102 protein-coding genes, 1 tRNA gene and 3 pseudogenes (2 of these 106 only partly in view) are annotated in these 112,996 nt (G+C 63.2%); 57 read left to right on the top strand and 49 right to left on the bottom strand.

Features of this window, described 5'->3' with window-relative positions; all coding sequences use genetic code 11:
• The 6 genes from PFZ56_RS07525 to PFZ56_RS07500 all read left to right on the top strand — a co-directional run.
• Positions 1-822, top strand: the 3' portion of a protein-coding gene (locus PFZ56_RS07525; protein WP_102882151.1) for an ABC transporter permease. 15 nt of this gene lie to the left of the window's left edge; the window shows 822 of its 837 coding nt (coding positions 16-837); its start codon lies off the left edge, out of view; it ends in the stop codon at positions 820-822.
• Between the two features lie 7 nt (positions 823-829).
• Positions 830-1,645 (top strand): ABC transporter permease, encoded by an 816-nt coding sequence (locus tag PFZ56_RS07520; protein ID WP_102882152.1) that lies wholly within the window; start codon positions 830-832, stop codon positions 1,643-1,645.
• Between the two features lie 409 nt (positions 1,646-2,054).
• On the top strand, positions 2,055-2,531 hold the full coding sequence (locus tag PFZ56_RS07515; protein WP_110651103.1) for a formate dehydrogenase subunit gamma: 477 nt from the start codon (positions 2,055-2,057) through the stop codon (positions 2,529-2,531).
• Positions 2,531-4,090, top strand: a complete 1,560-nt coding sequence (locus tag PFZ56_RS07510) for an NADH-ubiquinone oxidoreductase-F iron-sulfur binding region domain-containing protein (RefSeq protein WP_102882154.1) — start codon at positions 2,531-2,533, stop codon at positions 4,088-4,090. The genes PFZ56_RS07515 and PFZ56_RS07510 overlap by 1 nt, the downstream gene beginning before the upstream one ends.
• Positions 4,087-6,984: a formate dehydrogenase subunit alpha gene (gene fdhF / locus PFZ56_RS07505; protein ID WP_102882155.1), complete on the top strand. Its 2,898-nt coding sequence runs from the start codon at positions 4,087-4,089 to the stop codon at positions 6,982-6,984. Before PFZ56_RS07510 ends, fdhF begins: the two co-directional genes overlap by 4 nt.
• Positions 6,981-7,202 (top strand): formate dehydrogenase subunit delta, encoded by a 222-nt coding sequence (locus tag PFZ56_RS07500; protein WP_102862704.1) that lies wholly within the window; start codon positions 6,981-6,983, stop codon positions 7,200-7,202. The genes fdhF and PFZ56_RS07500 overlap by 4 nt, the downstream gene beginning before the upstream one ends.
• A 40-nt stretch (positions 7,203-7,242) precedes the next feature.
• On the opposite strand, the gene PFZ56_RS07495 is transcribed toward PFZ56_RS07500, so the two are convergent.
• Positions 7,243-7,590 carry a hypothetical protein gene (locus tag PFZ56_RS07495; RefSeq protein ID WP_249735461.1) on the bottom strand — a complete coding sequence of 116 codons (348 nt, stop codon included), beginning with the start codon at positions 7,588-7,590 and terminating at the stop codon, positions 7,243-7,245.
• 255 nt (positions 7,591-7,845) lie between these two features.
• Here PFZ56_RS07495 and PFZ56_RS07490 point away from each other — a divergent pair.
• The 3 genes from PFZ56_RS07490 to PFZ56_RS07480 all read left to right on the top strand — a co-directional run bounded on the left by PFZ56_RS07490 (position 7,846) and on the right by PFZ56_RS07480 (position 9,899).
• Positions 7,846-7,921: transfer RNA gene (locus tag PFZ56_RS07490), tRNA-Thr, on the top strand.
• Positions 7,922-8,350: 429 nt separating this feature from the next.
• Positions 8,351-8,737 (top strand): cytochrome c family protein, encoded by a 387-nt coding sequence (locus PFZ56_RS07485; RefSeq protein WP_110595342.1) that lies wholly within the window; start codon positions 8,351-8,353, stop codon positions 8,735-8,737.
• 31 nt (positions 8,738-8,768) lie between these two features.
• The gene (locus PFZ56_RS07480; RefSeq protein ID WP_170002019.1) at positions 8,769-9,899 is read left to right on the top strand and encodes a lysozyme inhibitor LprI family protein; all 1,131 of its coding nucleotides are present in this window, start codon (positions 8,769-8,771) and stop codon (positions 9,897-9,899) included.
• Positions 9,900-9,969: 70 nt separating this feature from the next.
• On the opposite strand, the gene PFZ56_RS07475 is transcribed toward PFZ56_RS07480, so the two are convergent.
• Complete coding sequence (locus PFZ56_RS07475; RefSeq protein ID WP_170002017.1) at positions 9,970-10,665, bottom strand: tetratricopeptide repeat protein; 696 nt, start codon at positions 10,663-10,665, stop codon at positions 9,970-9,972.
• A 5-nt stretch (positions 10,666-10,670) separates the two neighbouring features.
• The gene (locus tag PFZ56_RS07470; RefSeq protein WP_262379411.1) at positions 10,671-11,432 is read right to left on the bottom strand and encodes a hypothetical protein; all 762 of its coding nucleotides are present in this window, start codon (positions 11,430-11,432) and stop codon (positions 10,671-10,673) included.
• A 39-nt stretch (positions 11,433-11,471) separates the two neighbouring features.
• On the opposite strand from PFZ56_RS07470, the gene PFZ56_RS07465 reads away from it, so the two are divergent.
• Positions 11,472-12,320, top strand: coding sequence for a hypothetical protein (locus PFZ56_RS07465; protein ID WP_170002015.1), 849 nt, complete (start codon positions 11,472-11,474; stop codon positions 12,318-12,320).
• A gap of 80 nt (positions 12,321-12,400) precedes the next feature.
• Here PFZ56_RS07465 and PFZ56_RS07460 read toward each other — a convergent pair whose 3' ends face one another.
• From PFZ56_RS07460 to PFZ56_RS07450, 3 genes are all read right to left on the bottom strand, one after another.
• On the bottom strand, positions 12,401-13,684 hold the full coding sequence (locus PFZ56_RS07460; RefSeq protein WP_110595338.1) for an OprD family porin: 1,284 nt from the start codon (positions 13,682-13,684) through the stop codon (positions 12,401-12,403).
• A gap of 240 nt (positions 13,685-13,924) precedes the next feature.
• Entirely contained in the window at positions 13,925-14,314 is a 390-nt protein-coding gene (locus PFZ56_RS07455; RefSeq protein ID WP_060842195.1) for a nuclear transport factor 2 family protein, read from the bottom strand.
• Positions 14,315-14,341: 27 nt separating this feature from the next.
• A complete protein-coding gene (locus PFZ56_RS07450) occupies positions 14,342-15,037 on the bottom strand; it encodes a DsbA family protein (protein WP_123391744.1) in 696 nt (231 codons plus the stop codon).
• Between the two features lie 262 nt (positions 15,038-15,299).
• On the opposite strand from PFZ56_RS07450, the gene PFZ56_RS07445 reads away from it, so the two are divergent.
• Complete coding sequence (locus PFZ56_RS07445; protein ID WP_170002013.1) at positions 15,300-17,399, top strand: TonB-dependent siderophore receptor; 2,100 nt, start codon at positions 15,300-15,302, stop codon at positions 17,397-17,399.
• Between the two features lie 59 nt (positions 17,400-17,458).
• Here the strand turns inward: PFZ56_RS07445 and PFZ56_RS07440 are convergent, their stop codons facing one another.
• The 4 genes from PFZ56_RS07440 to PFZ56_RS07425 form a co-directional block, all read right to left on the bottom strand.
• Complete coding sequence (locus PFZ56_RS07440; protein WP_102862685.1) at positions 17,459-17,659, bottom strand: hypothetical protein; 201 nt, start codon at positions 17,657-17,659, stop codon at positions 17,459-17,461.
• Positions 17,660-17,906: 247 nt separating this feature from the next.
• Positions 17,907-19,013: an agmatine deiminase gene (gene aguA, locus PFZ56_RS07435; RefSeq protein WP_102862684.1), complete on the bottom strand. Its 1,107-nt coding sequence runs from the start codon at positions 19,011-19,013 to the stop codon at positions 17,907-17,909.
• A gap of 5 nt (positions 19,014-19,018) precedes the next feature.
• A complete protein-coding gene (aguB, locus tag PFZ56_RS07430) occupies positions 19,019-19,897 on the bottom strand; it encodes an N-carbamoylputrescine amidase (protein WP_102862683.1) in 879 nt (292 codons plus the stop codon).
• A 269-nt stretch (positions 19,898-20,166) separates the two neighbouring features.
• Entirely contained in the window at positions 20,167-23,085 is a 2,919-nt protein-coding gene (locus PFZ56_RS07425) for an aminotransferase (RefSeq protein WP_170002011.1), read from the bottom strand.
• Between the two features lie 241 nt (positions 23,086-23,326).
• Between PFZ56_RS07425 and rfbB the strand changes: the two genes are divergently transcribed.
• The 7 genes from rfbB (at position 23,327) to PFZ56_RS07390 (ending at position 30,518) form a co-directional block, all read left to right on the top strand.
• Positions 23,327-24,409 carry a dTDP-glucose 4,6-dehydratase gene (gene rfbB / locus PFZ56_RS07420; protein WP_170002009.1) on the top strand — a complete coding sequence of 361 codons (1,083 nt, stop codon included), beginning with the start codon at positions 23,327-23,329 and terminating at the stop codon, positions 24,407-24,409.
• On the top strand, positions 24,406-25,281 hold the full coding sequence (gene rfbA / locus PFZ56_RS07415; protein ID WP_102882165.1) for a glucose-1-phosphate thymidylyltransferase RfbA: 876 nt from the start codon (positions 24,406-24,408) through the stop codon (positions 25,279-25,281). The genes rfbB and rfbA overlap by 4 nt, the downstream gene beginning before the upstream one ends.
• Positions 25,278-25,823, top strand: coding sequence for a dTDP-4-dehydrorhamnose 3,5-epimerase (gene rfbC, locus PFZ56_RS07410; protein ID WP_170002007.1), 546 nt, complete (start codon positions 25,278-25,280; stop codon positions 25,821-25,823). Before rfbA ends, rfbC begins: the two co-directional genes overlap by 4 nt.
• Positions 25,820-26,701, top strand: a complete 882-nt coding sequence (gene rfbD, locus PFZ56_RS07405; protein ID WP_170002005.1) for a dTDP-4-dehydrorhamnose reductase — start codon at positions 25,820-25,822, stop codon at positions 26,699-26,701. The genes rfbC and rfbD overlap by 4 nt, the downstream gene beginning before the upstream one ends.
• Positions 26,702-26,735: 34 nt before the next feature.
• Positions 26,736-28,544, top strand: coding sequence for an ATP-binding protein (locus tag PFZ56_RS07400; RefSeq protein ID WP_102862677.1), 1,809 nt, complete (start codon positions 26,736-26,738; stop codon positions 28,542-28,544).
• A gap of 74 nt (positions 28,545-28,618) precedes the next feature.
• On the top strand, positions 28,619-30,025 hold the full coding sequence (locus PFZ56_RS07395) for a sigma-54 dependent transcriptional regulator (RefSeq protein WP_170002003.1): 1,407 nt from the start codon (positions 28,619-28,621) through the stop codon (positions 30,023-30,025).
• A gap of 37 nt (positions 30,026-30,062) precedes the next feature.
• Complete coding sequence (locus PFZ56_RS07390) at positions 30,063-30,518, top strand: thioesterase domain-containing protein (protein WP_110595331.1); 456 nt, start codon at positions 30,063-30,065, stop codon at positions 30,516-30,518.
• A 142-nt stretch (positions 30,519-30,660) separates the two neighbouring features.
• On the opposite strand, the gene cysQ is transcribed toward PFZ56_RS07390, so the two are convergent.
• Together cysQ and nudE are read right to left on the bottom strand one after the other, a co-directional pair.
• Positions 30,661-31,488, bottom strand: a complete 828-nt coding sequence (gene cysQ, locus PFZ56_RS07385) for a 3'(2'),5'-bisphosphate nucleotidase CysQ (protein ID WP_102863054.1) — start codon at positions 31,486-31,488, stop codon at positions 30,661-30,663.
• Positions 31,489-31,499: 11 nt separating this feature from the next.
• Positions 31,500-32,066 (bottom strand): ADP compounds hydrolase NudE, encoded by a 567-nt coding sequence (gene nudE, locus PFZ56_RS07380; RefSeq protein ID WP_102862674.1) that lies wholly within the window; start codon positions 32,064-32,066, stop codon positions 31,500-31,502.
• 65 nt (positions 32,067-32,131) lie between these two features.
• On the opposite strand from nudE, the gene yrfG reads away from it, so the two are divergent.
• On the top strand, positions 32,132-32,794 hold the full coding sequence (gene yrfG, locus PFZ56_RS07375) for a GMP/IMP nucleotidase (protein WP_102862673.1): 663 nt from the start codon (positions 32,132-32,134) through the stop codon (positions 32,792-32,794).
• 71 nt (positions 32,795-32,865) lie between these two features.
• On the opposite strand, the gene lysM is transcribed toward yrfG, so the two are convergent.
• The gene (gene lysM / locus PFZ56_RS07370) at positions 32,866-33,306 is read right to left on the bottom strand and encodes a peptidoglycan-binding protein LysM (protein WP_102862672.1); all 441 of its coding nucleotides are present in this window, start codon (positions 33,304-33,306) and stop codon (positions 32,866-32,868) included.
• A gap of 136 nt (positions 33,307-33,442) precedes the next feature.
• Between lysM and PFZ56_RS07365 the strand changes: the two genes are divergently transcribed.
• From PFZ56_RS07365 to PFZ56_RS07350, 4 genes and pseudogenes are all read left to right on the top strand, one after another.
• Positions 33,443-34,330, top strand: a complete 888-nt coding sequence (locus PFZ56_RS07365; protein ID WP_102862671.1) for a LysR family transcriptional regulator — start codon at positions 33,443-33,445, stop codon at positions 34,328-34,330.
• Between the two features lie 181 nt (positions 34,331-34,511).
• Positions 34,512-34,604, top strand: a pseudogene (locus PFZ56_RS07360) (sulfurtransferase FdhD); the annotation flags it as partial.
• 4 nt (positions 34,605-34,608) lie between these two features.
• A complete protein-coding gene (locus PFZ56_RS07355; protein WP_170002001.1) occupies positions 34,609-36,957 on the top strand; it encodes an FdhF/YdeP family oxidoreductase in 2,349 nt (782 codons plus the stop codon).
• A gap of 299 nt (positions 36,958-37,256) precedes the next feature.
• Positions 37,257-37,730: a YMGG-like glycine zipper-containing protein gene (locus PFZ56_RS07350; RefSeq protein ID WP_102862669.1), complete on the top strand. Its 474-nt coding sequence runs from the start codon at positions 37,257-37,259 to the stop codon at positions 37,728-37,730.
• A gap of 179 nt (positions 37,731-37,909) precedes the next feature.
• On the opposite strand, the gene PFZ56_RS07345 is transcribed toward PFZ56_RS07350, so the two are convergent.
• From PFZ56_RS07345 to PFZ56_RS07330, 4 genes are all read right to left on the bottom strand, one after another.
• Positions 37,910-38,344 carry a thioesterase family protein gene (locus PFZ56_RS07345; protein WP_102862668.1) on the bottom strand — a complete coding sequence of 145 codons (435 nt, stop codon included), beginning with the start codon at positions 38,342-38,344 and terminating at the stop codon, positions 37,910-37,912.
• Between the two features lie 112 nt (positions 38,345-38,456).
• Positions 38,457-40,391, bottom strand: coding sequence for an ATP-dependent DNA helicase RecQ (locus PFZ56_RS07340; protein WP_170001999.1), 1,935 nt, complete (start codon positions 40,389-40,391; stop codon positions 38,457-38,459).
• Between the two features lie 171 nt (positions 40,392-40,562).
• The gene (locus tag PFZ56_RS07335; RefSeq protein ID WP_170001997.1) at positions 40,563-41,693 is read right to left on the bottom strand and encodes a polysaccharide deacetylase family protein; all 1,131 of its coding nucleotides are present in this window, start codon (positions 41,691-41,693) and stop codon (positions 40,563-40,565) included.
• A 67-nt stretch (positions 41,694-41,760) separates the two neighbouring features.
• Complete coding sequence (locus PFZ56_RS07330) at positions 41,761-42,933, bottom strand: YfaP family protein (protein WP_170001995.1); 1,173 nt, start codon at positions 42,931-42,933, stop codon at positions 41,761-41,763.
• 233 nt (positions 42,934-43,166) lie between these two features.
• On the opposite strand from PFZ56_RS07330, the gene PFZ56_RS07325 reads away from it, so the two are divergent.
• From PFZ56_RS07325 to PFZ56_RS07315, 3 genes and pseudogenes are all read left to right on the top strand, one after another.
• Positions 43,167-43,520, top strand: a complete 354-nt coding sequence (locus PFZ56_RS07325) for a DUF1493 family protein (protein ID WP_110651152.1) — start codon at positions 43,167-43,169, stop codon at positions 43,518-43,520.
• Positions 43,521-43,826: pseudogene (locus PFZ56_RS07320) on the top strand (HipA domain-containing protein); the annotation flags it as partial.
• Positions 43,827-43,888: 62 nt separating this feature from the next.
• The gene (locus PFZ56_RS07315) at positions 43,889-44,743 is read left to right on the top strand and encodes a DMT family transporter (protein WP_170002099.1); all 855 of its coding nucleotides are present in this window, start codon (positions 43,889-43,891) and stop codon (positions 44,741-44,743) included.
• 62 nt (positions 44,744-44,805) lie between these two features.
• On the opposite strand, the gene PFZ56_RS07310 is transcribed toward PFZ56_RS07315, so the two are convergent.
• Positions 44,806-46,350 (bottom strand): phosphoenolpyruvate carboxykinase, encoded by a 1,545-nt coding sequence (locus PFZ56_RS07310; RefSeq protein ID WP_060837041.1) that lies wholly within the window; start codon positions 46,348-46,350, stop codon positions 44,806-44,808.
• Positions 46,351-46,529: 179 nt separating this feature from the next.
• The gene (gene hslO / locus PFZ56_RS07305; protein WP_102882179.1) at positions 46,530-47,432 is read right to left on the bottom strand and encodes an Hsp33 family molecular chaperone HslO; all 903 of its coding nucleotides are present in this window, start codon (positions 47,430-47,432) and stop codon (positions 46,530-46,532) included.
• A 99-nt stretch (positions 47,433-47,531) separates the two neighbouring features.
• Here hslO and PFZ56_RS07300 point away from each other — a divergent pair, with 99 nt between their 5' ends.
• Entirely contained in the window at positions 47,532-48,344 is an 813-nt protein-coding gene (locus PFZ56_RS07300; protein WP_102862658.1) for a phosphatase PAP2 family protein, read from the top strand.
• A gap of 76 nt (positions 48,345-48,420) precedes the next feature.
• On the opposite strand, the gene PFZ56_RS07295 is transcribed toward PFZ56_RS07300, so the two are convergent.
• A complete protein-coding gene (locus PFZ56_RS07295; RefSeq protein ID WP_016966989.1) occupies positions 48,421-48,825 on the bottom strand; it encodes an RNA-binding S4 domain-containing protein in 405 nt (134 codons plus the stop codon).
• A gap of 115 nt (positions 48,826-48,940) precedes the next feature.
• On the opposite strand from PFZ56_RS07295, the gene PFZ56_RS07290 reads away from it, so the two are divergent.
• From PFZ56_RS07290 to rimK, 3 genes are all read left to right on the top strand, one after another.
• Positions 48,941-49,720 carry an EAL domain-containing protein gene (locus PFZ56_RS07290; protein ID WP_110595317.1) on the top strand — a complete coding sequence of 260 codons (780 nt, stop codon included), beginning with the start codon at positions 48,941-48,943 and terminating at the stop codon, positions 49,718-49,720.
• Between the two features lie 83 nt (positions 49,721-49,803).
• Positions 49,804-50,220, top strand: a complete 417-nt coding sequence (locus PFZ56_RS07285) for an ATP-dependent zinc protease (RefSeq protein ID WP_374046134.1) — start codon at positions 49,804-49,806, stop codon at positions 50,218-50,220.
• Positions 50,217-51,122 (top strand): 30S ribosomal protein S6--L-glutamate ligase, encoded by a 906-nt coding sequence (gene rimK / locus PFZ56_RS07280; protein ID WP_007931744.1) that lies wholly within the window; start codon positions 50,217-50,219, stop codon positions 51,120-51,122. The genes PFZ56_RS07285 and rimK overlap by 4 nt, the downstream gene beginning before the upstream one ends.
• A gap of 129 nt (positions 51,123-51,251) precedes the next feature.
• Here the strand turns inward: rimK and PFZ56_RS07275 are convergent, their stop codons facing one another.
• On the bottom strand, positions 51,252-52,565 hold the full coding sequence (locus PFZ56_RS07275; RefSeq protein ID WP_016966991.1) for an ATP-binding protein: 1,314 nt from the start codon (positions 52,563-52,565) through the stop codon (positions 51,252-51,254).
• A 105-nt stretch (positions 52,566-52,670) separates the two neighbouring features.
• Positions 52,671-53,411, bottom strand: coding sequence for a two-component system response regulator OmpR (ompR, locus tag PFZ56_RS07270; protein WP_016966992.1), 741 nt, complete (start codon positions 53,409-53,411; stop codon positions 52,671-52,673).
• Between the two features lie 360 nt (positions 53,412-53,771).
• Here ompR and PFZ56_RS07265 point away from each other — a divergent pair, with 360 nt between their 5' ends.
• From PFZ56_RS07265 to tauD, 7 genes are all read left to right on the top strand, one after another.
• A complete protein-coding gene (locus PFZ56_RS07265) occupies positions 53,772-56,096 on the top strand; it encodes a Tex family protein (protein ID WP_102882182.1) in 2,325 nt (774 codons plus the stop codon).
• Complete coding sequence (locus PFZ56_RS07260) at positions 56,096-56,479, top strand: PaaI family thioesterase (RefSeq protein ID WP_011058654.1); 384 nt, start codon at positions 56,096-56,098, stop codon at positions 56,477-56,479. Before PFZ56_RS07265 ends, PFZ56_RS07260 begins: the two co-directional genes overlap by 1 nt.
• Positions 56,480-56,694: 215 nt before the next feature.
• Entirely contained in the window at positions 56,695-58,278 is a 1,584-nt protein-coding gene (gshA, locus tag PFZ56_RS07255) for a glutamate--cysteine ligase (protein WP_102862654.1), read from the top strand.
• 279 nt (positions 58,279-58,557) lie between these two features.
• The gene (gene tauA, locus PFZ56_RS07250; RefSeq protein WP_102882184.1) at positions 58,558-59,535 is read left to right on the top strand and encodes a taurine ABC transporter substrate-binding protein; all 978 of its coding nucleotides are present in this window, start codon (positions 58,558-58,560) and stop codon (positions 59,533-59,535) included.
• Between the two features lie 27 nt (positions 59,536-59,562).
• Positions 59,563-60,357 carry a taurine ABC transporter ATP-binding subunit gene (tauB, locus tag PFZ56_RS07245; RefSeq protein WP_170001991.1) on the top strand — a complete coding sequence of 265 codons (795 nt, stop codon included), beginning with the start codon at positions 59,563-59,565 and terminating at the stop codon, positions 60,355-60,357.
• Positions 60,354-61,193 (top strand): taurine ABC transporter permease TauC, encoded by an 840-nt coding sequence (gene tauC / locus PFZ56_RS07240; protein ID WP_170001989.1) that lies wholly within the window; start codon positions 60,354-60,356, stop codon positions 61,191-61,193. Before tauB ends, tauC begins: the two co-directional genes overlap by 4 nt.
• Positions 61,194-61,463: 270 nt before the next feature.
• Complete coding sequence (gene tauD, locus PFZ56_RS07235; RefSeq protein ID WP_110595314.1) at positions 61,464-62,303, top strand: taurine dioxygenase; 840 nt, start codon at positions 61,464-61,466, stop codon at positions 62,301-62,303.
• Between the two features lie 60 nt (positions 62,304-62,363).
• On the opposite strand, the gene lpdA is transcribed toward tauD, so the two are convergent.
• From lpdA to PFZ56_RS07195, 8 genes are read right to left on the bottom strand one after another with little or no spacing between them, the layout of a single operon-like run.
• Positions 62,364-63,818 carry a dihydrolipoyl dehydrogenase gene (lpdA, locus tag PFZ56_RS07230; protein ID WP_170001987.1) on the bottom strand — a complete coding sequence of 485 codons (1,455 nt, stop codon included), beginning with the start codon at positions 63,816-63,818 and terminating at the stop codon, positions 62,364-62,366.
• Positions 63,815-64,741 (bottom strand): alpha/beta hydrolase, encoded by a 927-nt coding sequence (locus PFZ56_RS07225; RefSeq protein ID WP_170001985.1) that lies wholly within the window; start codon positions 64,739-64,741, stop codon positions 63,815-63,817. The genes lpdA and PFZ56_RS07225 overlap by 4 nt, the downstream gene beginning before the upstream one ends.
• A gap of 36 nt (positions 64,742-64,777) precedes the next feature.
• A complete protein-coding gene (locus PFZ56_RS07220; protein WP_102862648.1) occupies positions 64,778-64,975 on the bottom strand; it encodes a rubredoxin in 198 nt (65 codons plus the stop codon).
• Positions 64,976-65,012: 37 nt separating this feature from the next.
• On the bottom strand, positions 65,013-66,992 hold the full coding sequence (locus tag PFZ56_RS07215) for an alpha/beta fold hydrolase (protein WP_170001983.1): 1,980 nt from the start codon (positions 66,990-66,992) through the stop codon (positions 65,013-65,015).
• An 18-nt stretch (positions 66,993-67,010) separates the two neighbouring features.
• The gene (locus PFZ56_RS07210; protein WP_102862646.1) at positions 67,011-67,331 is read right to left on the bottom strand and encodes an acyl carrier protein; all 321 of its coding nucleotides are present in this window, start codon (positions 67,329-67,331) and stop codon (positions 67,011-67,013) included.
• 51 nt (positions 67,332-67,382) lie between these two features.
• A complete protein-coding gene (locus PFZ56_RS07205) occupies positions 67,383-68,339 on the bottom strand; it encodes an acyl-CoA desaturase (protein WP_102862645.1) in 957 nt (318 codons plus the stop codon).
• Positions 68,340-68,370: 31 nt separating this feature from the next.
• Positions 68,371-69,279, bottom strand: a complete 909-nt coding sequence (locus PFZ56_RS07200) for a fatty acid desaturase (RefSeq protein ID WP_170001981.1) — start codon at positions 69,277-69,279, stop codon at positions 68,371-68,373.
• Positions 69,276-71,072, bottom strand: a complete 1,797-nt coding sequence (locus tag PFZ56_RS07195; protein WP_394304629.1) for a fatty acyl-AMP ligase — start codon at positions 71,070-71,072, stop codon at positions 69,276-69,278. The genes PFZ56_RS07200 and PFZ56_RS07195 overlap by 4 nt, the downstream gene beginning before the upstream one ends.
• 367 nt (positions 71,073-71,439) lie before the next feature.
• On the opposite strand from PFZ56_RS07195, the gene PFZ56_RS07190 reads away from it, so the two are divergent.
• Positions 71,440-72,486 (top strand): GlxA family transcriptional regulator, encoded by a 1,047-nt coding sequence (locus tag PFZ56_RS07190; protein ID WP_249735458.1) that lies wholly within the window; start codon positions 71,440-71,442, stop codon positions 72,484-72,486.
• Positions 72,487-72,505: 19 nt separating this feature from the next.
• On the opposite strand, the gene PFZ56_RS07185 is transcribed toward PFZ56_RS07190, so the two are convergent.
• A complete protein-coding gene (locus tag PFZ56_RS07185; protein ID WP_123391797.1) occupies positions 72,506-74,101 on the bottom strand; it encodes a DHA2 family efflux MFS transporter permease subunit in 1,596 nt (531 codons plus the stop codon).
• 77 nt (positions 74,102-74,178) lie between these two features.
• Here PFZ56_RS07185 and PFZ56_RS07180 point away from each other — a divergent pair, with 77 nt between their 5' ends.
• On the top strand, positions 74,179-75,378 hold the full coding sequence (locus tag PFZ56_RS07180; RefSeq protein WP_170002601.1) for an HlyD family secretion protein: 1,200 nt from the start codon (positions 74,179-74,181) through the stop codon (positions 75,376-75,378).
• 105 nt (positions 75,379-75,483) lie between these two features.
• On the opposite strand, the gene mgrA is transcribed toward PFZ56_RS07180, so the two are convergent.
• Positions 75,484-76,521 (bottom strand): L-glyceraldehyde 3-phosphate reductase, encoded by a 1,038-nt coding sequence (gene mgrA / locus PFZ56_RS07175; RefSeq protein ID WP_102862639.1) that lies wholly within the window; start codon positions 76,519-76,521, stop codon positions 75,484-75,486.
• Positions 76,522-77,750: 1,229 nt separating this feature from the next.
• Between mgrA and PFZ56_RS07170 the strand changes: the two are divergent.
• Positions 77,751-78,098, top strand: a pseudogene (locus PFZ56_RS07170) (SDR family oxidoreductase); the annotation flags it as partial.
• An 85-nt stretch (positions 78,099-78,183) separates the two neighbouring features.
• Complete coding sequence (locus PFZ56_RS07165; protein WP_110595310.1) at positions 78,184-78,441, top strand: hypothetical protein; 258 nt, start codon at positions 78,184-78,186, stop codon at positions 78,439-78,441.
• A gap of 9 nt (positions 78,442-78,450) precedes the next feature.
• On the opposite strand, the gene betT is transcribed toward PFZ56_RS07165, so the two are convergent.
• Positions 78,451-80,412, bottom strand: a complete 1,962-nt coding sequence (gene betT / locus PFZ56_RS07160) for a choline transporter BetT (protein WP_170002611.1) — start codon at positions 80,410-80,412, stop codon at positions 78,451-78,453.
• A 567-nt stretch (positions 80,413-80,979) separates the two neighbouring features.
• Positions 80,980-81,906, bottom strand: coding sequence for a serine O-acetyltransferase EpsC (gene epsC, locus PFZ56_RS07155; RefSeq protein WP_102862636.1), 927 nt, complete (start codon positions 81,904-81,906; stop codon positions 80,980-80,982).
• A 189-nt stretch (positions 81,907-82,095) separates the two neighbouring features.
• Between epsC and PFZ56_RS07150 the strand changes: the two genes are divergently transcribed.
• The 11 genes from PFZ56_RS07150 to PFZ56_RS07100 all read left to right on the top strand — a co-directional run bounded on the left by PFZ56_RS07150 (position 82,096) and on the right by PFZ56_RS07100 (position 93,353).
• Positions 82,096-83,091 (top strand): D-cysteine desulfhydrase, encoded by a 996-nt coding sequence (locus PFZ56_RS07150; protein ID WP_170002599.1) that lies wholly within the window; start codon positions 82,096-82,098, stop codon positions 83,089-83,091.
• A 317-nt stretch (positions 83,092-83,408) separates the two neighbouring features.
• Positions 83,409-84,206, top strand: a complete 798-nt coding sequence (gene tcyJ, locus PFZ56_RS07145; protein WP_102882197.1) for a cystine ABC transporter substrate-binding protein — start codon at positions 83,409-83,411, stop codon at positions 84,204-84,206.
• On the top strand, positions 84,206-84,871 hold the full coding sequence (gene tcyL / locus PFZ56_RS07140) for a cystine ABC transporter permease (RefSeq protein WP_092318582.1): 666 nt from the start codon (positions 84,206-84,208) through the stop codon (positions 84,869-84,871). Before tcyJ ends, tcyL begins: the two co-directional genes overlap by 1 nt.
• 4 nt (positions 84,872-84,875) lie before the next feature.
• A complete protein-coding gene (tcyN, locus tag PFZ56_RS07135) occupies positions 84,876-85,628 on the top strand; it encodes an L-cystine ABC transporter ATP-binding protein TcyN (RefSeq protein WP_110595307.1) in 753 nt (250 codons plus the stop codon).
• Between the two features lie 376 nt (positions 85,629-86,004).
• The gene (locus PFZ56_RS07130) at positions 86,005-87,246 is read left to right on the top strand and encodes an SfnB family sulfur acquisition oxidoreductase (RefSeq protein WP_110595306.1); all 1,242 of its coding nucleotides are present in this window, start codon (positions 86,005-86,007) and stop codon (positions 87,244-87,246) included.
• Between the two features lie 39 nt (positions 87,247-87,285).
• The gene (locus PFZ56_RS07125) at positions 87,286-88,485 is read left to right on the top strand and encodes an SfnB family sulfur acquisition oxidoreductase (protein WP_170002597.1); all 1,200 of its coding nucleotides are present in this window, start codon (positions 87,286-87,288) and stop codon (positions 88,483-88,485) included.
• Positions 88,485-89,852 carry an LLM class flavin-dependent oxidoreductase gene (locus PFZ56_RS07120; protein ID WP_170002595.1) on the top strand — a complete coding sequence of 456 codons (1,368 nt, stop codon included), beginning with the start codon at positions 88,485-88,487 and terminating at the stop codon, positions 89,850-89,852. The genes PFZ56_RS07125 and PFZ56_RS07120 overlap by 1 nt, the downstream gene beginning before the upstream one ends.
• A gap of 140 nt (positions 89,853-89,992) precedes the next feature.
• Entirely contained in the window at positions 89,993-90,802 is an 810-nt protein-coding gene (locus PFZ56_RS07115; RefSeq protein WP_110595303.1) for a MetQ/NlpA family ABC transporter substrate-binding protein, read from the top strand.
• 1 nt (position 90,803) lies between these two features.
• Positions 90,804-91,928 carry a methionine ABC transporter ATP-binding protein gene (locus PFZ56_RS07110; protein ID WP_170002593.1) on the top strand — a complete coding sequence of 375 codons (1,125 nt, stop codon included), beginning with the start codon at positions 90,804-90,806 and terminating at the stop codon, positions 91,926-91,928.
• Complete coding sequence (locus PFZ56_RS07105; RefSeq protein WP_170002591.1) at positions 91,918-92,562, top strand: methionine ABC transporter permease; 645 nt, start codon at positions 91,918-91,920, stop codon at positions 92,560-92,562. The genes PFZ56_RS07110 and PFZ56_RS07105 overlap by 11 nt, the downstream gene beginning before the upstream one ends.
• A 164-nt stretch (positions 92,563-92,726) precedes the next feature.
• On the top strand, positions 92,727-93,353 hold the full coding sequence (locus tag PFZ56_RS07100) for a bifunctional 2-polyprenyl-6-hydroxyphenol methylase/3-demethylubiquinol 3-O-methyltransferase UbiG (protein WP_102882726.1): 627 nt from the start codon (positions 92,727-92,729) through the stop codon (positions 93,351-93,353).
• A 98-nt stretch (positions 93,354-93,451) separates the two neighbouring features.
• Here the strand turns inward: PFZ56_RS07100 and PFZ56_RS07095 are convergent, their stop codons facing one another.
• Genes PFZ56_RS07095 through PFZ56_RS07085 form a run of 3 tightly spaced genes read right to left on the bottom strand, consistent with a single transcriptional unit; the run spans position 93,452 to position 98,696 of the window.
• Positions 93,452-96,538 (bottom strand): efflux RND transporter permease subunit, encoded by a 3,087-nt coding sequence (locus PFZ56_RS07095; RefSeq protein ID WP_123391815.1) that lies wholly within the window; start codon positions 96,536-96,538, stop codon positions 93,452-93,454.
• Positions 96,535-97,605: an efflux RND transporter periplasmic adaptor subunit gene (locus PFZ56_RS07090; protein ID WP_102862624.1), complete on the bottom strand. Its 1,071-nt coding sequence runs from the start codon at positions 97,603-97,605 to the stop codon at positions 96,535-96,537. The genes PFZ56_RS07095 and PFZ56_RS07090 overlap by 4 nt, the downstream gene beginning before the upstream one ends.
• Positions 97,602-98,696: an efflux RND transporter periplasmic adaptor subunit gene (locus PFZ56_RS07085; RefSeq protein ID WP_102882724.1), complete on the bottom strand. Its 1,095-nt coding sequence runs from the start codon at positions 98,694-98,696 to the stop codon at positions 97,602-97,604. The genes PFZ56_RS07090 and PFZ56_RS07085 overlap by 4 nt, the downstream gene beginning before the upstream one ends.
• Positions 98,697-98,969: 273 nt before the next feature.
• Between PFZ56_RS07085 and PFZ56_RS07080 the strand changes: the two genes are divergently transcribed.
• Complete coding sequence (locus PFZ56_RS07080) at positions 98,970-100,130, top strand: AAA family ATPase (RefSeq protein WP_123391823.1); 1,161 nt, start codon at positions 98,970-98,972, stop codon at positions 100,128-100,130.
• Between the two features lie 151 nt (positions 100,131-100,281).
• On the opposite strand, the gene PFZ56_RS07075 is transcribed toward PFZ56_RS07080, so the two are convergent.
• The 7 genes from PFZ56_RS07075 to PFZ56_RS07045 all read right to left on the bottom strand — a co-directional run bounded on the left by PFZ56_RS07075 (position 100,282) and on the right by PFZ56_RS07045 (position 106,502).
• Positions 100,282-101,166: a transporter substrate-binding domain-containing protein gene (locus tag PFZ56_RS07075; protein WP_170002589.1), complete on the bottom strand. Its 885-nt coding sequence runs from the start codon at positions 101,164-101,166 to the stop codon at positions 100,282-100,284.
• On the bottom strand, positions 101,163-101,945 hold the full coding sequence (locus tag PFZ56_RS07070; RefSeq protein WP_102862621.1) for an amino acid ABC transporter ATP-binding protein: 783 nt from the start codon (positions 101,943-101,945) through the stop codon (positions 101,163-101,165). The genes PFZ56_RS07075 and PFZ56_RS07070 overlap by 4 nt, the downstream gene beginning before the upstream one ends.
• Positions 101,942-102,601 carry an amino acid ABC transporter permease gene (locus PFZ56_RS07065; protein ID WP_102882720.1) on the bottom strand — a complete coding sequence of 220 codons (660 nt, stop codon included), beginning with the start codon at positions 102,599-102,601 and terminating at the stop codon, positions 101,942-101,944. Before PFZ56_RS07065 ends, PFZ56_RS07070 begins: the two co-directional genes overlap by 4 nt.
• The gene (locus tag PFZ56_RS07060) at positions 102,582-103,247 is read right to left on the bottom strand and encodes an amino acid ABC transporter permease (protein WP_102862620.1); all 666 of its coding nucleotides are present in this window, start codon (positions 103,245-103,247) and stop codon (positions 102,582-102,584) included. The genes PFZ56_RS07065 and PFZ56_RS07060 overlap by 20 nt, the downstream gene beginning before the upstream one ends.
• Before the next feature lie 566 nt (positions 103,248-103,813).
• On the bottom strand, positions 103,814-104,596 hold the full coding sequence (locus PFZ56_RS07055; protein WP_102882719.1) for a MetQ/NlpA family ABC transporter substrate-binding protein: 783 nt from the start codon (positions 104,594-104,596) through the stop codon (positions 103,814-103,816).
• 345 nt (positions 104,597-104,941) lie between these two features.
• Complete coding sequence (locus PFZ56_RS07050) at positions 104,942-105,862, bottom strand: sigma 54-interacting transcriptional regulator (RefSeq protein ID WP_102862618.1); 921 nt, start codon at positions 105,860-105,862, stop codon at positions 104,942-104,944.
• A 58-nt stretch (positions 105,863-105,920) separates the two neighbouring features.
• Entirely contained in the window at positions 105,921-106,502 is a 582-nt protein-coding gene (locus tag PFZ56_RS07045; protein WP_102862617.1) for an alpha/beta hydrolase, read from the bottom strand.
• 289 nt (positions 106,503-106,791) lie between these two features.
• Between PFZ56_RS07045 and PFZ56_RS07040 the strand changes: the two genes are divergently transcribed.
• Positions 106,792-107,757 carry a TerC family protein gene (locus tag PFZ56_RS07040; RefSeq protein WP_170002587.1) on the top strand — a complete coding sequence of 322 codons (966 nt, stop codon included), beginning with the start codon at positions 106,792-106,794 and terminating at the stop codon, positions 107,755-107,757.
• Between the two features lie 103 nt (positions 107,758-107,860).
• On the opposite strand, the gene PFZ56_RS07035 is transcribed toward PFZ56_RS07040, so the two are convergent.
• The 5 genes from PFZ56_RS07035 to PFZ56_RS07015 all read right to left on the bottom strand — a co-directional run bounded on the left by PFZ56_RS07035 (position 107,861) and on the right by PFZ56_RS07015 (position 111,653).
• Complete coding sequence (locus tag PFZ56_RS07035; protein ID WP_011058607.1) at positions 107,861-108,262, bottom strand: biopolymer transporter ExbD; 402 nt, start codon at positions 108,260-108,262, stop codon at positions 107,861-107,863.
• A 1-nt stretch (position 108,263) separates the two neighbouring features.
• A complete protein-coding gene (locus tag PFZ56_RS07030; RefSeq protein WP_102862614.1) occupies positions 108,264-108,989 on the bottom strand; it encodes a MotA/TolQ/ExbB proton channel family protein in 726 nt (241 codons plus the stop codon).
• Between the two features lie 55 nt (positions 108,990-109,044).
• Positions 109,045-109,860: an energy transducer TonB gene (locus PFZ56_RS07025; protein ID WP_170002585.1), complete on the bottom strand. Its 816-nt coding sequence runs from the start codon at positions 109,858-109,860 to the stop codon at positions 109,045-109,047.
• A 417-nt stretch (positions 109,861-110,277) separates the two neighbouring features.
• Positions 110,278-110,601, bottom strand: coding sequence for a hypothetical protein (locus tag PFZ56_RS07020; RefSeq protein WP_016963092.1), 324 nt, complete (start codon positions 110,599-110,601; stop codon positions 110,278-110,280).
• Positions 110,602-110,780: 179 nt separating this feature from the next.
• Positions 110,781-111,653, bottom strand: coding sequence for a LysR family transcriptional regulator (locus PFZ56_RS07015; RefSeq protein ID WP_170002583.1), 873 nt, complete (start codon positions 111,651-111,653; stop codon positions 110,781-110,783).
• Positions 111,654-111,761: 108 nt separating this feature from the next.
• On the opposite strand from PFZ56_RS07015, the gene PFZ56_RS07010 reads away from it, so the two are divergent.
• The 3 genes in view from PFZ56_RS07010 to PFZ56_RS07000 are tightly spaced (at most 29 nt apart) and all read left to right on the top strand, a layout consistent with a single transcriptional unit that may run on beyond the window.
• Complete coding sequence (locus tag PFZ56_RS07010; RefSeq protein WP_170002581.1) at positions 111,762-112,424, top strand: ankyrin repeat domain-containing protein; 663 nt, start codon at positions 111,762-111,764, stop codon at positions 112,422-112,424.
• A gap of 29 nt (positions 112,425-112,453) precedes the next feature.
• Positions 112,454-112,915 (top strand): nucleoside deaminase, encoded by a 462-nt coding sequence (locus PFZ56_RS07005; protein WP_170002579.1) that lies wholly within the window; start codon positions 112,454-112,456, stop codon positions 112,913-112,915.
• A protein-coding gene (locus PFZ56_RS07000; protein ID WP_170002577.1) for a CynX/NimT family MFS transporter crosses the window boundary here: on the top strand, positions 112,902-112,996 show its 5' portion. The gene runs 1,111 nt beyond the window's last position; 95 of the gene's 1,206 nt are visible here — the first part of the coding sequence; the start codon lies at positions 112,902-112,904; its stop codon lies off the right edge, out of view. Before PFZ56_RS07005 ends, PFZ56_RS07000 begins: the two co-directional genes overlap by 14 nt.

The raw sequence follows: 112,996 nt of genomic DNA, 5'->3' as shown, positions 1-112,996 counted from the left end.
ACCGCACGCCTGGAACGCAGCCTGCTGCTGTTTCCCCTGCCGTTGCTGCTGGTGGTGTTCTACCTGCTGCCGTTCTTCGGCGTGGTGAGCTGGAGCTTCACCCTGCCCGAGCCCGGGATCGAGCAATACCAGCGCATTGCCACGGACCCGGCGATCCACGACATGCTCCTGCGCACCTTGCGCCTGTGCCTGACCGTGAGCCTTCTGGCCCTGGTGATCGGCTACCTGCTGGCCTATTGCTGGGTGTTCAGCCCGCCGTTCTGGCAGCGCATGGTGGAGATCTGCGTGTTCATCCCGTTCTGGATCTCGGTGCTGGTGCGGGCCTTCGGCTGGCTGATCGCCCTGCGCAGCAATGGCGTGGTCAACGACAGCCTGCTGTCCCTGGGCTGGATCGATCATCCGTTGCAGCTGACCCGCAACGAGCTGGGGGTGGTGATCGGCATGCTGCACTTCATGATCCCCTATGCGCTGTTCCCGTTGCTGTCGAGCATGCGCCAGCTGGATCAACGGGTGCTGCTGGCCTCCCGCGGACTGGGGGCCGGCGCGCTGCGGACCTTCTGGCAAGTGCTGCTGCCCCAGACTCTGCCAGGGCTGCTGGGGGCCTTCATCATGGTCTTCGTGTTCTGCCTGGGCTTCTTCATCACCCCGGTGCTGCTGGGCGGCGGGCAGACGGTGATGATCGCCGAGTACGTGTTCCTGCAGATGTTCCAGACCAGTAACTGGGGCCTGGGCGCGGCCCTGAGCCTGGTGCTGCTGACCCTGGTCAGCGCGCTGATCTGGCTGCTGCTGCGCATCACCCGTGTCAATCGACTGGTGGGTTGAGGTCACTATGAATACACATCGCACTGCCCTGAGTACCCGCTTGATCGCCGTGATCGCCATGGCCTTCATGCTGTTCCCGCTGCTGACGGTGATCCCGGTGTCGTTCACCGCCAAGCGCTACCTGTCGATGCCGGACGGCAACTGGTCGCTGCGCCACTACGAGGCGCTGCTGAGCAACCCCGACTGGCTGTCGAGCATCGGCCAGAGCCTGGCCATTGCCAGCGCCACCAGCCTGATCGCCACCGTGCTGGCGGTGAGCTTCAGCCTCGGCATCTGGTACCTGCGCTCGCGCCTGGCGACCCTGCTGATCGGTCTGGTGCTGCTGCCCATGGCCATTCCGCCGGTGATCTCGGCGCTGGTGCTGTACTTCATGGAAACCAACCTGGGGCGCATCGCCCCGGGCTGGGGCTACGACACCCTGCCCGGGGTGGTGATCGCCCACGTGGTGATGGTGGTGCCCTACGGCGTGGTGACCATGCTGGTGGCCCTGAGCCAGGTGGACCGGCGCATCGAGCTGGCCTCGCGCAACCTGGGAGCGAGCCTGATGCAGACCACCTTCCTGGTGATGCTGCCCAACCTCAAGCTGGGGATCTTCTCCACCGCGCTGCTGAGCTTTGCCCTGTCCTGGGAGGAGGTGGCGGTGACCCTGTTCATCACCAGCGTCGACGTCAACACCCTGCCGCGGCGGATCTGGAGCGGCCTGCGGGACAACGTCGACCCCAGCGTAGCGGCGATCTCGGTGCTGCTGATCGGCCTGACCCTGCTGGTGCTCATGGGCCGCCTGGCCTTGCAGTACGCCGCCCAGCGCCGCGCCCGCACCTGACAGCCCCCTGTGGCGAGGGAGCTTGCTCGCTCGCCACCCCTTCTTTCGCGCTCGTGACTAATCGCCTTCTAGCTGACCGACGTCATGCCTCGCCCCCCGCGTTTTATCCGATAGTGCGCAGCTCGCTCCAACGGCTTGCCCGGGCTCTTCTAGACTCGATGGGTGGTCGTATTCGGAACCGAACGGGTCGCTTTCGTGCGGTTCAATCAGAGGCAGCGTGTCAAGCTGCCCTTTATGCCCTGAACAGGTGCGGCAACGACCGTACCGGGTACAACAAGATACCCATTCAGGGTGCATGGCCAACGGCCTGAAACGCCGCGCTACCGTGACGTGGCAACCAGCGCCGCAGCCGACACTTTCGGACAGCCGACAACCACCAGGTTCGTCCGTGACCGTGAGGAATTGCTGTATGCCTGATGAAACACTGCATCTGCCGTTGATCCACACCCTGCTGGAGCGTCACAAAGGCTCCCCGGGTGCGCTGTTGCCGATTCTCCATCAGATTCAGGAAGAGCTCGGCTACATCCCCGATCTGGCCGTCCCCGACATCGCCCATGCGCTCAATCAAAGCCAGGCGGAAGTGCGCGGGGTGATCAGCTTCTACCATGATTTTCGTACCGCGCCACCGGCGCGGCACATCCTGCGCCTGTGCCGTGCCGAGTCCTGCCAGAGCCGCGGCGCCGAGCAACTGGCGGCGCAACTGCGCGCACGCCTGCAACTGGATGACCACGGCAGCAGCGCCGACGGTTCCATCAGCCTGCGGCCGGTGTACTGCCTGGGAGCCTGTGCCTGCTCGCCGGCCCTGGAGCTGGATGGACAGTTGCATGCCCGAGTCAGCGCCGAACACCTGGACGCGCTGCTGGACAGTTGCCGGGAGGACGCGTGATGCCGAGCCTCTATCTGCCCTGTGATTCCCTGGCCCGGGCCGTGGGCGCCGACGCGGTGGCCGACGCCATCGCCGCCCAGGCCGAGCAGCACCAACTGCCGCTGCAACTGCAACGCACCAGCTCCCGTGGCCTGTACTGGCTGGAACCATTGCTGGAAGTCGATACCCCGGACGGACGCCTGGGCTTCGGCCCGGTGAGCGTCGCCGACGTGCCCTCGCTGCTGAAAGCCCTGCAAGACGCCCCCACCAGCCATCCCCTGGCCCTGGGCCGGGTCGAAGACTTGCCCTACCTGAAGAGCCAGCAACGCCTGCTGTTCGCCCGCGCCGGTATCACCCGGCCGCTGTCCCTGGCGGACTATCGGGCCCACGGCGGCTTCGAGGGCCTGAGCCGCGCCATCGCCCTGGGCGGTGAGCAGACCGTGGCCGCGGTGCTCGACTCCGGCCTGCGCGGCCGCGGCGGCGCGGCTTTCCCCGCCGGGATCAAATGGCGCACCGTGCGCGACACGCCGCAGCAGCAAAAGTACGTGGTGTGCAACGCCGACGAAGGCGACTCCGGCACCTTCGCCGACCGCATGCTGATGGAAGGCGACCCATTCCTGCTGATCGAAGGCATGGCCATTGCCGGTATCGCGGTCGGCGCCAGCTACGGCTACATCTACGTGCGCTCGGAATATCCCCAGGCGGTGGCGACCCTGCGCGAGGCCCTGGACATCGCCAGGGATGCCGGTTACCTCGGGGCCAATGCCGGCGGTAGCGGCCAGGCGTTCGACATGGAGGTACGGGTCGGCGCCGGGGCCTATATCTGTGGCGAGGAAACCGCCCTGCTGGACTCCCTGGAAGGCAAGCGCGGCATCGTTCGCGCCAAGCCACCGATCCCGGCGCTGCAAGGCCTGTTCGGCCAGCCGACCCTGGTGCACAACGTGCTGACCCTGGCCTCGGTGCCGCTGATCCTGGAAAAGGGCGCGGCGTTCTATCGCGACTACGGCATGGGTCGCTCCCTGGGCACCATGCCCTTCCAACTGGCGGGCAACGTGCGTCACGGCGGCCTGGTGGAACGGGCCTTCGGCCTGACCCTGCGCGAGCTGGTGGAAGGCTACGGCGGCGGTACCGCCAGTGGCCGGCCGCTGAAGGCTGCGCAAGTCGGCGGCCCGCTGGGCGCCTGGGTGCCACCGGCGCAGTTCGATACACCGCTGGATTACGAAGCCTTCGCCGCCATGGGCGCGATGCTCGGCCACGGCGGCGTGGTGGTGGCCGATGACAGCCTGGACATGGCCCACATGGCGCGCTTCGCCCTGCAATTCTGCGCCGAGGAATCCTGCGGCAAATGCACCCCGTGCCGCATTGGCTCGACCCGCGGCGTGGAGGTCATCGACCGCCTGCTGGCGGCCCCCGATCAAGGCCGCCGCGACGAGCAGGCGCTGATCCTCAAAGACCTGTGCGACACCCTGCAATACGGTTCGCTGTGCGCCCTGGGCGGGATGACCTCCTACCCGGTGGCCAGCGCCCTGAAGCACTTTCCCGCCGACTTCGGTCTGCAGCCCTCGGAGGCCGACCAATGATCAGTATTTTCGACCCTGCCACAGACATCGACCTCAACGCCGTGGACTTCGGCACCCCGGCCCGCGACAGCCAGGTGCAAGTCAGCCTGAACATCGACGGGCGCAGCATCAGCGTGCCCCAGGGCACCTCGGTGATGCGCGCCGCGGCGCTGATGGGCACCACCATTCCCAAACTCTGCGCCACCGACAGCCTGGAAGCCTTCGGCTCGTGCCGCATGTGCCTGGTGGAGATCGACGGCATGCGCGGCTACCCGGCCTCCTGCACCACCCCGGTCAGCGAAGGCATGGTGGTGCATACCCAAACGCCGAAGCTGGCGACCCTGCGGCGCAACGTGATGGAGCTGTACATCTCCGACCACCCACTGGACTGCCTGACCTGCTCGGCCAATGGCAACTGCGAACTGCAGACCGTAGCCGGCCAGGTGGGCCTGCGGGAAGTGCGCTACGGCTATGACGGCGCCAACCACCTGGACGATCAGAAAGACAGCTCCAACCCCTACTTCGACTACGACCCCAGCAAGTGCATCGTCTGCAACCGCTGCGTGCGCGCCTGCGAGGAAACCCAGGGCACCTTCGCCCTGACCATCAGCGGCCGCGGCTTCGAGTCCCGGGTCGCGGCGGCCGGTGGCGACAACTTCCTGGACTCCGAATGCGTGTCCTGCGGCGCCTGCGTGCAGGCCTGCCCGACGGCGACCCTGATGGAAAAAAGCGTGGTGGAAATGGGCCAGCCGGAGCGGGCAGTGATCACCACCTGCGCCTACTGCGGGGTGGGCTGCTCGTTCCGCGCCGAGATGAAGGGCGAGCAACTGGTGCGCATGGTTCCGGACAAGAACGGCCAGGCCAACCACGGCCATTCCTGCGTCAAGGGCCGCTTCGCCTGGGGCTACGCCACTCACCCGGATCGCATCACCAAGCCGATGATCCGCAAGCACATCAACGACCCGTGGCAGGAAGTCAGCTGGGACGAGGCGGTGACCTACGCCGCCAGTGAGCTGCGGCGCATCCAGTTCAAGTACGGCCGCGACTCCATCGGCGGCATCACCTCCAGCCGCTGCACCAACGAAGAAACCTACCTGGTACAGAAGCTGGTGCGGGCGGCCTTTGGCAACAACAACGTCGACACCTGCGCCCGGGTCTGCCACTCGCCCACCGGCTACGGCCTCAAGCAGACCCTGGGGGAATCCGCCGGGACCCAGAGCTTCGACTCGGTGATGCAGGCCGACGTGATCCTGGTGATGGGTGCCAACCCCAGCGACGCCCACCCGGTGTTCGGTTCCCAACTCAAACGGCGCCTGCGTGAAGGGGCCAAGCTGATCGTCATCGACCCACGGCGCATCGACCTGGTGGACGCGGTGCACGCCCGCGCCGAGTTGCACCTGGCCCTGCGCCCGGGCACCAACGTAGCCATGCTCAATGCCCTGGCCCATGTCATCGTCACCGAGGGCCTGGTCAATCAGGCGTTCGTCGACAGCCGCTGCGAGCCGCAAGCCTTCGCTCAATGGAGCGCCTTCGTCAGCCGCGCCGACAACTCGCCGGAAGTGCTCGGCGCGATCTGTGGCGTACCCGCCGCCGATATCCGCGCCGCCGCGCGCTTGTACGCCACCGGCGGCAACGCGGCGATCTACTACGGCCTGGGCGTCACCGAACACAGCCAGGGCAGCACCGCGGTGATGGGCATCGCCAACCTGGCCATGGCCACCGGCAACATCGGCCGCGAAGGGGTCGGGGTGAACCCGCTGCGGGGGCAGAACAACGTCCAGGGTTCCTGCGACATGGGCTCCTTCCCCCACGAACTGCCGGGCTACCGGCACATCTCCAACCAGGCGGTGCGCCAGGAGTTCGAGCAGGCCTGGAACGTCACCCTGCAAGCCGACCCCGGCCTGCGCATTCCCAACATGTTCGAAGCGGCCCTGGGCGGCAGCTTCAAGGGCCTGTACTGCCAGGGCGAGGACATCGCCCAGAGCGACCCCAACACCCAGCACGTGACCGCGGCCCTGTCGGCCATGGAATGCGTGGTGGTGCAGGACATCTTCCTCAACGAAACCGCCAAGTTCGCCCACGTGTTCCTGCCGGGCTCCTCGTTCCTGGAAAAAGACGGCACCTTCACCAACGCCGAACGGCGCATCTCCCGGGTGCGCAAGGTCATGGAGCCCCTGGGCGGCAAGGCCGACTGGGAAGGCACCCTGGCCCTGGCCGCGGCCCTGGGTTACCCGATGCACTACAACCATCCCTCGGAAATCATGGATGAGATCGCCCGCCTGACCCCGACCTTCACCGGTGTCAGCTACGCCAGCCTGGACCGCCACGGCAGTCTGCAATGGCCGTGCAACGACGCCGCGCCGGACGGTACGCCAACCATGCACATCGACGAGTTCGTGCGCGGCAAGGGCCGTTTCATGCTCACCGGCTACGTGCCCACCGACGAAAAGGTCAACGGCCGCTACCCGCTGCTGCTGACCACCGGCCGCATCCTCAGCCAGTACAACGTCGGCGCCCAGACCCGGCGCACCGACAACGTCGCCTGGCACGCCGAGGACCGCCTGGAAATCCACCCCACCGACGCCGAGAGCCGGGGCATCAATGAAGGCGACTGGGTGGGCATCGGCAGCCGCGCCGGGCAGACCGTGCTGCGGGCCCGGGTTACCGAGCGGGTAGCGCCGGGGGTGGTCTACACCACCTTCCACTTCCCCGAATCGGGGGCCAACGTGATCACTACCGACAACTCCGACTGGGCCACCAACTGTCCGGAGTACAAGGTCACGGCGGTGGAAGTCAGCCGCGTCTACCACCCTTCCGAATGGCAGAAGCGCTACCAGGCCTTCAGTGAAGAACAGCAGAGTCTGCTGGACAAGCGCGGCCGGTCGCGGGGCGGCAAGGCGGAGGTGCGTCGATGAGTACCGCCAACCTGATCAAGATGGCCAACCAGATCGCCGCGTATTTTGCCAACGAGCCGGATCAGGCGCAGGCGGTGCTCAGCGTGCGCAATCACATGCAGATGTTCTGGACCCCGGCCATGCGCAAGGAACTGCTGGCCTGGCAGACCGAGCAGCAAGGCGCCGAACTGCATCCGTTGGTCCAGCAAGCAGTACGTGACGCGGGCTGGGAGGCCTAGGCAAAAGCTCCCTGGCCGGCTAACCCCCGGCCAGGGACACTCACTGACCGGGGCAACGCCGATCCGCTGGAGGCCTGGACGGGACCGCCAGCGGCAGGGTTGCCCCCACGTAGGACGGCAGCTTCGGCGCGAAACGCGGCAGCATGTCGATCTGCCTTGGCGGCAGTGGACACTGCGGATAGTTGATGTTCGCCTGTTGATCGCTGCCGAAGCGCCCGGCCTTGGCCAAGCGCTTGCTGTCACCCTGGCAACCGGCATAGGCCTCACCGCGCACCTCGCCATTGGTGATCACCCGCAACTGCGCCGTCGGCACACCCAGGGGCGGCTCCGAATAAGGCTCCACCGGCTTGACGCTACAGGCGCCGAGCAACGACAGCAGCGCCAGCAAGGGAATATTTCCAGGTTTTATGACTGATCTTTCCTTTGTCTGAAGCGGTATGAGCGGCTGAGCAGGCTATCGGCCGAGTGGGGGCCGTCTGCACTGAATCATCGGCTATCCGCCGATGATTCAAAGCCTCCTCGCGCTCGAGCCCCAGAGTGCCTGGGAACGCTAGGTATAGAGCCCGCATAGGCCCACGCAAAAATAGTCAGATTTCAGGGGTTTACAGAACCCCGCCAATCGCTATAATCGTCGCCCTAACACGCCGGTATAGCTCAGTTGGTAGAGCAACTGACTTGTAATCAGTAGGTCCCGGGTTCGACTCCTGGTGCCGGCACCATACAAAACAAAGCCCCTGCAGAAATGCAGGGGCTTTGTTGTTTTCGTGCTTCCGAAAAGCCTCACGTCATGTCGTGAGAGCGTCCACAAATTGTCCACACCTACGCTTTCGCTTCCTGGCCTGCACATTTTTCTTGAGCGTCTCGTCATGCACTCAAAAGCCTGCTTTCTTGTGAACGTTGTCTGCTCATTCACCAGAAACGCAGATTTTGCCGACACATAAAGCCACTGCCCTCCTGCGCCTTCGATCACTCATAAAATTTCGCATCGCATCGCATCGCTAAGGCAGAGCCGTGGCTGACCAACAGCACGTATCGAAATCGAGCTGAAGCACTGTTACCGAAACCAATGAATTGGATCACCGCAACATCCCCAAATCACCGCACTTCATGCTCCAATACTCGCCGTTCCCGTTGTACACAGGCCGCCCATGAAGCCCATTTCCCTATCGATCCTGACCCTGTTGCTCCACTCCCTGCTGTTCAGCGCTCCGGCCCTGGCCGGCGATGCCGAAGCCGGTGGCAAGCTGTTCAAGCGCTTGTGCAGCGGCTGCCACAATATCGGGCCTTCGGTGCGCAGTTCGTTCGGGCCGCAGCTCAACGGCATCATCGACCGGCCGGCAGGCAGTGCCACGGACTATCAATATTCAACGGCCATGAAGTCGTCGGGCATCGTCTGGACCCGGGACAAGCTCATCCAGTACCTGGAAGATCCAAAAGCCGTGGTGCCCGGCACCCGGATGATTTTCTGGGGGCTGAGCGATGAAGAAAAAATCGATAATCTGCTGGCCTATCTGCAGACCTTCCCTTCCCCCTGATTCAAGCTCGTTTGCCTACAAGGATGTTTTGATGAAGTTTCCTCTGCTGTCGCTTGCCGCCACGGGCCTGGCCCTGGCTGTATTCATGCCCCAATTGCAGGCCGCCGGTTTCGACTGCGCCAAGGCCTCTACCCGGGTGGAGAAAACCGTCTGCGATACGCCGACCCTGTCCGCCAAGGACGATGAGTTGAACCGCCGCTATAAGGAGCTCAAGCACCTGCAGGTGTTTCGCTTGTTGCAAACCCAGTGGCTGCGGGAAGTACGCGACACCTGCATCGACAGCGACTGCCTGGAGTCGGCCTATCGGGCCCAGGTGAAAATGCTCACGCTGTTGCCGATTCCTCCGGCTCCCGGCAAAGGCGAGCTGCTGCCAATGGACCCCACTCGTCAGTACCGCCTGCAGGACCCCGATGACTGGCAGCGTTTCACCCTGGCCAAGTTCACCGCCGCTCCAGCGCAAGGCGATCAGCAGATCGTCGACGCCCAGGTGCTGGATGGCGTGCTGCATGTGGTGCTGTTCGTCGGTCAGTACCAGAGGGGGCGGGAAGGCTATGTCGGCACCCTCTACGAATATGCCGATGACCAGCCCGGCCTGCATCCCATTGCCCGGGATATCGGCTTTGTCGGCTGGGCCTCTCCGGGGTCCAACGATCAGGGCCAGCGCTTCGCCGGCATCGTCGACGGGGTGTTTTACTACCGCCAGCGCAGCGGCGGCGAACTGCAGCAAGGCATGCGCTATCGCCTGGGCTCGCGCAGTGCTCCCGAAGCCAGCCAGCAGCTGTTCCAGTCGCTCTCCAACACCCTGCGCCATGCCCGGGCGCGGGTCGGCCAGGATCTGAATCAGGAGAACTACAGCCTGTCCCTGGACTACGACCGGCAGAGCAACAACACCTACTCCGAGAACGTCACCGAGCACAATGAGGTCGAAGCCGGCTGGAGCATCGTCAATCCCACCTGGAGCGAAACCCGCCCGGTGATGTACTTCGATAACGAAGGGCCGCGGGCCTGTATCTGGCGGGTCGACGTGCAGCACAAGGTGCTGTCCAAGATCGTCCCGGAGCATGAGGCGATTTCAGCCCGTCCTGTGGATATCCATGGCCGTGAGGCGGTGGTGTACCTGGAAGGCGATCAGCTGAAGTTCGCGATCAATCCGGATGACTGACGGGCAAGGTTGCTGAACAAAAAGGCTCGCCATACGGCGAGCCTTTTTCATTGCGTCGGCAAGGCTTTGCTCAAGGCAGGCTGATCTTGTATTCGGCCAGCTTGGCCTGGTGCTGCGGCTCGACGTACTTCTGGTCCACCCGCTTGGCGAACTGGGTAAAGTCGGCGCGAGCATCGTCGGTCAGGCCCAGTTTGTCGTAGGCCAAGCCCCGGTGGTAGAAGGCCCAGGCATAGTCCGGCTGCTTCTGCAGGCCGGCGCTGTAGGCTTCGGCCGCCTCGCGGTATTGGCCCAGGTCGTAGAGGGTCTGGCCCAGGTGGTAGTAGGTCGGCATGTTGAAGCCGGTACCCTTGCCCGCCTCGCCCAGGTTGGCGTCGAGGTTGGACTGCACCAGTTCCAGGGCCTTTTGCGGGTTGCCCGACTCACGATAAAGACGGCTCAGGTCCAGCACCGCACGGGCATCGGGTTTGGGGCCCAGCTCGATGGATTTTTCCTTGGCGCTGATGGCTTCCGGGTAACGCTTGAAGCTGGCGTAGGCATCGGACTGCAACCAGTACACCAGGCTCTGCATCGGCTTGGACAGTTGGTTTTTCGACAGGCACAGGTCGGCCTCTTGCAGCACCACATCGAACTTCTCGGCCTTGGAGGCCTGGCCCACCAGGCGGCAATGGGCGTAGTTAATCTGGTCCTGGCTCTGCAGGCTGGCACAGCCAGTGACGGCAAGGGCACACACAAGCAGGATCGACCCGCGAACAGATAATGAAGGCATGTTTTTCAATCCAGCAGGTGAGCGTTGAGGTCAGGGCGATAGACCTGCAGCAGCGGCGCGGTGACCGTGCCCTGCAGGCTGCAGAAAATCGTGGTGCGACCCGAGATCGGCGCGCTGGTGATGCCTTTGTCGATGCTCAATACCCGCTCGACGAAACCGAACGGCGTGGCCACGCCGCCGCCGACCAGACCTTCGGTGCGCCAGCTGTTGATAGGGTCACCCACCCGGCGGATCTCCACCCGGACCATGGCGCTGCGGTCTGCCTTCAGGCGGTGGTTGTCCACCAGCAGAGGTTTGAGCGCTGCGGCCACTTCACGGGGCTCACCCTCGGCAATAAACCCCCAGAACAGCAGGTTACCCACCGACTTCAGCGACTGGGCTTCGTTGTAGTAGCCCACCAAGCGCACGCCGTTGACCAGCAGCGGCTGTTCGAACGCCTGGTAGCGTCCGCCTTCCTGCAAGGGGTTCGGGACCTTGGGTGCACTCACCGCGCCGTACTTGGCCACGGTCAAGGTCGCGGCCGGCAGTTGGGCGGTGTTCAGGCTCTGGAAAAACTGCGCATCGCAGCGTGAGAACTGGCTGAGCAACTGCTCGGATGCAGTCGCTGGCTGGCCGTGGGCGATGCTGGCGACGCTCAGCAGGCACAGGCCGGATAACAGGGTACGGAACATCGAAATCATCCGTGACAGGAAGGAGCCGCGGACTGTAGCAAGATTGATATCGACCAACCACTCGCCGAAAATCCCGGTGCCCCGTGACCAGGCCATTCAAGGCCAGACCTCCCTGCCCCCAAGGACCACCCGCAGATGGAACTGTCAGAAAGACTACTGAAAATCCTCAAGAACAACCCCAGCTGGATCGGGCGGGTGTATGAGTCATTCATCATTTCGGCGATCAAGGACTTCGAGCGCAACAATCCGCCGGCCCATAGCCCTGACTTTAAGCCAGAGACCAACCGTAGGCCTTACGGTTACCTGCACAACAAGCTGTTCGACCCGGTCAGCGAAGACAATGGCGAAAGCGATGTGGCGGATATTTACTTTGGCTATCCGCAACCGCTCCTGGATTCGTGCAAGGTCACCACTGATCCCCTGAACGAAGACAAAGACTGGTTCTGCCGAACCACCTGGAACGGCTGGGCGGTGGAAGTCAAAACCAAGCTCGTCGACAAGACAGAGCGACCTCTTCGTCACATGGCCTATGCCAACGAACTGAAAACCGCGCTGCCGGTGTCTCCCAAGGCAGCCTGGATGCAGACCCGCAATGGCAAGGAATTAACCAGTAATCAGCTCAAACGACGCTGGGCAGACCTCTACGTTTATATCCTCTACCAACTCGACGACGGTATTCCGGACTTCACGGGCGCTACCGGCACCTACATCATGGTGATCCCGACCTTCATCTTGAATGAAGCCTTGAAAGACACTGGCGAAAACGCGGAAACCATACAGCTCAACAAGCTCATGAAGGTTCTGGCCCCTCACCACCTGCGCTACTTCACCTACCTGACGGAACACATTCCAGGGAAAATGCTCCAGCTCGCCAGTGAACATTGGCAAGAAATGTTTGCCTACAAGCGCGAAGGCGACGCCTTGAAAAGACAGTGGTACGAAAACATCCACCTGCCCTCTCTGGCAAAACCCCGCAAGCGATAACCGAACATGAAAAAGCCCCGAACCAGTCGGGGCTTTTTTGCACGACAACCACCCAGAGTCAGGTGGTGATCAAACGCTCATCAGAACACGTTGATCGGGTAGTCGACGAACACACGCAGTTCGTTGCCACCTTTGTTGTACTCATATGACTTCTGCGACACACGCAGAACCGAGCTGCGCACTTTGACGCTCAGGTCCTTGGCCGGGCCGCTCTGCACCACGTACTTGAGCTGGTTGAAGATTTCTCGCTCGCTGCCACCCGTGCTGTTGACGGTGGTGATGTTGTCGCCACGCACGTAGGCCACGTTGTAGGTCAGGCCCGGTACGCCGAAGGCGCCGAAATCCAGACCGTAGCCCAGTTGCCAGCTGCGTTCGTCTTCCGCGTTGAAGTCGGACCAGTAGGAGTTGGCCAGGTAGATGGTGTTGCCGCCATCACCCACATAGCCGGACTTCTGATAACCGCCATAGGCGTAGCCCAGGTGGCTGTCGCCGGTGCTGCGCTGATGGGCAACGGTGAACGAGTGCGGGCCAGTGGCGAAGGTCGCCGCCAGGCTCCAGATCTTGTTGTCCTGGCCGCCGGCGTTGAGGTCCTTGGCGAAGGATTTGTCCAGCTTGGTGCGGTAACCGTTGAAGTCCAGGGTCAGGGACTGATCGGTGGCCAGTGGGAACACGTAGTTCAGGTTCACGTATTGTTTCTTCAGCACGTCTTCGACGTCGGAAGCGTACAGCGCGCCCTTGAACTGTTCGGTGAACTGGTAGCTACCGCCCAATACGTTGATCGACTTCAGACCACCGCTGTCACGGCCTTCGGCGCTCTTGCGCGATTCGGCGGTGAAGTGACCGGCGTTCAGCTCCAGGCCCTTGATCTCCTTGGAGGTGATCAGGGTGCCGGTGTAGCTTTCCGGCAGCAGACGCGAGCTGTCGTAGTTGAGTACCGGCAGGGCCGGCATCTGGTCACCGTAGGTCAGCACAGTGTTGGACAGGCGGAACTTGACCGCCGCACCGAACTTGCTCAGGTCATCGGCGGCGTTGCCGCTGTCGCCTTGCTTGAAGAAGTCGATACCGCCAGCGCCGCTGCGGCCCTTGCCGCCGTCCAGGCGCAGTGCGTACAGGCCGAAGGCGTCAACGCCCACGCCCACGGTGCCCTGGGTGAAACCCGAGGAGAAGGTGCCGATGGCAGCCTGGCCCCACTCGGCCTTGTCCTTGTTACGGTCTTTGTAGTCACGGTTGATGTAGGCGTTGCGCAGCAGCACTTTCAGGCTGCTGTCTTCGACGAAGCCCTTGGCATCGGCCTGGCCGTCGGCCATGGCCTGTGTAGCGCTCAAAATCCCCAGTGCAATCAAGCAGATCCGCTGTTTCGACATTTTATTTTCCTTATTACGGTTTGATGACGCGCTGTGAGCTCTTTCGGCTATGGCGTTTGAACGCTCTTCTACCGTCGAAACAAAAAAGCCCGACCGCGGGTGATCGCGGCGGGCCTTTTATTATTCTTAAATATGGCTCTTGGCCACAGGCGTTGGGGGCGAATCCTATCTGCGCCCTGAACAACGTGTCAATTTCGTGAATCGTCTTTGAATAGCTGAAAATATTCTAAGAACTGCGGGCTAGAGCATTGCCAGCTGCACGCTATGGCTGTCGACGAATTGTTCGAAGTGGGTGACTTTGCCGTTTTTGAGGGTCCACAAATGGGCCACTCGCACATCGATCGGCTTGCCCGAGGCCTTGTAGATGCCTTGGTAGTTGCCATAGGCGAACACCTTGTCGCCCTGGGCCACATAGTTTTCCACCTTGAAGGTGAAGTCCTGCCATTCCGAGCCCAGGCGCTTGAAAACATGCTCCAGCACCGCCTCGAAACCGACGTAGGTGCCGGCATAGGGAAAGCCCGCCGCTTCGGTCCAACGCGCATCCGGGGCCAGGGCCGCAGCGGTGTTGCGCGCATTTTCCTGGGAGTTGGCACCTTCATAGGTGCTTTTGATCAACGCTAGGTTATCCATGGGTGACTCCACGCAGGTCAGGTGAGATCAAAGCGCACAACCGTCCAGGCCACAGGCCTGGACCGCGCCATGTTGAGGGTCGCTACTGGCCCCCTGGGAAGCCTTCAACCACTGCGCGAAGGCCTCGGGCTTGCCCAGCCAGGGGCTGATGTCGAGCAACTGATAGCGACCGTCCCGCTCCAGCGCCAGGGTTGGGAAACCCTGGCCGCCAACTTTGGCCAGCAGCGCCCGGCTGCTCTTTATATGCTCGTCCAGCTCAAGGGCCACCGCCTGATCGTAGGCGACGGCGAACGGTTGTGGAGCAAACCCCAGGGTCTGCGCCAGTTCCAGCAGGACGTCGCGATCGGCAATCCGCCGGCCCTCCAGGTAATGAGCCGTCTGCAGGCGCCCCAGCAATTCCAGTCCACGACCGCCCAGGGCCTCGGCGGCCAATACAGCGGCGATCGGCGGTGCCGAGTCGAACACTGCCGTGTGGTCACGCAATAGACCCTCGAAATAGGCCTCGCCAAAAGGTTGCCCTGTGTACTCGGCAATGCGTCGGTCATGGGGCATGACGTAATCACGCAACTGCGGCGACACCGGCTGGCGGTTGCGACCGGTCATCATGCCACCGGCATGGGCCACCACCGGCACCACTGCCTGGGCAGCCTGGACCAGTGGCTTGGCGCCATAGCACCAACCGCACAGCGGGTCATAAATGTAGTGAAGGGTGGCCGAGGACATAAGGGACTCCAACAGGATCTTGAGCATTCGATGGCCCGCAGACTATGCCCCGCACGCCAGGGGAAAAACCTCGAAATGGCTTTTAGTCTGTTGCTGTATCCGGTCGAATCAGTCTGTTTAGCCTGTGTATGCGGGCAGATACGGCGCCGACATAATTAGAAACAATAGTGCAAAGGAACTTTTAGCGAATAATTAACATAAGTAAATAGCACGCATTATCATTCGCACCCCTTGACTCACCTTCCTTTCGGATGCGCTTCAGATGCCTGCCCATTTCCGCCTTACGCCCCTGTCACTGGGACTCTGCACCCTGCTGACCGCCGGTTTTGCCTGTGCTGCCAGCACCACCCTGCCAACGACCTCCATCAGCGCCGAAGCCGAGGCCGACCCCGACGATCCCCGGGTCAAGGAAGTCAGCACCGCGACCCGCACCGCCACCGCCGCGCGCTATGTGCCCCAGGCCATCGACACGATCAAGACCGCCAACGTCCTGGACTACGGCCACAACGATCTGGGCAGCGCCCTGAGCGGCATTCCCAACGTCAGCAGCGGCTCCGACACCCGCTTCGACAGCCTGCGGATTCGGGGTTTCGATGCCAGCAACGACTTCTACCTGGACGGCATCCGCGACGACAGCCAGTACGTGCGCGACCTGCACAACATCGAACGCATCGAAGTGCTCAAGGGCCCGGCGGCCGTGCTCTACGGCCGTGGCAGCCAGGGTGGCATCGTCAACCGGGTGAGCAAACTGCCGGAGTTCGGCCGCCGCTCCAGCGTCGAAGTCCAGGGCGGCAGCCAGGACCTGCGCAGCCTGTACGCCGACCTCAGTGCCGATCCGACGGAGAACCTCAGCCTGCGCCTGAACCTGGGCAATCAGGACCAGAACAGTTTCCGCGACGGCGTCAGTGGCAATCGCCAGCTGTTCGCACCGTCCATGAGCTGGCAACTGACCCCGGAGCTGAACTGGCTGGTGCAGTACGAATACAGCCGCTACAACCGCACCCCGGACCGCGGCATCACCAGCCTCAACGGCCGCCCGGCGAACGTCGGCCGGGAAACCACCTACGGCGACCACCGCGACTACATCGACGACAAATCCCAGTCATTGCGCTCCAAGCTGACCTACGAGCTCAACGACAACTGGCAACTGCGCCACACCCTGGCCGTGTTCAAGCTCGACAGCGACTTCGACAACACCTACCAGACCGGCTACAACGCCAACACTGGCAAAGTGCAGCGCCAGCGCTGGCAGCAGGATCTGAAGACGCGCAACATCTACAACAACACCGAACTCGAAGGCCGCTTCGACACCTTTGGCCTGGAACACCGCCTGCTTACCGGCATCGAGATCGGCAGCCAGCGCCGCGACCCGATCCTCTACAACGCCGCCACCGCAGGCCCCGGCAGCCAGGCGGTGCCCGCCGTGGATCTGTACAACCCCAATCCGTACCAGAGCCACACCGGCCGCATGCAGGTCTCCAGCAACAACCACACCGAGGTCGAAAGCCGAGCGCTCTACGTGCAGGACCAACTGCGCCTGAACGAGCAATGGCAATTGCTGGCCGGCCTGCGTTACGACAACTTCGATGTCGAGACCACCAACCGCCGCACCGGGGTTTCCGATAGCCGCAACAGCCACAGTGTCAGCCCGCGTCTAGGGGCAGTCTGGACGCCACTGGAGCACCACTCGTTCTATGCCTCGTGGAGCAAATCGTTCTCACCGGTGGGTGGCGGCCTGATCGGTATCACCCCGAACGCCGCCGGTAACGGCAACGACCTGAGCCCGGAGCTGACCCGGCAGAAGGAGGTCGGGGTCAAGAGCGATTGGCTGGGCGAGCGCCTGAGTACCACCCTGGCCGTGTACGAACTGGAGCTCTACAACCGTCGCACCACCGATCCGCTGGATCGCAACATCATCCTGATGACCGGCCTGCAACGCTCCCGGGGTATCGAGTTGACTGCCAACGGCAAGCTCGTCGGCAACTGGTACCTGCGCGGCGGCATCGGCCTGCAGGACGCGGTGGTGGTCAAGGACAACAACGGTTTCGAAGACAAGCGCGTGAACAACGTGGCCAAGCGCAACGGCAGCCTGTTCATCACCTGGAAACCGGAACTGGGCTGGTACGCCGAGACCGGCCTGACCCTGGTGGGCGACCGCTACGCCGATGGCGCCAACACCGTGGTGCTGCCGGGCTACGGCCGTTGGGACGCCCTGGCCGGCTACCGGCACAAGGACTGGGACGTGCGCGCGGCGCTGAACAACATCGCTGACCGCGAGTACTACAGCTCCGCCACCAGTGCCTTCCAGATCCAGCCGGGGGAGCCCCGTAGCCTGGTGGTCACTGGCAACTACCGCTTCTAAACGACCGGCCAAAAAAAAGCGCTGCCATCCCGGCAGCGCTTTTTACAATCCGTCGTTTTCTATCCTTTCACCACATCCCACAGTGCCTGCAGTTCCGCCTCGCTGAGCAATCCAGCGGGGTAACGCTCAACGATGATCCGGCGCGGATCAGGTTCCCTGATCTGACGCGTTCCATTGGACTTCAACCATTGCGCCAGAACCTGCAGCGACTCGTTATTCATTGCCAAGGGATGGGGTGCCCGCTCGCTGACCATATTCATTCCAGCGCTCTCTCCTGGTATCTGAGCGGCCTAACTTATCCAAGGTTTATGACAGAACAACAAAAGTTCCACCTGTCTCAGAATCACCACGAAGCAGATACAAGAGCTATGCCAAAGTGCCAGGTGGCTCGACGTACGGCCATGAAAAAGCCCGCAACCCATCTGGGCTGCGGGCTTGCTGAAAAGCACCAGGTGCGGAATCGGTCCGACGCCGTCAAACAGGCAACACCATCTGTTACAACGGCACTCAAATTCGCTGCGGCGCGGGCTGCTGTTGGGTAAGGCAATGGATATTGCCGCCACCCAGTAACAGTTCGCGCCCCGGCACCATCACCACTTCATGCTCGGGAAACAATTCCTGGAGGATGGCCTTGGCCGGTGCATCCATCGGGTCGTCAAAACTCGGCGCAATGATCCCGCCATTGACGATCAGGAAGTTCACGTAGGAACCCGCCAGGCGCACGGAGGGATTACGCTCCTGGCTGCCTTGCACGGCATCGACACCGGCGCATTCCTCTTCGGTGGCATACAAGGGACCGGGAATCGGCATCTTGTGCACCTTGAAAGTGCGGCCCTTGGCGTCGCGGGTGTTTTCCAGCACCTGCATGGCCGCTCGGCAGCGGGGGTAGTTCGGGTCCTGGGGATCGTCGGTCCAGGCCAGCAGCACTTCGCCCGGGCGCACGTAGCAGCAGAAGTTATCCACATGGCCGTCGGTTTCGTCGTTGTACAGGCCATCCGGCAGCCAGACGATCTGCTCCACCGCCAGGTGCTCGCGCAATACCGCCTCGATCTGCTCACGGGACAGATGCGGGTTGCGGTTGTGATTGAGCAAGCATTCCTCGGTGGTGATCAGCGTGCCTTCGCCGTCGACGTGAATCGAACCGCCCTCGAGCACGAAGCCTTCGGTGCGGTACTCCTGGCAACGCTCGATCTCCAGCACCTTGCTGGCCACCTGCTCGTCACGGTTCCACGGCGCATAGAGGCCGCCTTCGAAGCCGCCCCAGGCGTTGAAGCCCCAGTGCACACCACGCACTTCGCCGCTGTGGTTGATGACGAAAGTCGGACCGGTGTCGCGGACCCAGGCGTCATCGCTGGACATCTCCACCACGCGGATGTTGGGTACGTCCAGGCGCGCCCGGGCGTTTTCATACTGGCCCGCGGAGACGGCCACGGTCACCGGTTCGAAGCGGGCAATGGCCTTGGCCACCGCCGCGTGGGCGGCCTGGGCCGGCTTGCCGCCCAGGCGCCAGTTGTCCGGACGCTCGGGCCAGATCATCCAGGTTTGGGTCTGGGTCGCCCATTCGGCCGGCATGTAGAAACCGTCGGCGCGCGGCGTGCTGTGCAAAGTGCTCATAGTGTTCAGGACTCCAGGGAACCGTCGAGGGTTTTCAGCGCACCATAGAGGTTCGGACGACGGTCACGGAAACTGCCCCAGGCGCTGCGGATGTGCTCGAGCTCGTCGAGGTCGAAGCTGTGCACAAGGATACCTTCTTCGGTTTGGTTGAGCTCCTGAACCTTCTCGCCGAACTGATTGGCGATAAAGGACGAACCGTAGAAGGTGATGTCGTAACCGTCCTGCTCTTCGTTGCCGATGCGGTTGCTGGCGATCAACGGCATCAGGTTGGCCCCGGCATGCCCCTGTTGCACTCGCTGCCAGTGGTCGCGGGAGGAAATGCTCTGGTCATGGGGCTCGCTGCCGATGGCGGTCGGGTAGAAGAGGATTTCCGCGCCTTGCAACGCCATGCTGCGGGCGCACTCGGGGAACCACTGGTCCCAGCAGATGCCCACGCCGATCTTCGCGTAGCGGGTGTTCCACACCTTGAAGCCGGTATCGCCCGGGTTGAAGTAGTACTTCTCGTGGTAGCCGGGGCCGTCCGGGATATGGCTTTTCCGATAAATCCCCAGGTTGCTGCCATCGGCATCGATGATCGCGATGCTGTTGAATCGCGCACGCCCCGCCAGCTCGTAGAAGCTGATGGGCAGCACCACTTGCAACTCCCTGGCAACTTTCTGGAAGTGCGCGATGGCGACGTTGCTATCGACCGTGGTGGCCAGTTGCAGGTAGTCCGGGTTGGGCTTCTGGCAAAAATACGGGGCCTCGAACAACTCCTGGATCAGGATGATCTGCGCACCTTTGGCGGCGGCTTCACGGACCAGTTTTTCGGCGGTTTCCAGATTGGCCTCAAGGTCCCAGGAACAAGCCATCTGGGTAGCGGCGACGGTAACGATTCGGCTCATGGAACAACTCCCGGGCAATGGACGCGGTCGATGACAACGGATAGGAAAAGGACGGGGCACGACAAGGTCGCGCCTGACGACGGCCACTTTATATCCGATAAATATCGACTTTAGAAGCCGCAGAACTCTTAACTGCGAAAAATATCCGACAAAATGCCGATAACAATCGAATAAGCATAAACACATTCGCCGGCAAGCCGGCCCCCACAGAAAGGTGTAGGAGACGGCTTGCCGGCGAATGGAGATGAACGCAAGCGAACGACGAGCCCTTACAGATCTTCGCCCAGCACCTTGTCCAGCATGTCGACGAAGAAATCCACGCTCTGCCGGCTGGTGACCATCGGCGGCTTGATCTTGAGGATGTTCAAGTGATCGCCGGTGGGCTGCATGAAGATCCCCAGTTCCCGCAGGCGATCACACAGCAGGGTGGTCTCCTCGGTGGCCGGTTCCAGGGTCTGGTGATTGCGGATCAGCTCCAGCCCCAGGTAGAAACCGGAGCCATGCACCGCACCCACCAGGGGATGCAGATCCTTGAGCGCCTCCAGGCGTTGCCTGAAATGTTCACCCACCACCCGGGCGTTCTCCCAGAGGCCCTCCTCCTGCATCACATCCAGCACGGCGATGCCGATGCGGCAACTGACCGGGCTGCCACCGGATGAAGAGAAGAAATAGCCCTCGGCCTCCAGCGCCTCGGCAATCTCGCGACGGGTGATCACCGCCCCAAGGGGCTGACCGTTGCCCATGCCCTTGGCCATGGTGATGATGTCCGGCACCACGCCCTGCTCTTCAAAGCCCCAGAAGAACTTGCCCATGCGGCCATAGCCCACCTGGACCTCATCGGCGATGCACACGCCACCCCGGGCCCGAACCCGTTCGTAGACTTCCTGCAGATAACCCGGCGGCAGCGAGATGCCCCCGGCATTGCCGTACACGGGCTCACAGATAAACCCGGCCAACTGGCGATTCTGCTCATCCAGCTTGTGCAACTGCTGGTCGACGCTGCGCAGGTACTGCGGTGTGCTGTCCTGGCCGCGGAACTCGCCGCGATAGGTGTTGGGCGCCGTCACTGGGTGCACCCAGTCGGGACGGCTGGTGAGGGCCTGGGGGTTGTCGGCAATGGAGGTGGACACCGCATCGGCCGCCACCGACCAGCCGTGATAGGCCTCCAGCACGCTGAGCATGTCGCGCCCGCCGCTGTAGGCCCAGGCCAGGCGAATCGCCAGATCGTTGGCTTCGGTACCGCTGTTGACCAGAAACACCCGATCCATGGAGTCCGGCGCCAGGGCCAGCAGGCGCTCGGAGAACTCGGCGATCGCAGCATAGTGAAAACGCGAGTTGGTATTGAGCAGCGACCATTGGCGCGCCGCCTCGGCGGCCATGCGTGGGTGACCGTGGCCGAGCACCGCGACGTTGTTGAGCATGTCCAGATAGGACCGCCCTTGCATGTCGATCAGGTGATTGCGCCAGCCGCGCTCGATCCGCGGCGGGTCGACGTAGTAGTGCTTTTGCGAGCGGGCAAAGCTGGCATCGCGTCGCTCCAGCAGGGTCTGCGGGTCCAGCTCCGGCTCGGCATCACAGGCCAGCCCCAGCAGCGCGGCCGGAGAAGGGCACAGCGCCTGCCAGGCAGGCGCCCGGGAAGGGGTACAGAACAGCGGCGGATCCAGCTCGGCCGCTCGACACAGCTGTACCTTGAGCCGACCGTCGGCTACCACGGCCCCCAGCACCTGCCCCTTGACCAGGGCCGCCCCCGGGTGCAACGACGGCTCGACGCCCCACAAGCGCACGCTCAACGCCGGGCCATCCAGGCGCAGCAGGCCGTTCTCGGCACGGTGCAGCACACCGGCGAACGGTGCTTCTACCGGCGTGCCTGCCGGCACTTGCAACTGCACATGCAACGGGCAGGTTTGCGGCTCCAGGGCGCTGTCGGGGCAGGTCCGCGACAAGCGGTACTGGCCATAGCGACTGGCGGCCAGGCCATGGGCAACAGCGGCTTCGGCCAACAGGCGATCATCGATCCCCGGCTGCTCCCAATTGCCGGCTTCGAAGTGCGGGCTGAGCACTCCCAGGTCGATCAGGGCGAACTCGCGCCCTACCAGGCTCGGCAGCAGCGGGACGAAGCCGTCACTGCCAATGGCCGGCAGCGACTCCCCGACAGCGCTGAGAATGGCCGCTTCCATGAACTCGAAAGACACGGAGCTGGCGACCCGGAAAATCTCCCACTCGTGGTGCAAATTGGCGCGGCTGTAGGCGTTGCCCGGATCGATGCTGACCTGCTGCTCGCCACTGAGCACCAGCACCGCGGCGCGGGCCACGATCAATGGCCAGAGCGCCAGCAGCTCGGCCCGTTGCAGCGGGTTGACCTGGTGATAGGCCTGGATCGCCGGCAGGATGCGCAGCGGATCGCCCTCGGCGTGATGCAGCAGTGCGGCGCACGTCACCGACAGATCGGTGATGCGCCAGGTACGGATCAGGTCGCCGAAATCGATCACCCCCTGCAACTGCCAATGGCGCGCGGCATCCCGCTGCCAGACCACGTTGTCGTCGGTGATGTCCATGTGGATCGCCTGTACCGGCAACTGTTCCTGCAGGGGCTGCAGCCGACGTTCGGTGCGCTGCGCGGTGTCAGCGATCAAGGCCCGTTGCTGCGGGTCCTGGATGACTGGCAACAAATGCCCGATCAGCGCCTGGGCATGCCGGGCATCCCATTGCAGGGTGCGTTCGAGCCCCGGATGCTGGAAACCTTCCAAAGCCAGGTCCATCTGCCCGCAGAGCCGGCCCAGGCCCGCCACCAGCTCGTTCCCCAGGTGCGGCAGGTGGGTCAGGGAGCGACCCTCTATATAGTCGAGCAACCGCACGTGCAGCGCTTGCCCGGCAATCTCCAGGGACAGCAGGTCCGCACCGTTTTTTGCCGGAATCACCCTGGGCACTCGCAGATCGGGGTATTGCTGCAGGTGCTTGAGGCCCGCGTGCTGCGCTTGCAACTCCAGGGCCGAGTAGTCGCCGCGGCAGATCTTCAGGACAAAGCGGCCCCGGGGACTGTCGAGGCGATAGTTGAGGTCCTGCTGGCTGCCCAGAGACTGCAAGGTGCCTTGCAGACCGTAATGGGTTTCCAGCAGCTCCAGCGCTTGCTGTGCAGTGACCTGTGGGCTGGGCAGACTGGCGCGGTGGATCAAGGTGGCGAGCAACATACAACGATCCCTGGAATTGTTATAAGCCGCTTATATCGCCATTGCCCAAGGCGTTACGCAAGCCCAAAGAACGGGAAACAGACAGGCACCGTCCCCGCCTCAACCCTGCACTTTGCGAAATTTCCGACCGCTCGCGGTGAAATCGACTGATGGCGCCTATTGCACCTCAGGCGTCATGTCGACAAGCTATGCTGCATTTTTTGCAGTAAATGATCGTTTTCAAGGACACAGGCCCTCCAACATGCGCATTCTCGTCACCGGCGGAGCCGGATTCATCGGCTCGGCTCTGGTCCGCCATCTGATCCAGCACACAGAACACGAAGTGCTGAACCTCGACAAACTGACCTACGCAGGCAACCTGGAATCGCTGCACAGCATCGCCAGCGACAGCCGCTACGAATTCGTCAAGGCCGATATCGTCGACCAGGCCACCGTCAGTGCGGTGCTCGCACGCTTCCAGCCCCACGCGATCATGCACCTGGCAGCCGAGTCCCATGTCGACCGCTCCATCGACGGGCCGTCCGACTTCATCCAGACCAATATCGTCGGCACCTACAGCCTGCTGGAGGCAACCCGCGCTTACTGGCAGAAACTGCCCGAAGCGGAAAAGGCCGCTTTGCGCTTCCACCATATTTCCACCGATGAGGTCTATGGCGACCTGCATGGCGTCGACGACCTGTTCACTGAAACCACGCCCTACGCCCCCAGTTCGCCCTACTCCGCCAGCAAGGCTGCGTCCGACCATCTGGTCCGCGCCTGGCAGCGTACCTACGGCCTGCCGGTGCTGATCACCAACTGCTCCAACAACTATGGCCCGTTCCACTTTCCCGAGAAGTTGATCCCCCTGGTGATTCTCAACGCCCTCGCAGGCAAGCCGCTGCCGGTCTATGGCAATGGCCAGCAGGTCCGCGACTGGCTGTACGTCGAGGATCACGCTCGGGCGCTGTACAAGGTGGTGACCGAGGGTGCGGTCGGCGAGACTTACAACATCGGCGGCCATAACGAGCAGAAGAACATCGACGTGGTACGCGGCATCTGCAGCCTGCTGGAAGAGCTGGCCCCGCAAAAACCCCAGGGCGTTGCCCACTACGCCGACCTGATCACCTTCGTCCAGGACCGCCCGGGCCACGACCTGCGCTACGCCATCGATGCCGGCAAGATCGAGCGGGAACTGGGCTGGGTGCCAGAAGAAACCTTCACCAGCGGACTGCGCAAGACTGTGCAGTGGTACCTGGAAAACCTCGAGTGGTGCCGTCGAGTACAGGACGGCAGCTACCAGGGCGAACGCCTGGGTTCCACCGACATCAAGGATCTGATTGCATGATTAAAGGCATTGTTCTGGCGGGCGGCTCCGGCACCCGTCTGCACCCCATCACCCTCGGTGTCTCCAAGCAACTGCTGCCGATCTACGACAAGCCGATGATCTATTACCCGATCTCGGTACTGATGCTGGCCGGCATCCAGGACATCCTGATCATCTCCACCCCCCAGGACTTGCCGCAGTACCGCAACCTGCTGGGTGACGGCAGCCAGTTCGGCGTACGCTTCAGCTATGCCGAACAACCTTCACCGGATGGCCTGGCCCAGGCATTCCTGATTGGCGAAGAGTTCATCGGCAATGACCCGGTGTGCCTGATCCTGGGCGACAACATCTTCCACGGACAGTACTTCGGCGAACAGCTGTGCGCTGCCGCCAAGCGCAATTCCGGCGCTACGGTGTTCGGTTACTGGGTCAAGGACCCGGAGCGCTTCGGGGTCATCGACTTCGACAGCGAAGGCCGCGCCCTGTCCATCGAAGAGAAGCCCAAGAAACCGAAATCCAGCTACGCGGTCACCGGCCTGTACTTCTATGACAACGACGTGGTGCAGATCGCCAAGGCAGTCAAGCCGTCGCCCCGTGGCGAACTGGAGATCACCGACGTCAACAACGCCTACCTCAAGCGTGGCGATCTGCATGTGGAGCGCTTTGGCCGGGGCTTTGCCTGGCTCGACACCGGCACCCACGATAGCCTGCTGGAGGCCTCGCAGTACGTGCAGACCATCGAGCACCGTCAGGGTTTGAAGGTCGCCTGTCTGGAGGAAATCGCCTACCAGAACCAATGGATCAGCCGTGAGCATCTGCTGGAGCGCGCCGCCTACTTTGGCAAGACCGGCTATGGCCAGTACCTCTTCACCCTGGCCGGGGAGACGCAATGAAGGTCATCCCCACCGACCTGCCCGGCGTGCTGATCATCGAGCCCAAGGTGTTCGGCGACGAGCGTGGGTTTTTCTACGAGAGTTTCAATGCCAAGGCCTTCGCCGACGCCACCGGCCTGAACCAGCCGTTTGTCCAGGACAACCATTCACGCTCGGCCAGGAACGTCCTGCGCGGTTTGCACTACCAGATCGAACATAGCCAAGGGAAACTCGTGCGGGTCATTGCCGGTGAGGTGCTGGATGTGGCCGTGGACATTCGCCGTGGTTCGCCCAACTTTGGCCGCTGGGCCAGCGTGCGCCTGTCCGCCGAAAACAATCGTCAACTGTGGATACCCGAAGGTTTTGCCCATGGTTTCGTAGTGCTCAGCGACTTCGCCGAGTTCCTCTATAAAACCACCGATTACTACACGCCAACCGCTGAGCGCTGCATTCGCTGGGACGACCCGACCCTGGCAATCGATTGGCAGTTGCAGGAGCCGCCAACGCTCTCCGCCAAGGACCAGAATGGCAAAAGTCTGAAAGAAGCCGATCTGTTCCCATGAGCACTTCCCTGAAAATCCTCATCAGCGGCCAGCACGGCCAGGTTTCCCGCGAGCTGCAGCAGCGGCTCGGCGACCTGGGCGAACTGGTGGTCCTTGGTCGAGACCAACTGGACCTGAGCCACCCGGAACAGATTCGCCAGCAGGTCCGCGCCATTGCTCCGCATCTGATCATCAACGCCGCCGCCCACACCGCCGTCGATCAGGCCGAAAGCGAGCCGGAGCTGGCCTTTGCGATCAACGCCACGGCCCCCGGTATCTTCGCCGAGGAAGCCCGGGCACTGGGTGTGCCACTGATTCACTACTCCACCGACTACGTGTTCGATGGCCGCAAGGACACGCCCTACGTAGAAGAGGATGAGCCCAATCCGTTGGGGGTCTACGGCCAGAGCAAGCTGGCGGGCGAACGGGCCATCAACCTGGTACAGGGCCAGCACCTGATCCTGCGCACCAGCTGGGTCTATTCCAGCCATGGCAAGAACTTCCTGCTGACCATGCAGCGCCTGCTGCAGGAACGACCCGAGCTGCGGGTAGTGGCCGACCAGATCGGCGCGCCCACCTGGGCCGGCACCATCGCCAACAGCACGCGCGCCCTGATCGAGCGCTGGCAGTCCGGGAATCACGGCGCCTGGGGCACCTATCACCTCACCGCCCACGGCGAGACCTCCTGGTTCGGTTTCGCCCAGGCCATCGGCGAGCAGTTGCTGGCCCTGGACAAGCCTTGTGCGGTGCTCGAAGCCATCCCCTCCAGTGCTTACCCGACCCCGGCTCCCCGGCCGCTGAACTCACGCCTGGACTGCAGCCGCCTGGCTCGGGAATGGGGCGTGACCCAGCCGGACTGGCGCAGCGCACTGCGCGAGTGTCTTGCCGAGCAGGGCTAGGCATAATGCGCCTGTATCCACAGGCGCCCTTTCCATGACCGCACCTCTTCCCCGTCGTCCCCGCTGGCGCAGCCTGGCCCTGCTGGCCCTGTGCCTGGCGCCGTTGCTGTGGCCGCTGGAGCACTTGGCCGAGCGCTACTATCGCAACGAGCTGACCAGCCAGAATCGCCAGACCCTCGACCTCTACGTGGCCAACCTGCTGGGCACCCTGCACCGCTACGAAGTGCTGCCGCAGATCCTCGGCGACCTGCCGGCGCTGCGGGCGGTGCTGGGGGCCCCGGACGACGGCGTGACCCAGGGCAACGCCAACCGCCTGCTGAAAAACATCAGCGCCCAGACCGGCGCCGAAGTCATGTACCTGATGGACACCAACGGCAAGACCCTGGCGGCCTCCAACTGGGACAAGCACGACAGTTTCGTCGGGCGCAATTTCGCCTTCCGCCCCTATTTCAGCGAAGCCATGGCCGGACGCCTGGGACGGTTCTTCGGCCTGGGCACCACCTCGGCCAAGCGTGGCTACTTCTTCGCCGCTGCAGTGCGCGACGGCGAACGGATGCTGGGCGTGCTGGTGGTCAAGGTGGACTTGGACCATACCGAAAGCCTGTGGGGCAAGACCCCGGAACAATTGCTGCTGACCGACCACAATGGTGTGGTGATCCTCACCTCGCGTCCTGAATGGCGCTTTCGTGCGACCCGTCCTCTGAGCGACGAGGAACGCCAGGCCATCGTCGCCATCCAGCCCTACCCAACCCGGGACCCGCGTCCACTGAACCTCAATCCCGATGCCTGGCTGACCCAGACCCAGCAGATCGAGGAAACCCGCTGGAGCGTCAGCATCCTCGCCCCGCGCACCCTGATCGATCGCCCGGTGCGCACCGTGGTGGCGGTCGGCGCCGCTGCGCTGCTGGTGCTGATGCTGCTGCTCGGCCTGATGATGCAGCGCCGTCGCCACTACCTGGAGCGGATCGCCTTCGAAGCCAAGGCCCGGCGCGAGCTGGAAAGGCGCGTAGCCGAGCGCACCAGCGATCTGGAGAGCCTCAACCGGCGCTTGAAACAGGAAGTGCTGGAACGCGAAACCGCCCAACAGGAACTGGTGCGCGCCCAGGACAATCTGGTCCAGGCCGGCAAGCTCTCGGCCCTGGGCACCATGTCGGCGAGCATCAGTCACGAACTCAACCAGCCCCTGGCGGCCATTCGCAGCTACGCGGAAAACGCCGAAGTGCTGCTGGACCACCAACGCACCGATGACGCCCGGGGCAACCTCAAGCTGATCAGCGAACTGACCGGGCGCATGGCCTCGATCATCGCCCACCTGCGAGCCTTCGCCCGACGCGATCACCACGCCCCGGAAAGCGTCGCCCTGCAACCGGCCCTGGACGATGCCCTGGCCCTGCTGGCCAAGCGTCGCCGGGCCATGGAAGTGGAGCTGATCCGCGACCTGCCAGCCGCTACCCTGTGGGTCGAGGCCGGGGAAACCCGCCTGCGCCAGGTCCTCGGCAACCTGCTGGCCAACGCCCTCGACGCCCTGACCGAAAAGGGCCCGCCGCGCAAACTCTGGCTGAGTGCCGAGTCCACCGCCACAGGCGTCAATCTGTACATCCGCGACAACGGCCCGGGCTTCTGCATGGAGGCGCTAGGCCGCGCCGGCGAGCCGTTCTACACCACCAAGACACGGACCCAGGGACTGGGCCTGGGCCTGGCGATCTGCGACACCCTGATGCGCGCCTTTGGCGGTGAACTGTCGTTCGCCAACCACCGTGAAGGCGGCGCCCTGATCACCCTGCGCCTGCGCGCCGGGGCCCCCGGCGTCAGCCTGCAGCCCTCCGAGGATCGCGGGGTATGAAGCGCAGCGACAACTCGTTAGCCACCACGCCCGGCCCAGCGATGCTGGCCACGACACGACCTGGAAAGTGACCGATGACCCGTCCCGACAGCCTCGACCCTCAGCTGCAAGTGGTGTTGATCGACGACGATCCGCACCTGCGTCAAGCCCTGAGCCAGACCCTGGACCTGGCCGGGCTCAATGTGCTGTCCCTGGCCGAGGCCCAGGGCCTGGCCCCGCGCCTGGAGCGGGACTGGCCGGGGGTGGTGGTCAGCGACATCCGCATGCCCGGCATGGATGGCCTGGAACTGCTCAACCAATTGCATGCCCAGGACCCCGAGCTGCCGGTGCTGCTGATCACCGGTCACGGCGATGTGCCCCTGGCCGTGCAGGCGATGCGCGCCGGTGCCTATGACTTTCTGGAAAAGCCCTTCGCCAGCGATGCCCTGCTCGATAGTGTGCGCCGCGCCCTGGACTGGCGGCGCCTGGTGCTGGACAACCGCAGCCTGCGCCTGGCCCTCAGCGACCGCCAGGAACTGAGCGCGCGGCTGGTGGGTCAGTCAGCGCCGATGCTGCGTCTGCGCCAGCAGATCGGCGCCCTGGCGGCAACCCGCGCCGATGTGCTGATCCTGGGTGAAACCGGCGCCGGCAAAGAAGTGGTAGCCCGCGCCCTGCATGACCTCTCGGGGCGGCGCAACGGGCCATTTGTGGCCATCAATGCGGGCGCTCTGGCCGAGTCGGTGGTGGAAAGCGAACTGTTCGGCCACGAACCGGGAGCCTTCACCGGCGCGCAGAAACGCCGCATCGGCAAGTTCGAATTCGCCAACGGTGGCACCCTGTTCCTCGACGAAATCGAAAGCATGAGCCTGGATGTCCAGGTCAAGCTGCTGCGCCTGCTGCAGGAGCGGGTGGTGGAACGCCTGGGGGGCAACCAGCTGATCCCCCTGGACATCCGCATCATCGCCGCGACCAAGGAAGACCTGCGCCAGGCCGCGGACCAGGGCCGCTTCCGCGCCGACCTTTACTACCGCCTGAACGTGGCCCCGTTGCGCATTCCGCCACTGCGCGAGCGAGGCGAGGACATACTGATGCTGTTCCAGCACTTTGCCGACGAGGCCAGTACCCGCCACGGCCTGCCACCCCAGGAACTGCAACCCGGGCATCGTGCCCTGCTGTTGCGCCATAGCTGGCCTGGCAACGTGCGGGAACTGCAGAACGCTGCTGAGCGCTTCGCGCTGGGTCTGGAACTGGCCCTGGACAACAGCGAGCCGGAGCAGGCTGCCATCGCCTCCCCGACGTTGATTGCCGGCGGTCTGAGCGAACAGGTGGAACACTTCGAAAAGAGCCTGATCGCCGCCGAACTGACGCAACCCCACAGTTCGATGCGCAGCCTTGCCCAAGCCCTGGGCATTCCACGCAAGACCCTGCACGACAAGCTGCGCAAACACGGCTTGAGCTTCGCCGACGGCGGCGCCAGCCACTCCAGCGATGAATCCGAATGAGCCGCACCGTCAACCCTTCGTCCCTTGAGGCCCGTGCATGAACCGCGACAGTCGCTACCTGGAATCCATCCTTCACCACGACATTCCCCTGACCCGGGACATGGGCCTGAAGGTGCTCGACTGGCAGGCGCAGCAACTGCGCCTGCAACTGCCGCTGGACGCCAACGTCAACCACAAGAGCACCATGTTCGGCGGCAGCCTGTACTGCGGCGCGGTGCTGGCCGGTTGGGGCTGGCTGCATTTGCGGCTCAAGGAAGAAGGGATAGATGACGGGCATATCGTCATCCAGGAAGGGCAGATCAGTTACCCGCTACCGGTCACCGGCGATGCCGTGGCGATCTGCACCGCGCCTGATGACAAGCTCTGGAAGAAATTCCTTGCGATGTACCAGCGCCACGGTCGTGCCCGCCTGACCTTGCACAGCCGTGTGGTCAACGTCGGCAGCGACGACGACGCCGTACGCTTTGCCGGTCAGTACGTCCTGCACCGCTGACCCGTTTCGCAACCTGCTCAAATCTGTAGGAGCTGGCTTGCCAGCGAAGAGGCCGGAAATGCTTGCACAGGGCTCAAGGGCCCCTTCGCCGGCAAGCCGGCTCCTACACAAAAGGTGGCAGAGGCAAGTCGCCGTGGGGCGATCAGGCGCGGGCCAGCTCCAGCAGTTTGCCGCGCCACGCCGCCTTGGCCGGTAGCGCCAGGAAGAAGCCGTTGAGCAATGACTCTCGCGGTGGATAGCAGAACGGCGCACCGGCAAGATCCAGCACTTCGCCACCCGCCCCTTCGAGTACACCCTGGGCCGCCGCGGTGTCCCATTGGGAAGTCGGCGCCAGGCGCGGATAGCAGTCCGCCGCGCCTTCGGCCAGCAGGCAGAACTTCAGCGAACTGCCGATATTGGCCAATTGCAATTCACCCAGGGCAGCACTCAAGCCACCCAACAAGCGCTCCTGCTCCGGGCTCGAATGGCGCCGACTGGCCACCACGGTAAAGGCCTCGCCAACACCTGGCTGTTCACGCACCTGGATCGCTTGCGGCGCCTGCCCCTGATCCACACGCCAGGCGCCAAGGCCAGCACCACCGAGATAACAACGGCCATTGGTGGGCATCGACACCACGCCAAACACCACACGCCCCTGTTCGATCAGGGCGATGTTGACGGTGAACTCTTCACTGCCGGAAATGAACTCCTTGGTGCCATCCAGCGGGTCCACCAGCCACCAGCGCTGCCAACCGGCCCGAGTGGCCTGGGGAATGTCGGCATCTTCTTCGGACAGCACCGGGATGCTCGGGTCCAACGCCGTCAGGCCAGCCACGATCAAGTGATGGGCCGCAAGGTCGGCGGCGGTCACCGGCGACTCGTCAGCCTTGTGGTTGACCGCCACGTCGGCGCGCCAGAACGGCAGGATCGCCTCGCCAGCGCGCAAGGCCAGCTCGGCCACCGGCGCCAATAAAGGATGGGGAAAATTCATCGCGTTCATGCTCATGCTGGAAAGGCTCCGCGCTGGCTCAGCAGGTCGCGGGTCAGGTAAAGCGCGGCCAGGGCCCGGCCTTCGCTGAATTGAGGATTCTGCGCCAGGCTGGCCAGCTCGCGCAGGTTGACCTTGTCGACCCGCATCGGCTCCGGCTCATCACCCTCCAGGCGCTCTTCATACAAATCGGTGGCCAATACCACCTGGATCTTCTGGCTCATGTAGCCCGGGGACAGCGACAGCTCGGTCAGGTGCTCCAGTTGCCGCGCGCCAAACCCGGCTTCCTCCTTGAGTTCACGCTCGGCCGCCGCCAGCACATCTTCACCCGGCTCGATCAGGCCCTTGGGCAGTGACAGCTCGTAGGCGTCGGTGCCGCCGCAATACTCCTCCACCAGCACCGCATGCTCGGCATCGAGCATGGCCACGATCATCACCGCGCCATAACCCGCCCCTTTGCCCACCAGGCGCTCATAGGTGCGCTCGACGCCATTGGAAAACCGCAACTGCACCTCTTCGACACAGAACAGACGACTGGTGGCGACGATCTCGCGGGCGAGTACAGTGGGTTTCTGGCGCATAGCGGGCTCCTTGGCGATAGCGGGTTACTATACAGACTGTTTTCTTACCGCTGGAGAAGTGTTCAATGGCCCTGCTGCCCTGGTGCGATATCGATACCGTCCTGCTGGATATGGACGGCACCCTGCTGGACCTGCACTACGACAACCACTTCTGGATGGAACACTTGCCCCAGCGCTACGCCGAGTTGCACGGGGTCAGCCGGACCATGGCCGAGCTGGAACTGCAACCGCTGTTCGAACGCAACGCCGGCCAGTTGCAGTGGTATTGCCTGGATTTCTGGAGTACCGAGCTCAAACTCTCGGTGCGTGAACTGAAGCTGGAGACGGCTCACCTGATCGCCCTGCGACCGGATGCCGACACCTTTCTCGCGGCGATAAAAAAGGCCGGCAAGCGGGTGATCCTGATCACCAACGCTCATCGTGATTCCTTGTCATTGAAGCTGGAGCGGATCGAACTGGCGCCTTACTTCGAGCGCCTGATCAGTTCCCACGACTACGGGTTCCCCAAGGAGAATCCACAGTTCTGGGATGCACTGCAGGCTGATATTCAGTTCGACCCGGCCCGCAGCCTGTTTATCGACGACACCCTGCCGATTCTGCGCAGCGCGCGGGATTTCGGCGTAGCGCAGTTGCTCGCGGTGAGCCAGCCAGACAGCCGCAAAGGGCCGAAGGATACGGCGGAGTTCGCGGCGGTGGGAGATTACCGGGAACTGATCGAAGGGCTGTGAAACCCTTCGTGGGCAAGCCCGCTCCTACACCATCCCGTAGGAGCAGGTTTGCCCGCGAAAAACAGGGTCGATCATTCAGGGATGCGCAACACCTGGCCCGGGTAGATCTTGTCCGGGTGGGACAGCAGCGGCTTGTTGGCCTCGAAGATCTTGTTGTACTTGTTGGCGTCACCGTATTGCACCTTGGCGATGGCGCTCAGGGTATCGCCCTTCTTCACGGTGACGAACACCGCAGAAACCACCACGGGACCGGTCACCGTAATCTGGTCCTCGACACTGCTGACACCGGCGATGTTGCCCAGGGCCAGGAGGATTTTTTCCTTCTCTTCCTGACTCGCCACTTCACCGCTGACGATCACCTTGTCGCCTTCCACCGTGGCATGGACATTGGGATTGCCCAGGCCGACCTTTTCGATGTGCTCCTTGAGCTGCTCGCTGGCATTGGCATTGCCCGGGGTCAGCAGGTCGATCAGTTTTTCACCGGCTTCTTTCACAAAGCTGAAAATGCTCATGTCGCACACTCCTTGGTTGATAGATCCAGACGCGAAAGACTAGACCAGCCTGGAACAATGAGGTTCCCGGGCGACCAATGACCCAAGGCCCAGCCACCACGGTAGAATCCCGGCCTTTTGCCGCTCCGGAGCGAAGATGGACCTCAAGCAGCTGAAATTCCTCATCGCCCTCGACGAAACCCGCCACTTCGGCCAGGCCGCCGCGCGCTGTCATATCACCCAGCCAACCCTGTCCATGCGCCTGCGCAGCCTCGAGGAAGAACTCGACCTGCCCCTGGTCAACCGTGGCCAGCGCTTCGAAGGCTTTACCGCTCCTGGCGAACGGGTGCTGGCCTGGGCCCGGAGCGTCATGACCGCCTATGACGGCTTGCTGGCAGAGGCCGCCGCGTGCCGGGGCAATCTGGTGGGCACCTTGCGCCTGGGGGTGGTGCCGCTGTCGAGCTTCGACCCTCTGCCGTTGATGCAGCGCCTGCATGCCGAACACCCGAACCTGCGCTTCGAACTCTCGTCCCTGAGCTCGGAGCAGATCCTCGAACAGTTGGCGAGCAATCGTCTGGACCTGGGCGTGTCCTACCTGGATCGCCTGGACAGCGAGCACTTCGACTTCCTGACCCTGGACCCGACCCACATGGGCCTGCTCTATGACCAGCGGTATTTCAGCTTCGGCGAACAGCCCTTGAGCTGGGAGGCGCTGATCGAGTTGCCCCTGGGCCTGCTCACCAGCGGCATGCACTTTCGCCAGTCCATCGACCACCACTTCCACATTCGCGGGCTGCAGCCGCAACCGGTACTGCAGACCGACGCCGTCCATCAATTACTGCGCATGGTCCACGGCGGCCTGTGCTGCGCAGTGATGCCCCTGGACAGCGGCCTGGAGATCGTCACCGAACACTTGCGCCTGCATCCCATCGCCGACGCCCAGACCCTGGCCCGCCTGGGCCTGATCATGCGCCGCAGCGCGCCGCGCTCAGCCCTGGCGCAAGCCTGCTTTACCCTCTACCAGGAATCCTTCAGCCCTTCTTGATCGACGCCATCTATCAATAGATCAGTACTAGCAATTAGACGCGACACAATGCCGCGCTTAGTCTTGGGACCCGATGGCCGCTGGTCCCTCATTCAATGCCAGCCCAGGCAACTCCCGCCCTCGCGCTCGGCGCCAGCCAGACCCACAGACGCCTTGAGCGCCCGCCAGCGCAGACACCCGCCAGGCCGGGCAATGGCCGCGTCATCACCGCCTCAACCTTGTCCACCTGCCGCAGAACCGTGCGCCGCGGGTCCACAGCCCCGCGATGGAGAACCCCTGTGAGTACACACAACCAAGCCGATCAGACACCCGTTGCCCGCTACAAGCCTTACAAGGGCCCGGCCGGTGGCTGGGGTGCCCTGATCAGCGTGGCCCAGGCCTGGCTGACCAGCGACAACGCCCTGAAGAACATCCGCATGATGCTCAAGACCAACCAGAACGGCGGCTTCGACTGCCCGGGCTGCGCCTGGGGCGATTCGCCGGAAAGCGGCATGGTCAAGTTTTGCGAGAACGGCGCCAAGGCGGTGAACTGGGAAGCCACCAAGCGCCGGGTAGACGCGGCCTTCTTCGCCAAACACAGCGTCACCTCCCTGCTGGAACAAAGTGATTACTGGCTGGAGTACCAGGGCCGGCTGACCGAACCGATGCGCTACAACGCCGAGACTGACCGCTACCAACCCATCAGCTGGGAAAACGCCTTCAGCCTGATCGCCCAGCACCTGCACAACCTGCCCAGCCCGGACATGGCCGAGTTCTATACCTCGGGCCGGGCCAGCAACGAAGCGGCCTACCTGTATCAACTGTTCGTCCGCGCCTACGGCACCAACAACTTCCCCGACTGTTCGAACATGTGCCACGAGGCCAGCGGCGTAGCCCTGGCGCAAAGCGTCGGGGTCGGCAAAGGCACCGTGACCTTCGACGATTTCGAACATGCGGACGCGATTTTCGTCTGGGGCCAGAACCCCGGCACCAACCACCCGCGGATGCTCGAACCGCTGCGCGAAGCGGTGAAACGCGGCGCCCAAGTGGTGTGCATCAACCCGCTGAAAGAGCGTGGCTTGGAACGCTTCCAGCACCCGCAGAACCCGCTCGAAATGCTCACCAACGGCAATCGCCCGACCAACACCGCCTACTTCCGCCCGGCCCTGGGCGGCGACATGGCGCTGCTGCGCGGCATGGCCAAGTTCCTCCTGCAATGGGAGCGTGATGCGCAGAAAGCCGGCGCAGAATCGGTGTTCGACCACGACTTCCTCAATGCCCACACCGCCCACGTCCTCGATTACCTGGGCACCCTCGACGACACCCCTTGGGAGCAGATCGTCGAGCAGTCCGGCCTGACCCTGGTGGAAATCGAGCAGGCAGCGCGCATGTACGCCAAGGGCAAGAACGTGATCATGTGCTGGGCCATGGGCATCACCCAGCACCGCCACTCGGTGCCGACCATCCAGGAAATCGCCAACCTGATGCTGCTGCGGGGCAACGTCGGCAAGCCCGGCGCCGGGCTATGCCCGGTGCGTGGCCACAGCAACGTGCAGGGCGACCGCACCATGGGCATCAACGAACGCCCGCCTGTGGCGTTCCTCGATGCCCTGGAGCGGCGCTTCCAGTTCAAAGTGCCGCGCGACAACGGCCACAACGTGGTCGAGGCGATCCACGCCATGCTCGAAGGCCGCTCCAAGGTGTTCATCGGCCTGGGCGGCAACTTCGCCCAGGCCACCCCGGACAGCCCGCGGACCTTCCAGGCCCTGAGCAATTGCGACCTCACCGTACAGATCAGCACCAAGCTCAACCGCAGCCACCTGGCCCACGGCAAGGACGCGCTGATCCTGCCGTGCCTGGGTCGCACCGACATCGACCTGCAGGCCGGCGGCCCGCAAGCGGTGACCGTGGAAGACTCCTTCAGCATGGTCCACGCCTCCAACGGCCAATTGCAGCCACTGTCGGCGCAGATGCGCTCCGAGCCGTGGATCGTCGCGGGCATCGCTGCCGCGACCCTGGGTAGCCAGCCGGTGGACTGGAACTGGCTGGCGGCGGATTACGGGCGTATCCGCGACCTGATCGCCGATACCATTCCCGGCTTCAAGGACTTCAATGAACGACTCAAGCACCCGGGCGGTTTCTACCTGGGCAACAGCGCCGGTTCGCGCCAGTGGAACACCCCTTCGGGTCGGGCCAATTTCCGCGCCAACCTGCTGCCCAAGGACCTGATCCACGAACGCACCCGGGCCACCGGCCAACTGCCGGATCTGATCCTGCAGTCCATGCGTTCCCACGATCAGTACAACACCACCATCTACGGCCTCGATGACCGCTACCGCGGGGTCAAGGGCCAGCGCGACGTGCTGTTCGCCAACGAAGCGGACATCATCCGCCTGGGCTTCAAGCCGGGGCAGAAAGCCGACATCGTTTCCCTGTGGGATGACGGCCGCGAGCGTCGGGTCAAGGGCTTCACCTTGCTGGCCTTCGACATCCCGGCCGGCCAGGCGGCGGCCTACTACCCGGAAGTGAACCCGCTGGTGCCCCTGGAAAGCACCGGCGACGGCAGCCACACCCCGACGTCCAAGTTCATCGCCATCCGCCTTGAGGCGGCCAGCGACAATGGCCTGATCATGGCCCGCTCGGCCTGATTCATGAGTTGAGGGCCTCTGCGCTGGCAAGCCAGCTCCTACAGTTAGCGCGTGAATCGTAGGAGCCGGCTTGCCGGCGAAAGCCGCTGCGCAGCCTCGAACCGCAGGCACAAAAAAGGCCGCTTTGTTAACAAAGCGGCCATTCCGAAGTAGCTAAAGACCGGCGAAATTCACTTAAGTTCCACAATAAAAACAGTAAGTTACGAGATTGCGTACAACTCGTGCTATTCGTCGGATTTCGTTTGTAAGCGGCGTGGCCCGGCCTCAGGATCGCGCCGTCATCCCTTTGAGGCTCCTGTATGAAGTTCTCCTCGATTCTCTTGTTGTCCCTTGGCCTGGTCAGCGGCGTTGCCTCTGCCGGTGGCACCGTTGAAGCCGGTGTGGGCGGCGCATTGGGTGGGGTTCTAGGCTCGGTGGTCGGTCAGCAGATCGGCGGCAACACCGGTTCGGCCATTGGTGCGGCCCTGGGCGGTGCCGGCGGTAGCGCGGTGGGTGCGGACAAACGCAGCCGTGGCCAGGCGGCCATTGGCGGCGCCTTGGGCGCAGCCGGCGGCAACGTGGTAGGCCGCAGCATGGGCGGCAATACCGGCAGCCTGATCGGCGCCGCGGCAGGCGGTGGCGCCGGCGGTGCACTGGGCAACTACATGGGCAACGAAAGCGCCCGGGAAGATCGCGACTACCGTGGTCGCGATGACCGCCGCTACTACCGCGACGGCCACCGTGGCCGTGGCCATGCCTACGGGCATCGCAAGCACCGTCACTATCGCGACTGACCCCCCGCCCTGTAGCCGCTGCCGCAGGCTGCGCACGAGGCCGCAGGCCTCGCCAAGCCAGGCGCTGCGGTGGGTCAGTTGCCCCGTGGATTCAGGTTTGGCGTCTCCTGCGGAGCCGATCGCAGCCTTCGGCAGCGGCTACAAGTGCCAGTGCCGGGGTTGAGATCGAGTATCGAAGTTCACGCCAGCAGCAGGCGCTCCAGAGCCGCTCGCAATGCGGGCGGAATCGGCACCGGCTGGTTCGACCGCCGATCCACGAATACGTGGACGAAACGTCCAGCCGCACAGGCATCCGCCTCTCCCGCCTTGAACACCGCCAGCTCGTACTGCACCGAACTGTTGCCCAGCTTGCCGACCCGCAGGCCGATCTCGATACGTTCGGGAAAGGCGATGGACGCAAAGTAGTCGCAGGCCGAGCTGACCACGAATCCCACCACCTCGCCATCATGGATATCCAGGCCGCCCTGTTCGATCAGGTAGGTGTTCACCGCCGTGTCGAAGAAGCTGTAGTAGGTGACGTTATTCACATGGCCGTAGACGTCGTTGTCGTGCCAGCGGGTGATGATCGGCTGGAAGTGGCGATAGTCGCCACGTTGCGGCATAGGCTCGGACATCGGGGCTCTCTCCCTTGGATTGAAGGCCGGACGATCGGTTGATCGCCCGGCATTTCACCGCAGACAGCCAAGCCTGGGCAAACCCTTTTGCGTCCATTGCACCGGTGGCTTGTCAGGCGGCCAGATGAGCCTCGCACCACTCCCGCACGGCAGCGTATGGATAGTCCTCCAATGCCGCGAACCCGGGAATGCTGCGGGCCTTGAGCTTGGTGAACAAAGGCACGCTGATGCCGCAGAGAAAACGCGTCAGCCGCTCTGCTCCCGGCACATCGCCGGTGTGCTGCTGATGCCTGTGGATAAAATCGCCGCACAACCCGTTGAAGTTTTTATCCACAAGCGCGGGCAACGCGGGTGGCTCCGGCAGTCGTGCCACCTGGCCGTGACAGACCGAGCAATGCCCACAACGCTGGGGCGCCTGATCGTCACCAAAATACTGCGCCAGGCGTTGCCCAAGGCACTGCTCGGTGGCGAACAGGTCGAGCATGGCGTGAATCCGCGCTATTTCGCTGCCCTCGTGCCGGGTGAAATAAGCATGCAGATCCGTGCTCAAGGCAGCGGCATCGAAGTCGGTTTGCAGCAGGCTGTAGACCTCGGTCATCTGCTTGCTTTCCAGCTCCACCCAACCCTTCTCCTGGAAATAATCCAGGGCCTTGACCACCCGGTTGCGCGGCGCCTGGTACTGCTCGTAGAGCGCGTCGAAATTCACCGTGGCCCAGGTCCGGGCCCGGCTGGAGGTGTTGATGATGGCCTGGACAAAGTCCCGGCGCTCGCCTTCGAAACGCGCCAGCAAGGCCTCGGGTTCCAGCAGCAACTTGAAGCGGTACTCGGCGAAGTAGGCATAGCGTGGGGCGATCAGGCCCCGCAGTTCCAACTGCACCAACAGGGTCTTGAGCGGCAACTGGCGGATGTTGCTCTGGTCCGCCAGGGGCCCGAGCAGGAACTCCCATTGTCCTTCCGCCACCGAGGCCTGCAGTTCATCCAGCACACAGCGGATGCCGCTCAACTCCGGCGTGTCGCCATAGACGAAGTTCTCCAGCACGTTGAGGCTGTCGCGGTTGGCCAGCACCAGGCAGTCCGAAGGCTGGCCGTCGCGCCCGGCGCGGCCGATTTCCTGGCTGTAGTTCTCGATGGACTTGGGCAGATCGAAGTGCACCACGTTACGGATGTCGCTCTTGTCGATGCCCATGCCGAAGGCGATGGTGGCGACGATACAGTTGCTGCGCCCCTCCATGAACCGGCGCTGGATCGACTCGCGTTGCTCGTGGGGCAGACCGGCGTGGTAGGCCTCGGCGGCGATACCCTGGCGGCTCAAGTGCTCGGCGATCTGTTCGGCGGTCTTTTGCAGGGTCACGTAGACAATGCTTGGCTGCCCGGCCCGTTCACCCATCCACTGCACCAGGCGCCGGCGCTTGTCCGCGCCGCGCACCGGTTCCACCAGCAGGTTGAGGTTGGGCCGGTAGAAGCCGGTGGTCACCACGTCGGCAGCATCAATGGCGAACTTGGCCTGCATATCGGCGATCACCTTGGGCGTCGCCGTGGCCGTCAGCAGCAGGGCCTGGGGAATGTTGAACTGGCGCTGGTAGTCCGGCAGTTTCAGGTAGTCGGGACGGAAGTTGTGGCCCCATTCGGAGATGCAGTGGGCCTCGTCCACCACCAGCAGGGAGATGGGCACCTGCTGCAAGAAATTGCGGAAGCGCTCGTTCTTCAAACGCTCCACCGAGATCATCAGGATCTTCAGTTCACCGGAGCGGGCCCGGGCCATGACGTCATTGGCTGCATCGCGGCTCTGGGCCGAATCGATGCTGGCGGCGGCGATGCCATGACGTTGGAGAAAGGCCAACTGATCTTGCATCAACGCCAGCAGCGGCGAGACCACCAGAGTCAGGTGCGGCAGCAGCAAGGCCGGCAATTGGTAGCACAGGGACTTGCCGGAGCCGGTGGGAAAGATCGCCGCCGCCGAGCGCCCAGCCAGCACCGCACTGACTGCGGCCTCCTGACCCGGACGAAACTGTGGATAACCGAAGACCTGTTCGAGGGTGCTGTGCATAAGGGTCACTCCTTTGACCGCTGACCTGTCCTTGAAGACTAGCGGCACAGGTCGGCGGTTCGAGAAAAGGTCGCAGGAAAACAGATACCGGATGATACCGGGCGGGAGCACTTTCACCGGTAAGCCGGCTCCTACCCAGGAGTCGGCTGGCCGACGATAGGGAGCCTGGGCCTAGCGCAAGGTTCGGCAGTCCAGCCATCGCACACCATTGTGCCGATTGGCCTCAAGCAGTGCCGGCACCGCCTGGGCGGCCTTGGCGTGGGTGTCATGGAACAGGATGATGCCGCGCCGCCAGAGCAGCATCAGGGTCTGCACCCGCTGGGCTGCGGCTGCGGCGCTGACCTTTTTGCTCCAGTCCTGGGAGTCGATGTTCCACAGCATCAGTTGCAGCCCCTGGGCCTTGAAGAAGTCGGCACTGTCAGCGCGTCGCTGCCCATAGGGCGGACGAAACAGCGGCTGGTATTCATCCGCCAGAGTGCGGTTGGCCAGGTTTGCGCTGTGGATCACCGAATGCTGCCACTCGCTCCACGAGGCGTGGGATTTGTGTTCCCAACCGTGTACGCCCACACACTGGCCATCGTACAACTGGCGCATCTGCCCTGCCGAAGATTGACTCAGGCGCGCCTGAAACGAGTCCCCCAGAACAAAGAACAGGCTATGCAGATCCTTGGATCGCAGCACATCGATCAGTTGATCGGTATGCCCACCCCGCAGGCTCGGCCCGTCATCGAAGGTCAGCAGAAACTCCCGGTCCGCCAGCTCGTCCCCCAGGCGTTCCGTAGGCCCCATGCGCCGGATCTCGCTGCTGACCACGGTGAACAGCGCCGCCAGGCGCAGTTGCTCGTTCAGGTACAGCTGATGAAACCGGGTGCTGGCCTCGGCCCACGCCCCATAAGTGGATTTACTCTCCCCGGTAAAACTGGCCACCAGTTGCCGCAGCTCACCGAGATTGCGTACAGGGAGGCAGAACGGCGTACCTTCACAGTCCCGGCTGGCCAAGCGGTAGTTGTTCAACAGCAACTCCCAGAAGCGCTGGCGCACCTGATTCACTGACTTCAGATCCAGTTGCCTGACTCCTAGCCGCTGCTTCAAGGCTTGTTCGTCCAAGGCTTCGCTGGCCAGCAGCGCTTTGCCGAACATCAGAATCTCGCCCCGTGAGGCGGTGTCGAATTCCGCCGTGCTGGTCAGGGCATTCGGCCAGCCACTGCGGTCGATGGTGGCGAACACCTGCGGCCCGGCCGCCCGGGCCACGCCGCTGGACAGACACAGCGCCAGCAGCCAGGGGAGAACACCAATTCGCATACCAACCTCCATAAATGCACAACGCGCCACTGTCGGCGCGTTGTGGAGATAACTTCTGCCTGTGTGATCAGCGGTTTTGCAGCCGCTCAATGGCCTTGTCATACACCGGGTTGGCCTTTTGTTCCCGGGCTTTGTGGTAGTGCTCAAGCGCCATGGCCAACTGCCCGGCGTCTTCATAGATGCGCGCCATGTCGTAGTAGGCACTGGCGCGAATGGTCGATGCGGCCGGGCCACTGGCCAGGGCGATGGCCTTGCGGTCCGCGGCTATGGCGTCGTCGGGGCGGCTGTTCTTGCGATTGGCCAGGGCCAGGTTGCTGTAGGCCTGGGCAAAGCCCGGGTCGAGCTCGATGGCTTCGCTGTAGAGGATCCGCGCCCCGCCGAAATCGCCCTTGCGGTAGGACTCCTCGCCTTTGAGGTTGAGGCTCTTGGCATCCACCGGCCCGAAGTCCGCGCCCACCACTTCATCGATGGACTTGGCATTTTCCAGCAGCGGGTCGAGCACGCTCATGACCGATTCCGGCTCCTCGCTGCCTAGCAGCAGCCGATCGATATCCTGCAGGCGGCCATCGGCGGTCAGGCGAAACACCACCCACAGATTGCCCTTGCGGTTCTGCGGCACGCGGTAGCTGCGGATCAGCGCAGCGCCTTTATAGACAAAGACCCGCGCCTGGCTGCGGCCCAGGCGCAACGCTTCGTAGCTGGTGCTGTTGGTGAAGTCGTGCACGGCAAAGACGTAGGCGTCGCCCGGCACACGCTGGTCGATGGTGATGGTTTCCGGCCGGCTGCCGTCGCTGCTGTCCGATTCCAGGCGAGCTCCAGGCCCCTTGCCGGTGGCGAAGTACAACAGCTTGTGGGGATAACTCAGATGGGCATCGAGGTCCTCCCCCGGCGCGCTCCAGCTCAGCACTATTCGCAGGCTTTCCGGGTTGTCCAGCAGCGGACTCAGGGCGTAATTCAACCCCTGGCACGGGCACTTGACCCGCAGGTCGGCGTAGCCGGCTTTACGGATCAGCAGCTCACTGGCCGGCGAATCGGCCACCTGGGCCGTCAGGGTGACCCGGCCCTGGGCATCGGTGCTGCCTGCAACCTGAGTCGCGCCCTGTTGCACCTGCACCTGGGCATCGGCCAGCGGCGCGCCCTTGGCCAGCGCATCCAGCACCTGGATCGACAGCGCCTGAGCCTGTACCGAGCTCGCCAGCATCCCTAGCCACAACAGCGCCGCAAGGCGAAAAAAAGCCATAACAAAATCCCTGTAGATAAGGATGACCGGGCCTCTGCCCCGGCCCACCAGCCAGCGGCGAACCATACACAGTTTTGCCCGCCAATGCTCGGTCCAACCAGGGAAATACCGGGCAAAAAAACAGTGCCAATCTCTCGAAATGGCCCGCTGGCGCAACCACTTGGTGACTTGCAACTCAGCCGGAGAATCACCGTACACTCCACCTTCTCAAACGCCGCAAGTGAACTCCGATCATGCAACTGGCCCCCGGCTTTCCCGACGACGCCACCATGCGCCAACTGCTGCAGTTGCTGCATGAAGAAATCGGCCTGCCCGAGCGCAAGACCCTGCGCCTGAGCACCGCCATCAACCTCGACCTGGGCTGCGACGGCGCCGACGCCCGGCATTTGCTGCAGGCCCTGGAAGAGCAGTTCGTGATCGATTTTGTCGACTTCGACAGCTATCGCTACTTCCAGCCAGAAGGCTTCGACCCATTTCAGAAACGCCGGGCCAAGGGCCGGGGCGACAAGGTGCCGCTGACCATCGGCATGCTGTACCAGGCGATCAGGCAACAGCGCTGGGACACCCAGGTGCTGGAAGCGCTCTAACTGCGCAACCATGGCTTCATGCTCGAACCCGGGCGCGGCTGGCGCCTGTCCCCGGCCTACGACATGAACCCCTGCGCCCACGCCAGCGGGCTGAAACTCAACATCAGCGAAGCCGACAATGCGCTGGACCTTGATCTGGCACGGGAAGTAGCGGCATATTTCCGCCTCGATCGTGCAGAGGCAGAAGGCATCATCGAACACTGCCAGAGCGTGGTTCGCCAATGGCCCACCCTGGCCCAGGCCCTGGGGCTGTCCCGGCGTGAACAAGAACGCATGGCACCGGCGTTTCGACTCGCACAGCAGTAAACAGCACGGCCGTTGGACTCCGCCAACCCGTCAATCGACAAGGACAGTCAGTGGACGTATTGATGGGCTTGCTCGCCGCCCTGCTCTGGGGCGGCACCGATTTTCTCGTGGGGCTCAACGTCCGCGCCGTGGGCGTGAAACGGGCAGTGTTCTTCAGCCAGAGCCTGGGGTTCATCCTGATGAGCCTGCTGCTGGTGATCTTTCCCGCCATCCTCTACAAGGCCCTGGCCGCGCCCGCGCAAGTCTGGCTGATGGGCGTGCTCGCCGCGGCCTTTACCGTCTCCGGCGCCCTGGCCCTGGGCAAGGCCTTCGCCCTGGGCAAAGCCTCCATCGTCGCCCCATTGGTGACCTCCTACGGCGTGGTCACCACCCTGCTGTCCTGGGCCAGCGGCGAACAGATCAGCCTGCTGCAACTCATGTGCATCCTGTTGTGCGTGATCGGCGTCATCCTCTCCAGCCTGCACTCGGACAGCAAACTGCCCCACAGCACCGCCGCCGGCCGCTCGATCTTCTTCGCCCTGCTCTCGGCCGTTCTGTACGGCACCAGCTTCTGGCTACAGGGCCGCTACACCCTGCCGCAACTGGGGCCGATCAGCATGCTCTGGCTGGGTTACGCCGTGGGCAGCGGTGTGATGCTGCTGATGGTGCTCAAAGTCGTGGACGGGCTGAAGATCCCGCCGCTGAAGAACTGCGGCCTGCTGGCCTCCACCAGCCTGATGAACCTGGGCGCGTTCTTCGCCTTTTCCTGGGGCGCCATGAGCGGCTCGGTGTCGGTGGTGACGGTGATCAGCACCCTGTCCGGCGGCATCGCTGCGGTGCTGGGCTATGTGTTCTTCAAGGAGCGGCTGACGGCGGTGCAAGTGACCGGCGTGGTGCTGGTGTTGCTCGGGGCGTTGGTGCTGCACCTGAAGACGTGAGGCTTTCTGTAGCCCACAAAAAAGCCGCCCCGAAGGGCGGCTTTTTCATTGCAGGTCGAGGCTTACAGCTTCGGACCGGCAGCCTTGATCGCGTCGCTCACGTCGAACTTCTTGAAGTTCTCGATGAACAGGCCAGCCAGGGCCTTGGCGGCTTCGTCGTAGGCAGCTTTGTCAGCCCAGGTGTTGCGTGGGTTGAGCAGGCCGGTTTCGACGCCCGGTACGGCTTTCGGCACGTCCAGGTTGACGATGTCCAGGTGCTCGGTCTCGGCACCGATCAGCGCGCCGCTCTGGATCGCTGCAATCACGCCACGGGTCGTGGGGATGTTGAAGCGTTTGCCCACGCCGTAGCCACCGCCGGTCCAGCCGGTGTTGACCAGGTAGACCTTGGAACCGAAGCCGCGGATGCGCTTGATCAGCAGCTCGGCGTATTCGCCGGCCGGACGCGGGAAGAACGGGGCGCCGAAGCAGGTGGAGAAGGTCGACTTGATGCCCGAGCCCGAACCCATTTCAGTCGAGCCCACCAGCGCGGTGTAGCCAGACAGGAAGTGGTAGGCGGCTTGTTCTTCGCTGAGGATCGACACCGGTGGCAGTACGCCGGTCAGGTCGCAGGTCAGGAAGATCACGGCATTAGGCTCGCCACCGAGGTTCTTCGGTGCGCGTTTTTCGATCAGCTCGCGCGGGTAAGCGGCGCGGCTGTTCTGGGTCAGGCTGTCGTCGGCGTAGTCGGCTTTCTTGGTGACCGGGTCGATCACCACGTTTTCCAGTACGGCGCCGTGCTGGATGGCTTTCCAGATCACCGGCTCGTTCTTTTCCGACAGGTCGATGCACTTGGCATAGCAACCGCCTTCGATGTTGAACACCACGCCCACGCCCCAGCCGTGTTCGTCGTCACCGATCAGGTAACGGCTTTCGTCGGCCGACAGGGTGGTTTTGCCGGTGCCCGACAGACCGAAGAACAGGGTCACGTCGCCGTCTTCGCCCATGTTGGCGGCGCAGTGCATTGGCAGCACGTCGGCAGCTGGCAGCAGGAAGTTCTGCACGGAGAACAGGGCTTTCTTCATTTCACCGGCGTAGCGCATGCCGGCGATCAGCACTTTCTTGGCCGCGAAGTTGAGGATCACGGTGCCATCGGAGTTGGTGCCGTCGCGCTCAGGCTCGCAAACGAAGTTTGGCGCGTTGAGGATCTGCCACTCGTCTTTGCCACCGGCGTTGTACTGCTCGGGGTTGATGAACAGGCAACGGCCGAACAGGTTGTGCCAGGCAGTCTCGGTGGTCATTTTCACTGGCAGGTAGTGCGCCGGATCGGAACCTACATGCACGTGGGAAACAAAACGCTCGCGCTCGCCCAGGTAGGCTTCAACGCGGTCCCACAGGGCGTCGAACTTGGCCGCCGGGAACTTGCGGTTGATCGGGCCCCAGGCGATAGCGTCCTGGGTGGTGGGCTCTTCAACGATGAAACGGTCCACTGGCGAACGGCCGGTACGATGACCGGTGCGAACCACCAGAGCGCCGGTATCGGCCAGTTCGCCCTCACCGCGGTTCAGGGCTTCTTTGACCAGATCATCCACACTCAGATCGGTGTACACGGCGTTATTGGCTTGCGTCATGAGGTTCCCCGTCGGCCAGTGGCCGAGTGCTCCAAACGTTTTGTAGTAGAAACTCGCGCACTACTACCGCGAAAAAAGTGCGCCGGATTATGCCAGAAAAGCCCAAAAATAGTAGGGTCCTCCCGTCAGTACGGCGTAATTCCGGCGTTTGCCAGGTGATTTACCTGCGCTGAACCGTTTTAGTGACGAGTATCTGACGGCGTGTCGACGCCCGCACCGGCAAACAATTGCGTGATATCGGCGGCATCGAACAGATAACGCTCGTTGCAGAACTGGCAATCGATCTCGATGCTGCCGCCATGTTCCACCACCAGCTCCTGAGCATCTTCGAGCCCCAGGCTGACCAGCGCATTGCCCGAACGCTCGCGGGAGCAGCTGCAGCGGAAGCGCAGCGGTTGCACGTCGAACAGGCGCACGGCTTCTTCGTGGTACAGGCGGTGCAGCACGGTTTCGTTGTCCAGGCTCAGCAGTTCATCGGCGGTCAAAGTGCTGGCCAGGGCGGTGAGGTGTTGCCAGTTGGCTTCGCGTTCTTCCGGATCGCGCAGGCGGTCGGCAGGCAGTTGTTGCAGGAGCAGGCCGCGGGCATTGCGGCCGTCGGCGTAGAGCCAGAAACGGGTGCCGGTCTGCTGCGACATGACGAAGTAGTTGGTGAAGCATTCGGCCAGGGTGGCGCCGTCCAGGTCGACGATGCCCTGGTAACGCTGGCCCTGGGTCGGGTCCACGGTCAGGGCGAGGACGCCGTTGGGCATCATGTCGGCAAGGGTTGCGTCAGGGGCGATCTGCGACGCGTCGTAGCGGGCCAGGCCGCGGATCTCGCGGTTGCTGGAGCACTCGATCATCAGCAACGGCACCGGGCCTTCGGAGCGGGCCTGGAGAATCAGCAAGCCATCGAACTTCAAGGTGCCAACCAGCAACGATGCCGCCGCCATCAGCTCGCCGAGCAGTTGTGCCACCGGCTCGGGATAGGAATGTTTGGCGAGGACTTCAGCGTAACTGCGCTCCAGCGCCACCAGCTCGCCGCGGGCGTCGCTCTCATCAAAGATGAAGCGTTGAGTGAAGTCGGTATCCGGCAAATCAGTCATAGGTCTGGGTATCTGAATGATGACAAAAAGGTTACAAGCACCGAAAATTGCGTTTTTGCACCATGAAGGTGCAGTTTTTGCGGTGATTGGAGATATTTTATGAACAATCCGGGTTTGTTCCAAGCAAGGTGGAACCTCGGCAAGCTGGTTCTGTGCAATTTACTCCCTTTGGCCCTGCTGGGATTCTGGTTGTGGCCAACCGGGCAGATGTACTGCCTGATGTTCGACGAGTGGCTGTTCCGTCACCTCAACACTCCCCTTGCAACAAACTCCACCTGGCTGCACATCTGGGCCGTGGCCAGCCTGCGCCCCTTCGATATCGTGGTGGGCCTGATCATGCTCGGCCTGCTGATTCGCGGTGATTGGGTGTTCAAGGCGGTGGACGTGCGCCGGGCGTTTTTCGGCTTCCTGTCGATCCTGATTCTTATGGTGGTGATTCGCGCGCTGTTTTCCAAGCTGGTGGCGCTGATGAACTGGCAACACAACAGCCCGTCCATGGTGCTCGAAGGCGCCGTGCACATGAGCGACTACTTCCCCGGCTGGGAAAAGACCTGGGAACTCAAGGACCGCTCCAGCCAGAGCTTCCCCGGCGACCACGCTTCGGTGCTGCTGATCTGGGGCTTATTCATGGGCATGTTCAGCCGCAGCGTCGGCCAGTTCCTGATCGTCTGGGGCCTGACCCTGCTGTTCATGATGCCGCGCCTGGTGGCGGGCGCGCACTGGGGCCAGGACGACTACATCGGCGGCGTGCTGCTGGCAGTGCTGGCCCTGGGCTGGGGCTACTACACGCCGTATGCGGCGCGGATGTCGAACTTCCTGCTGCGCCTGACACACCCGCTATTCAAGCTGATGACCCGGATGCCGGTGCTCTCGCGCATGAGTGTGGTCCGCTCCAGCAGCCTGCTGCGCTGATCAGACCTGTAGGAGCCGGCTTGCCGGCGAATGGCCCCTTGAGGACGCGTTCGCCGGCAAGCCGGCTCCTACGCTTTCACTCGTGGCTGCTGCCGTGGAACTTGAACAGATCACGGCGCTGCTTCTTGCTCGGTTTGCCGTCGGTGCTGACCCCCAGGGCGCCAGCCTTGCGCTGGGCCGCCGCGGTTTCACGCTTGGCGATGCTGGCTTCGGTTTCCGTGTAGAGCGTCTGCGCCTCTGGAGCGCCACGACGGACGATGGAAAGCGCCTGGACCACCACGGTGCGCTCGTCGAAGCCGGCGCGAATCTGGTACTCGTCACCTACCCGCGGCTCCTTGCCCGGCTTGCAGCGCTCGCCACGGTGATGCACCTTGCCGCTTTCAATAGCCGCCTTGGCCAGGGCGCGAGTCTTGTAGAAGCGCGCCGCCCACAGCCATTTATCCAGACGAACCTTGTCCTCTTCTTCCTGCTTGTGCGCCACTGGAATTCCTCTTGCTGAAAAATGTCGCAACTGTACGGCCCGCCTACGGGCTCTCATAAATCCTGCCACTCACCTAAAATAACCCAGGTTGCGTCCTGACACGCGAGGAGTCCCCGTGACTGATTTCCCCACTTCCCTGACCTCGCCGGACAACCGCTGCGAAGGCTGCCAAAAAAGCCCGCCACTGGGCTTCGATTTTTCCTTCGCCTATCAACCCATAGTCGATCTGCGCGACCGCTCGATCTTTGCCCATGAAGCCCTGGTGCGCGGGGTCAATGGCGAAGGCGCCCACACCGTGCTGGACCAGGTCGACGACAGCAACCGCTATCGTTTCGACCAGCGCTGCCGGACCCTGGCCATCACCACGGCCGCGCAGATGGGGATGCAAAGCCACCTGTCGATCAACTTCATGCCCAACGCCGTGTACCGCCCGGAACTGTGCATCCGCAGCACCCTGGAAGCCGCCCGCGCCCAGCACTTTCCCCTGGACCGGCTGATTTTCGAAACCCTGGAAAGCCAGCACGTAGATAACAGTCGCCATTTGACCCATATTCTGCGTGAATACCGCGAATTCGGCTTCAAGACCGCCATCGATGACTTCGGCGCGGGGTACTCGGGGCTGAACTTGCTGGCGAATTTCCAACCCGACCTGATCAAGCTCGACATGGCGCTGATTCGCGATGTCGACCAGGATCGCGTACGCCAGGCGATCGTTCGCGGGATTGTCACAATCTGTGCGGAGTTGGGCGTTACAGTCATTGCCGAAGGCATTGAAAGCGCTGGTGAACGAGACTTTCTCAGCGACTGTGGAATTTATCTGATGCAGGGTTACTGGTTCGCCAAACCTGCATTCAAAGCCCTGGCCGAGGTTCCGGTCGCGGCCTGGAAAAGCTAATTGCGGATTTCCCCTATTTGAAGACTTTTGACCATTTGACCGTTGTCGGTCTGCGCGAGTGGGTGGCGCTTCCTGATCTGGGAGTGGCCGGCCTGCGCGCCAAGATCGATACCGGAGCCAGTACCTCCAGCCTGCATGCCACCGAGATCGAGCCCTTCGAACGCGACGGTGAACAGTGGGTGCGTTTCAATGCCCACTTGGGCAGTGTGGTGCAGTTGCGTCACCGGCGTTGCGAAGCGCCGCTGGTGGCGATGAAAACCATTAAAAGCTCCAACGGCCAGGCTCAGGTGCGCTATGTGATCAGCACCACCCTGGCCCTGGGCGATCGCGTGTGGCGGGTGGAATTCACCCTCGCCTGCCGCAAGGCCATGCGCTATCGCCTGCTGCTGGGTTCCAAGGCGCTGATCGACGGCCAGTTGGTGGTCAATCCGGGCATCAAATACGTACAAGACAAACCGGTGTTCCCGGTATCCACTACCTCTGCCACAGGTGTTGCATGAAGATCGCTGTGCTGTCGCGTAACCCGCGTCTGTATTCCACTCGTCGTCTGGTCGAAGCCGGCACCGAGCGTGGCCATGAAATGGTAGTGGTCGACACCCTGCGCGCCTACATGAACATCGCCAGCCACAAGCCGCAGATCCACTACCGCGGCAAGCCCCTGGAAGGCTTCGATGCGGTGATCCCGCGGATTGGTGCCTCGGTGACCTTCTATGGCTGCGCGGTGCTGCGCCAGTTCGAAATGATGGGAGTCTTCCCGCTCAACGAGTCGGTGGCCATCGCCCGCTCCCGGGACAAACTGCGCTCGCTGCAGTTGCTGTCGCGGCGTGGCATCGGCCTGCCAGTGACCGGCTTTGCCCACTCGCCGGACGACATTCCCGACCTGATCGAAATGGTCAACGGCGCGCCCCTGGTGATCAAGGTACTGGAAGGCACCCAGGGTATCGGCGTGGTGCTGTGCGAAACCGCCACCGCCGCAGAGTCGGTGATCGAGGCTTTCATGGGCCTGAAGCAGAACATCATGGTCCAGGAGTACATCAAGGAAGCCGGCGGCGCCGACATTCGCTGCTTCGTGGTGGGCGACAAGGTGATCGCGGCGATGAAACGCCAGGCCAAGCCGGGGGAGTTCCGCTCCAACCTGCATCGTGGCGGCAGCGCCAGCCTGATCAAGATCACCCCGGAAGAACGCATGACCGCGCTGCGGGCAGCCAAGGTCATGGGCCTGAGCGTGGCGGGTGTGGATATCCTGCGCTCCAATCACGGGCCGCTGGTGATGGAAGTCAATTCCTCGCCAGGCCTGGAAGGCATCGAGACCACCACCGGCAAGAACGTGGCAGGGATCATCATCGAACACATCGAGAAAAATGGCGGGCCGAACATGACCCGGACCAAGGGTAAGGGCTAAGGGGTACGCTCGATCGGCGGCCCCTGTAGCCACTGCCGCAGGCTGTGACCGGCTGCGCAGCAGTCGCGCTTGCGGGCCGCGCAAGGGCCTTCGGCCCTTATCGCAGCCTGCGGCAGCGGCTACAGGTGTTCAATCCGCATCGCGTGGCAGCAACAAGCCCAAAGGCAAGCGCACTCGCGCTTCGAGGCCGCCATCGGGACGGTTGCGCAGTTCGACGTTGCCGCCGTGCATGGCGGCAATCCGCTTGACGATGGCCAGGCCCAGGCCAGTGCCCTTGCCACCCCGGGCACGGTCGCCACGGGTGAAGGGGTTGAAGATCGCCTCCAGCTCAGAAGGATCGATCCCCGCGCCGCGGTCCATCACACTCAGCACCACATACGGCGCATTGGTGTCACCGGACACATAGGCCGCCACTTCGACATCCGTTCCCGCGTGATTCAAGGCGTTGCCAATCAGGTTGTTGAGCAGACGCTTCATCGATACCCGACGCAGCGGGAACGGCTGGATCGGCTCCAGGCGCAGGTGCACCCGCTCCTGGTTCTGGTTGTAGGGCGCGGCCACCTCACGCACCAGATCACTCAAGTCCACCTCTTCCACCGACTCGTCGCGGCCGTCGCGGATGAAGGCCAGGAACTGATCGAGAATGGCGTCCATGTCCTCGATATCCCGCACCATGTCGTCGGTCAGGTCGGTGTGCGCGCCCATCAACTCCAGCGACAGGCGCAAGCGGGTCAGCGGCGTGCGCAGGTCGTGGGACACCCCCGCCAACATCAGCTCCCGTTCACGCCCCGCCTGCTCCACATCCTCGGCCATCTGGTTGAAGGCGCGGTACACCTCGGTCATCTCGCTCGGCGTATCGCTGATCGGCAGGCGCACGCTGCGCCCCTGACCCAGTTGCCGAGCAGCGTAGACGAGGCGCTTGAGCGGTTGGTTGAGCTGGCTGACGAAGATCCACGCCGAGGCGGTGGATAACAGGCCGATGGCCAGGAACCAGCCCAGCACGCTCCAGATCTTCTGCCCCCGCAGCGGATGCGGATACAGCGGCACCTTGAGCCAGCCATCCCCCAGGCTCGGCGCCCGCACCCACAGCGCCGGTGGTGCATGCATGCGCAGGCGCACTTCGGTGTCGGCGCCCAACTCGGCCTGCATCTGCCGCTGGTAGATCTCGCTGTAGGGCCAGTGCTGCTCGCCGGCCGGCACACCGCTGCCCACCACCTTGATCAGCCCTGCGGCTTCGGCGATCTGGTCGCGGTTGGATTCGTCGGCGGCCCAGTAGGCGCGCAGGGTCAGGGCCACGCCGTGGCTGTATTGCCGGTCCACCAGCACGTCCTCGTTCATCAACAGATAAACCAGGGTCAATGCCTTGGAAAACAGCACCACGATCAGCACCAGCCACAGGGTGCGGGAGAAGAAACTCTGGGGGAACCACAGCGGGGTTTTCATAACAGCCAATACACACTTTGCAGGAGCGGCTCGCGCTCGCGGAGTGGCAGAATGCGAACGCCCGGGTCGTTACCGGCCCGGGCGTTCGCTCCTACAAATCACCTATCACTTGGTCGCGGTGCCATCCGGCACGAAGACATAACCCACGCCCCAGACGGTCTGGATATAGCGCGGTTTGGAAGGGTCGGGCTCGATCATCCGCCGCAGGCGGGAGATCTGCACGTCGATGGAACGCTCCAGGGCATCCCACTCGCGGCCACGGGCCAGGTTCATCAGTTTGTCGCGGGTCAACGGCTGGCGGGCGTTCATCACCAGGGCCTTGAGCACCGCGAACTCACCGGTGGTGAGCATGTGCACTTCATCGCCACGCTTGAGTTCGCGAGTGGCCAGGGACAGTTCGTAGTCACCGAAGGTCACGCTTTCGTCTTCGCTGCCCGGCGCACCCGGCACCGGAGCCGACTGACGACGCAGCACGGCCTTGACCCGGGCCATCAGCTCGTCAGGGTTGAACGGCTTGGCCAGGTAATCGTCGGCACCCAGCTCCAGGCCCTTGATGCGGCTCAGCTCGTCGCCCTTGGCGGTGAGCATGATGATCGGAATCTGGTTGTTGGCACTGCGCAGTCGGCGGCAGGCGGTCAGGCCGTCTTCGCCGGGCAGCATCAGGTCGAGGACCACCAGGTTGAACACTTCGCGACCCAACAGACGGTCCATTTGCTCGGTGTTCGGTACCGCGCGGGCACGGTAGCCCTTGCTGACGAAAAAACGCTCCAGCAGGCTGCTCAGCCCCGGATCGTCGTCAACAATAAGAATTTTTTCGCCTTCAGCAGTTTGTGCAGTGCTGCTCATTGGATGCTCCTCTAATCTCGGTGCGCATTATGGCGTAGCTGCCGTTATACGCACCGTGTGCATTGTTAGCAGATTTTTCCTCTATCGCCAGCAAACCCGCTGTCGGCCTGAGGCTGGCCATCACCCCGAAGACCGTAACGCTGGGTATAATGCGCCGCCTTTTGTGTTGGGCAATATCTGATCAGTACGCCTGCGGCCAGTTTTTTTATTTGCCTGGGCCGGCAGTATTTTTTCGATTTCACGGGTCAACAGCCAGCCTTTTGATCCAGGTGGCGGCGCGGGCCAGGCCGCTCAACCAGACTCGCCGGGCCTTACTTTCGTGCCCGCGGGCCTGCTTTCACACATTTGTCAGGTGGTTTTATGGACAGCATCAACAGCCGCATTGCCGAGGAACTCGGCGTACGCCCACAACAGGTCGAAGCGGCCGTCGCTCTATTGGATGAAGGCTCCACCGTGCCCTTCATCGCCCGTTACCGGAAAGAGGTCACCGGCAGCCTCGATGACACTCAACTGCGTCATCTGGAAGAGCGCCTGCGCTACCTGCGAGAGCTCGACGAACGGCGGATCAGCATCCTCGCCAGCATCGAAGAGCAGGGCAAGCTGACCCCGGAGCTGGCTCGCGACATCAAGCTGGCCGACACCAAGACCCGCCTCGAAGACCTGTACCTGCCTTATAAGCAGAAGCGCCGCACCAAGGGCCAGATCGCCCTGGAAGCCGGCCTCGGCGAACTGGCGGATGGCCTGTTCAACGACCCAAGCCTGACTCCGGAAGCCGAAGCCGCCCGCTTCGTCAACGCCGACAAAGGCGTGGCCGACGTCAAGGCCGCCCTGGAAGGCGCCAAGTACATCCTCATGGAGCGCTTCGCCGAAGACGCGGGTTTGCTGGACAAGCTGCGCAACTTCCTCAAGCAGGAAGCCACCCTCAGCGCCCGCGTGGTTGCCGGCAAGGAAGAGGAAGGCGCCAAGTTCCGCGACTACTTCGAACACGACGAACCGCTGAAAAGCATGCCGTCGCACCGCGCCCTGGCGATTTTCCGTGGCCGCAACGAAGGCATTCTCAGCTCCGCACTGAAAGTCGGTGACGAGCTGCCGGGCACCATGCACCCCTGCGAAGGCATGATCGGCCAGCACGTGGGCATCCAGAACCAGAACCGTCCCGCCGACAAATGGCTGGGTGAAGTGGTGCGCTGGACCTGGAAGGTCAAGCTCTACACCCACCTGGAAACCGACCTGCTGGGCGAGTTGCGCGACAACGCGGAAACCGAGGCGATCAACGTCTTCGCCCACAACCTGCACGACCTGCTGCTGGCCGCTCCGGCCGGCCCGCGCGCCACCCTGGGCCTGGACCCGGGCCTGCGCACCGGCTGCAAAGTGGCGGTGGTGGATGCCACCGGCAAGCTGCTGGATCACGCCACCGTCTACCCGCACGTGCCGCACAACAAGTGGGACCAGACCCTGGGCATCCTGGCCGCGCTGTGCGCCAAGCACTCGGTGGACCTGATCGCCATCGGCAACGGCACCGCCAGCCGCGAGACCGACAAGCTGGCCGCCGAACTGATCAAAAAATACCCGGCCATGAAGATGACCAAGGTCATGGTGTCCGAAGCCGGTGCATCGGTGTACTCGGCCTCGGAGCTGGCGGCCAAGGAGTTCCCGGACCTGGACGTGTCGATCCGTGGCGCCGTATCCATCGCCCGCCGCCTGCAGGACCCACTGGCGGAACTGGTGAAGATCGATCCGAAATCCATCGGTGTCGGCCAGTACCAGCACGACGTGTCGCAGTTGAAACTGGCCCGCGGCCTGGACGCCGTGGTCGAGGACTGCGTGAACGCCGTCGGCGTCGACGTCAACACCGCTTCCGTGGCCCTGCTGGCGCGGATCTCCGGCCTGAATGCGACCCTGGCGCAGAACATCGTCAGCCACCGCGACGAACACGGTGCCTTCAAGACCCGCGCCGCGCTGAAAAAGGTCGCCCGCCTGGGTGAAAAAACCTTCGAGCAGGCCGCCGGCTTCCTGCGCGTCATGAACGGCGACAACCCGCTGGACGCCTCGGCGGTGCACCCGGAGGCCTACCCGCTGGTGCAGCGCATCGCCGCCGACACCGGCCGCGACATTCGCTCGTTGATCGGCGACAGCGGCTTCCTCAAGCGCCTGGACCCGAAGAAATTCACCGACGAAACCTTCGGCTTGCCCACCGTCACCGACATCCTCCAGGAACTGGACAAGCCCGGCCGCGACCCGCGCCCGGAGTTCAAGACCGCCGAGTTCCAGGACGGCGTGGAAGACCTCAAGGACCTGCAACTGGGGATGATCCTCGAAGGCGTGGTGACCAACGTCACCAACTTCGGTGCCTTCGTCGACATCGGCGTGCACCAGGACGGCCTGGTGCACATCTCGGCGCTGTCGGAGAAGTTCATCAAGGACCCGCGTGAGGCGGTGAAGGCCGGCGACGTGGTCAAGGTCAAGGTCATGGAAGTCGACATTCCGCGTAAACGCGTGGGCCTGTCGATGCGCATGAGCGACACCCCGGGCGAGAAGATCGACGGCGCTCGCGGTTCCCGTCCAGGCTCGGCGCCGCGCTCCTCCCAGGGCAACGCACCACGCAAGGAAACCACCGCGGCCGCCCCGAGCAACAACGCCATGGCCTCGCTGTTCGCCAACGCCAAGCAGTTGAAGAAACGCTGATGCAGATCCCTGCCGGCCTGACCGAAAGCGCCTTCAGCCAATTGCTCGGCTGCCGTCTGCAACGCCTGGAAACCGGCGAGGCGGACGTCGCCCTGGAGCTGACCCCGCAGCTGCGCAATCGCGGGCAAAAGCTGCACGGCGGGGCGATCTTCAGCCTGGTGGACATTGCCATGGGGCTGGCCTGTTCCAGCACCCACGGCTTTGACCAGCAGAGCGCCACCATCGAGTGCAAGATCAACTACATCCGCGCCGTGGCCGAGGGTGAAGTGCTGTGCCGGGCCAAGGTGATCCACCCCGGCCGCCGTACCCTGGTGGTGGAAGCGGACGTGATCCAGGGCGACAAACTGGTCGCAAAAGCACAAGGCACCTTCGCGGTCCTATAGCTCCCTGTCATGAATTTGGGTTAATTTCGGCGCTGCGAAAGCGGCGTCGGAGTTTTTTGCCTGCGCTAAAGCCAGATTCAGGGATGAAGGATTGGCGTTTTCAAGCGAGTCGGCTTGACTCAAAAACCAGGCGAAAACGCCAGTTTTAACTTCACCCTTGTAGACCGTCCTGCCCACCCCCATATTGGGGCGACTGACGCGTGAAGGAATCCAACTTGAGCGAACTTCTCAACCGCCGCCTGGCTCTGCTCGGCGAGCGCGCTAACCTCTCCCTGCTCGAGCAGTGCCTGCACGGTATCGAACGTGAATGCCTGCGTGTTACCGGCGAAGGCCGCCTGGCACAGACCCCGCACCCGGAAGAACTGGGTTCCGCGCTGACCAACGAACAGATCACCACCGACTATTCCGAGTCGCTGCTGGAGTTCATCACCCCGGCCCTCACGGACCCGGCGGACACCCTGGCCAGCCTCGACAAGATTCATCGTTTCGCCTACAGCAAGCTCGGCAACGAGTACCTGTGGAGTCCATCGATGCCGTGCCCGTTGCCGGCCGAGGAAGACATCCCGATCGCCTACTACGGCACCTCCAACATCGGCCAGCTCAAGTACGTGTACCGCAAGGGCCTGGCCCTGCGCTACGGCAAGACCATGCAGTGCATTGCCGGGATCCACTACAACTTTTCCCTGCCGGAACAGCTGTGGCCGCTGCTCAAGCAAGCCGAAGGCTTCGTCGGCAGCGACCGGGACTACCAGTCTTCGGCCTATATCGCGCTGATCCGCAATTTCCGTCGCTACAGCTGGCTGTTGATGTACCTGTTCGGAGCTTCGCCGGCCCTGGACGCGGGCTTCCTGCGCGGCCGCTCGCACCAGCTGGAACAGCTGGACGCCGAGACCCTGTACCTGCCCTACGCCACCAGCCTGCGCATGAGCGACCTGGGCTACCAGAGCCAGGCCCAGGCCGGCCTGACCCCTTGCTACAACGATCTGAACAGCTACACCGACAGCCTGCGCAAGGCCGTGGCCACGCCCTACGCGCCTTACGTAGCGGTCGGCACCCACAAGGATGGCGAGTGGGTGCAACTGAACACCAACATCCTGCAGATCGAAAACGAGTACTACTCCAACATCCGCCCCAAACGCGTGACCTACACCGGTGAGCGGCCGATCCAGGCGCTGATGGCCCGGGGTATCCAGTACGTCGAAGTGCGTTGCCTGGACATCAACCCGTTCCTGCCCCTGGGCATCGACCTCCAGGAAGCCCGCTTCCTCGACGCCTTCCTGCTGTACTGCGCGCTCAACGACAGCCCGCTGTTCGAGAACAACGAGTGCGGCAACGCCACCTCCAACTTCCTCGCCGTGGTCAAGGAAGGCCGGCGTCCGGGCCTGCAACTGCAACGCCAGGGCCAGCCGGTGGAGATGAAGGAATGGGCCGCCGAACTGCTGGAGCAGATCGCGCCACTGGCTGCCCTGCTCGACCAGAGCCACGGCAGCAACGTGCACAGCAAGGCCCTGGACGCCCAGCTGGCCAAGGTCAAGGATTCGTCCCTGACCCCATCGGCCCAGGTGCTGGCGGCCATGAGCGAGCACAAGGAGAGCTTCAGCCAGTTCTCCCTGCGCCAGAGCCAGGTGCATGCCGAGCACTTCCGCAGCCAGGCCCTGAGCAAGGAAGAGCAAGCCGCCTTCGAAGACGCGGCGCGCAAATCCCTGGAGCAGCAGACCGAGCTTGAGCAAAACGAAGTGGGTGATTTCGACGTGTTCGTCGGCGCCTACCAGGCCAGCATCCTGGCCATCAGCAACTAGGGCCATGGCGAGGGCGCCTGCTCCCGCTAGGTCGGCCGGCCGTCCGCGGCGCAGCCCCTGCCAAACCTGGCGACCGGGTATTCCTGCATAAGCGCGTGGCCTGAGCTGGGGGCCGCGTTGCAGCCCGACGAGATCCGGCGCCCTCGCCATAACACTTGTCTGGCTACGGCCACGAATTTCACCTCATAAGCTAATGCAAATAAGTTATTTATTTCTGCATTCTTAGATCATTTAGTCTCCTCCCACGCCGATCACCGGCCGCCTATGAGGAGCACCCCCATGAAACTGCATTTCCCCCTTCGCCTCCTGGCGGCCGCGTCCCTGGCCGCTGCGAGTTTCTTTGCCCAGGCGGCCGACGTCACCGTCGCCTACCAGACCACCGTCGACCCGGCCAAGGTCGCCCAAGCCGACGGCAGCTATGAAAAAGCCACCCAGGCCAAGATCAACTGGCGCAAATTCGACAACGGCGCCGACGTCATCGCCGCCATCGCTTCCGGCGATGTGCAGATCGGCTACCTGGGCTCCAGCCCGCTGACCGCCGCCATCACCCGCAAGGTGCCGGTGCAAACCTTCCTCATCGCCACCCAGATCGGCGCCGCTGAAGCCCTGGTGGCCCGCGACGGTTCCGCGATCAACAGCCCTCAGGACCTGATCGGTAAAAAAGTCGCCGTGCCCTTCGTTTCCACCGGCCACTACAGCCTGCTGGCGGCGCTGAAGCACTGGAACATCGACCCCTCGAAAGTGCAGATCCTCAACCTCGCGCCACCGGCAATCATCGCCGCCTGGAAGCGCGGCGATATCGACGCCACCTACGTCTGGGACCCGGCCCTGGGCGTGGCCAAGGAAAACGGCAAGGTGCTGATCACCTCCGGTGAGCTGGCCAAGTTCGGCGCACCGACTTTCGACGCCTGGATCGTGCGCAAGGATTTTGCCGAGAAGCACCCACAAATCGTCAGCGCCTTCGCCAAGGTGACCCTGGAGGCCTACGCCCAGTACCGCAAGGACCCACAAGCCTGGCTGGCCAACCAGGGCAACGTCGACAAGCTGGTCAAGCTCTCCGGGGCCAAGGCCAGCGATATCCCGCTGCTGCTGCAAGGCAACGTCTACCCACTGGCCGCCGACCAGGTGCTCAGCCTCGGCGCCCCGACCACCAAGGCCATCACCGACACCGCGGTGTTCCTCAAGGAACAAGGCAAGGTCGAGGCGGTACTGCCGGACTACGCCCCCTACGTCAGCGCCAAGTTCATCCCTGAATAACCCGCGACCGGACAGGAGATAGCCGTCATGGCCTTGCTACAACTGGAGCGCATCAGCGCACAGTACCCCGGCGCCGCCGAACCGGTGCTGGCGGATATTTCCCTGACCCTGGGGCCACAGCAACTGCTGGTCGCCCTGGGGCCTTCCGGCAGCGGCAAGACCTCGCTGCTGAACCTGATTGCCGGGTTCGTCGATCCCAGCGCCGGGCGCATCAGCCTCGACGGTGTGCCGGTCAAGGGCCCCAGCGCCGAGCGTGGCGTGGTGTTCCAGGACGACGCCCTGCTGCCCTGGCAGGACGTGCTGGGCAACGTCGCCTTCGGCCTGGAACTGGCCGGCGTCGCCCGCGACCAACGCGAAGCCCGGGCGCGGGAGATGCTCGCCCTGGTGGACCTGGCCGGCTTCGACAAACGCCGCATCTGGCAACTCTCCGGTGGACAGAAACAGCGCGTGGGCCTGGCCCGCGCCCTGGCTGCCGACCCGCGCGTGCTGCTGATGGATGAACCCTTCGGCGCCCTGGATGCCTTCACCCGCGAGCAGATGCAGGAGCTGTTGCTGCAAGTCTGGCGGCGCACCGCCAAGCCGGTGTTCCTGATTACCCACGACATCGAGGAAGCAGTGTTCCTGGCCACCGACCTGATCCTCCTGGCACCCAACCCGGGGCAGATCGTCGAGCGCCTGAACCTGGACTTCGGCCAGCGCTACGCCGCCGGCGAGTCGGCGCGGGCGATCAAGTCCGACCCGCTGTTCATCGAAACCCGCGAGCACGTGCTGTCCCGGGTGTTCTCCCAACGCAGCGCCACCCAGCAGCAGGAGCGCCCATGAGCAGCTACGAGATTCCCGCCACCACGACCCGTGATGCCAACCCGAAAGCGCCCCTGCCGGTGCGTCGTAGCCTGAGCACCCGCTGGATCAGCGTGCTGACTCTGATCACCCTGCTGGCCCTGTGGTGGGCGGTCACCGCCAGCGGCCTGATCGAACCGCTGTTCCTGCCGCCCCCTGCCGCCGTATTGCAAAAGGGCTGGTTGCTGGCCACCAGCGGCTACATGGATTCCACCCTCTGGCAGCACCTGGCAGCCAGCCTGCAGCGCATCGGCCTGGCCCTGGGCTTTGCCGTGCTGACGGCGATTCCGGTGGGCATCGCCATTGGCGCCAACCGCATCGCCCGGGGCGTGCTCGACCCTTTGATCGAGTTCTACCGGCCGATTCCGCCACTGGCCTATCTGCCGCTGATCGTCATCTGGTGCGGCATTGGCGAGCTGTCCAAGGTGCTGCTGATTTATCTGGCGATCTTCGCCCCGATTGCCATCGCCACCGCCACCGGCGTGCGCACCGTCGACCCGGCCAAGCTGCGCGCCGCCCAGTCCCTGGGCGCGACCCGGGCGCAACTGATTCGCCACGTGATCCTGCCCAGCGCCCTGCCGGACATTCTCACCGGCGTGCGCATCGGCCTGGGCGTGGGCTGGTCGACCCTGGTGGCGGCGGAGCTGATTGCCGCCACCAGCGGCCTGGGCTTCATGGTGCAATCCGCGGCGCAGTTCCTGGTCACCGATGTGGTGGTGCTGGGGATACTGGTGATTGCCCTGATTGCCTTCGCCATGGAGATGGGCCTGCGCGCCCTGCAACGCAAGCTGGTGCCCTGGCACGGCCAATCCCACTGACCTGCGTGTGCCGCCTGCCCCGCACGCGGTTCACCTGTAGCCGCTGCCGAGCCCTCGCGAGGCTGCGACCGAGCGCGTAGCGCTCGCAGCAATCGATGAGGAAGGCCTCGTTGCATGGGTCTGCATCTACTGCGCCGCCGTTCGCAGCCTCGCCAAGGCTCGACAGCGGCTACAGGGTCACGACACCGCCAGCGCAACCGTTTTTTAGTTTGATGCAGATAAACCGAATCCGACCACGCCAACAAATGGGCGCCGAACAAGAGAACGACCATGAGCCTGACCATCACCCCTTTAAGCTCCGCCCTCGGCGCCCAGATCAGTGGCGTCGATATCAGCCAACCGCTCAGCGTCGAACAGCGCGACGCCATCGAGCAGGCGCTGCTCAGGCATCAAGTGCTGTTCTTCCGCGACCAGTCGATCACCCCACAGCAGCAAGCGCGCTTCGCCGCCCACTTCGGTGACCTACACATTCACCCGATCTACCCCAATGTGCCGGAACAGCCGGAAATACTGATCCTCGACACCGCTGAAACCGACGTGCGCGACAACGCCATCTGGCACACCGACGTGACCTTCCTGCCAACCCCGGCCCTGGGCGCGGTGCTCAGCGCCAAGCTGCTGCCGCCGTTCGGCGGCGACACGTTGTGGGCCAGCGGCATCGCCGCCTACGAGGCCTTGTCCGAGCCGCTGAAGAACCTGCTGCAGGGCCTGACCGCCACCCACGAGTTCATCAAGTCTTTCCCTCTGGAACGCTTCGGCAACACCCCCGAAGACCTGGCGCGCTGGGAGGAAGCCCGGCGCAAGAACCCGCCGCTGTCGCACCCGGTGATCCGTACCCATCCGGTGAGCGGCCGCCAGTCGCTGTTCGTCAACGACGGCTTCACCACCAAGATCAACGAACTATCGGAGAGCGAAAGCGAGGCCATCCTCAAGCTGCTGTTTGCCCACGCCACCCGCCCGGAGTTCACCATCCGCTGGCGCTGGCAGGAAAACGACGTGGCGTTCTGGGACAACCGCGTGACCCAGCACTATGCCGTGGACGACTACCGTCCACAGCGCCGGGTGATGCAGCGCGCGACCATTCTTGGGGATGTGCCATTCTTTCGCTGAAACGCGGGGAGATGCAGCAGGCCCCGGCCCCGCTGAATGAGCGAAGCCGGGGACAGCGGGCTATTTGACGCTGGAGGGAGCTTTCTTCTTGCGATTGCCGATATGAATCGCCTGGCCATTCACCGACAAGGCGGCTTCATGCAGGGCTTCGGACAGGGTCGGGTGGGAGAACACCATCATTCCCAGGTCTTCGGCGCTGGTGCCGAACTCCATGCCGATCGCGCCTTCCTGGACCAGTTCCGCAGCGCCCGGGCCGATCACATGCACCCCAAGTACCCGGTCGGTGCTGGCATCGGCAATGACCTTGACCAACCCGGCGGTGTCGTTGGCCGCCATGGCCCGGCTGCTGGCGGAGAACGGGAAGGTGCCGATGTTCAGCTCGATGCCCTGGGCCTTGAGGGCCTGTTCGGTCTGGCCAACCCAGGCGATTTCCGGGTGGGTGTAGATCACTGACGGGATCAGCTCGTAATTGAGCGGATGGTGATGCCCGGCAAGGCTCTCGGCCACCATCACCCCCTCCTCCGACGCCTTGTGCGCCAGCATCGGGCCGCGCACCACGTCGCCAATGGCGAACACCCCAGGCACGCTGGTCAGGCACTGGCCATCGACATGAATAAAGCCGCGCTCGTCCAACTGCACACCGCTGTCGGCGGCCAGCAGATCGGTGGTCAGGGGCCGACGACCCACGGCGACAATCAGGCGGTCGAAGGTCTGCTGCTTGTCCTCGCCGCCCTCGCTGAGGCTGACCTTGACGCTGTCGCCTTGCACTTCGGACGCCGTCACCCGGGCCCCCAGGCGGATATCCAGGCCTTGCTTGCCAAAGATCTTCTGCGCCTCCTTGGCGATCTGCACGTCCACTGCCGGCAGGAAGCTGTCGAGGGCTTCGAGCACCGTCACTTCGGCGCCCAGGCGGGCCCAGACCGAGCCCAGTTCCAGGCCGATGACGCCGGCGCCGATCACCCCGAGGCGCTTGGGCACGTGGGTGAATTCCAGGGCTCCGGTGGAGTCGACGATCACCTTGTCGGTCAGCGGTGCGGCGGCGATGTCGATGGGGCGGGAGCCGGGGGCGAGGATGATGCTGGGGGCACTGATGCGCTGGGTGCTGCCGTCGGCCGCGGTGACTTCCACTTCCTTGTTGGCCAGCAACTTGCCGTGACCTTCCAGCAGGGCCACGCCATTGGCCTTGAACAGCGAGGCGATGCCGCCGTTGAAATTGCGCACCACGTTGTCCTTGCGCGCCAGCATGGCCGGCACATCCATCTGCGGATTGCGGATGCCAATGCCGTGCACTTCAAAACCGTTGCGCGCCTCGTAATAGTGATGAGAGCTGTCCAGCAATGCCTTGGAAGGAATGCAGCCCACATTGAGGCAGGTGCCGCCCAGAGCGGTCTTGCCGTCCTTGCCCTTGTAGCGCTCGATACAGACCGTCTTCAGTCCCAACTGCGCCGCCCGGATCGCCGCGACATAGCCACCAGGACCCGCGCCGATCACGATCACATCGTATTGTTCACTCATAGATTGCCGTCCTTTGCACAGACAAACTCGACCACAGCTCCCATGGTCGCCCTGTCCTTGAGAATTTTCAGGTGGCCAAGCCCGCGGGTTTGCAGGACTTGCCGGTGACGCAAGCCTTCAGCGAAGGATTGCAGGTCATCTGCCGGGACTTCCTGATCCTGCTGGTCATGCACCAGCAGCACCGGGATATCCACCTGGTGGCCATAACGACTGACCGCCAGGCTGCGCATGTCCTTCTGATAGCGTTGCTCAACCAGAAGTTGCATGCGTTGTCTGACGTCATCGTTGATCCACAGAAATGCCGCAAAACGCCGAACGACGTTTTCGATGTCGGCCGGCGCAGCCACCAGCACCGCCCGCTCGAAGCCCTTGCCGACCGGGGTGCTCAAGGCATACCCGGCGGCAGCCCCGCCCAGGGAGTGCCCGATCACCGTGTCGAACGGCCCCAGCTGTTGCTGCACCTGATCCAGCATGCTGACGAAGGTCGGCAGCGACGCTTGCCGACCGCCGCTGCCGCCATGGCCGATGCAGTCGAAGGACAGCACTTCACAGCCCTCCTCCAGCAACAGCGGAATCAGGTACTGCCACTGGGTACTGGCGCCACTCCAGCCATGCACCAGCACCACCCGGCGCCGGACCTGCTGCGGGGTCCAGCGGAAACAACGCAGCCGCCCTTCCTCGGTTTCCAGGTCCTGCACCGTGGCGCTGGGCAGCGTCAGCGGAAAATGCTGGCGCAGCCGTTGTGGCGTGGTGAACAGCTTCAGCGCGCGCGTTGCAGCACGCCGAGGAAGCAGCCGCGACTCCATCCAGAAGCTGCAACGCAGCAGCCCCAGAACCCCGTTGTAAATGCCCTTGAAGAGCATTTTCTTGAAGCTGCTACGCCGGCCCTTGGCGGGTGCCGACGCTTGCTCTTGGGTCGCCATCTTGCTTCCTCATCGACTACAGGGTTCAGCGCTGGATTACAGCTTCACCATGTTGAAATCCAACTTGCTCACGCCGCATTCCGGACAGGTCCAGTCTTCGGCAATGTCATCCCAGGCAGTGCCCGGAGGCACCCCCGAATCGGGATCGCCCAGCCGTTGATCGTAGATCCAGCCGCAGATCAGGCACATCCACAGGCCGGACTCGGTCACGGCGCTTTCAGCATAGGTCGTCATGGGTGGTTAACCATCGTCAAAAGGTTGTGCGTTGTGCTCATGCGCTGGCCTGAGCCACTTCGGCCACCTTGATGTTCTGTACAAGGAACTGCGCCACCTGCTCCAGCACCGCGGCATCGGAGAGAATGCGCACATGGCCGAGCCCGGACACTGGCTCCAGCTTCGCCCAAGGCATCAGCGTGGTGATCTGCTGCGCTTCGCAGAACGGCACGATCGGGTCGTTGAGGTCGTGCAGCACCAGGGTCGGCAACTGCAGGCCGTTGCCCAGGGCCGGGATGTCCCAGTGCTGGACCGGCACGCCGTTGCGCTTCCACAGTTCACGGTGCATGGCCTGGACCACCGCCGGCTTGAGCTTGAGGTAACCGTTGGCCCAGCGCTGGATCACCACCGGCAGGTTGGCCGGCGAGCCCAGCAGGCACAGGGCCTTGATCCGATGGGTCTCGGCCAGTTCCGCCAGGGCCCCGGTGGCGGCGATACCGCCCAGGGAGTGGGCGACGATTCCCACCACGTCACCCAGGGCGACGATGGCCGCTTTCACCGCGTCCTTGAACTCGGTCATGGTGCTCAAGGAGCCCGGCGAGATGCCGTGGGCCGGTGCATCGAAGGTCGCGACCTTGAAGCCTTGGCGCTGCAGGACGCGAGTGAAGGAGTACAGGCTGCGACTGTCTGCGCCCCAGCCATGGACCAGGAGGATGGTCTGGTCGCCCGTGCCCCATTGATAGCCGTGAGGAACGCCGGCGATGCCCTTGATATGGAAACGCTGGGCGCCCAGGGGGCTCATTTCCTTGTCGGGTTGCTTGATGTATTCCCGGGTGTAGCCGAACAGATCCGTGGCCTTGGCACCGGCGCTGTCCACCGAGAGCGACCCCAGAATGCCCATGTAGCTGCGCAGCAGCTGCTGCTTCAGGGTCAGAGGACTGTTGGCCGCCTTGGCGCCCGGCGTGTTCTGCCCCTCGGCGGCCTGGGCCGGCCGGTCAAAGGACTCATAGAAGCCATTGACCGGGTCGTACAGGTGACAGTTGCGCGCCACGTGCCAGACATCCTGCACGGTCATGGGTTTTTCCCTGACCATCCCTGGGAAGGCGTTCTTCAACGCTGCCTGGGCTTCGGGCAGGTTGTAGTGGGGAATGATCGGCGCCACGTGGTGCGCGGTGTGCACCGAAATGTAGTGGGTCAGGAACAGCAGCCACTTGGGGTACATGTAGTCAGTGGTCAGCAGCAGTCGGCTGCTGTTGAAGCTCCAGTGCTCCTTGGTCAGGAACGGAGTCTCATCGCTGATGTGGTGCATCATGGTGGTCAGGCTGAACCAGGCATGGGTCGCCAGCCACGGGGCAACGAAGTACAGGAACAGCCCGGTGAAGCCGGTGAAGTACACCAGGGTCGGCAGGTAGATCAGCGCAGCCACCACCATGAACAGGATCGAACGACGCACTTCGTTGCGCGCTTCGAGCTTGTGGAACATGGACGGACGGAAGCCCGAGTGGCGCTGGTAGTTGACCGTGCCCAGCCAGAACAGCCAGGTGCGGGTGCTGCTGTAGACCAGCTTGTCCCACCAGGGCATGGCGTCGTACTGCACGCGCAGTACCGGGCGCCAGTCGACGTCCATTTCCAGGTTGTTGGTGTTGGCGTGGTGCATGTTGTGCATGTGGCGCCAGCCGTGGAACGGGTAGAGCAACGGCAGCAAGGCGATATGCCCGAGAATGTGGTTGAAGCTGCGATTGCGCGAGAACGAGTTGTGCCCGCAATCGTGGGCCACACAGAACAGACCCCAGCCGCCCAAGCCCGCCACCAGCCACAGCGGCAGGTAGAACATCCAGTGCACGTGGGCGACCGCCACTATCGCGCCAATGTAGAGCATGTAGCTGACGACGAAGCTGAGCATCCCGCGCCAGACCCGTGGCTGATACAGGTGCTTGGGGATTGCGTCCGTCAGGCGCAGGCCTTCGATCTCCTGTGAGCGTCGAAGCAGGTCATTGAATTTATCGTTTTTTTGCGAAGGCATCTGTGCAATGGCCATGGCCAAGCTCCTGCGAAGTCAAACTTCGGATGTGGTCAGTTCGTTGGCCAGGTATTTGGACAAGTCATCGATGCTGGAGTATTCGAACAGCAAGGCCGGGGACAGGCGCTGCTCCATGAACTTCTCCAGGTCGCCCGCCACCTTCACCGCCACCAGCGAGTCAAGGCCGTAGGACTCGAAGCTGCGGGCGGTATCGACCTGGGACGGGTCGATCTTCAGCAGCGTGCCCATCTTCTGCACCAGCCAATGCTTGATGCTCTCTTCGTTGAGTTCGACCGCCGCCTGTTTTTTCTCCGAGAAGCTCAGAGTGCTCAGCAAATTGGAAATGAAGTTGGACATAGGATCTTCCTTGATGAGTAGGGTGGTTTACAGATCAGACGATCCCGTTGTTCAGGATGCGGCCTGACGCTTACGGACTTTGTCGATCATTGCCTGGGACGGTGAACGCAGGTCTGAGACCAGTCTCAGCTTGCCCATTAACGCCAGTGTCCAGCCCGACAAGTCGGGCTCCCACCAATGCACGCCATGCCGGTACCAGGCAGGGAATGCGTGGTGATTGTTTTGCAGCCCCTCGCCAAAGGTGAGGAACGCGACAATCCAGTTGTTGGTGCTCTGGTCGTGGGTCACGAACGGCCGGGCGCCATAGCGGTGGCAGATGGAACCCACGCACCAGGCCGCCTGGTTGGCCACGAAGATCCGCGCCAGGCCGCCGAAGATCAGGCCGCTCCAGGCACCGGACCAGCTCTGGGTGACCAGGCCGCCGATGATCCCCGGCAACACCACGCCCAGGGCGACCCAGAACAGGTAGGTCTGGTTGTAGAAGAACAGCCGACGGTCACGCAGGATGTCGGGGGCAAAGAAGTTCCAGCTCGACATGTCCGGCGCCAGCATCCACGGCATGTGCGCATGCCACAGGCCCTTGGCGCGCTCCAGGCGGCTCTGGCCCATGAGATTGGGCGAATGCGGATCACCATGCTGGTCGCTGTAGGTGTGATGCCGGCGATGGGTGGTGACCCAGAACAGGATCGGCCCCTGGGCCGCCATGGAGCCGGCGATCAGCATCAGGCTGCTCATCAGACGCGAGGTCTTGAACGCGCGATGGGCCAGGTAGCGGTGATAGCCCATGGAGACGCCGAACATCTGGATCGCGTAGAACACCCCGAAGAGGATGAAGTCCAGGGCGTGCACCTGACCGGTGACCCACAAGCGGATCGCCTCGAAGGCACCGAACAGGGGCACCAGCATCACCGCCAGCGCAATGCGGGCCTTGGTTCTGGCGGCTGCCGGACTCAGCTGCGCGACACCGCTGATCTCTGGAGTCGCCGTGGTTGTGAGAATCTCGTCCATGAATAGCTTCCTGTGAGGTAAGGACCGGCAATCAGCTTTCTGTAGGTTCTGCAGCAACCGGCGCACCAGGACGCTTCACGTCCCAAGCCAGGCCGCACAAGGCCAGCAACTCGATGAACCAGCCACCGATATCCAGCTGCCAGGGCTTGAGCCCGGCGTGGGCCAGCGCCGGAAAGGCGTGGTGGTTGTTGTGCCAGCCGCCACCGACCGTTGGAATCGCCAGCCAGAACACGTTGCGGCTGGTGTCCCGGGTCGGGTGGTCACGGCCACCGACCCGATGGGCGAAGGAGTTGATGCACCAGGTGGCGTGGTCCACCAGGAAGATCCGCACAAAGCCGCCCCACAGCAGGCCACTCAGGGCGCCTTCCCAACTGCGGGTAATCAACCCGCACACCAGGGTCGGAAGCAGCAGGCCGAGGATGATCCACAGGTAGTAGCGCTGGTTGATCTGCATGATCAGCCGGTCGCGAATCAGGTCGGGAACGAACTGGCTCCAATTCTGCTTTCTCAGGCTGAACAGCCAGCCCAGGTGGGCGTGCCACCAGCCTTGGATATTGCCGACAAAGCCTTCCTTGAGCGGACGCGGCGAGTGCGGGTCGCCTTCCTTGTCAGTGAAGGCGTGATGCTGGCGGTGGGTGGCCGCCCAGAACAGGATCGGGCCCTGGGCTGCCATCGAACCGGCGATACCGAAAAACGCGGTGACCACCGGGCCGGCCTTGAACGCATGGTGGGAAAAGAAGCGGTGCATCCCCACTTCCACCCCCAGGGCGGTCAGCAGGTACATGCTGGCCAGTGCACCAAACTCCAGCCAGCCAATGCCCTGCTGCCAGGCCAGGACCAGTGCAACCACGGTGCCCACCGCCGGCACACCGACGGTCAGCCAGGCCAGTTGACGCTCGCGATGACCGGTACGGTCGATATGAGGATTCATGGCCGTCATGACAGAGCATCCGTAGGGGTTTTAAGAGGTTGTGCCGAGGCCGCAGCGGCCGAACGTCCGGCGCCGTAGCGCGCCAGGCTGTCGTTGAGCAGGGCCTGCCGGGTGGCCTGGCGCTGGACCTTGCCGCTGGTGGTCAGCGGGATGCCGCCCATGGGCGCCAGATGAATACGCGCCGGGGACACGCCAAACTGGCTGACCAGGGTGCTGGTGATCAGCTGGCGCAGTTGTTCCTGCTGGGCTTCGTCGAGTTTTTCGCTGCGCTTGATCTCGACCACGATCGCCAACTGCTCCTGCTGGCCGTTATCCACGCCCACCGCCACGCAACCATTGCTGCGGATGCGCGGGTCCGCGCTCTCGACCGCCAGTTCCAGGTCCTGGGGATACAGGTTGCGACCGGCAATGATGATCAGATCCTTGAGGCGGCCGGTGACGAACAGCTCATCCCGATACAAGGCCCCCAGGTCGCCAGTGCGCATGAAATGTCCGTCGACGCCCGGCAACTGGGCGCGGAACACTTGCTCGCTCAGCGCCTCCTTGCCCCAGTAACCAGCACCCACGTTATCGCCCTGGACCCAGATCTCGCCGATCTGGCCGTCGGCGACCGGCTGCAGGCTGACGGGATCGACAATCGCCAGGCGCAAGCCCGGGGCCACCCGCCCGCTGCTGACCAATGGCAAGGCGAATCCATCTTCGGCGTCGACAATGGCCAAGGTTCCGATGGCGAGCTGGTCCCGATCCACCTGGGTGTTGAATGCCGGTTGGTCATGGGGTTTGCCCGAGACCAGCACCGTCGCCTCGGCCAGTCCATAGCAGGGGCCCAGGGCCGCAGGGTTGAAGCCGGCGGCAGCGAAGCGCTCGGAGAAGCGCGCCAGGGTGCTTTGCCGGACCGGTTCGGCCCCACAGTAGATGGCCTTGAGCTTGCTCAGATCTAAGGCTGCCAGCTCGTCATCGGTGATGTTTTCAACACACAGATCAAAGGCGAAGTTCGGCGCGATGGTGACGTCGGCGCCATACCTGGACACCGCATCCAGCCAGCGCAATGGCCGCTGGACAAAATGCCCGGGGCTGATGAGCACGGTCGGAAAGGCGTCGTAGATCGGCTGCAATATGCCGCCCATCAGGCCCATGTCGTGATAGGGCGGCAGCCAGCTGCAACCCACGCGATCCTTGGCCTTGCCCATCCACTGGCTGGCGCTGCGGCAATTGCTATAGAGGTTGGCGTGGGTCAGCATCACGCCCTTGGGCGCGGAGGTAGAACCTGAGGTGTATTGCAGCAGGGCCAATTGACCGGGGGTCACAGCCTGCGCCTGCCAAGGTGCATTCTCCGTGGCCAGCTCTTGCGGATCGACCCATTGCGGCGCGGGTACATCATCCTGCAACAAGGCGTTGACCCGTTCCTGGGAGCGCATGAAACGCGAGCTGGTCAGCACGATTTGCGGATGGGCGTCGGCGCAGATCAACGCCAGGCGCTCCAGGCCTCGGGTCCCCACTGGCGGGAAAGCGGGAATCGCCACCGCACCGGCCAGGAACAGACCGAACAGGGAAACGATGTAGTCGATACCGGTCTCGAACAGCATCAGCACCCGTTTTCCCTGGGGCTCGAAAATCTGCAGCGCCGCGGCCAATCGTTGACTACGCTGCCACAGTTCGGCGTAGCTGATGGCCGCCTCCTCTTGCTCGCCATCGAGCAAGTGGATAAAGGCGGTTGCATCAGGTTGAAGCCAGGCGCGATAAGCCAGTACTTCGGTAACCGAACTTAAACATTCGATTCCCAGGGTGCCGGCCAGCGACAAATCATCAACTGCTAAGTGCGCTGAGAAGGTCTGATTAACATCATTTAGATAATCACGAGGCACGGCGTAGTTCATTCAAAATCCTTTTTAAATGGAGAGCCATATATTGACCTAATGGTCGTTTATTATTTTCAGCACTAAGGAACCGAACAAACACCCCTAACGAGGGGAGCTCTTACTAGGCAGTAGACAAGATGTCATTTTATTGACAGGGCGAAGCATTCACTTAATGAATGCCTATTTTCTTATATGTCCCACTGGGAATAGCGTGGGCAGAGAAAGTTAGATTTGGACGCGTTGAGAAGTCTGCCACCAGCTTGTATATTTTGCTAATGCACAAATGGACACTTACAGGGAGAAAATGGACATGGATGTGCTCACGTTGATCGCGCTGGAAGGAGCCATGGGGTCAAGTGTGGCGATCACCTTGGATGTGCTGCGTACTGCCAACCAGATCGCCGAAGTCATGGGACGCCCCACCATTACCTGGAAGATCATCGGCAGCAGTGAATCCGTACGAATGCGCAATGGCATGCGCCTGGATGCACTGCCACTGGACAGCGCCCAGACCATTGAAGGCAGCATGCTGGTCATCCCGGGGCTGGGGCTGGAAAACACCCAGGAGCTGGATTTCTTTGGCTGTCGCCGGGAAAAGCGGCAGCCGGGCCTCAGTCAGTCCACCGAGCTCATTGCCCGGCTCGGGCACAACGACATCCGCAAGCTGAGCAAGCTGGTGCAAGAACACCACCTGCGCGGGCGACAGACTGCGGCGTCCTGCTCGGCGGTTTTCGTCCTGGGGGAGGCAGGGATTCTCGAGGGCCGCACCGTCACCACCCACTGGCAACTGTACGAGACCTTCAAGCAGCGTTATCCCGAGGCGATACTCGACACAAAGCGCATGCTTATTCATGACGGAAATATGATTACTGCTGGCGCAGGCATGTCGCAAATGGATCTGATGCTTTATGTACTGCGCAATAAGATGGGTAATCAAATTGCCGAGCTGACCATGCGCTATCTGCTGATAGATGGTCGGCCTGCGCAATATCACTACATGGCCCTATCCAACTTACAAACAGAAAATCGCGAAGTGCTGATGCTGGAAAAGTTCATCGAGGACTGCCTGCCCAACGTTCCTCCATTGAGCACCATTGCCGAGCACTTGCGCATCACCGAGAAGACCTTATCGCGCAGAATCCGTAGCGCCACGGGTAAGCCGCCCATGGCCTTCATTCAGAAAGTTCGCCTGCAACATGTTCAAAGCTTATTGGAAACTACCAACATGAGCATTGAAGAAGTTGCCTTCAAAGTAGGCTATTCCGACGCGACGGCACTACGTCGATTGATGTGGAAAAACATGGGCTGCACGCCGAGCCAGTTGCGCAAGGCCAGGTCCGGCCCGCCGATCATCTGATCAGCGCGCGCTGGAGCCATCACTTGTCATCCTCGGCCGTGCCTGGCGCAGCCGGGGGAACCTTGCACAGCGGCACCAGCAGCAGCGCCACCACGAACATCATCGCCATCAGGCGGAATACATCGCCAAACGCCAGGGTCAAGGCTTCACGCCCCACCAATCTGCCGAGAATGCCCTGGGCCATGAGGAATGCGTGGCTGGAGTCAGGCGTATCGGCGGCGATCTTCAGGGCCAACTGCCCCATCAGTTCCTGGGCCGCAACCGCCTTGGCACCCAAGGATTCCGACAGACGCAGCCCCTGGGTTCGGGCGTCGTCCTGCAGCCAGGTGTTGACCGTTGCAATGCCAATGGCGCCCCCCAGGTTGCGCATCAGGTTGAACAGGCCGGAGGCCTGACGCAATTCCACGCCCTGGAATGAACTCAAGGCCATGTTCACGCTGGGAACGATGCACAGCATCAGGAACAGGCCGCGGGCAACTTGAGGAACCAGCAGCTCATCGAATCCCCAGTTGGACGTGACCCGGGAGGTCAGCCACAAGCTCAGCGCCAGGCCCAGAAAGCCCACCGAAATGATCAAGCGTCGATCAACCTTCTCCGAAGCCCGGGCGGCAATGATCGTACTCACCAGTTGCCCGATTCCCACGACGAAAACGGTGGTGCCGATTTCCAGGCTGTCGAAACCCCGCACTCGTCCGAGAAACACCGGGACCAGATAAGTCGAGGAATACAGGCCAAAGCCAATCACCAGGTTCAGCAGGCAGGCGATGGAAAAGGTCCGATCGCGAAAGGGCACCAACGACACAATCGGGTTATTCGAATACAGCGAACGCTCGATAAACAAACCAAAGGAGACAATGGAAACCCAGGCGGCAATGACAATCCCGCTATCGCTGAACCAGTCCTTGCGCGGCCCCTCTTCCAGCACGTACTCGAAGCATCCCAGTGCCAGGGCCATGGCCACGAAGTGCAGCCAGTCGATTCGCCGCAACATCGACAGATCGGGGCGATCCACGTCGATCAGCAGCGCCGCACCAACGCAGATCAGCAGCCCCGGCAGCACGTTGATAAAGAAGATCCAGCGCCAGTCCAGGTAGAAGGTCACCAGCCCGCCCACCGTGGGACCCAGCGTCGGCGCCAGCACCGCTGTCATGCCGAGGATGGCCGGGACCATCGCCCGCTGCTTGCCCTCGAATAGCACGAAACCCACGGCAAACACCGTAGGCACCATGGCCCCGCCGGCGAAGCCTTGCAGGGCCCGCAATACAATCATCGATTCGATGTTCCAGGCCATCCCGCAGCCAATGCTGAACAAGGTAAAAAATGCCGCACTGACAGAGAACAGCCAGCGGGTGGAAATCGCCTGGGCGAGGAATGCCGAGAAGGGAATCATGATCAGTTCGGCGATCAGATAGGCGGTCTGCACCCAACTCACTTCATCAGGGCCGGCACTGAGTCCGGCCTGCACATCGTTCAGGGATGCCGCCACGATCTGGATATCGATCAACGCCATGAACATGCCAAAGGCCATGATGGTGAAGACCAGAAACTTGCGTCGAGTGGACTGTTGACCAGGCTGGGCGCCCGCGTCAGGGAGGTCGGATACGCTTGTCGTCACGGTAGGTACTTCCCTGTAGTATTGCGACCGCCATATGAATATTATGATCGTAATTCAAAACAGCATGGAGCTTCAACATGGAGCAGAGCACCCAGACTCAGAACGCCATCCTGCAAGCCACGCAAGAGACGGAAAAGCCGCGCAAGCGCTCCAAACGGCCTCTGATCGCGGGTGCCATTGCCATGACCTTGGTGGCGGTCGGAGTGGCCCGGGTGCTGATGGCGCCTTCAACTGAAGCCACCGACGACGCCTACATCGCCGCCGATGCCACCTCCGTCGCACCACGGGTTCATGGCCTGGTGACCGAAGTCCTGGTCAAGGACCACCAGACTGTGACGGCCGGACAGCCCCTGGTGCGCATCAACAGCGAAGAGTTCGATAGCCGAGTCGCCCTGGCCGAAGGCGATCTCGCCGACAATCAAGCCCAGGTCGCCCTGGCTGAAGCAGCCCTGACGATCCAGGATGCCGAACAGCGCCTGGCCAACGCTCGGGTGCTGGCGGCGCGCACCTCAATCCGCACCAACCAGGCCGAGTCCAAGCGCGCAGGGGCGGAACGTAACCGTTTCGACACCCTGGTCACTACCGGTGCTGTGGCGCGCAACGAAGTCGAGAAATACAGCACTCAGGCGATCTCGGCAGAGCAAGGTCTCGCCTATGCCCAAGCCATGCTGCAAGTGGCGGAAAACGACCTTGCTGTCACTTCAGCCCAACGCGAACGCTTGCAGGCGCAGCTGCAAATGGCCAAGGCCAAGGTGGTGACGGCGAAAGCCCGACTGGAGCTGGCGCAACAGGACCTGCGACACACCACTGTCTATGCGCCGATGGATGGCACCGTGGGCAATCGGCAGATTCAAGTGGGGGACTATGTGCAACCGGGCTCACGCCTGCTGACCCTGGTGCCGCTGCATGACCTTTATGTATTGGCCAACTTCAAGGAAACCCAGACTCAGCACATGTACCCAGGCCAATCCACCCGTATCAAGGTCGATGCCTTGCCGGGCGTGAGTATCGTCGGCACCGTGGAAAGCCTGGCGCCGGGTTCAGGTTCGACCTTCGCCCTGCTGCCCTTTGAACCGGGAACCGGCAATTTCACCAAGATCGTGCAGCGGGTGCCGGTGCGCATTCGCTTCAACGCCGACCAACCGGGCCTCGAGCGCCTGCGGCCGGGTCTGTCGGTGACCGCCAAAGTCGATCTGGGAGACTCTCAGGAACGCGCAGTGGCCAGCACCCAGACCTCACTGAAAGTCAGCACCAACACAGCCGTCCCGGCGCACTGACAGGGCCGGCAACAGCTTCGCCCAGCGCCCCGCTCCAGGCGCCCAGACAGCCCCCGACAGATAACTCTGTTGGGGGCTGTTTGCTCAGTGCAGAGCCTGAAGGACCTACTCTGCCGTCGATGGCCTTTCCCACAGGTTGATCCGCCCCTCTTTGGCGAAATGATCGATTTCCGCCAGCTCCTCCACGGTAAAACTCAAGTTCTGCAACGCCCCGACATTCTCGATGATCTGCTCCGGTCGGCTCGCGCCAATCAGCGCCGAGGTCACCCGCGGGTCGCGCAGGGTCCACGCCAGGGCCAACTGCGCCAGGCTCTGGCCGCGATTCCTGGCGATCTCGTTGAGGGCCCGCACATGGGCGATATTGGCCTCGGACAAATGAGCGGCCTGCAACGAACCACCGCCCGGACGATTGACTCGCGCATCCTCGGGAATGCCATTGAGGTATTTGTCGGTTAGCAGCCCCTGGGCCAGCGGCGTAAAGGCGATGACCCCGACCCCAAGCTCGTCGGTGGTATCCAGCAAGTCCTTCTCCACCCAGCGGTTGAGCATGTTGTAGGCCGGCTGATGGATCAGCAACGGCACCTTCCACTCCTTGAGCAGCGCGGCGATTTCCCGGGTTTTCACCCCGGAGTAGGAAGAAATGCCGATGTACAGCGCCTTGCCCTGCTGCACCGCGCTGGCCAGGGCGCTGGCGGTTTCCTCCAGCGGGGTATCCGGGTCGAAACGATGGGAATAAAAGATATCCACATAGTCCAGGCCCAGGCGCTGCAGGCTCTGGTCCAGGCTGGCCAGCACATATTTGCGCGAGCCTCCGCCCTGGCCGTAAGGCCCTGGCCACATGTCCCAACCGGCCTTGCTGGAGATGATCAACTCATCGCGATAGGCCTTGAAGTCTTCCCGCAGCAGCCGGCCGAAATTGATCTCGGCACTGCCATAGGGCGGGCCATAGTTATTGGCCAGGTCGAAGTGATTGATGCCCAGGTCGAAAGCCGTGCGCAGCAAGGCGCGTTGGGTATCGATGGGCGTGCTGTCGCCAAAGTTGTGCCAAAGCCCCAGGGACAGCGCCGGCAGCACCAGGCCACTGCGTCCGACACGGCGATAGGGAATGGAGTCGTAGCGATTTTCGGCAGCTAGATAAGTCATCGAATCCTCTTTGGGTTGGGGTCAATCTGGAAGGGTTAACCTCGGCACACACATTGCCGGCCTTACTCACCGGCACACCACCGTGGGTACGGCCCTTCATACTCTGCTCTGAACAATCCGCGCCACTGCAGTTCCGGAATCTCCTGCGCCGCAAAATCCTGCAACCCTGCCGGACGATGCGATACCCACTGCCGGAAGGACTCAAATTTTTCCCGGGCACGACGCTGCGGTCAGCCATGAAAACGAACGTGCCAGGCATGATTTTCATGGATTACATACTAAATTCGTACTACCCAAGACGCCCTTTCAGGTCGACGCAAAAGTCCTGGGCGCAAGCCAGGGAGGACCGCACAGTGAACACCACCTCAGCGGTTTGCACCGCCAGATCGCGCCCGCTCTCGAAGACCCGAGCTGGACAATCAGGGGATAACCCTGGGATGGCCGCGCCACATTCAACGGCCCTTTGATTGGGAAGATTGCCGCGAAACTGTCCAGTAAATGCGGTAACTGCGGGTTATCGCACTGACCACTCATCTTATCCCGGACACAGGCATCGCCCTGCCATTTGCCGCAAAGCCCGGTCACTAACTGATAGAACTTCCGTGCCCGACGATAAGGTGCGACATGTTGCTCACGACCGAAATTCGCGCTTCGACGGCATTGTCGGAATTCACCCGATCCACCCCTTCCGCCCCCTGAAAGAAGGACCTTAAGACCACTATACGTACTACGTATCACGGTACGTTATAGTTCTTAGCACTAGTGGCAATACGCCCCGTTCGCTTGATCACGGCCGCCGAGGCCCAGCGCACAACCAAGGGTTCGAAGAAGGTGGAGCGGGCCATGCGCTCGGCAATGGAGTCTGTGGCGCTTGCCAGGCTGTCGGCGACAAACAGCGCATCGAAGCGACATGGCTCCGGCGATCTGCGCCAGTTCTTTATAGACCGCAAAACCCAGTCTTGCCTGGGCCGGCATATACGCATGACGCCAGGCAGCAAGGTGCTGACCGACAGCCATAAGACAGGTCCCGAACTTGTTATGGCGGGGGGAACTGAGCACGGATGACTCCATGCTCATGCTGCAAAAGGGACAACCCCAAAGCTCGCCGTAGGAGCCGGTCGAAGCGCTCCGAGCTCGTCCAGGCTGCGCGGCTCACCGTGATGCGCCAAATAGCTCGGGCTGGCGCAGGTCACCTGTTGCAGATTCGCCACCCGTCGGGGGCAATCAGCGAGGGCGGCCGCATCGCCAACTTTTCCAGCAGCACCGGGGGCCTCAACCTGCCGGGCTATGCGCCGTACATCGCCAGCAAGGCCGCGGTGGAATCCCTGGCCCAGGTGTTCGCCAAGGAACTGCGCGGACGCCAGATCACGCTCAATGCCGTAGCGCCAGGGCCGGTGGCTAGCGAGCTGTTCGTAAAGGGCTAGAGCGAGGAACAAATGGCGAGTTTCGCCAAGATGCCGCCCCCGGAGCGCCTCGGCCAGCCGGAGGATATCGCCAACATCATCAGCTTCCTGGCAAGCCCGGCGGCGGCCTGGGTCAACGGACAGATTCTGCAGGCCAATGGCGGGCGGGTTTGACGCCTATGCTCGAAACACAAGCCCGTAAATCCATTCACCGGCAAGCGGTACGCCGCCTGGCCGCTCCTGCAAGGAGATGCCCATCATGCACACCACCATCATCATCACCTTCGGCCTGATCCTGCTGGCGCTGGTGCTGTTTATCGGCGAACGACTGGGCTTTGCCCGACAGACCTTGGGCTATGGATTTACGGGATTGTGGCTGGCGTTGACGGTGATCAACGGCGCGGTGGGGATGGTCACCGCCCATCAGCCCCTGAGATCGGAACTGATGGTCGGCAGCCTGGTGTTTGCCGTGCCAGTGCTGGCCCTGGTGCTCTACTTGCTGTTCACCAGGGCCTGAGCGTCTGGCTCAGCGCACCAGATGCAGGAACTGCATGTGGCGTTCGTACTGGTCGAGGATGTCGTTGATGATCTGCTCCTTGGTGTAACCCATCAGATCGTAATCCTGACTGCCCTCGGCCAGATGCACCTCGGCCCGGTAGTAACGGCGGTTGCGCAGCTCTTTGGGGCCCATGCCACCACGGGCGAAGGACGGGGTGAAGTACCCACGCATCTGCACCTGATAGATGAACGGATGCTGGTCGCCATGGCCGATTTCCAGGCTCACGCTGTCGTTGGCCGGGTCGGGCTGGGTCACCACGTTCAGGCCTTTCTCGACGAATACCGCGGTCACCTCTTCAATGGCCGGGCGCACCGTCTGATCAAGGAAGCGATACACCTCGTCCCGGGACGGGAAGTGCACCGCCTGGCTCAGGCGCTGGCGCCAGCCGCCCTTGCCGCGTCGCGAAGGCGCCACCGGGGCCAGGGAGTGCAGTTGGGCGATGCGCCGCTGCGATTCCAGGTAGAACGCCTTGTGCAGCCCCCACATCATCAACAGCAGAATCAGCGAGAACGGCAGCGAGGTCAGCACCACCGCCGACTTCAGCGAGTCGATGCTGCCAGCGAACAGCAACGCGCTGGTGACCAGCGCGGTCATCGCGCCCCAGAACACCCGCAGCCATTTCGGCCCGTCTTCATCGGCGTTGCCGCCCTTGGCCGACAGGGTCGAGAGCACCACAGTGCCGGAGTCCGCCGAGGTGACGAAGAACACGAAGCTGATGAACACCGTGACCGCGATCACGGTCTTGCTCCAGGGGTAGGTTTCCAGCAGCAGGTAGAGGGTCATCGACGGGTTGTCGATGGCCGACAGGCCCAGGGCGCTCATGCCGTGGTTGAGCACCTGGTCGATGGCGCTGTTACCGAAGATCGACATCCACGCCAGGGTGAAGCCCAGGGGAATCAGCAGCACGCCGAAGACGAACTCACGAATGGTCCGGCCCCGGGAAATCCGTGCGATGAACAGCCCCACGAAGGGCGACCAGGCAATCCACCAGGCCCAGTAGAACACCGTCCAACCGCCCAGCCAGTCGCTGGGCTTGTTGTAGGCGTAAACGTCGAAACTCTTGGTCGGCAAGGCGCCCAGGTAGTCCCCCAGGTTCTGGATCAGGGTGTTGAGCAGGTGCTGGGTGGGGCCAGCGAACAGCACGAACAGCAGCAGCGCCACCGCCAGCAGCATGTTGATGTCGGACATCACCCGCACGCCCTTGTCGACTCCCGACACCGCAACAATGATCGCCGCGCCCATCATCAAGGTGATCAGGCCGACCTGAATCCACTGGGTGTGAGCGATGCCGAACAGGTAGTCGAGGCCGGAGTTCAGGTGCAGCACGCCAAAGCCCATATCGGCACCCAGGCCGAACACCGTGGCGATGATGCCGAAGCCGTCCACCGCATAGCCGATGGGGCCGTTGATGCGCTTGCCGATCAGCGGATACAGCGCCGAACGCAGGGCCAGCGGCAGGTTATGCCGGTAGGCGAAGTAGGCCAGGGCCATGCCGACGAAGGCGAACACCCCCCAGCCGTGCAGGCCCCAGTGCAGGAACAGCAACTGCATGCCCTGACGCGCCGCCTCGGCAGTGCCGGCCTCACCCTGAGGCGGTTGCAGCATGTGGGTCAGGGGCTCGGAGACGCAGAAGAAGAACAGGGTGATGCTGATCCCGGCGGCGAACAGCATGCCGGCCCAGGACAGGTAACTGAACTCGGGTTCGTCGTGGTCGGCACCGAGCTTGATCTTGCCGTAGCCGGACAAGGCGGTGACCACCACGAAGACCAGGTACAGGGTCATCGCCAGCATGTAGTACCAGCCGACCGTGTTGGCCGCCCAGTTTTGCGCCGCCAGGAGCCAGGCGCCGGCCTGCTCGGGCATGGAAATCACCACCACGCCGAAGATCAGGATAAAGCTCGCGGCGAAGTAGAACACCGGAGGGTTCATGCGAATCAGAGTATTCGCGGAGCTGGATGGCGCACTCATGAAGGGTGCACCTCGAAGGGATGAAACACGGCTGAAATGTACGGACTCAGCAAAGGCAAGCCTCCTGTTGTGAGCGGGCAGCGAACCACCGGTTTAACTTGAACGAGCGTTCAAGTTAAACATGGATAGGCGGTCGAGGACTAATCGCAGGGCTCAGCGGTACTGTTCAGTACGCTAGCTCAGGGAAGGGTATGACGTATGTCGGACGCAATCGTTCAGCAGAAAAAACGCTGCCCGCACGCGGTGCCGCTGCCGCAGGCTGCGCGGGGTTTGGGCGGCATACCGGCGCGGCGAGATTGAAGCCGCTGAAATTCGGCGGCTCATCGACAAGCAAGGTCCTGCGGACCTTTTCGCAGCCTCGCAGGCTCGGCAGCGGCTACAAGAAGCTGGTGCAGCGGGAGGCATGGGCGCCTCTGTAGCCGCTGCCGCAGGCTGCGCCAGGCACCGCAGGGGCCTCGGCGGTGGTGGAATCGCCGGCGAGCCTGCGGCTCGTTCGCAGCCTTCGGCAGCGGCTACAGAAGGCCTGTCTTACTTTTGCGAGCCGTCGTCGTGCTGCAGGTTGGCCTGGGTCAGGTTGCAGCCGGCCGGCACGCTGCGGGTCAGCCAGACGTTGCCGCCAATGGTCGAACCCTTGCCGATGGTGATGCGCCCCAGGATGGTCGCGCCGGCATAGATCACCACATCGTCCTCGACGATCGGGTGACGCGGGTGGCCCTTCTGCAACTGGCCGTCTTCGTCCGCCGGGAAGCGCTTGGCCCCCAGGGTCACCGCCTGGTAGATGCGCACCCGCTCGCCGATGATCGCGGTCTCGCCGATCACCACACCCGTGCCGTGATCGATGAAGAAGCTGCGGCCGATCTGCGCCCCGGGGTGAATGTCGATGCCGGTGGCCGAGTGGGCAATTTCCGAACTGATCCGCGCCAGCAGCGGCAAACCTGCTCGGTACAGATGGTGCGCCAGGCGGTGGTGGATCACCGCCAGGATGCCGGGGTAGCACAGCAGCACTTCATCCACGCTACGGGCCGCCGGATCACCGTGGTAGGCGGCCAGCACGTCGGTGTCCAGCAACACCCGCAGGCCGGGCAGGGCCAGGGCGAAGTCCTGGATCAGGCGAATCGCCTTGGCGTTGACCTCGGCGTCCGCCTCACCGTTCTGCCGGGCCACATAACGCAGTTCAAGACGCGCCTGGGCCAGCAAGGCATTGAGCGCCGCGTCCAGGGTGTGGCCGACGTAAAAGTCTTCACTCTCTTCGCGCAAATCCACCGGCCCCAGGCGCATGGGGAACAGCGCACCGCACAGGGCTTCAAGGATCTCTGCCATGGCCGCTCGCGACGGCAGTTCGCGCCCGCCCTGCTCACCACTGACCCGACCGTTGCGGCTACGCCACTGATCACGGGCATCACGCAGTTGGCCAACGATGGTCTGCAATTGCCAATGGCTGGAACGCTCGCTCACGATAAGACTCCTTACTCGGGCGGCCGGACAATCGGGCCGCGCAAACGGCGATCACTTTACGCCCCACCAGGGCGAGGTTTAAGAACTAATTGTTCGGCTCACAGCACTTTTTCGCATAAGCGATTGACGGTTGCCCGGGCAAATATCGCTGCCTATAGTCCCTGCACCTTCCCTGTTCCGTGCGGACTCATGATCAAACAACAGCTTGCCCGCTTTAATCGTCTGGACCTGCTCGGGTCTACCACCGCCTTGGAAAAACTCGAACGCCTGTCGGCCTGGATCGGGCGCGATATCTACGTCAAACGCGACGACACCACGCCTCTGGCCATGGGCGGCAACAAGCTGCGCAAGCTCGAATACCTGGCCGCCGACGCCCTGGCCCAGGGCGCCGACACCCTGATTACCGCCGGGGCCATCCAGTCCAACCACGTGCGCCAGACCGCGGCCCTGGCCGCCAAGCTGGGGCTGGGTTGCGTGGCCCTGCTGGAAAACCCCATCGACACCGAAGACCCCAACTACCTGGGCAACGGCAACCGCCTGCTGCTGGATCTATTCGACGCCAAGGTCGAGTTGGTGGAGAACCTCGACCAGGCCGATGAACAGTTGCACGCCCTGGCCGCGCGCCTGCGCAGCAACGGCAAGACCCCCTACCTGGTGCCCATCGGCGGCTCCAATGCCCTGGGTGCCCTGGGTTACGTGCGGGCCGGCCTGGAGCTGGCGCAGCAGATCGAGGACAGCGGCCTGGAATTCGCCGCAGTGGTACTGGCCTCCGGCAGCGCCGGCACCCACAGCGGCCTGGCCCTGGCCTTGAGCGAAGTGCTGCCACAGTTGCCGGTGATCGGCGTGACCGTCTCACGCAGCGACGAGGATCAGCGGCCCAAGGTCCAGGGCCTGGCCGAACGCACCGCCGAACTGCTGGGGGTGAACCTGCCGGCGGCGTTCAACGTGCAACTGTGGGACGAATACTTCGCCCCTCGCTACGGCGAACCCAATGCCGGCACCCTGGCCGCGGTCAAGTTGCTGGCCAGCCAGGAAGGCCTGTTGCTCGACCCGGTGTACACCGGCAAAGCCATGGCCGGCCTGCTGGACGGCGTCGGTCGCCAGCGTTTCAACGATGGCCCGATCATCTTCCTGCACACCGGTGGCGCCCCGGCCCTGTTCGCCTACCCCGGCGCCTTCGCGTAGGAAGTGAAGTTTTGTGTAGGAGCCGGCTTGCCGGCGAAGAGGCCCGTAAGCCTTGCGCCGTCCTCGACGGCGCCTTCGCTGGCAAGCCAGTTCCTACGAGGGAGGAGATTGCTCGTGGACAACCAAACAAAAAAGAATAACAAAGTGAATTTATATTATTTTTAAAACTATAAACGCCGCTTTATAGTCGCGCCGCAGGCTGATTTGCCCAAAGACGCATACGCTGCATTAAGGCAGGATAAAGCGTCACGCTCGGCTCACCATTGGCCTGCATCTCCCACCGGCATCGTGCATAAGAAAACTCACAGGGGCTTGTCATGAATTTTTCCGTACTGCGTCGCAATCTGCTGATCGGCACACTGGGCCTGGCCCTCGGTGCCGGACTGATGGGACAAGCGGTTGCCGGCGAGCAACTGCAGAAAATCAAGGATGCGGGAGTGATCAACGTTGGCCTGGAAGGCACGTATCCACCTTTCAGCTTCGTCGACGAAAACGGCAAGCTGGCCGGCTTCGAAGTGGAATTCTCCGAAGCTCTGGCGAACAAGCTCGGGGTCAAGGTCAAGCTGCAGCCAACCAAGTGGGACGGCATCCTCGCGGCCCTGGAATCCAAGCGCCTGGACGCGGTGATCAACCAGGTGACCATCTCTGAAGAGCGCAAGAAAAAATACGATTTCTCCACCCCCTACACCGTCTCCGGGATCCAGGCCCTGACCCAGAAAAAGGATGACGGCAAGTTCAAGACCGCCGCCGACCTGGGTGGCCACAAGGTCGGCGTGGGCCTGGGCACCAACTACGAGCAATGGCTCAAGGACAACGTCCCGACCGCCATCATCAAGACCTACGACGATGACCCGACCAAGTACCAGGACCTGCGTGTAGGCCGCATCGACGCCATCCTGGTGGACCGTCTGGCCGCCTTCGAGCTGATCAAGAAAACCAAGGACACCCTGGTGGTCTCCGGCGAGCCCTTCTCCCGCCAGGAAGCCGGTGTGGCCCTGCGCAAAGGCGAACCCGAGCTGCTGGCTGCGGTGAACAAGGCCATCGAGGAACTGCGGGCCGATGGCACGCTGAAAAAACTCTCGGAGAAATACTTCAACGCTGACGTCACCCAATAATGGAAGCAGGTCTGCAACTGGCGCTGGATTCAGCGCCATTTCTCCTCAAGGGCGCGTATTACACGGTCATCCTCAGCCTCGGCGGCATGTTCTTCGGACTGCTGCTGGGCTTTGGCCTGGCCTTGATGCGGCTGTCGCGCTTCAAGCTGGTGAGCTGGATTGCCCGGGTCTACGTGTCGTTCTTTCGCGGCACGCCGCTGCTGGTGCAACTGTTCGTGATCTATTACGGCCTGCCGCAACTGGGGCTGGAACTGGACCCGTTGCCCGCCGCGCTGATCGGCTTTTCCCTGAACATGGCGGCCTACGCCTGTGAAATCCTCAGGGCCGCCATCGGCTCCATCGAACGCGGTCAATGGGAAGCCGCCGCCAGCATCGGCATGACCCGGGCCCAGACCCTGCGCCGGGCGATCCTGCCGCAAGCCATGCGCACCGCCTTGCCGCCGCTGGGCAACAGCTTCATCTCCCTGGTCAAGGACACGGCCCTGGCCGCCACCATCCAGGTGCCGGAACTGTTCCGCCAGGCGCAGCTGATCACCGCCCGCACCTTCGAAATTTTCACCATGTATCTTGCCGCCGCGCTGATCTACTGGATTCTCGCCAGCGTGCTCGCGCACCTGCAGAACCGTCTGGAACAGCGGGTCAATCGGCACGACCAGGAGTCTTGAAACCATGATCGTGGTGGAAAAACTGACCAAGCAGTTCAAGGGCCAGACCGTACTCAATGGCATCGACCTGCAGGTCAAGGAAGGCGAAGTGATTGCCATCATCGGCCCCAGCGGTTCGGGCAAGACCACCTTCCTGCGCTGCCTGAACTTTCTTGAAGAACCGACCAGCGGACGCATCCGCATCGGCGACATCGCCATCGACAGCAGCATCCCACTGAGCCAGCAACAAAGCCGGATACGCCAATTGCGCCAGCAAGTGGGTTTCGTGTTCCAGAACTTCAACCTGTTCCCCCACCGCACCGCCTTGGAGAACGTCATCGAAGGCCCGCTGGTGGTGAAGAAGACCCCACGGGAGCAAGCCGTCGCCCTGGGTCGCGCGCTGCTGGCCAAGGTCGGCCTGGCGGGCAAGGAAGACAGCTACCCCAGGCGCCTGTCCGGTGGCCAGCAGCAACGCGTGGCGATTGCCCGGGCCCTGGCCATGGAACCCCGGGTGATCCTGTTCGACGAACCGACCTCGGCCCTGGACCCGGAACTGGTGGGCGAAGTCCTCGCTACCATCCGCAGCCTGGCCGAAGAGAAGCGCACCATGGTCATCGTCACCCACGAAATGGGCTTCGCCCGGGACGTGGCCAACCGGGTGATCTTCTTCGACAAGGGCGTGATCGTCGAACAAGGCGAAGCCAAGGCGCTGTTCGCCAACCCTCAGCAAGAACGCACCCGACAGTTTCTCAGCAAGTTTCTCGGCACCTCGACCTGAGGCGCCCAAACTGCCCGCCCAAAACCTCCCCCTGTAGCCGCTGCCGAGCTTGCGAGGCTGCGACAAGGCCGCCAGGCCTTCAGCGGTCTTCAGAACCTGCGCCCGCGCTGCGGTCGTTCGCAGCCTCGCAGGCTCGACAGCGGCTACAGAAGCGCACCGCTGCCAGGATTCAACCCTTCTATCCATATTCCTAAAAGTTAGTTTATTTAATTTTTATACGCGCTTAGGGTATATGCACCGGACCACCGGACATTCTTGATTCTGATTTCGCCGCATGACGCGGCCTATCCAAAAGATGTGAGGTAGGTATGGTCCGGAACACAATCACCCCAGTGCAGATCGCCAGGGCATTGCGTGCAGCCAAGGAGTGGCACTGATGTCCAGTCTGGTTGAAGCACAGGTCCAGAGCGATCTGGATATTGCCCCCCTTTTGTTGCCCGCACGGGTTCTGCGCAACGACGCCGAAGCCCTGCAAGCCGCCCATGAACTGGCCGACGCGGCCCGCCAGCAGGCCGCTCAACGCGACCGCCAGCGCAAGCTGCCCTGGGCGCAGATCGAACAATTCACCCGCAGCGGCCTGGGCAGTATTTCCATCCCCCGCGCCTACGGCGGGCCACAGGTGTCCTTCGTCACCCTGGCCGAAGTCTTCGCGATCATTTCCGCGGCCGACCCGGCCCTGGGGCAGATCCCGCAGAACCAGTTCGGCATCCTCGGCCTGATTCTCGGCTGCGGCAGCGAGCGGCAGAAGAAACAGCTGCTGCAGAGCGTCCTGGAAGGCTGGCGCATCGGCAATGCCGGCCCGGAACGCGGGACCAAGAACACCCTGGAACTCAAGGCGCGGATCACCAAAGACGCCGACGGCCATGTCATCAACGGCCAGAAGTTCTACTCCACCGGCGCCCTGTTCGCCCACTGGGTAGCGGTCAAGGCACTCAACGAGGAAGGCCGCCAGGTGCTGGCCTTCGTCCGCCGTGGCACCCCAGGCCTGCGCATCGTCGACGACTGGTCGGGCTTCGGCCAACGCACCACCGCCAGCGGCACCATCCTGCTCAACGATGTGCGGGTCGAGTCCGAGCTGGTGCTGGACAACTGGCGAATCAACGAATCGCCGAATATCCAGGGCGCGGTGTCGCAACTGATCCAGGCCGCCATCGACGCCGGCATCGCCCGGGAAGCCGTGGCCGATGCCATCGCCTTTGTCCGTGAACGGGCCCGCCCGTGGATCGACGCCAACGTCGAGCGGGCCAGCGACGATCTGTACGTGATCGCCGAGATCGGCAAGCTGCAGATCGAACTGCACGCCGCCGAGGCTCTGCTGCGCAAGGCCGGCCAGGTGCTGGATCAAGTCAGCGCGGCGCCGATCACCGCCGAGTCCGCCGCCCGCGCCTCCATCGCCGTGGCCGAAGCCAAGGTGCTGACCACCGAGATCTCGCTGCTGGCCAGCGAAAAGCTCTTCGAGCTGGCCGGCAGCCGCGCCACCCTCGCCGAATTCAACCTCGATCGTCACTGGCGCAATGCCCGGGTGCACACCCTGCACGACCCGGTGCGCTGGAAGTACCACGCCGTCGGCGCCTACCACCTGAACGGCACGCTGCCGGCCCGGCATTCCTGGATTTAACCGCCCAGAACGCTTTTGACCAGATCTCTGGAGAAACACATGTCTCTTGCTCAACACGTCGCGGTCATCACCAGCGACGAACAAGCCCTGATTGTCGCCAGCGACCTGGCGGAAGATTTCAAACGCGACAGCGCCCTGCGCGACCGTGAACGGCGCCTGCCCCATCCCGAGCTGGAAGCCTTCACCCGCTCCGGCCTGTGGGGCATCAGCGTGCCCAAGGAATACGGCGGCGCTGGGGTGTCCAACGTCACCCTGGCCAAGGTCATCGCCCTGATCGCCGAGGCCGACGCCTCCCTGGGGCAGATCCCGCAGAACCATTTCTACGCCCTGGAAGTGCTGCGGGTGAACGGCAGCGAGCCGCAGAAGCAGCGGTTGTACGCCGAAGTCCTGGCCGGCCGCCGCTTCGGCAATGCCCTGGCCGAGCTGGGCACCAAGACCGCCCACGACCGCACCACCCGCCTGAGCCGCGACAGCAGCGGCCAGGGCTACCGCATCGACGGGCGCAAGTTCTACGCCACGGGCGCCATCTACGCCCAGCGCATTCCCACCTCGGTGGTGGATGAACATGGCGTGCAGCAACTGGCCTTCGTCCCCGCCGAGGCCCAGGGCCTGAGCGTGATCGACGACTGGAGCGGCTTCGGCCAGCGCACCACCGGCAGCGGCTCGGTGCTTTTTGAAAACGTCGCGGTGGACGAAGCCGATGTGGTGCCGTTCCAGAGCGCCTTCGAACGCCCGACCCCGGTCGGTCCCCTGGCGCAGATCCTCCACGCCGCCATCGACACCGGCATCGCCCGCGCCGCCTATGAAGACGCCCTGCGCTTCGTGCGGACCAAGACCCGGCCCTGGATCGATTCCGGCAACGACCAGGCCACGCAAGACCCGCTGACCCTCAAGAGCTTCGGCCACCTGAGCATCCGCCTGCACGCCACCGAGGCCCTGCTGGAGCGCGCCGGGGAATTCCTCGACCGGGCCCAGGCCGAGACCAATGCCGACACCGTGGCCGCCGCCTCCATCGCCGTGGCCGAGGTCCGCGCCCTGAGCACGGAAATCTCCCTGGCCACCGGCAGCACCCTGTTCGAACTGGCGGGCAGCCAGGCGACCCTGGCCGAGCACGGCCTAGACCGCCACTGGCGCAACGCCCGGGTGCACACCCTGCACGACCCGGTGCGCTGGAAGTACCACGCGGTGGGCAACTACTACCTCAACCAGCAGAACCCGCCACTGCGGGGGACCATTTGATGGCCGCGCCTGAAACCGCCAAGAAAAAGATCCTGCTCAACGCCTTCAACATGAACTGCGTGGGACACATCAACCACGGCCTGTGGACCCACCCACGGGACCATTCGACCCAGTACAAGACCCTCGAATACTGGACCGAACTGGCCCAACTGCTGGAGCGCGGACTGTTCGACGGGCTGTTCATCGCCGACATCGTCGGGGTCTACGACGTCTACCAGAACTCGGTGGACGTGCCCCTCAAGGAGTCGATCCAGCTGCCGGTCAACGACCCGTTGCTGCTGGTTTCTGCCATGGCGGCAGTGACCAAGAACCTGGGCTTCGGCCTCACCGCCAACCTCACCTACGAGGCGCCCTACCTGTTCGCCCGGCGCCTTTCTACCCTCGACCACCTGAGCCGTGGCCGGGTCGGCTGGAACATCGTCACCGGCTACCTGGACAGCGCCGCCCAGGCCATGGGCCTGAAGGAGCAGATCGAGCACGACCGCCGCTACGACCAGGCCGACGAGTACCTGGAGGTGCTGTACAAACTCTGGGAAGGCAGTTGGGAAGACGACGCGGTCCTCAACGACCGCGAGCAGCGCATCTATGCCCAGCCGGACAAAGTGCACAAGGTCGAGCACCAGGGCGAGTTCTATCAGGTCAGCGGTTATCACCTGTGCGAGCCATCACCGCAGCGCACCCCGGTGCTGTTCCAGGCCGGCAGCTCGGATCGCGGCCTGCTGTTCGCCGGGCGCCACGCCGAGTGCGTGTTCATCAGTGGGCAGAACAAGGCCGCGACCAAGGCCCAGGTGGACAAGGTCCGCGCCAGCGCCGTGGCCGCCGGGCGCAACCCTGAAGACATCAAGGTGTTCATGGGCCTCAATGTGATCGTCGGCGAGACCGAGGAGCTGGCCTGGAACAAACATGCCGAGTACCGCCGTTACGCCAGCGCCGAAGCCGGGGTGGCGCATTTTTCCGCGTCCACCGGGATCGATTTTTCCCAGTACGAGATCGACGAGCCCATCCAGTACGTGAAGAGCAATGCCATCCAGTCGGCCACCAAGCACCTGCAAAACAACGACTGGACCCGGCGCAAGCTGCTGGAGCAGCACGCCCTGGGCGGCCGCTACTTCACCGTGGTCGGCTCACCGCAGCAGGTGGCCGACGAGCTGGAATCCTGGATCGCCGAAACCGGCCTGGACGGCTTCAACCTGACCCGCATCGTCACCCCGGAAAGCTACGTCGACTTCATCGATCTGGTGATCCCCGAGCTGCAGCGGCGCGGCTCCTACAAGACCGCCTACGACGACGGCACCCTGCGGGAAAAACTGTTCCACGAAGGCCGCAAATTGCCGCAACGACACACCGGCGCGGCCTACCGCCGCTGAGACGAGGTGGCTCTGCCGAGCCGCCGTGGCTGGAACTCTTGTGGCGAGGGCGCTTGCTCCCTCGCCACAGACAGCGGTCTTCGCCACACCCAAACGCAATTGTTCAACCTCCTCATTCGGATTGACTGGAAGTAACCATCATGAAAACCACGCTCCTGCGCCACCCGGTCAAAGCCCTGGCCCTCGCCCTCGGCCTGTTCAGCAGCGCCGTCTTCGCCGCCGACGCGCCGCTCAAGGTCGGCACCACCGCCGCCTTCGCCATTCCCCTGGAAGCGGCCGTTGCCGAAGCCGGCAAGCAGGGCCTGAAAGTCGAACTGGTGGAATTCACCGACTGGATCGCGCCCAACGTCAGCCTGGCCGCCGGCGATATCGACGTGAACTACTTCCAGCACATTCCGTTCCTGGAAAACGCCAAGGCCGCCGCCGGTTTCGATCTGGTGCCCTTCGCCCCGGGGATCATCAACAACGTCGGCCTGTACTCGAAGAAATACAAAAGCTTCGACGAACTGCCACAAGGCGCCAGCGTGGCCATCGCCAACGACCCGATCAACAGCGGCCGTGGCCTGCAACTGCTGGCCAAGGCCGGGCTGATCACCCTCAAGCCGGGCGTGGGCTACAAGGCCACCGAAGAAGACATCGTCAGCAATCCAAAGAAGATCAAGATCCTCCAGGTCGAAGCCGTGCAACTGGTGCGCGCCTATGACGACGCCGATCTGGTCCAGGGCTATCCGGCCTACATCCGTCTGGCCAAGACCTTCGATGCCGGCTCGGCGCTGCTGTTCGACGGCCTGGACCACAAGGAGTACGTGATCCAGTTCGTGATCCAGCCCAAGAGCAAGAACGACCCGCGGCTGATCAAGTTCGTCGATATCTACCAGCACTCGCCAGCCGTTCGGGCTGCCCTGGATAAAGCCCATGGCAAGCTCTACCAAGCCGGCTGGGAAGGTTGAAATGAGTGTCGCGACGCTACAGCGCAAGCTGCCGGAACCGGCGCCCCAGCGTGCCGAGCAGACCGAGTTGCACCCCGAACTGAACCGCGCCCAGGTGCGTTTTATCGGCCTGGGCAAGACCTACCAGGGCCAGCAGGGCCCGGTGCAGGCCCTGCACGGCATCGACCTTTCGATCCAGCGCGGTGAGGTGTTCGGCATCATCGGCCGCAGCGGCGCCGGCAAGTCGTCACTGATCCGCACCATCAACCGCCTGGAGCAACCCAGCAGCGGCCGGGTGCTGATCGATCAGGTGGACATCGGCGACTTCGACGAAGACCGCCTGGTAGCCCTGCGCCGACGCATCGGCATGATCTTCCAGCACTTCAACCTGATGTCGGCCAAGACCGTATGGCACAACGTCGAGCTGCCGCTGAAGGTCGCCGGGGTGCCCAAGGCCGAACGCGAGCGCAAGGTCCGCGAGCTGCTGGAGCTGGTGGGCCTCAAGGACAAGCACCAGGCCTACCCGGCGCAGCTGTCCGGCGGCCAGAAACAACGGGTGGGGATCGCCCGGGCCCTGGTCCACGATCCCGAGATCCTGCTGTGCGACGAAGCCACTTCGGCCCTGGACCCGGAAACCACCCAGTCGATCCTCGGCCTGCTGAAAGAGATCAACCAGCGCCTGGGCCTGACCATCATCCTCATCACCCACGAGATGGCGGTGATTCGCGAGATCTGCGACCGGGTGGTGGTGCTGGAACATGGACGCATCGTCGAACAGGGACCGGTCTGGGAAGTCTTCGGCCATCCGCAACACGAGGTCAGCAAGACCCTGCTGGCGCCCTTGCAGCACGGCCTGCCGCCAGAGCTGCAAAGCCGCCTGCACAGCCAGCCGACGGCGGCCGACGCGGCGCTGGTACTGAGCCTGCGTTTCACCGGCGTCAAGCATGAAGAGCCGGACCTGGCGGCGCTGTTCGGCGCCCTGGGCGGTCGCGTGCGCCTGCTGCAAGGCGGGGTGGAACGCATCCAGGGCCACGCCCTGGGGCAACTGCTGCTGGCAGTCCAGGGCTCGCCCCTGGGCGCCGAGGAACTGCGCCAGCGCGCGGGGCACTGGGCACAACAAGTGGAGGTACTGGGCTATGTGGTTTGATCGCTTGTTGCAGGGCATTCTCGACACCCTGCTGATGGTCGGCGTGTCCTCGCTGATTGCCCTGCTGGTGGGGATTCCCCTGGCGGTGATCCTGGTCACCAGCGGCAAGGGCGGGATCTATGAAGCGCCGAACCTGAACCGGGCCCTGGGTGCCTTTGTGAACCTGTTCCGCTCGATCCCGTTCCTGATCCTGATGGTGGCGCTGATCCCCTTTACCCGGCTGATCGTCGGCACCACCTACGGCGTGTGGGCGGCGGTGGTGCCGCTGACCATCGCCGCCACGCCGTTCTTTGCGCGGATTGCCGAAGTGAGCTTGCGGGAGGTCGATCACGGCCTGATCGAAGCCGCCCAGGCCATGGGCTGCCGACGCTGGCACATCGTCTGGCACGTGCTGCTGCCTGAAGCGCTGCCGGGCATCGTCGGCGGTTTCACCATCACCCTGGTGACCATGATCAACTCCTCGGCCATGGCCGGGGCGATTGGCGCGGGCGGGCTGGGGGACATTGCCTACCGCTACGGTTACCAGCGTTTCGACAGCCAGATCATGCTCACGGTGATCGTGCTGCTGGTGATCCTGGTGGCGGCGATCCAGCTGGGCGGCGACCGTTTGGCGCGGGTGCTGAACAAGCGCTAGTGGCACCCCGTGTAGCCGCTGCCGCAGGCTGCGACAAGGTCCGCAGGACCTTCCGAGGCCCTCAAGAGCGGCGTCTCCTGCGGAGCCGTTCGCAGCCTTCGGCAGCGGCTACAGGGTGCATGGGGTATATTCGGGCCATTCCTCTTCACGCCATGCAGCCCGCCATGAAACTTGCTCCAGACGACCTAGACACCATCACCGCCACCACCCTCGGCCACTACCAGCAGGTGGCCGAAGACTTTCGTGAAGGCACCCGCGACCACGACGTCAGCCAGAACATCGACGCGCTGCTGCGGCATATCCAGGGCCCGGCGCCCTTCAGCGTGCTGGATTTTGGCTGCGGCCCGGGGCGCGACTTGCAAACCTTTACCCGCCTCGGCCATATCGCCATCGGCCTCGACGGCTGCGAGCGCTTTGCCCAGATGGCCCGGGACGACAGCGGCTGCGAAGTCTGGCAGCAGGACTTTCTCAAGCTTGATCTGCCCGCGGCCCGCTTCGACGGCATCTTCGCCAACGCAGTGCTGTTCCACATTCCCCGCCAGGAACTGCCACGGGTGCTCAAGCAACTGCATGCGAGCCTCAAGGACGGCGGCGTGCTGTTCAGCTCCAACCCGCGCGGCGACAACCAGGAAGGCTGGAACGGCCCGCGCTACGGCGCCTACCACGACCTCGCAAGCTGGCAGGCGTTGCTGACTGAGGCAGGCTTTGTCGAGCTGGAGCATTACTACCGCCCCGCCGGCCTGCCCCGGGAACAGCAACCCTGGCTGGCCAGCGTCTGGCGCAAGGCCTGAGCCCCCCGCCACACTCCCCCGTAGGCGCCGGCTTGCCGGCGAAGGCGTTTCCGGATCAAGCGCTCGCCTCCCGGGGCCCTTCGCTGGCAAGCCAGCTCCTAAGAGGCCGTGGGGCGAGTGCGGTCAGTGTCTTGGCTGGGCTCCTTGATTTTGTACCAGGCCACGTACAGCGCCGGGAGGAACAGCAAGGTCAGCAAGGTGGCAACGATGATGCCGCCAATCATGGCGTAGGCCATCGGCCCCCAGAACACTTCCCGGGCAATCGGGATCATCCCCAGGCTGGCCGCTGCTGCGGTCAGCAGGATAGGTCGACGCCGATGGTGGGTGGCTTCCAGTACCGCGTCCCAGGGGTGATAACCCTCGCGCTCGTATTCGTCGATCTGGGTCACCAGGATCACCGAGTTGCGAATGATGATGCCGATCAGCGCGAGAATCCCGAGGATCGCCACAAAGCCCATGGGCGTGCCGGTGGGCACCAGGGCCAGGACCACGCCAATCAGCCCCAGAGGCGCGACGCTGGCCACCAGGAACAGCTTCTGCACGCTGTGCAACTGGATCATCAGGAAGGTCGCCATGAGGAACAGCATCAGCGGCACCACCTTGGCAATCGGACCCTGGGCCTTGCTGCTTTCCTCCACGGTGCCGCCGGTGGCCACCGAGTAGCCGGCAGGCAACTGCGCGGCAAACTGGTCGATGTCCGGCTGCAATTGCTTGACCAGGTCGGTGGGCTGGATCGCGTCGCGCACCGCCGCCTTGATGGTGATGGTGGGTTTGCGGTCGCGGCGCCACACCAGCGGCTGCTCCAGTTCGTAGCCCACCGTGGCGAAGGCCAGCAGCGGAATCGAGGTGCCATTGGGGGTGACGATCTGCAGGTTCTGCAGGGTTTCCGGTGAGTCGCGCTCACTGTCGTCGGCACGGCCGACCACGTTGATCAGGTAGATGTCGTCATGCACCTGGGTCACGGTGGAACCGCTGACGATGCTGTTCATCAGTCGCGCCACATCTTCCGAGGACAGCCCCAGTTGCCGCGCCTTGTCCTGGGCGATGTCGATGCGCAGCACTTTGCCGGGCTCGTTCCAGTCGTAGATGATCTCGCCGATGTGCGGGTTCTGGTCCAGTTCGGTGGCCAGGTCGATGGCGTGCTTGCGCACCTGGTCGATGTCCTTGCCGCTGACCCGGTACTGGATCGGCCGCCCCACCGGCGGGCCCATTTCCAGGGCCTGCACATAGCTGCCGATGCCGACGAAGTCTTCGCGCAGGCGCTTGCGCAAACGCTCGGTCAGGGCCGTGCGCTGCTCCAGGCCCTTGCTGACGATCACCAGCTGGGCGTAGTACGGATTCTGCAGTTGCTGGTCCAGGGGCAGGTAGAAACGGATCGCGCCTTCGCCGATGTAAGTGCTCCAGCGCTCGATGTCCGGGTCGTCCTTGAGGGTCGCTTCCAACCGATCCACGGCCATGCGGGTCTCGTCGATCGAGGCGTTCTGCGGCAGGTTGAGGTCCACCAGGATCTCCGGCCGGTCGGAAGACGGAAAGAACTGGTTCTGCACAAAACGCATGCCGAACACCGACGCGGCAAACAGCAGCACGGTGATGCCAATCGCCCACCAGCGGTTGCGCATGGCCCACAGCAGGCCGCCATTGAAGGCGCGACCGACGCGCCCCGGCTCCTCGGAGTGGGGTTTGACGTTGGTGCTGAGGATGTGGATGCCGATCACCGGGGCAAACAGCACCGCGACGATCCACGACACCAGCATGGCCACGGCGATCACCGCGAACAGGGTGAAGGTGTACTCACCAGCGGAGCTGGCGTTGAGGCCGATAGGTACGAAGCCGGCCACGGTCACCAGGGTCCCGGTGAGCATCGGGAAGGCGGTGGAGGTGTAGGCAAAGGTCGCCGCCTGCTCCTTGCTCTCGCCCTTCTCCAGGCGCGTGACCATCATTTCCACGGTGATCATGGCGTCGTCCACCAGCAGCCCCAGGGCGATGATCAAGGCCCCCAGGGAGATCCGCTGCATGGTGATGCCGCTGTACTCCATGAACACGAAGACCATGGCCAGCACCAGCGGAATCGAGCAGGCCACCACCAGCCCGGCGCGCATCCCAAGGCTGATGAAGCTCACCACCAGCACGATGATCACCGCCTCGAACAAGGCGCTGGTGAAACCGCCCACCGCTTCCTGCACCACCTCGGCCTGATCCGAGACCTTGTGCACGCCGATACCGATTGGCAGATCGGCGGTCAGCTCATTCATGCGCGCATGCAGGGCCTTGCCGAATTCCTGGATGTTGCCGCCCTTCTTCATGGCAATGGCCAGGCCGATGGCCGGCTGGCCATTGAAACGGAACAGCGGTGTGGCAGGGTCGACGTAGCCGCGACTGATGTCGGCGATGTCGGCCAGGCGATAGAAGCGGTCGTTGAGGCGCAGGTTGACCGTGGCCAGGTCCTTCTCCGAGGCGAACTGCCCCGAGGTGCGCACCGAGATCCGCTCCGGCCCGGCCTCGATCACCCCGGCCGGGGTCACCGCGTTCTGCGCTTGCAGGCTTTGCAGGACCTGGCGCTGGTCGATGCCCAGGGCCGCCAGCTTGCGCGTGGAAAAGTTCAGGTAGATGACTTCGTCCTGCTCACCGACCATCTCCACCTTGCCCAGGTTCGGCACTTCGCGGATCTCGGCGCGCACCTGCTCCACGTAGTCACGCAGTTGGCGCATGCTCAGGCCGTCGGCGGTGAAGGCGTAGATCGAACCGAACACATCGCCGAACTCATCGTTGAAACCCGGACCCTGCAAGCCCTGGGGGAAATCGCCGCGGATGTCGTTGATCTTCTTGCGCACCTGATACCAGATCTCGGGAATGTCCTTGGCACTGGTGGTGTCGCGCAGGTTGACGAACACCGTCGACTCGCCGGGGCGGGTGTAGCTTTTCACGTAGTCGAGCGAGTCCAGCTCTTCGAGTTTTTTCTCGATGCGGTCGGTGACCTGCTTCAGCGTTTCTTCCTGGGTCGCGCCGGGCCAGCGAGTCTGGATGACCATGGTCTTGATGGTGAAGGACGGGTCTTCCTCGCGCCCCAGGTTCAGGTAGGAAAACACCCCCATCAGCAGCGCAACAAACATCAGGTACCAGACGAAGGACTGATGCTTGATCGCCCACTCGGACAGGTTGAAGCTCCCTTTGCTGTCAGGCGTCATTGTGCGCGGCCCTCATCGACTTTGACTTTCTGCCCCGGCTTGAGGCTGTTGACCCCGGCGCTGACGATGCGCTCGCCGGGCTTGACCCCCTGGCTGATCAGCGCCGAATCGCTGTCGCGGCTGAGCACTTTGATCTCCCGGGGGGCGACGGTCTGGCTCTGCGGGTCGATGACCCAGATCCGGGTCTGGCCATCCACCTCTTGCAGGGCCGTCAGGGGCAACTCGGTGCGCGGCTCGATGGCCGAGCTCAGGGTCACGCTGATGGCGGTGCCCAGGCGAAAGGCCTCGGGAGTGTCCTTGAGGGTCAGGCGGGCGCGACGGGTACGGGTCGCGCTCTGGGCCTGGGGCTCAATCTCGCGCACGGTGGCCGTGGTGCTGATGCTCGGGTCGAGCTGGGCCGCGACCTTGAACTCCACGTCCGCCGGCAGTTGATCCACCAGGGTCGCCGGCAGATCGATCACCGCCTCCTTGATCTGCGGCCGGGCCAGGGTCACCACCTGCTGGCCGGCGGTCACTACCTGTCCGGCTTCGGCATTCCAGGCGGTGACCACGCCGCCGTGATCGCTGCGCAGTTGGCTGTAGTTGAGCTGGTCCTGGGCCTGGCGCACGGCCGCCTTGGCCTGAGCCAGGGAAGCGCCGGTGGTCTTCAAGTCGGTCTGGGCAATGTCCAATTGCGCCTGGGCGCCGACGCCACGGTCGAACAGCTCCTGCTGGCGCCGGGCGTTGGCCTGGGCGTTGATCCACTGCGCCTCGACCTTGGCCAGGTCACCCTGGGCGGCCCGCAGCTGGTTCTGCTGGTCGGTGGGATCGAGGGTCGCCAGCAAGTCCCCGGGCCCCACTTCGGCACCGACATCCACATTGCGGCTGGCAATCCGCCCCGGCACCCGAAAGCCCAGGTTGGTTTCAAAACGGGCCTGGATGTTGCCGGCAAAGCGCCCGAGGCTTTCCTCCGATTGCGGCGCCACCTGGATCGACAGCACCGGACGCACCGGCTCCGGCGCCGGCTCTTCCTTGGAGCAGCCCAGCAGCAAGAGGCTGGCCCATAACAACGGCAGCAGGCGCTTCATGGTTGTGCTCCCTGTTCCTTGGTCGGCCCGGCAATCTCGACCAACATCCCCGGGTGCAACAACTGCCCCCCAGCCACCACCACGTTCTCGCCGCCCTTGAGGCCGTCGCTGATGATCACCTGGCCGGTCAGGTAACGCCCGACCTTGACGCTGTGCAGCACGGTCTTGCCGTCCTCGCCCACCAGCCACACCGCCGGTTCGCTGAGGTTCTTGGTCAAGGCCGACCAAGGCAGCACCACCGTGGCCTTGCCGTGGGCCCGGGCGGTGGCACTGACCACCGAGCCCAGGTCCATGCCCGCCGGCAGCGAATCGAGCACCACCTTGACCTGCACCGTACCGCTCTGGGCCGAGACCACCGGGGTCACCTCGCGGACTTTGCCGGTGGTGGTCACCTTGGGGTTGTCCAGCAGGCTGACGTGGATGGTTTCCTGGCCCGGCGGCTGCATCAGCAGCGATTCGTAGACGTTGAACACCGCGTCGCGCTCACCGTCCCGGGCCAGGCTGAAGATCGGCATGGTGGCCTGTACCACCTGACCGACCTCGGCCTGACGCGCGGTAATCACCCCCGGCGCCTCGGCCACCAGTTCGGTGTAGCTCAACTGCTCGCGGGCATTGGCCAACTGCGCCTGGGCCGCGCTCAAGGCGCTCTGGCTGCTGCGCAGGGCGGCCTGGGCCGAATCGTATTCGCTCTGGCTGGTGTAGCCCTTGGGCAAGAGTTTCTGCTGGCGAACGAAGGCGGCACTGGCCTGCTTGACCCGTGCCTGTTCGGCAAACACCGCGGCAGCGGCGGAATCGACGTTGGTCTGCAAGTCCTTGGGATCGAGCCGGGCCAGTACCTGCTGGGCGGAAACCCGGTCGCCGACATCCACCAGACGCTGGATGATCTTGCCGCCGACGCGGAACGACAACTCGGTCTGCACCCGGGCCTGGACGTCACCGGTGAGGGTCACCGACGGGGCAAAATCGCTGCTCTGCACTTGCTGGATACGCACCCGCGGGCGTTCCTTCTCAGTCGGCTTTTCCGCTCCGCAGCCGCCGAGCAGCGCCAGCAGACTCAGCCCCACTATCCACCTCGATTTGAGACCAGCCATGCAGGCTCCTTGTGCTTGATCGTCGCGCCAGTGACGTTACGACTGTGAGCTTAGAACAGGGTTCAACCCTTGCACGCAGGTCTCATAAACAGGGCTTTCGTAGCGAGGACGCCAGCTCCCGCTCGGCCGACCGACGCCCCTGGGCGCCGTAGTCGCCAGCCTTGCAGCGCACCCTGTCCGGGCAAACACAGCAGCGGTTTCGGGAGCGGCGGCGAGCAAGCTCCCGCTCTACAAATCAGGCACACTGCGCACCACGCAACAGGAGACCCCGGCATGCTCAAGACCCTGGCGGTGGCCAATTACCGCTCCATCAACAAACTGGTGATGCCCCTCGGCCGACTGAACCTGATCACCGGCGCCAATGGCAGCGGCAAGTCCAATCTGTACCGCGCCCTGCGCCTGCTGGCAGAGACCGCCCAGGGCGGCGTGGTCAATGCCCTGGCCAAGGAAGGCGGGTTGGAATCGACCTTCTGGGCCGGGCCGGAAAACCTCAGCCGACGCATGCGCAACGGCGAGGTGCCGATCGAGGCCAGCGTGCGCTCTTCCAGCAAGCGCCTGCGCCTGGGCTTTGCCGGAGAAGACTTCAGCTACGCCATCGCCCTGGGTCTGCCGGAGCCCAGTCACTCGGCGTTTGCCCTGGACCCGCAGATCAAGAAGGAATGCATCTGGTCCGGGCCGCTCTACCGTCCCGCCAGCCTGCTGGTGGACCGTGCCGGCCCGTTGATCCGCACGCGCCAGGGCCGCAGCTGGGACGTGCTGGCCCAGCACACGCCGGACTTCGACAGCCTGTTCGATCAAGTGGGCAGCCTGCGCGGCTCGCCGGAAGTGCTGCAGATGCGCGAGTTCATTCGTCGCTGGCGTTTCTACGATCACTTTCGCAGCGACAGCGAAGCCCCGGTGCGCCAGCCGCAACTGGGCACCCGCACGCCGGTGCTGCATCACGATGGCCGCGACCTGGCGGCGGCGTTGCAGACCATTCGCGAGATCGGCGACCCCGAGGCGCTGCAGGCGGCCATCAGCGACGCCTTCCCCGGCGCGCGGCTGAACATCGCCCCGCTGCAGGGTGGACGCTTCGCCATCGAGTTCTATCAGGAGGGGTTATTGCGACCGCTGTCGGCCGCGGAACTGTCGGACGGCACCTTGCGCTACCTGTTGCTGGTAGCGGCCTTGCTGACCCCGCGTCCGCCGAGCCTGATGGTGCTCAACGAACCGGAGACCAGCCTGCACCCGGACCTGTTGCCGGCCCTGGCGCGCTTGATCATCAGGGCTTCAGAGCAGTGCCAGGTGTGGGTGGTGTCCCACGCCCGGCGCCTGATCGCGGCCTTGCAGGAAGACCCCGAATGCAACTGCATCGTGCTGGAGAAAGAGCTGGGCCAGACCGGCATCGTCGGCCAGCGCATGCTCGACGAACCGGCGTGGTACTGGCCCGACTGAAAATCGCGCCTCCCACACCCTGTAGCCGCTACCGAAGGCTGCGATAAGGTCCGCAGGACCTTCCGAGGCCCTCAAGAGCGGCGTCTCCTTCGGAGCCGTTCGCAGCCTTCGGCAGCGGCTACACAGTGGATTCAGCAGCCGACAGTACGCCTCAGCCCTGCCATTTGCCGCCTTCGACAATCACGCTCTCAGGCGGGGTGTCATCGCTCAGCTCTTTGCGCACGTACTGGTCATACAGCTTGAGCAGGTACTTTTCTTCGCCCAGCTTGGCCAGTTCGGCATTCACCCAGTCCCGCAATTCGATGTTGCCCTTCTTCACCGCCGGGGCAATCGGTGCCTGCTCGCCCAGGGTCTGGGGCAATACGCGGTAGCCCGGGTTCTGCTTGGACCAGCTGAACAGGATCAGGTTGTCCTGGGCGTAGGCGTCGCCACGGCCATTGGCCAGGGCTTGCAGGGACTCGGTGTTTTTCTCGAACTTGAGCAGCTTCCAGTCCGGGTGGTTCTGGGTCAGCCAGATGTCTGCGGTGGTGCCGGTGGTGACGATGGTGGTGCGGCTTGCCAGGTCATCTAGGCTCTTCACCGGGCTGCCTTCGGGTACCAGGGCCTGCACCGCCACCTTGAGGTTGGGGTTGGTGAATTCCACCGCTTGCTTGCGCTCCGGGGTCACGGTCATGTTGGCCAGGATCAGGTCAACCTTGTCGCTCTGCAGGAAGGGAATACGGCTGGCCGGTTCCACGGCGACGAACTCCACCTTGTTCTCGTCCCCCAACAAGTCCTTGGCGAACTGGCGGCCGATGTCGGTATCGAAGCCCACATAGCGCCCGGTTTCATCGACGAAACCGAACGGCGGCTTGTCGGTGAACACCCCGACGATCAGCTTGTCCCGGGCCTTGATCTTGTCCAGGTAACCGGCCGCCGGCGCGGCGCTGGCAGCGGTGGCCGCAGGCTTGGGTGCATCATTGGATTTTTCGCAGCCGGCCAGCAGGGCCAGACCGAACAGCGGCAGTAACAACAGCGAAGACTTGGCAGTTTTCATAAGAGCTCCAGTTCCTTTTTAGGGGCTTTCTTGGGCAGTGCTTCAACGAACGAGAACTTCTCCAGGAACTGCTGCGCGCGTGCGCTCTGCGGGTTGGTGAAGAAAGCCTCGGGGGTGTTCTGTTCCACGATGCGCCCGCCATCCATGAACACGATGCGGTCGGCCACGGCCCGGGCGAAGGCCATTTCATGGGTGACGATCAACAGGGTCATGCCGTCCCGGGCCAGGCCCTGGATCACCTGCAGCACTTCCTTGACCATCTCCGGATCAAGGGCCGCGGTGACCTCATCGAACAGCATCACCTGGGGGTTCATGCACAACGAGCGGACGATGGCGATGCGTTGCTGCTGGCCGCCGGACAGCTGCCGGGGAAAGGCCTCGCGCTTGTCCAGCAGGCCCACCCGCTCCAGCAGCGCTTCGGCCTGGGCCCGAGCTTCGCGGGGCTCGCGCTTTTGCACCTTGAGCGGCCCGAGGAGGAGGTTGTCCAGCACGTTCATGTGGGGGAACAGGTGATAGCTCTGGAACACCATGCCGATCTGCTGGCGCACCTGACGCCAGTCGGTGTCGGGGCTGAGCAGCTCGCGCCCGGCGAAACGCAGATGGCCACTGTGGGCGCTTTCCAGACCGTTGAGGCAGCGCAGCAGAGTGCTCTTGCCGCAGCCGCTGGGGCCGAGGATGACGATCACCTCCCCCGCCGCCACGCGCAGGTCGACCTCCTTGAGCACCTGCTGCGGGCCGAAGAATTTGTTGAAACCCTGGAACTCGATCAATGCGCTCATGCTTGCGTCCAGCGCCGCTCCAGCACGCGGGAGGCGGCCGACAGCGGGTAGCAGATAAAGAAGAAAAACAGGAACAGAACGCCGTAGATCAGCACCGATTCGTAGGTGCGCTCGATGATCTGCTGGCCGACCTTGATCACGTCCACCACGCCGATCAGCACCGCCAGGGAACTGGTCTTGATGATTCGCGTGTAGACGTTGATGGTCGGCGGCGTCATGCGCTTCAGCGCCTGGGGCAGCAACACGTAGCCGTACAGCTGGGCACCGGAGAGGCCAATGGACAAGCCCGCTTCACGCTGGCCCCGGGGCAGGGATTGCAGAGCCCCGCGCACCACCTCGCCGACTTCGCTGGCGCCCCACAGCGACAGCACCAGCACCGCGCAGGTGAAACTGGGAATGCTGAGGCCGAAGAAGATCGGAAAGCCGAAGAACAGCAGGTACAACCAGACCAGCACCGGGATCGCCCGGAACAGCTCCAGGTAGATTCGCAACGGTACATCCAGCACCTTGCGTTGCAGGCTGCGCAGCACGCCGTAGAGCACCCCGCCCAGGGTGCTGAAGGCAATGCTCAAAAGCGAAATCGACAAAGTCTGCACAGCGCCCCGGGCCAGTTGCGGCAAGGACACCAGCAACAGCTCAAGACCCGAACTGGCCATGTTGCAACCTCCTTTCCAGACGGCTGAGCAACAGCGACAGCGGCAAGAACAACAGCACGCAGATCAGCGTCAGCACCGCGAGCATTTCGTAGGTCTTGTAGTACAGGGCGATGTAGCTCTTGGTGGTGTAGAGAATCTCCGGCACCGCCACCGCCGAGACCACGGTGGTTTCCTTGAGCAGGAAAATGAAATTGGCGAACAGCGACGGCAGGCTGAGGATCCCGGCCTGAGGCAGGATCACGTAGCGCAGCAACTGCCACTGCGACAGGCCGATGGAGCGCCCCGATTCCAGCTGCGCCTGGGGCACGGCTTCCACCCCGGCGCGCAGCACTTCGGTGAGGTAGGCGCCACCGAGAAAGGTCATGGTGATGATCGCCGCGGCAAAACCCGAGACCTTGATCCCCAGGGCCGGCAAGGCGAAGTAGACGAAGAACAGCTGGATCAACAGCGGTGTGTTGCGCGCCAGTTCCACGTACAGGCCGATCAGGCGGTGCAGGTAAGGGGTGCGAAACACCAGGACAGTGGCGTTGATCAGGGCTACCAGCAGCGAGGTGCCGATGGCGATCAGGCCGACCTGCAGGGTCACCCCCACGGCTTTGAGAAAGGCCGGCAGGGTGCTGAGGATAAAAGCGTAATCGAGGGTCATGAATCATCCTGAACGCCGCTGGGGTACAGCGACGGTGGTGCAGTCCGTGGGGCAGTGGGTAACCGCCCGGCTGCCGCGACTTTATAGCTATAAAAAGCAGAATTTAAATACCGTTAGAGCATATTGATATCACCCAAAAACCTAACCCGCGGATTTGCCGGGCTGGCGCCGGGCTACTACCTTTTCAACCGGGTCGAACGGAGCTTTCGCGCCCGCACCTCCACTGGACGCTACACCCCTCAAGGACGACCACCATGGCCGATACAAAGCCCCCGCAACCCCTGCCCCCCCATGAACTGATGAAGTGGCTGACGGCGTTGCGCCGCGCCACCCAAGCCACCGCCAAAAGCGCTCCACTTGTGTAAGCGCTGGCTTGTGTAGGAGCTGGCTTGCCAGCGAAGGCGCCCTTCAGGTTTGTACCCGGCCTGAGGACCTCTTCGCCGGCAAGCGGAACGCCGCCCGGCCGACTCCTGCGGCTTTTGCCGACGCAATAAAAAACGCCGACGCTGTGATAGCCGTCGGCGTTCAAACCTTGAAGGGGTTTGTCGCTTCAGTAGCCTAGTTCATCAGAACGCCGGCAGGACCGCGCCGCTGTATTTCTTCTCGATGAAGGCTTTGACCTCTGGGCTGGTCAGGGCCTTGGCCAGCTTCTGGATCGCCGCGCTGTCCTTGTTGTCCGGACGCGCCACCAGGTAGTTCACGTAAGGCGAATCGGCGCCTTCGATGACCAGCGCATCCTTGGCCGGGTTCAGGCCCGCTTCCAGGGCGTAGTTGGTGTTGATCATGTCCAGGTCAACCTGATCCAGGACCCGTGGCAGCATCGCCGACTCAAGCTCCTTGAACTTGAAGTTGTGCGGGTTCTTGGCGATGTCCTTGGGCGTGGACACGGCGTTCTTCGGGTCCTTGAGCTCGATCAGACCGGCCTTGTGCAGCAGGATCAGGGCACGGCCGCTGTTGCTGCCTTCGTTGGGGATGGCAATGGTGGCGCCATCTTTCAGCTCGGCCAGGGACTTGACCTTCTTCGAGTAGCCGCCGAAGGGTTCGACGTGCACACCGATCACGGTTTCCAGGTGAGTGCCCTTGCCCTCGTTGAAGTTCTTCAGGTACGGCAGGGTCTGGAAGTAGTTGGCGTCCAGACGCTTCTGATCGACCTGTACGTTGGGTTGCACGTAGTCGGTGAAAACCTTGATTTCCAGGTCCACGCCTTCCTTGGCCAGGGTGGGCTTGATCAGCTCGAGAATCTCGGCGTGGGGCACCGGGGTCGCGGCAACCACCAGCTTCTCGCCGGCCTGGGCAATACCGGCGCTCAGGGCTGCCGCCAGTGCGGTGAACAACAGAACTTTTTTCATGCAAGGTCCTTAGGTGTCGGGATCGACGACGGCTTCAAATGAGATGCTTATAAGGGTGCCAGTGATGTGCCACTGCTGGCGTGAAGCGGACAATACCGAGATTTTTTATTCCCGAACAATATCTTTTATTCACGTTCATATTCCATTTTGTTCATACATCCCGCCCCACCACCGCGCCCTGTAGCCGCTGCCGCAGGCGCTTGAGGGCCTAGCACTCCCCTGTAGCCGCTGCCGCAGGCTGCGAACGACGACGCAGTCGGCGCCAGGGGCATCGGGGCTCTCCAGCAGGATCGTGGTGAACGGCTTTGCGTCTGCTGCGCAGCCGGTCGCAGCCTGCGGCAGCGGCTACACCGCCAGCAGGCGCTTGAGGGCCTGGCGATCCGCGTCTGAATCGCTCTCGGCGATCTGCCGCAGCAGCAGCTCGATCTGCTCCAGCGGCGAGCGCGTCGGCGGCAGGTTGAGGTGCTCGGGAAGAATTTCCTCGCCGCTGCTGACCAGCAGGGCAAAGTGAATGACGTTCTCCAGCTCCCGGGTATTGCCCGGCCAGCTGTGGCGCTCCAGGGCCTGTTGCGCGGCTTCGCTGATCAGCGGCACCGGCAGGTCCAGGCGCTGGCTGTAGATCCCCAGGAAATACTCGGCCAGGGACTCGATATCCCCGACCCGCTCGCGCAGCGCCGGCAGCTCCAACTGGCCCTCGCTGAGGTAGCGGTACAGGCGCTCATGAAACTTGCCCGCCGCCACCGCCTGGGCCAAGTCGATGCTGGTGGCCGCCACCAGGCGCACATCCACCGGGCTCGGTTGCTGGGCACCGACCCTCGTCACTTCGTGGTTCTCCAGGGCTGCCAGCAGCTTGGTCTGAATCGGCAGCGGCAAGTCGCCGATCTCGTCCAGGTACAGGGTCCCGCCATTGGCCGAACCGAACCAGCCGGCCCGGCTGCTGGCGGAGCCGCTGAAACTGCCGGCGGCATAGCCGAACAGTTCGGCGTCGGCGTAGGTGGGGCTGATGGCGCCGCAGTTGACCGAGACAAACAGCCCGCTGCGGTCGCTGGCGCGGTGGATGTGTCGGGCCAGCAGCTCCTTGCCGGTGCCGGTTTCACCACGGATCAGCACCGAGATCGCACGGGGCGCCAGTTGCTCCAGCTCTTCACGCAGTTGTCGCGAACGTGGATCGACGAACACCAGCGCCTTGGCGCGGATGCTCAGGGGACTTTTTTCCGCATCGGGAAAGGTCAGCAGCGGCTGGCCGAAAGGGGTATGAGGACTCATGGCAGACTCCCGCCCAAAACCGCCTGAGGACGGGGGCGTTTAAACAGGGAAAATACGGTCAGGCACGACGCAGGGCGTGTTGTTCCATGCGGTTCTGCAGGCGATAGAGATAGGCGAATCCCTGCTCCCAGCGCTGGTGGCCGGACTTGACGTTGATATGCCCGGCTCCCGCCAGAATCCCGGCTTCGGCGCCCCAGTCACGGGCCAGTTCCAGGGCACGCGGCGCGCTGACGGCGCTGTCGTTGTCCGAACTCACCACCTGGCTGGGGAACGGCAACAGGTCCCGGGGAATCGGCGCGAAATTGCGCAGGGCCGGCGCACAGGCCGCACGCTCGACATCCGCCGGCGCCACCAGCAGCGCACCGCGCACCTGGCGCAGCGCTGCCGCGGGCGCGCGCGCCGCCCAGTGGGCCACGGTGATGCAACCCAGGCTGTGGGCAATCAGGATCACCGGGGTGTCGTCGATGGCGATGGCTTCGGCCAGGGCCGCCACCCAGTCTTCACGGCGCGGCGTCAGCCAATCGGCCTGCTCCACCCGCGCACTGTTGGGCAGGCTGTTCTGCCAATGGGTTTGCCAATGATCTTCTGGCGATCCTTGCCAGCCCGGCACAATCAAGTAGCGAATGGATTCGTTGCGCATGGGGAACTCTCCTGCTGCGTGTCTGTTCCCGGACGAGTATAGGGAGGGGATTTATATTCGTTAAGGAATAAGAAGCTATTTATTAATACCCCAAAAGAATATAAGGCCTGCCTCCTTCAATCCTTTTGCCTGCGCGCAAACAATTCGTCGGCATCGAACTATTGGCCAAAAATATACGACTTTTTCTTGATCAAACCGGCTGGCTAGGATGAGAACCATCCGCCCCTGGGTGCGTCATTCCAAGACTGTCATGGGGGATAAACCTCAACTCATTTGAGGCGTGGCCGCGATGAACATCGGTGAACCTTGGATGTGGGCTGCTTTCATCGTCTTCGTCATCGCCGTACTGGCGCTTGACCTGTTTGTCTTCGGTGGGCGCAAGGCCCATCGGGTTTCGGCCCGGGAAGCGCTGGCCTGGGTCATAGCCTGGGCCAGCCTGGCATTGGTCTTCGCCGGTCTGCTCTGGTGGTATCTGAACGATACGCTGGGTGCGCAAATCGCCCAGCGCAAAACCCTTGAGTTCCTCACCGGCTACCTGATCGAACAGTCACTGTCGATCGACAACATGTTCGTCTTCGTGATGATCTTCAGCTATTTCGCCGTACCGCCGCCATTGCAGCGGCGCGTGCTGCTGTACGGCGTACTCGGCGCCATCGTCATGCGTGCAGCGATGATTCTCGCCGGCGTCTGGCTGGTACAGGAGTTCGCCTGGCTGCTCTACGTCTTCGGAGTCCTGCTGGTCGTCACGGGCATCAAGATGCTGATCTTTGCCGAGCAACAACCCGACCTCGACAAAAACCCGATACTGCGCTGGATGCGCAAGCACTTGCGCGTCACCCAGGAGTTTCACGGCGAGCGTTTTTTTGTCATCCACAATGGCCTGCTCTGGGCGACGCCGATGTTCCTGGTGCTGGTGTTGATCGAGGCCAGCGACCTGATTTTTGCGGTCGATAGCATCCCGGCGATTTTCGCCGTGACCACCGATCCCTTCATCGTGTTCACCTCCAACATATTCGCCATCATGGGCCTGCGCGCCTTGTACTTCCTGCTCGCGGACATGGCTGAGCGGTTCCATCTGCTCAAGTACGGACTGGCCATAGTGCTGGTGTTTATCGGAAGCAAAATGCTGGCCGCGCCCTGGTTCCATATGCCGGTCCATTGGTCGCTGGCCATCGTCGGCGGCATCATCCTCAGTGCGGTGGTACTGAGCCTGACGCTGACCAGGAACAGAACACGCATCGCTGGCAAACCATGAGGTCTCAGGCACGCCCAGGAAGACGCTCAAAGTGTCTGGCAAAAAAAAAGGCCGCACCCTGCCAAGGAGACGGCCTGAAAAGTCGTGGCTTTGTTGCTCGGTGTCAGCGCGCGGTAATCACCGATAGCTTGGTGATGCCCGCACGCTCGATGGACGCCATGGCCCGGGCCACTTCCCCGTAGTTGACGCCATCGTCGGCCTGCAGCTGGACCCGCACTTGCGGGTCCTTGGCCTTGGCCGCTTGCAAGTTGGTTTCCAGCAGGTCCGGCTGGATCTCGTCCTTGTTGATAAAGAGTTTGCCGGCGCCGTCGATGCTCACCACCAGCGGGTCTTTCTGTTCCACCGGGGCCACGGCCTCGGTCTTGGGCAGGTTGATCGGGATGGCGTTGGTCAGCAGCGGCGCGGTGACGATGAACACCACCAGCAGTACCAGCATCACGTCCACCAATGGCGTGACGTTGATCTCGCTCAGCACCTCATCGCTGTCTTGGGTGGAGAAGGCCATATCAGGACGCCTCCTGCACTTTTTGCAGGCTGCCCTGGGCCGCAGCCTTGTGCACGCTCGGGTGGATCAGCACGCGGAACGAGTTCTTCTGCGCCAGGCTGTAGAAGTCGTGGGCGAAGTCGTCCAGGTCCGCTGCGGTGAGCTTCAGGCGCCGCAGGAAGTAGTTGTAGACCAGCACCGCCGGCACTGCGACGGCGATCCCCACGCCGGTGGCCACCAAGGCCGCGCCGATGGGACCGGCCACGGTTTCCAGGCTCGCCGAGCCCGCCGCGCTGATGCCTTTCAGGGCTTCCATGATCCCCCACACGGTGCCGAACAGGCCGATGAAGGGCGAGGTGCTGCCGATACTGGCGACCACCGCCAGGCCGGTTTCCAGGGAGCGGCGCTCGCGCACGATCTGCTGGCGCAAGGCACGTTCGAGGCGGTCCTGATGGTTGATCGCCTGGCTCAGGTCCGCTGCATGGGGGGCGTCGCCGACCTGGATCGCCGCATAGCCGGCCTGGGCCACCCGGGCCGCCGCGCCGGGCTGGGTTTCACTCAACGGGGCAGCGGAGTCGAGGCTGGAAGCGGCCCAGAACTGATTGTGGAACTTGCGATCCTGGGACTTGAGACGGGCGAACTGCACGCCCTTGACCAGGGCCAGGCCCCAGGTGGCGACGGAGAAGACCACCAACAGCCAGATCACCGCGCTTTCGATGGATTCCAGTGGAGATGCCAGTAACGTCATGATGTGTTCCCTCTGTGTAAGCGTTTAGCGCGTGTTGGTTGATCGGCCTTGCGGCTCAATGAATCTTGAAGTCGATGGGTACGCTGACCCAGCCGTCCTGGGCCACGTCGCCCTGTTTGGCCGGAACGAAACTCCAGCGCTTGACCGCGGCCAGGGCCGCATCGTCGAGCTGCTGGCGACCGCTGCTTTTCTGAATCTGGATCTCCCCCGGCTTGCCGCTGGCCAGCACATGCACCCGCAGCAGCACCGTGCCTTCCCAGCCCCGGCGCTGAGCCAGGGACGGGTATTCCGGCGCCGGGTTCTTCAGGTACGCGGCACTGGCCGAAGCCGGCGTCACAGGGGCCGGGGCCGGCGGCGCGGGTGGCGCCGGAGCGGCTACCGGGGCGGCCGGCTGCGGCGGTGCCGGCGTCTGCTGCACCGGTTTGGGTGCAGGCTTCGGCTCGGGTTTGGGCACGGGCTTAGGCTTGGGTTTAGGCACCGGCTTGGGCGGTGGCGGCTTGACCGCCAGCTCGTCCTCCACCGGCGGTGGTGGCTCCACCACTGGCTGTACCGGCACAGGCGGAGGCGGCTCCACTACAGGCAGCGCCGGGTGCGAGAACTCGATGGTCATGGGCGGGATTTCCGGCGGCACGATCGGCAGCACCGGGGTCGGCTTCTGGCTCAGCCAGTAGATCACCGCCGCATGCAGCAGCAGCGCCGCCGCGCCAAGGATGAATGTCTCCCGGCGGCGCAAAATTCCCTTGGGCGTGCGTTGCAGACGCAATTGGCCCAGCGGCAAGCGGTGAGGCCGGCCGAGGTCGACCAACTCGCCGCTCGGTGCCTGGCGCCACAGCACCTCGTGTGCACTGGCGGCGGTCTGGACATTGCCCATGGTTCACTCCCTACGATCTTTTGAAAAACCCGGCACCGGCGTTTGAACACCCCCCACGCAACGGTGCCGCGGGGTCAATGATCAGTGCCCCACGCTTATCTCTTAAAGTAATCTTTCAAGTTATAGATAGATCGGAACGGAATATTGAATTCACCCGGAACAGCTCAGGCCACGTGATTCAAGGGCTGTAGCCAAGAGGGAAAAACGCCATGCCTTGCAGGCATTGAAAATATTCCTGCAAAGCATCGAAACAGGCCTGTTAGTGCAGAAAAACAATAGAATCCCATTGCACTCGAAACCAACTTAAGCGCCCATGTATTTAATTAACTTTACAAGCGGACACGACAAAGCCGCTGAACCGGCACGCTGCCTTATATAAGGCAGCGCGTATTCAGCGGCTGTTTATTATCGAACTTGTTATTGCTTGACGAACTCGCCGCTCAGGCCGACCACATCGCCGCTGAAGTTGCTGCGGGCACCGGAGGCGCGCAACCGGGAATAGTTGTGATCGGGTGAGAACAGCGCCCAGGCCTGGTAACCGTAGCCATCGTTGTAGCCGGATACATTGATGATGGTCGGCTGCCCGGTGCTGTTCTGGAAGTGGTAATGCCCGGCGACGCTGTACTTGACCCCGGCCTGGGTCAACTCACCGCTGAACGAACCGTTGGAGTCGTTGCCGTCGGTCACGACCAGACGGGCGTCAGCGTTGGAGTTTACATAGGTTCCATTGATGCTCGACATAATGCGGGTTTCCTTATGCAGTTGAATAATTCGTCCAATGAAGCAAGTTCCTCCTGGAACTCACAAACCCAGCATGGTCGGCGTTTATAACTCTGTCCAAAACAAACTTGCGCAATAACTAATTAAATAGCTATAGCCTGCAATCGGCTCTCTATAAGTTATGACCGAAACAAAAGCACTTATAACTTACCCGTGGTTTCAACTTGCGGCTTGACACTGGCCACGGCTCGCAACTGCTCTTGTAATGCCTTGCCGGCCCGACTTAGGCCACTGCCGGCATACAGCGCCAGGCGCACGCCCTGGATATCCGGCAAGCCGCTGGCGGCGTCGAGCATCCGATGGCCCTTGCCCAGCACCCGCACCGGCAACAGGCTGATGCCCAGGCCCGCCGCCACCGCCGAGCAGACACTGGCCAGGCTGGCGCTGGAATAGGCGATGCGCCACGGCCAGCCGCCGACTTCCAGGTGGTGGAGCATTTCCTGGCGATACAAACCGCCCACCGGGAACGCCACCAGCGGCAGCGGATCGCGGCCAAAGGCGGGCTGGCGAACGCTATCGACCCAGCACAGCGGCTCGGGCCAGGATTCCACGCAGTCGTCGCTGTGGCCCATCTGCTTGACCAGCAGCAGGTCGAACTCGCCACGGCGGAACTGGCGCAGCAACTCCGGTCCCAGACCACTGGTGACCTCCAGGCGTACCGCTGGATAGTCGCGGCCAAAGCGCGAGAGCATCGGCATCAGGCGCTCGGCAGCAAAGTCTTCCGGCACCCCCAGGCGCAGCACTTCCTCGCCGCGCTGGTTGATCAAGACGTCGCTGGCCTCTTCATGCAGCGCCAGAATGCGCCGGGCATAGGCCAGCAGGCGCTCGCCCTCCACCGTGGCCACCACCCGGCGCTGGTCGCGGTCAAGCAACTGGCAACCCAGGCTCTCCTCCAGGCGCCGCACCTGCTGGCTCACGGTGGACTGGGTCAAGTGCAGGCGCTCGGCCGCGCGGGTGAAGTTCTGGCAGTCGGCAACCGCCACGAAACTGCGCAGCAACACGGGATCGAACATTACTCATCACCATTCTGATAGCCACTGATTGGCATGATTATATTTAATTTCAGAATACCCAAGGGCTTCACCATACTCCCCTTTCACCAGCAGGAACGGGAGGTTCCCATGCCACTCAAGCGGTCCTTCAAACGCGGCCTGATGGCCATAAGTCTGTTAACGGCGGGGGTGGTCCTGGCCAGCGACAACTCGCTGCTGGATGCGGTACGCAAGGGTCGGTTACAGCAGGTACAGCAGCTGATCCAGCAAGGCGCAGCCCTCGACGAGCGTGGCCTGGACGGCAGCAGCCCGCTGCTGTTGGCCACTCGCGACAATCGCATCGACATCGCCCGCGCGCTGATCGAAGCCGGGGCCGACGTCAACCGCAAGAACCTGATCCAGGACAGCCCCTACCTGCTGGCCGGCGCCAGCGGCCACAACGAAATCCTCAAGCTGACCCTGGCCCACGGCGCCGACCTCAAGAGCACCAACCGCTACGGCGGCACTGCCCTGATCCCGGCCTGCGAACGCGGCCACGTGGAAACCGTGCGTCTGCTGATCGAAGCCGGCGTCGACCTGAACCACGTCAACCACCTGGGCTGGACCTGCCTGATGGAAGCCATCGTGCTGTCCGACGGCGGCCCGGCGCACCAGCAAATCGTCGCCCAGTTGATTGCCGCCGGCGCCGACCTGAACCTGCCGGATCGTGCCGGTATCAGCCCGCTGCAACAGGCCGAACGCCGTGGCCAGAGCGCCATTGCCAAGCTGCTGCGCGATGCCGGCGCGGCGTAACCCCTGCCCCCCCTTTGAAGGAGCCCTCCATGCACGACGATCAGCACTACCTGCAACAGGCCGTGGCACTGGCCCGACGCAATGTCGAGCAGGGCGGCCGTCCGTTCGGCGCGCTGCTGGTGCGCAACGGCCGGGTGCTGGCCGAGGCGGTGAATGAAATCCACCTCAGCCAGGACCCCACCGCCCACGCCGAAATGCTCGCCATCCGCGCCGCCAGCCAGCAACTGGGCCCGCGCCTGGACGACTGCGTGATCTACGCCAGCGGCCAGCCGTGCCCCATGTGCCTGGCCGCCATGTACCTGTGCGGCGTTTCCCGCGCGGTGTTCGCCGCCAGCAATGAACAGGCGCAGCCATTCGGCCTGTCCACCGCGGCCATCTACCAAGAGCTGAGCCAGCCCCTGGAAGCACAGCGCTTGCCGCTGCTGCACCTGCCCCAGGCGGCAATGACCGCCCTGTACCAGGATTGGCAGACGCGCCATGCAGCGAACTGAATCGACCTTCAAGACCTTCGCCGGCTGGGCGCTGCTGGTGTGCCTGGGGCTGAACCTGCGCCCCATCCTCAGCTCGGTCAG

It is taken from the genome of Pseudomonas danubii, from assembly GCF_042980055.1.
Taxonomy (GTDB): Bacteria; Pseudomonadota; Gammaproteobacteria; order Pseudomonadales; family Pseudomonadaceae; genus Aquipseudomonas; species Aquipseudomonas danubii.
Note: the sequence above shows the minus strand (reverse complement) of the source record. Positions and strands in the feature narration are given on the sequence as shown.

Coding starts and splice junctions, on each gene's coding strand:
- PFZ56_RS07520 (WP_102882152.1), top strand. CDS start 830: ATGAATACACATCGCACTGCCCTGAGTACCCGCTTGATCGCCGTGATC.
- PFZ56_RS07515 (WP_110651103.1), top strand. CDS start 2,055: ATGCCTGATGAAACACTGCATCTGCCGTTGATCCACACCCTGCTGGAG.
- PFZ56_RS07510 (WP_102882154.1), top strand. CDS start 2,531: ATGCCGAGCCTCTATCTGCCCTGTGATTCCCTGGCCCGGGCCGTGGGC.
- fdhF (WP_102882155.1), top strand. CDS start 4,087: ATGATCAGTATTTTCGACCCTGCCACAGACATCGACCTCAACGCCGTG.
- PFZ56_RS07500 (WP_102862704.1), top strand. CDS start 6,981: ATGAGTACCGCCAACCTGATCAAGATGGCCAACCAGATCGCCGCGTAT.
- PFZ56_RS07485 (WP_110595342.1), top strand. CDS start 8,351: ATGAAGCCCATTTCCCTATCGATCCTGACCCTGTTGCTCCACTCCCTG.
- PFZ56_RS07480 (WP_170002019.1), top strand. CDS start 8,769: ATGAAGTTTCCTCTGCTGTCGCTTGCCGCCACGGGCCTGGCCCTGGCT.
- PFZ56_RS07475 (WP_170002017.1), bottom strand. CDS start 10,665: ATGCCTTCATTATCTGTTCGCGGGTCGATCCTGCTTGTGTGTGCCCTT.
- PFZ56_RS07470 (WP_262379411.1), bottom strand. CDS start 11,432: ATGGCCTGGTCACGGGGCACCGGGATTTTCGGCGAGTGGTTGGTCGAT.
- PFZ56_RS07465 (WP_170002015.1), top strand. CDS start 11,472: ATGGAACTGTCAGAAAGACTACTGAAAATCCTCAAGAACAACCCCAGC.
- PFZ56_RS07460 (WP_110595338.1), bottom strand. CDS start 13,684: ATGTCGAAACAGCGGATCTGCTTGATTGCACTGGGGATTTTGAGCGCT.
- PFZ56_RS07455 (WP_060842195.1), bottom strand. CDS start 14,314: ATGGATAACCTAGCGTTGATCAAAAGCACCTATGAAGGTGCCAACTCC.
- PFZ56_RS07450 (WP_123391744.1), bottom strand. CDS start 15,037: ATGTCCTCGGCCACCCTTCACTACATTTATGACCCGCTGTGCGGTTGG.
- PFZ56_RS07445 (WP_170002013.1), top strand. CDS start 15,300: ATGCCTGCCCATTTCCGCCTTACGCCCCTGTCACTGGGACTCTGCACC.
- PFZ56_RS07440 (WP_102862685.1), bottom strand. CDS start 17,659: ATGAATATGGTCAGCGAGCGGGCACCCCATCCCTTGGCAATGAATAAC.
- aguA (WP_102862684.1), bottom strand. CDS start 19,013: ATGAGCACTTTGCACAGCACGCCGCGCGCCGACGGTTTCTACATGCCG.
- aguB (WP_102862683.1), bottom strand. CDS start 19,897: ATGAGCCGAATCGTTACCGTCGCCGCTACCCAGATGGCTTGTTCCTGG.
- PFZ56_RS07425 (WP_170002011.1), bottom strand. CDS start 23,085: ATGTTGCTCGCCACCTTGATCCACCGCGCCAGTCTGCCCAGCCCACAG.
- rfbB (WP_170002009.1), top strand. CDS start 23,327: ATGCGCATTCTCGTCACCGGCGGAGCCGGATTCATCGGCTCGGCTCTG.
- rfbA (WP_102882165.1), top strand. CDS start 24,406: ATGATTAAAGGCATTGTTCTGGCGGGCGGCTCCGGCACCCGTCTGCAC.
- rfbC (WP_170002007.1), top strand. CDS start 25,278: ATGAAGGTCATCCCCACCGACCTGCCCGGCGTGCTGATCATCGAGCCC.
- rfbD (WP_170002005.1), top strand. CDS start 25,820: ATGAGCACTTCCCTGAAAATCCTCATCAGCGGCCAGCACGGCCAGGTT.
- PFZ56_RS07400 (WP_102862677.1), top strand. CDS start 26,736: ATGACCGCACCTCTTCCCCGTCGTCCCCGCTGGCGCAGCCTGGCCCTG.
- PFZ56_RS07395 (WP_170002003.1), top strand. CDS start 28,619: ATGACCCGTCCCGACAGCCTCGACCCTCAGCTGCAAGTGGTGTTGATC.
- PFZ56_RS07390 (WP_110595331.1), top strand. CDS start 30,063: ATGAACCGCGACAGTCGCTACCTGGAATCCATCCTTCACCACGACATT.
- cysQ (WP_102863054.1), bottom strand. CDS start 31,488: ATGAATTTTCCCCATCCTTTATTGGCGCCGGTGGCCGAGCTGGCCTTG.
- nudE (WP_102862674.1), bottom strand. CDS start 32,066: ATGCGCCAGAAACCCACTGTACTCGCCCGCGAGATCGTCGCCACCAGT.
- yrfG (WP_102862673.1), top strand. CDS start 32,132: ATGGCCCTGCTGCCCTGGTGCGATATCGATACCGTCCTGCTGGATATG.
- lysM (WP_102862672.1), bottom strand. CDS start 33,306: ATGAGCATTTTCAGCTTTGTGAAAGAAGCCGGTGAAAAACTGATCGAC.
- PFZ56_RS07365 (WP_102862671.1), top strand. CDS start 33,443: ATGGACCTCAAGCAGCTGAAATTCCTCATCGCCCTCGACGAAACCCGC.
- PFZ56_RS07350 (WP_102862669.1), top strand. CDS start 37,257: ATGAAGTTCTCCTCGATTCTCTTGTTGTCCCTTGGCCTGGTCAGCGGC.
- PFZ56_RS07345 (WP_102862668.1), bottom strand. CDS start 38,344: ATGTCCGAGCCTATGCCGCAACGTGGCGACTATCGCCACTTCCAGCCG.
- PFZ56_RS07340 (WP_170001999.1), bottom strand. CDS start 40,391: ATGCACAGCACCCTCGAACAGGTCTTCGGTTATCCACAGTTTCGTCCG.
- PFZ56_RS07335 (WP_170001997.1), bottom strand. CDS start 41,693: ATGCGAATTGGTGTTCTCCCCTGGCTGCTGGCGCTGTGTCTGTCCAGC.
- PFZ56_RS07330 (WP_170001995.1), bottom strand. CDS start 42,933: ATGGCTTTTTTTCGCCTTGCGGCGCTGTTGTGGCTAGGGATGCTGGCG.
- PFZ56_RS07325 (WP_110651152.1), top strand. CDS start 43,167: ATGCAACTGGCCCCCGGCTTTCCCGACGACGCCACCATGCGCCAACTG.
- PFZ56_RS07315 (WP_170002099.1), top strand. CDS start 43,889: ATGGGCTTGCTCGCCGCCCTGCTCTGGGGCGGCACCGATTTTCTCGTG.
- PFZ56_RS07310 (WP_060837041.1), bottom strand. CDS start 46,350: ATGACGCAAGCCAATAACGCCGTGTACACCGATCTGAGTGTGGATGAT.
- hslO (WP_102882179.1), bottom strand. CDS start 47,432: ATGACTGATTTGCCGGATACCGACTTCACTCAACGCTTCATCTTTGAT.
- PFZ56_RS07300 (WP_102862658.1), top strand. CDS start 47,532: ATGAACAATCCGGGTTTGTTCCAAGCAAGGTGGAACCTCGGCAAGCTG.
- rimK (WP_007931744.1), top strand. CDS start 50,217: ATGAAGATCGCTGTGCTGTCGCGTAACCCGCGTCTGTATTCCACTCGT.
- PFZ56_RS07275 (WP_016966991.1), bottom strand. CDS start 52,565: ATGAAAACCCCGCTGTGGTTCCCCCAGAGTTTCTTCTCCCGCACCCTG.
- ompR (WP_016966992.1), bottom strand. CDS start 53,411: ATGAGCAGCACTGCACAAACTGCTGAAGGCGAAAAAATTCTTATTGTT.
- PFZ56_RS07265 (WP_102882182.1), top strand. CDS start 53,772: ATGGACAGCATCAACAGCCGCATTGCCGAGGAACTCGGCGTACGCCCA.
- PFZ56_RS07260 (WP_011058654.1), top strand. CDS start 56,096: ATGCAGATCCCTGCCGGCCTGACCGAAAGCGCCTTCAGCCAATTGCTC.
- tauA (WP_102882184.1), top strand. CDS start 58,558: ATGAAACTGCATTTCCCCCTTCGCCTCCTGGCGGCCGCGTCCCTGGCC.
- tauB (WP_170001991.1), top strand. CDS start 59,563: ATGGCCTTGCTACAACTGGAGCGCATCAGCGCACAGTACCCCGGCGCC.
- tauC (WP_170001989.1), top strand. CDS start 60,354: ATGAGCAGCTACGAGATTCCCGCCACCACGACCCGTGATGCCAACCCG.
- tauD (WP_110595314.1), top strand. CDS start 61,464: ATGAGCCTGACCATCACCCCTTTAAGCTCCGCCCTCGGCGCCCAGATC.
- lpdA (WP_170001987.1), bottom strand. CDS start 63,818: ATGAGTGAACAATACGATGTGATCGTGATCGGCGCGGGTCCTGGTGGC.
- PFZ56_RS07225 (WP_170001985.1), bottom strand. CDS start 64,741: ATGGCGACCCAAGAGCAAGCGTCGGCACCCGCCAAGGGCCGGCGTAGC.
- PFZ56_RS07220 (WP_102862648.1), bottom strand. CDS start 64,975: ATGACGACCTATGCTGAAAGCGCCGTGACCGAGTCCGGCCTGTGGATG.
- PFZ56_RS07215 (WP_170001983.1), bottom strand. CDS start 66,992: ATGGCCATTGCACAGATGCCTTCGCAAAAAAACGATAAATTCAATGAC.
- PFZ56_RS07210 (WP_102862646.1), bottom strand. CDS start 67,331: ATGTCCAACTTCATTTCCAATTTGCTGAGCACTCTGAGCTTCTCGGAG.
- PFZ56_RS07205 (WP_102862645.1), bottom strand. CDS start 68,339: ATGGACGAGATTCTCACAACCACGGCGACTCCAGAGATCAGCGGTGTC.
- PFZ56_RS07200 (WP_170001981.1), bottom strand. CDS start 69,279: ATGACGGCCATGAATCCTCATATCGACCGTACCGGTCATCGCGAGCGT.
- PFZ56_RS07190 (WP_249735458.1), top strand. CDS start 71,440: ATGGATGTGCTCACGTTGATCGCGCTGGAAGGAGCCATGGGGTCAAGT.
- PFZ56_RS07180 (WP_170002601.1), top strand. CDS start 74,179: ATGGAGCAGAGCACCCAGACTCAGAACGCCATCCTGCAAGCCACGCAA.
- mgrA (WP_102862639.1), bottom strand. CDS start 76,521: ATGACTTATCTAGCTGCCGAAAATCGCTACGACTCCATTCCCTATCGC.
- PFZ56_RS07165 (WP_110595310.1), top strand. CDS start 78,184: ATGCACACCACCATCATCATCACCTTCGGCCTGATCCTGCTGGCGCTG.
- betT (WP_170002611.1), bottom strand. CDS start 80,412: ATGAACCCTCCGGTGTTCTACTTCGCCGCGAGCTTTATCCTGATCTTC.
- PFZ56_RS07150 (WP_170002599.1), top strand. CDS start 82,096: ATGATCAAACAACAGCTTGCCCGCTTTAATCGTCTGGACCTGCTCGGG.
- tcyJ (WP_102882197.1), top strand. CDS start 83,409: ATGAATTTTTCCGTACTGCGTCGCAATCTGCTGATCGGCACACTGGGC.
- tcyL (WP_092318582.1), top strand. CDS start 84,206: ATGGAAGCAGGTCTGCAACTGGCGCTGGATTCAGCGCCATTTCTCCTC.
- tcyN (WP_110595307.1), top strand. CDS start 84,876: ATGATCGTGGTGGAAAAACTGACCAAGCAGTTCAAGGGCCAGACCGTA.
- PFZ56_RS07130 (WP_110595306.1), top strand. CDS start 86,005: ATGTCCAGTCTGGTTGAAGCACAGGTCCAGAGCGATCTGGATATTGCC.
- PFZ56_RS07125 (WP_170002597.1), top strand. CDS start 87,286: ATGTCTCTTGCTCAACACGTCGCGGTCATCACCAGCGACGAACAAGCC.
- PFZ56_RS07120 (WP_170002595.1), top strand. CDS start 88,485: ATGGCCGCGCCTGAAACCGCCAAGAAAAAGATCCTGCTCAACGCCTTC.
- PFZ56_RS07115 (WP_110595303.1), top strand. CDS start 89,993: ATGAAAACCACGCTCCTGCGCCACCCGGTCAAAGCCCTGGCCCTCGCC.
- PFZ56_RS07110 (WP_170002593.1), top strand. CDS start 90,804: ATGAGTGTCGCGACGCTACAGCGCAAGCTGCCGGAACCGGCGCCCCAG.
- PFZ56_RS07105 (WP_170002591.1), top strand. CDS start 91,918: ATGTGGTTTGATCGCTTGTTGCAGGGCATTCTCGACACCCTGCTGATG.
- PFZ56_RS07100 (WP_102882726.1), top strand. CDS start 92,727: ATGAAACTTGCTCCAGACGACCTAGACACCATCACCGCCACCACCCTC.
- PFZ56_RS07095 (WP_123391815.1), bottom strand. CDS start 96,538: ATGACGCCTGACAGCAAAGGGAGCTTCAACCTGTCCGAGTGGGCGATC.
- PFZ56_RS07090 (WP_102862624.1), bottom strand. CDS start 97,605: ATGAAGCGCCTGCTGCCGTTGTTATGGGCCAGCCTCTTGCTGCTGGGC.
- PFZ56_RS07085 (WP_102882724.1), bottom strand. CDS start 98,696: ATGGCTGGTCTCAAATCGAGGTGGATAGTGGGGCTGAGTCTGCTGGCG.
- PFZ56_RS07080 (WP_123391823.1), top strand. CDS start 98,970: ATGCTCAAGACCCTGGCGGTGGCCAATTACCGCTCCATCAACAAACTG.
- PFZ56_RS07075 (WP_170002589.1), bottom strand. CDS start 101,166: ATGAAAACTGCCAAGTCTTCGCTGTTGTTACTGCCGCTGTTCGGTCTG.
- PFZ56_RS07070 (WP_102862621.1), bottom strand. CDS start 101,945: ATGAGCGCATTGATCGAGTTCCAGGGTTTCAACAAATTCTTCGGCCCG.
- PFZ56_RS07065 (WP_102882720.1), bottom strand. CDS start 102,601: ATGGCCAGTTCGGGTCTTGAGCTGTTGCTGGTGTCCTTGCCGCAACTG.
- PFZ56_RS07060 (WP_102862620.1), bottom strand. CDS start 103,247: ATGACCCTCGATTACGCTTTTATCCTCAGCACCCTGCCGGCCTTTCTC.
- PFZ56_RS07055 (WP_102882719.1), bottom strand. CDS start 104,596: ATGAAAAAAGTTCTGTTGTTCACCGCACTGGCGGCAGCCCTGAGCGCC.
- PFZ56_RS07050 (WP_102862618.1), bottom strand. CDS start 105,862: ATGAGTCCTCATACCCCTTTCGGCCAGCCGCTGCTGACCTTTCCCGAT.
- PFZ56_RS07045 (WP_102862617.1), bottom strand. CDS start 106,502: ATGCGCAACGAATCCATTCGCTACTTGATTGTGCCGGGCTGGCAAGGA.
- PFZ56_RS07040 (WP_170002587.1), top strand. CDS start 106,792: ATGAACATCGGTGAACCTTGGATGTGGGCTGCTTTCATCGTCTTCGTC.
- PFZ56_RS07035 (WP_011058607.1), bottom strand. CDS start 108,262: ATGGCCTTCTCCACCCAAGACAGCGATGAGGTGCTGAGCGAGATCAAC.
- PFZ56_RS07030 (WP_102862614.1), bottom strand. CDS start 108,989: ATGACGTTACTGGCATCTCCACTGGAATCCATCGAAAGCGCGGTGATC.
- PFZ56_RS07025 (WP_170002585.1), bottom strand. CDS start 109,860: ATGGGCAATGTCCAGACCGCCGCCAGTGCACACGAGGTGCTGTGGCGC.
- PFZ56_RS07020 (WP_016963092.1), bottom strand. CDS start 110,601: ATGTCGAGCATCAATGGAACCTATGTAAACTCCAACGCTGACGCCCGT.
- PFZ56_RS07015 (WP_170002583.1), bottom strand. CDS start 111,653: ATGTTCGATCCCGTGTTGCTGCGCAGTTTCGTGGCGGTTGCCGACTGC.
- PFZ56_RS07010 (WP_170002581.1), top strand. CDS start 111,762: ATGCCACTCAAGCGGTCCTTCAAACGCGGCCTGATGGCCATAAGTCTG.
- PFZ56_RS07005 (WP_170002579.1), top strand. CDS start 112,454: ATGCACGACGATCAGCACTACCTGCAACAGGCCGTGGCACTGGCCCGA.